The sequence below is a fragment of the Bradyrhizobium sp. SPXBL-04 genome, from assembly GCF_051853035.1.
Taxonomy (GTDB): domain Bacteria; phylum Pseudomonadota; class Alphaproteobacteria; order Rhizobiales; family Xanthobacteraceae; genus Bradyrhizobium; species Bradyrhizobium zhanjiangense.
In genome coordinates this window covers 3,131,045-3,246,387 of the sequence record NZ_CP182472.1, presented here as the reverse complement: position 1 = coordinate 3,246,387, position 115,343 = coordinate 3,131,045, and the positions used below count along the sequence as shown (strand labels likewise).

Here is a 115,343-nt window from a genome sequence, read left to right as displayed (position 1 = left end):
GACCGACGCGCCGAGCGGCCGTGACCAGGATCGCCGCCTCGACGACCGTGGCCACAGGGATGCTGCGCAGATGGGCGACTGGATCGCCGCCCATCCGCCCTTCCCCGATACCGTGCTGGTGTCGCATGCCGTCCGGGCCCGACAGACCTGGGACATCGCCTGGAAGGCAATGAAGGACCGCGTCGCGGCGCCGCAGGTCGAGGTCCTGCCGGAACTCTATGGCGCCGATCCCGCGCAGATCCTGGAAGCCATTCGCACTGCAACAGCGCCGGCCGACCCGAAGCGATTGCTGCTGATCGGCCACAATCCCGGCATGCACGAGGTCGCGCTGATGCTGACGGGCGGCGGCGACCCGGCCGGAGCCAGGGCACTCGGCCACAACCTGCCCACAGCGGGGCTTGCGATCTTCGACTTTGACGTCAAGGATTGGGGTGACGTGGCCTACCGCCGCGGCAAACTGGTGCTATTCGTCAGCCCCAAGCTGCTTCGATCAGGATGAGACGCGCGGGCGCGGTCTCGACCGGTTGATTCAGCTTAAGAGGTGCTGACTGGAAGACTGGAGGCGCAGATGTTCAAGTCCATCCTCGTGCCCATCGACCTCGCCGACACCGATCTCGCCAAGCCGGCGATCGCAACCGCGGCGACGTTGTCTCAGACCTGGAGCGGCACGGTACGCCTGCTCAACGTGCTGCCGATGACGCCGGTGATGCTGGCCGAATACGTGCCGGCCGATTTCGACGAGCAGCAGCGCCAGACCTCGGAGGAGGCCCTCGCCATCGTCGCGCGCGAGTCCGGGATCGAGCCCTCCCGTATCTCCAGCGTGGTGCGCCAGGGCGGCATCTATCACGAGATCCTGGAAGAAGCGGCGCACATGAAAGCCGACCTGATCGTAATGACCTCGCACCGGCCAGCGATGCGCACCTATTTCCTCGGCTCCAACGCCGGACACGTCGTGCGCTATGCCAAATGCTCAGTGCTGGTGGTCAGGCACTGAGGGTTGCAGCAAACGCCGTCCGCCTATTGCTCGGGCTACAAGACCTTGCGTCGCCTGTCGGGCAAAACACCCCAACTGTCGGTCAAGCCTACCATCCAAAATATTCCGCTTTACCGAAATTCGGAAACGGCGTATGTGTCGCCGCAACCCGGCCCGAGGAAGAGGGGCGTATCGCGATCGTCACGAACGCGGGGCGGGCGGCGGTGGACATGGACCACACCGGCGCGAAAGGCTTCGCAGGGCGGGCAACCGTGAGCGAAAGCGTCACGCCAACGACGGGTGCGGTTCGCGGTACGGCCAAATCGTGTGGTCCTGGCTGCAAGCGATTTTTTCGGCCTGTTGAAGTCGCCGGAAGTGCCTGAACATAAAAGCATATTTCTGTTGCTGCCGGACGGGCGAGAGGCCAGTCCAAACCTGCCGGGCTCTAATAGGCCCTAGTTTCACGTGGCGCTGGCGCGGGCCGGTCCCGTCCCCTGTAAGCCCGGTTGCGTTGTGCGGCCTTCCTGCGGCCATTGGAACGCCGGGACCGGCACGAGGTTAGATGGATTGTGCACCATCGTGGCGGCGCTGACCGCGCGCTGGATCGGAGGCAGCACATGATCATCGTGGACGAAGAGGGCGAGATCATCGCCACAGCATCCGATGACCATACTCTAATCGGCGGCCACCACCGCCTCGCAGTGGCGGCCAGCCTTGGTAAAAAACTGTTCTGGCGACATACTGGCGAACCAGTGAAGCTTGATAACTTCTTCAAGCATTATGGAAGTTCTCTTCGACATTCAGCCTAAGCCGCTCGACGAGGGATAATGTCTCGCTCACATGCCCTGCATCGTGTGCTGATCAAGCGCCCAGTCGGAGATCTTCGGCGCGCGCGCCAAGGTCACAACCCATCGTGTGCCTGATCGCGCGCGCCGAAGCCGCCCTCTGCCCTGCCACGGTTCGGATCGCACTCATTGACCGCGTCCGCCAAGCGACATCTCGTCCTCGTGCCCCCGCTGAACCCCGATTACTTGCGCCGCTGCCCCGGTCGTGTCCACTCCCACGGGATTGTCCCTTCCGCCTCTTTCAGAAGGCGGTAGACGCCCTGCATGACGTTCTTGCTCATGGACGGGATGAGGCCCAGCGAGAACAATTTTTAGCCAATCCTCGCCCTGTGATCGGCCGAGCGTCTTCGGCGATTTCGTACATCGCCTTGATCATATCGAGCGAGCGCTGCGCCCGACCACGACCCTTTTTCGTACTCGCTGTTGAAAAAGGGCGAGAGCATCGCCGATGCGATCGAGCGCTTGCGCCGTCGCGGACGCGAACTGCAAGCCGATCTCGAACGGGCCCGCGCCGCGCCGTGGCCTTCCTCGCTCGCGCGAGAGCGCATGCGGGCGCAGATCGCGAAGCTAGTCGAAAGCGGTCGGCCGTTCGCCCATCACCTTGTCGATCATGGCGAGCCGGTCGCGTTCGCGACACGCAGCGTTTCGGTTCGAATTCTCAACAGCGCGCCGGAAGCGATCGGCTTCGCCAGATGTGTTGTCGCTGCTCGCATGGTTGCATCAAGACGCGCTGGTCGCTGCCCTCGACCGCGAGATCGACGCGACGGCCGACGACGCCAACGCACTTGACGCCGATCAGCGTCGCCAGGCGAAAGCGGAAATCCTCGCCGATCGTCTGGCTGTCGAGCGCGAGGAGAGCGAGCTATCTTGGCGTCAAGCGGCCGACGGCGGGCCGATCCTGCACAGGCCTGATCTCGACCCGCAGGCGTTGCTCGGGGTGAAACTGGTCCCTGCCGCCAGCAATGATGCAGGTTAGAGTTTCCGCATGCGCCGCCAGTTTGCGCATGGGCGGCGGCGCATTCGGCGCGGCGGATGGGGGATGCTCCACTTCCTGTCCGCCGCGTGCCCGCCGCCCCGGTAAACGCTTGCAGGCCGATTACCGGCGTTTCGGCGAGGGCCTCGCTCCGGCGCAGCTCCGCCGCTAGAACGCACAGCCGGCGATTTATAGCCGAAGACGTTGAAGGTCTGCCTCGCTCAGGGCCACGTCCGCGAGCCGCAATCCCCTTCTGCCACGACTGCCAGCCCGCCGCCGCACCGTCGCCGCGCGCTCTTGGGCACAGTCTTGACGGAGTAATGAGAGCCGGAACGTAAGCCGTCGCGCGTCCCCGCGCCGCTTTTTGTGCTCAGAAGGACCCGCACAAGTGGGGTACTAGTTGGTTCTACTATAAGTAGAACTACTGAGAACGCGTTTTGCTTACCCTCAGTACGACGTCCGGCGGCCTCATCATCGGCAGCGGTAAGTTCCGGTTCCATGGTACTATGCGTCATAGGCGTGCTGGAGGGCAGACATGGCTATCTACCTACATTTGCAAACCCACGGTATGGCACCGAAAGAGATTACCTGTATCACAAAGGCTTACGAGCAAACATTACGTGCCCTCTGTGTTAAAGATCGCGACGATCCGCTCACGGAATTGGTGGCGAAGACAATCATCAAGATCGCCCAAACCGGGATTAAAGACCCTGCACAGATTTCAGCGCAGGCGATCAGCGAACTCGAAATGCGCTAGGCGATCTCGGCCTAAGACCATGGAACTGAAACATTCCTGAGATCGGGAGGTTGGCTATTGGGCTTCGGGGCTTCGCAACGTGCGAGGCGCGCCATGACCCCTCTCCCGGTAGGTGATGTGTTTCTCACGGTCGCAATCATGGCCGTGACCTTCGTGATTGAGATCGGCCTTTTTATTTTGATCGGGATGTTCTGAATGAAGCACTCATCCGCTCAGTGTTGGGCGTGCCGGATGCCTTGATTTCGGCTCAGATTTTTCAAAATCCCTCCGCAACCATCGGCCCTGTTCGGCGTCATGCTCGATTGAGGAGCGCTCGATGGACGACGACGAGGAACAGCAAGAGCTTGAAGAACAGATCATGCGCTACCGCACGATGGAGCGCGACGTCACCGATCCGCTCGCACTCGGGCTCCTACACGATATCGTCGCAGAATTAGAAGCGGCTCTGCGGCCTGCTAACGAATAGACCACTCCCGCGATGCTATTGGGTCGACAATGGCGGAAAACAACAGCAGTCAGTTGGTCGAGCAAAGCACGCACGACACACAGCGTCGATGCCCTGCTTGTGCAGCTATTCCTAAATTGCTCCACTCGATTTCCGATCCGTACAGTGGTCGGATCGTCCGCGTGTTCCGGTGCCAATGCGGCGAGCACATCTGGCGCGATTAGCTGCCGCTAGACTAAGACCGCTAAAGGCGATCACCCTCGAATGAGAAAGGCAGCGCCGCCGCAGGTGAAAGGATCCTCGGCGACCTATCTGCGGCTCAACGGCGAGGTTTTTTTCCAATGCTCCGCATCGGGAACGATTGACGGTGAGCGCTCCAATTCGCGGAGCCGGTCGATTTGCGTTCTCAGCCTCGCCGGTAGGTCCGGTTCCGGTTTCAGCGACGCGCGCAGTCTCTCGCCGATCTCTCGAAGGATGGCCCGACCGTGTATGTGGTCGATGTCAATGCCGTTGCGCATAACGGAACCTCCGGTTTCGGTAAAAACACCGCCGCCGGCAGGCCGACATCGGCTCAGTGCGCTCCCCCCAACCGATCGGGGGCCCAACTGGCGATTTCGAAATAGAACCCGAGACCGTCGCTTTTGGCTATCTGCGCGAGCGCTTGTATTGAACAGCGGGTCGGTGGCCGCGACCTTTGACTATCCCGCGATCTGCGCCGTGTTAGGACCGGCGAGCGACGGTCTCGTGTTTATTTTAAAGTTTGGCAGGCGCTTTCGTTCCGTTGATCTCTGACCGCGCCATTCGGATGAGGAACCGAACAAGCACGCGGAACCATTTCTGAGAGTGCCCGGTTAGGTCATGGCTATGAAGGGAGGGACATCGCCATGAGGACCGAATATCTCGCTGCGATTGCGATATCTGTTCTTGCCGCTGGCGGTCTGGCCGTCAATTCTGTCGGCTCGCCGCCTTCCGAAAAGCAGTCCACGCCGACCGTGCAAGTGGCAGACCGACTAGCTGCGTCGGTCGATCCGTTCTTGCTTCGATCGGGTGGGTAACAGGGCGGCGTTGCAGCCAACGGTGCTTGCATCCAGTGGTAAGTCATTTCGCGCTGTAGTTGGATATTTATTCGCGGAGCAGCGCTCTTAAGTTGTTTGACGAAATTCTGCTGAAACAGAAGGCTGCTATAATCTATTTTAGGTAATCGGCCCTGTTCCTTTTTTTGCACCGACAAGCAAGCCAGCCAATCGTCCTTTGAGCTTTTGAATTGGCTCAGCCTGTAAATGGGCTCACATCGGACAGCCATCGCCGGGGCCGCGATTATCCGAAATCAATGGTGGAAATTATCTCTAGTGATACTCAAAAGACGGGGGTATCCATGCCCGCCATATTCGACCTGCTCTATCGCGAATACTGCCGCGCCCGCCTCGCTGAAATGCGGAAACAGCTTCTGATTGCGGGACAAGATCCTGAAAGCGTACAAGCCGATTGCGATCGTGCTGATCAGGAAAGCGTTGGCAGGACAGACACGCAGTACGAAATCAGCTACGGCGCGCTGAATTGAAGCGGCCGCGAGACATTGGGTTCTCTTCGACGCCGCAATAGCCAACCAAGCGGCGATGGCTCGGGAGCCAACAATGAACACGCCCGAATGCTATACTGTAATGGTCGCTTGCGGCTCGTCCCTGACCATTGTCGTTTTGATGGCTCTCGGGGTTTGGTAGGAGCACAGGCGCGGCGCTTGCGTGCGGCAAATCATAACCCGGCTACGCTGGCTGCTCTCGGGCGCGTCGATGCCCGACAGGCAAATGCGCGTGCCGAGAATTTCAAGCGTGTCGCCGTCGATGACGCTGGCTTGGCCGATCAGGTCGGTCGGCAAGCGGCTTGCCCTAGATCAATATGGGCCCACCATCTTTGCCCATGCTCTTAGCCAGCACGAGGCCGGAACGGTGTATGCTCTTTTTAGTGGGAACCGTTTCGACATCTGTTAGAGGCCCGGATCATCCCACATCCGGGCCTCGTGGCAGTTCTTGGATCATTTGACGATCCTGTACGCCCTCGCATGCTTCTTGCGCAGATTGGTAACCTGCGTGCGACGGTTTGCCGATCCGGGCGAATCTCGTCGGCCCGCCGCTCTCGGCGACCAGCATCAACGCCTCGATCGCCGCCTGCCACGCCGACGTATCGTGCTCACGCTTCGGCAGTTCGGCGATGAAGAGAGCGGCGTCGGCCAGCGTGCTCAGCGTTCGGCCATCGGGCAACAGGATCGGATCGTCGAATTCGCGCCGCCAGCCGCGATCGGTCATCTTAGGGATCGCGCTTATTGGTGATCTCGCGCGCCGCCAAGCTCAATTCAAGCTCGGTCAGCCGCTCGATCAACCGCTCGACGATCTCTTCGCATTCGGATCGCGCAAGTGAACTCACCCCTCGCCGGGCCAATTCGTCTGCGAGGATCGTCGCTAGGATAGCTTTGACGGTCAATTCCGCCTCCTTCCGGAAAATCCGATCGTGATCGAAATGCAATCGAGGCGGGTAGTAGACGCTAAACGGCAACCACGGGCAACGGCGGGCCCAGCGCGTCGGTATAAATACGGGGCGGCTGTGCGTTCGCCGTCTTAATCCCGAATAGGTGTCGTGGAGACACGTTGGCAGAGAACGCATTTGTAGACGCGCAGGCCCGGCCGATCAGCGATTGCCGAAAGTTGCCCTACCGGCATCATGTCGCGCTCGCACCTCTCGCAGGCGGGACCTCGCTTGGTATCGGTGTTGGTCAGCATCTAGCGGGAGCGTTTTGGTAGTTTCGGAAGTTTCGCCGGGTCGAAACGTGGTCTCGGTTTGGTCGCTTCTGGCGCCAGGGTTTGTTGTTCGGTCAGAATAAGCGTTCCCTCAAGCACCACTCCCGGCACCTGATCCGCCGTGCCAACGTAACGAGCTATCTTGCTGGGGCACGTTCCCTCAATCTGCGCCGAACACCGTGGCATGTCCTTCGGTGTGCCTCTTGATCGTGATGATCGCGGTGAACCGGTCACCGTCGGTCTGGCAAGAGCCTCTGTATGTCATGATGCTATCGCCGCCCCAGATTTTTCCGTCCGCGATGTGAGCGATGCCGGTGCCGTCGCCGAGCGGCGTCTTGAACCAAGCCGCGTAAGTGCCGTCTTTCAGCATGGGAGAACCGCGCCCCTTTGTAGTTCTAGATGATCGGGCGACTAGCGCTAAGGCTTGGTAAAAGCCGGGGCCCGTTCAAGTCCGGTGCCGGGAGTTAATTGTCCGGGGTTGGTGGTTTGCTTCGTGCTCGGCTTTGCGAGACCTCGCGTTGTGCGACGAGCCGCAGGAGGTCCTTGCACTTGGGACATCGATAGGTTCGGATTTCCCATACCGATGTCTCCGGCTCCGAATGGACGAGCCTCCTCTCGACATTGCAGGCGGAGCACATTTGCTGGCTCACAATCCGACCTCTCGAAATCCTTTCGGAAGTGAGTTGCCGCTCGATCGGCGAAGCCGTCAATTTGGGAAATTTCCCAATGGGTGAATTACGGAGAACAAATGCTTGCGCTCGCCCGGCTTTGAGCAGCCGCCGGTTTTTCTGCGCACTCGACGTGTGCCGCTGCCCGTTAGGATCCGTTTAAGGCCGGAAGCGCTGGCCTGCGGCGGCCAGTGGGAGTGCACCGTTATTATGTTCGAGGACTGTTCTTATCCGGGGAACTACGGTCCGGTGGATACACCGGATATCCGCTTGATGGCTGCAGATTGGAACCCTAAGAAAAACGCCGCAACCAAGGGAAGGAACGGTCGGAGTTCGCTCCCGTTACACCGGTTCACCCCCAAGGGAGCACTCGCACATGTTGAAGATCGCTCTTGTTTTGGCCGCGACCGCAGCGGCGCTGACAACTATCCCCCTCGCCATTCCGGCCAACGCCGCCCAAGGCGTCAAGATGGCCCAAGGCGTTGATGTTCAGATTGGACGGGATCGCGAGGACCGCTATTACAGGGACCGTGACTACAGGGACCGCAACCGCTACGACCGCGACACGACAGTTGGCGTCGGTCCTGGAGGCGTTACGGTTGGCCCAAGACAGCGCTGCCGCACAGAGACCGTCACGGTCGAACGTGATGGCCGCATGGTTACACGCAGGGAGCGCCGCTGCGACTAATTCCGTCCGGAGTGAAGGCGGAATTGATCCGGGGCAACACCATGGTGCACGCCGCATGAAAGCGCGCGAGCTTGCCGCTCGACGCCTTATGTTGGCGGCCCGACGCCGATTTGAAAAGCTCACTGAAACGCTGGCAGTGCAAGAAGGACCGACGCGCACCGCCGGTTCAGGCGATCCTGCTGACCGCGACACGCGGGATCGCGCCCTACATTGGAACGTGGCTACCGGCAAGTTTGTTGGCTATCCGTCCATTTTGAACAAATGGACGGCAGGCTGGCCCCGACCCAGCTCCCCCCATTGCCCTTGGTGTCGGGGCCAGCCCATGTGGAGAGAGACCTTGGACGGTAGGAGCACGGCCCGGATCGTCGGTTTCAGCATCGCGGGTATTTACTTCGTTTGCATGGTGCTCGCGGCGATCAGCATGACCTGACTGCCGCCGGACCCGCGAACCCACCGCTTCCGCCAGGAACAAGCGGCCAATTCAGCGAGTTGGCATCGCTACTTCGACCCTTGCTGCGGGCCTCGGAGCGTTTGCCACGGTTGTGCGATCTCTAGCGTCCAACGGCGGCCATCTCATGAAGCAGTTATAGGCGTGCAATGGGTGAGCGCGGTCAGGCGGACGGCCGTACGACTGTTCTGTACCAACGCCTTCAGGCGCTCGTTGCTCAGCGGGCTGAGCTTGAGCAGCTTCGCAGGTAAGTTCTGAGTGCTGAGGAAGGAACCGTTAGCACAAAGCGACAACCCATTTTGGGGAGCACCAAAGTGGGCCAAAAGGGCGAGCAGAAGCTTTGAGCCGCGCGTTCAAATGGATTGCCGATGACTATTCCGGCCTGCGCGTCGGCGCAGACCGTTTCTTCACGCGCACGATAGGCACACCAGTTTCAACGTGTTTCGTAGAAAAGCCCGAGCCATCGGGCTCCGGAGCGATCAGGCCGCGAGCAGCAGCTTCGGATCAACCGCCTTCACGGGAGGCTTGCCGACGATCCGCCGTAGCTCGGCTGCGATGCCATCGAGCACCGCGCGCTTCCTTCATCCGCTTGGAGTGATTGAAGACATTCCCCTGGCGCTCGGCCGCAGCGCACGGGGCCTAGATTGAGCGGGGGCAGCAGCACGCGAGCGACGTTACGTCGGTCGCGTTACCGTGTCACGGTGCGTTAAATCACGTGCATATGCGTCACGCATTGTCACGCGTTCTCTAGGCCACCATCCACACGCAAGCCGACTGCGGCGAGCCGGGACAGAGATAGATGACGTAGAAGTATCCGTCCGACGCCCAATAAGAATAGATGCATTGCATTGCGACGCATGGGTGGCGCTCGATCGGCGGGGCGTCAATTGGGATTTTTCCCAGTGCTGCACCAGACCTTTGACGTAAGTAGAGGCCCGGTATCCAAGTGGCGGCGCAACTCGCGCTAAAACATTGTTCGCACCGGGGCAGGCTATTTTAGTATGGAAGAATACTTCATGCCGGTGGGCCGCAGAGCAATCTGCGGCCATTTCGTTGCACCGAGCGATCAGGCGACGAGCCGCAGCCCGGTGTCCGCTTGCGTCACGGGTGCAGGCTCGCCGATGATCCGCCGAAGCTCGGCGGCAACACCGTCGAGCACGGCGCGCTTTTCCTTCATCCGCTTCGAGTGATTGTAGACCTTGCCGGTGACGGTCGGTACGATCTGCTCCGACTTCTTGCTCGCGGCATGATCGAGGCACTTCGCGATCCACGCATCATCAAAGCCGAGATCGCCTGCCAAAGTCGCCGCCGTCCTGCGCAGATCATGCGGGGTGAACGGCTTGAGACCCAATAGCTCACAGAGGCCGGGCGTCTTGGTCTTGTCCTTGTTCCTCTCGTGCTTGGTCCCGCGCAGCGCCGTTGCCATCGCCTTGCGGTGGATCGGCTGGCCCTTGTACACGGGGCTTTCGAACACGAACTGCTGATCTTTGGAGGTCAGCGCTTCCTTGATGATCTCGACCGCAAGCTCGGATAGAGGCTGTTGGATTACCCGCCGTTTCTTCAACCGCTTGAGCGGCACGTCGAGGCGCGGGTGTTCGCCATCGAGATCGATAACTCGCTGCGCTGCGCGCCTAACAGTTCATTGGAGCGCAGCATGGTGGCGAGTGCGCATTTGAGCGCGAGCCGGGTTTTCCGGTCCCAAGGCAGGTCGTCGCGATCGAGGCCATGCCAGAAAATCCTGATCTCGTCCTCCGATAAGACCCGCGTGCGCGGATGCTCAGGGTCGAGCTTCGGCAGGTTGACGCACGGGCTCGCGGTGACGTAATCGCGGCCCGCTTCCGCCGCCCAATTGAACAGGCCCGATGCCGCCCGGCGCATGTGGCGGGCGTTGCTCACCGACGGCTTGCCGCCGTGCCGACCCGCCACGATGTCGTTCGACAGCGTCGCAATGTCGTGTTTGGTGACCTCGCTCGCGACCTTTTTCCCGAGACGGGGACTGAGAAAGCGCCGCAAGTGGCTGGCGACGTTCTCCCACGTTTCGATGCGGGGCCGCATTTCGCCGTCCGCCTTGCGGACCGGTGTCTGCATCCAGTCGATCCGCTCCTCGATGATCTCGTCGACCGTCCTGCCGCGCTTCGCCTGTCGCTCTCTTCGGTCGCGGAAAGTCTCGGCAATCGCGTCGCCACCCATGCCCTTGAGGCCATAGACCTTGCTCCGAGCGTCCTCGACGGTGAAGGTCTCGGGGTTATAAAGGCTGAGCCACCCGGTTCGCTGCTTGCCGGTCGCCCGATCGGTGAACTTGACGGAAAAGGTCGCCACGCCAGTCGTTGTGATGCTGACATAGAGGCCGGGGCATTTGCAATCGTAGAACTTGACCCGTTTGGGCACCCGCCTTTCGCAAAGGCGATTGGTCAGGATGATGCTGCCGTTGCGGGCGCGCTTGCCAGCGGGGGCGGCGGTGATGGTAGTATCCATTTCGGTTTCGGCTCCTAAGGCTTGAGACCAAAGGGCTCGGCTTTGGGTCTTTCAGTCTTGTCGTGCGGACGCTGAAAGGCTTAGGGCCGGGCCCTAGATTTGACGAAACCCGCCGAAGCGCCCCGAAACAGGCTAGTCGAAAAACAGGCTAGTCGAAAAAGGCTTATTTCAAAGGGATTTTGTAGTTTCAGCCGATTTCACCGAATGCCAAAATAGAGACGTGTGGTCCTGGCGCCCGGGGTTCTGTGCGCCAAGTCTGGCGGTGATGTGACGGCCCGACCGGGTTCGCAGCATCAGCGATCCGCAAGCCGACGGGGGCAATAGTGCATCGCTCCCCGGGGAGAGCGCGACATAAGCCGTTCCAACCACTGCGCAGGCAAGGCCGGGATGCTTCCGGTTGCCCTGTTTCCCGCTATGCATTGAAGCACACGCAATCTGCTCTCGGCATGGCGGTCCATGGGAGCCAACCGGCTCCTGGTCTTCCCTGCGCCCTCTTCCATTGAGGGCAAGGCGACGAAGCAAAGCTCGGGCGAACAAGCCGCGAGGATGCGAGGGTGTCTGCGATTGAAATGTACGTTAGAGGAAGGACAGCGCCATCCACATATTCCGTCATTGCGAGGAGCCCTTGCGACGAAGCAATCCAGAGTCTTTCCGCCGAGGGATTCTGGATTGCTTCGCTGCGCTCGCAATGACGATGTTGAAACAGTTGCGCGACAAACTCCGCTCTCATGCCCCGGACGCAGCGCGGCGCTTCTTCAGCGGTGCGCTGCAGAGCCGGGGTCCATGCGGCAGCGAATGTTTGGCTTGCTGGGTCCCGGCTCTGCGCCGCAGCGTAAACGCTGCAGCGCGTCCGGGACACGCGAAGGGCGAATGCCGTCAGCCCCCCTCCGCCATTGTCATCGTCTCACAAATACCGCGTCAGCTCGGCCTTGAACTGGCCGTAGACCGCGTCCTCGATCTGGCTGCGCGTGATCCCGATGTCGCGCAGGGCGCGGTCGTCGAGCTCGTTCAGCGTCTTGACGGCGGAGCGGCGCTCCAGGCGGTCGAACAGCGCGTAGACGGCGGTGGCGAGCGTGCTGAAAAATCCGCTCGATGAGGATGGGCGTAAACTCTGCCCGGCAGTTTGCGAGATCGTGGTCATTGTTCTTCTCCGGCCTGTCGTCCCGCGCGGCGAAGCCGATGCCGTTGGCGCAGACGCTTCGAGCGCTTGCACCTCATTTGCCGTCGGATTGCTCTCGCTCTCCTCGGCTCAATCGCGGAACTTGATGGAACCTAAATGCTCCAGTACATTGCTCGGAGCAAGGAAAACATTGCTCTCGGTGCAATAATGTCCAAGTTCGAGTACGTGAAGCTTGCCGATGCCATTGCCGTCGATATCGCTAACGGCACGTTAAGGCCCGGCGACCGGCTGCCGCCGCAGCGCAATTTTGCCTATGACCGCGGTATCGCGGTCTCGACCGCGAGCCGGGTTTACACGGAATTGCTCCGCCGCGGACTCGTGGTCGGCGAGGTCGGCCGCGGCACCTTCATCTCCGGCGACATCAGGCGCGAGGTCGAGACGATCAGCGAGCCGGCCGACGCGCGCATCAACTTTGAAGTCAATTACCCGCTGCTGCCGCAGCAATGGGCGATGATCGCCAAGAGCCTTGCGGGGCTCGAGCGCGTCGACGCGCTCGAATCCGCGCTGCGCGTCTCGACCAGCACCGGCACCAAGAGCGCGCGTGTTGCGGCCGTCGCCTATCTCTCGCGCAAGGATTTTACGCCACAGGCCGAGCAGATCGTCTTCACCGCCAACGGCAAGCAATCACTCGCGGCCGCGCTCGCAGCACTCGTTCCCACCGGCGGCCGCTGCGGCGTCGAGGCGCTGACCTATCCTTACATCAAGAGCATCGCCGCGCGGCTCGGCGTGACGCTGGTCCCGCTTCCCATGGACGAGCACGGCGCGCGCCCCGACGCGATCCAGAAGGCGCATCGCGAGGCGCACCTGTCGGCGCTGTATCTCCAGCCCATCATCCAGAACCCGCTCGGCGTCACCATGAACGCGACGCGGCGCGCCGACATCATGCGGGTTGCCGAAAAGCTCGATCTCACCATTATCGAGGACACCGTCTACGGCTTCCTCGCCGACGACACGCCGCTCGCCGCACTCGGTCCGGACCGCTGCATCGTGATCGACAGCCTGTCCAAGAAGGTCGCGCCGGGCCTCGCGCTCGGCATCCTCGTCACACCGCCGCACTTACGCGAAAGCGTGATGAGCGCGGTCCGCACCGGTGGCTGGATCGCCTCCGGCCACGCGCTTGCATCCGGGCAGCGGCTGATGGCCGACGGCACCGTCGCCGAGCTGACGCGGCTGAAGCGCATTGACGCCGCGCGCCGCCAGCAGACCGCGGCAAGGCTTTTGGCGGGCTACCAACTCGCCGCCGACCCGCGCTCATACCATCTCTGGCTGACACTGCCGCCGCATTGGCGTTCGCAGACCTTCGTCGCGGCGGCGGCCCGGCGCGGCATCGCGCTGACGCCGTCCTCGACCTTCGCAATTGCGCATGGTCATGCACCGAATGCGGTGCGGCTCGCGCTCGCTCCGCCGTCGCCCGAACAGCTCGATTCCGGCCTGCGCACGATCGTGTCGCTGCTCGGCACCAAGGAAGAGGATCTCGACTCGACGGAGTAGCGATCGGTCTATGGCAGCAAGGACCGGGGCAGTTGATCGAAGCTGTAGCTCCGCGGCTGGTTGCGCCACACGAAGCCGCCGACCTGCCAGGCGAACAGGGCGGCAAAGCCGAGGATGAACAGCGCGCCGGCGAACTCGCCGATCATCAGCGCGCGGATCAACAGACCCGCCATCGCCACCGTCAGCACCGCCAGGAAAGCCAGCACCGCCGCATAGGTCTTGCGGCCGAGGCCCGCGCTCAGCGTCGCCCGGCTCCCCGCCTTCGCCATCCGCTCATGCAGCGCGACGAGAAAAGCGCGAAAGCCGCTGTCCTGCGGCGCCATCAGCGCCGCGGTCTGCCAGCTCGTCGACAGGATCGCGATACGCCCACCGCTGGCGTGGCTGACGTCGGCACGAAAGCGGTGCTGCTGCATCGACACCGGGCGAAACGACAGCCGAATCGCGCTGATCTCGTCATAGCGCCACACCGCGGAGCGCCCGGCGACGTGCCAGGACAGCCCCTGCTCCGTCAGCTCGAAGCAATGTGCCGAGCCGATCAGCGACGCCTTGTAGGCATAGCTCGTGACTGCCCCAGCATCCGAAACCTGCATCTCGACAATCAATCCCGTCCGCGCGATCCGGTTCGCGATCCGCTTGCGCGACCGCCCTCGCCCATCCTACAAGCGGGGCATGGCTGAGACGACCTTTTTTCCGCGCCGCCTGATTCTCGGCGCTGCAATGATCTCCGGCGTGCTGCTCGCGCTCGCGGTGCACATGCTGGGCGCGCGCTACGGGCTCGACCTCGGCGGCCTCTGGCGCTCCGACGCGCATGAGTTCATCCCGGCCGGCGCGGCAATCGCCTGGTGGCTGATCGCGACCGTCGGCTTTTCCGGCGGCTATTTCACGGCGACCATGATGCAGAGCGCGATTTCCGGACAGATCCCGCAACGGATGCGCCAATTCCTGATCGCGGTCGGCGTGCTGCTGCTTGCGGGCGCGGGCCAGGTGGCCTCGGCACCGAGCCCGATCCCGACCGTCTCGAGCGTGCTGACCGGGCTCGCTGCGCTGTGTCTCGGCGCCGTGATGGCATTTTGCGGCGCGCATTTCGCACTGCGCCGCGGCTAGACCATCAAGCCGACGCGCGTAGCCGCGGGCCGTCCAGCATCATCGCCACATCGGAAGCAGGCCGCGGCTTGCTGAACAGATAGCCCTGCGCCTGGGTGCAGCCTTCGCGCCGGAGCAGCTCGAGCTGCGCGTCGTTCTCGACGCCTTCCGCAGTCGTGACGATACCGAGGCTGCGGCCGAGGCCGGTCACTGCGCGGATGATCGCCATGGAATCCTCGCGCGTCGCCAGCTCCGACACGAACGAGCGGTCGATCTTAATCTTGTCGAACGGGAAGCTGCGCAAATAACTCAGCGACGAATAGCCGGTGCCGAAATCGTCGAGCGAGATCCGCACGCCCATGGCGCGCAACTCGTGCAGGGTCGTCAGCGTCGCCTCGCTGTTCTGAAGCAGCACCGATTCGGTGATCTCGAGCTCGAGGCGGCGCGCATCGAGTCCCGAGGCGGCCAGCGCCTCGGTCACCGATGCGATGAGGTTCGGACTCTTGAACTGCACCGGCGAGAGATTGACGGCGACGTCGACATCGTCGGGCCAGGTGGCCGCGTCCGTGCAGGCGGAACGCAGCACGAACTCGCCGAGCTGAACGATCAGTCCGGTCTCCTCGGCCAGTGGGATGAAGCTGATCGGCGCGATCAGCCCGCGCTGCGGGTGGTTCCAACGCAGCAGCGCCTCGAAAGCGACCACGCGACCGCTCGCGACGTCACGGATCGGCTGATAGTACACTTCGAACTCGTCACGTTGCAGCGCCGCGCGCAGATCCATTTCCAGGAGGCGCCGTGCCTGCGCGCGGGCATCCATGCCGGTCTCGAAGAAGCGATAGGTGCCGCGGCCGTCCGCCTTGGCGCGGTAGAGGGCGAGGTCCGCGTTCTTCAGGAGTTCGTCCGGATTGTTGCCGTCCTGCGGCGCCAGCGCGATGCCGATCGAGACTCCGATCACGATCTGATGGTCGTCGATCTCATAAGGTGCCGAGATCACCTCGACGAGGCGCCCGGCAAGGGACCTCGCAGCGGTTTCCTCGGAACGTCCGATCTGGACCACCGCGAACTCGTCGCCGCCGAGCCGCGCCACGGTATCGTGTTCGCCGACGGTCGTCTTCAGCCTGCGGCCGACCTCCTTCAGCAGCGCATCGCCGATGGGATGGCCGAGCGAGTCGTTGATGTCCTTGAAGTGATCGAGATCGAGACAAAGCACAGCGAGCTGGTCGCCCGAATTGGTCCGACGCAGTCCCTGCTCGAGCTGTTCGTGGAACAGCACGCGGTTCGGCAGGCTGGTCAGTGCGTCATGGCGCGCCATGTGCGAGATCTTGGCCTGCGCCTCCAGCCATTCGGTGATGTCCTCGAAGGTCGCGACCCAGCCGCCGCCCTGCATCGGCTGATTGACGACGCGGATGGAGCGGCCGAACCGGTTGACGACGTCAGTCGTGGTGCGGCCCTCGCGCGCGTCGGCGACGAGGCGAGCGAAGAATTCATCCGCGTCGCCCTGCCACTGGCCCTTGGCCTGCTCTTCCCTGAGCACGTCGACCAGAAGGCGGCCGGTGAGCAGGATGTCGGTACGACGAAGCATCGCGGCATAGCGCTCGTTGAACAGGATGATCTTGCCGTCCGCGTCGAACATGCACAGTCCCTGCGACATGTTCTCGAGCGCGCTGTCCAGCACAATCTGCTGGCGCCCCAGTACGCCCTTGGCGCGGCGGTCGAGCAGCGCGGCTACGAGCGCAATCGCGATGATGGCGACCGCGGCGCTGGCGGTGAGGAAGGACAGCGAGGCCGGCGGGATGGAAAGCCCGCTGATCGCGCGCGTCGGATCCGGCGTCAGCAGCACCGCGCCCATCGCGGTGAAATGATGCGCGACGATGGCGACCGTCAGCAGCGTGGTCGCCGTCAGTGCATGGGAGAGGTCGTCGCGCCGCGCGGCGATGAACAGTGCGAAGGCGGCGAAGACGATTCCGAACAGCACCGAGGCGGCGACCGTGCTTCCGATCCAGTCCACCCGTGCCGGTATCTCCAGCGCCGCCATACCGGTGTAATGCATCGCGGCTACACCACTGCCCACGATCGCGCCGCCAAGGGCGATCCACACCGGGCGCGAGGACGATACCGCGATGCTTAGCCCCACGAAGTTCACGGAGATCGCAAGGATCAAGGAGAGGAGCGTCACTGGGATGTTGTAGGCGCCGGCGCCGCCCGGCCCGTAGGCGAGCATCGCGATGAAATGCGTCGCCCAGATGCCGCATCCGCTGACGGCGGCATCCAGGGCGATCCAGGCCAGACGCGCGGGGCCGTGCGTCGCGCGTGCGCGCTGAAACAAGCTGATCGCCGCCGCGCTGGCGAGCAGACACACTGCGCCGCCAAGCGCGACCAGTCGCCAATCGTGCTCGTCGGTAAGACAAAAGAGAACTTGATACATTGCCGGCCCCTATCAACCGGCACTTGACCCGACAGAGATGGATGATCGGTAACTGGCTACAAACCTGTTCGGGGAATGGTGAATAGGAGATGTGTGCGTTCGCTCACATTGTTCATCCTCGCGGCGGCGCACCGATTCCGATCACGCCGGCGGCGATCAGCAAGACGGCCGCCGAAACGACGAGCGACAAATGCAGCCCCGTCATGAACGCACGGTCCGACGCCACCAAGGAACCAAACAGAGCAACGCCGAGCACGCTGCCGGTCTGCCGCGTCGCGTTCAGGACGCCGGCCGCGATGCCCGAACGCGCCTTCTCGACGCTGCCGAGCAGCGTCGACGTCAGCGGCGGCACCAGGAGGCCGAGCCCGCCGCTGATCGCGATCGTCTGCGCGCAGATCGTCCAATAGCTGGTCCCGGCTTCGATCCAGAGCAGGCCGAGACAGCCGAGTGCCGAGATGCAGGCGCCGACGACGATGGTCGGACACGGGCCGATGCGCTCGGAAAGACGCGGCGCCAGCAGATTGACCGGCAGCACCGCCGCCATCATCGGCACGAAGGCAAGCCCGGTCCACCACGCCGACAGCCCGTTGATCCTCTGGAAATACAGGCTGAGCACGAAGATCAGGCCGTAGATCGCGATGTTCACCAGCAGCCCCACGAGCGAGGTCAGCGTGAACAGCCGGTGGCCGAACAACGACAGCGGCAGCATCGGCTGCGCCGCGCGACTCTCGCGCCAAACGAAGAGCACGGCGAGAACGGCGGCTCCGACAAAGGCTGCGATCACGGCTGGATGGTCCCAGCCGAGCGCCCCGCCTTCGATGATTGCACCGGCGAGCGCGCCCAGCGCACCGATCGCGGCCAGCTGGCCGGGCAGATCGATCTCGCGCGAGCACGCCCGCGTGGTCTCGCTGGCGTAACGCCAGCTCAGCCACAGGCCGGCGAGCCCGATCGGCAGATTGACCAGGAAGATCGCGCGCCAGCCGACCAGCGTGATCAGCGCGCCGCCGATAAAGGGGCCGGCGGTGAGCGCAAGGCTTGCTCCGGCGGCCCAGACTGCAACGGCGCGACCACGCTCGCGGTCGTCCGCATAGGCATGATTGAGCAGCGCAAGAGAATTCGGTACCAGGATCGCCGCCGCCAGGCCCTGAACCAGCCGTGCTGCGATCAGCACGACCGCATTGGGCGACAGCGCGCAGGCGAGCGAGGCCGCGGTGAAGATGGCGAACCCCGCCATGAAGACGCGCTTGGCGCCGATCCGGTCGCCCAGCGCGCCGGCCGTCAGGATGAAAGCGGCAAACGCGATGGTGTAGGCGCTGACCACCCATTGCAACTCGGCAACGCCGCCGCCGAGCGCCCTGCCCATTGCATCGAGCGCGGTGTTGACGATGGTGACGTCGAGCTGCACCACGCCGTAGCCGAGGCTCATCGCGGCAAGCGTGAGGGAGGTTGCAAGATGCGAGCCGCCGCGCGACGCGGCGCGCGCATTGTCCAAGGTTTGATATTTGATGGTGCTTGCTCGCATGCTGCCACCTCGATTGCAGCCCCATGCGAAATATACCCATCCAGCCCGCTATCATGTTTCGATAATGGACGAAGGATGGACGTGAGGTAGTGTCCGCGCAAAGCCCGCGATATCCGCGGTGTCATCACCCGACTTGATCGGGCGATCCAGGACTCCGCAACGGAATTTATGAAACCCAATCGGCGCCGCGGCGTACTGGGTGCCCCGCCTTCGCGGAGGACAACAGCGGAAGTGAAGAAGCAGAAGCGCCGCGCGAACCATCGCGCGGCGCTTCGTTGACTACCACCTTCATCAGCTCGCCGCGCGCAGATTTACCTTGCTCTCGGCGAGTGTGGTCAGCTTCCTGTCGGTCGCCTTCTCTTCCTCGAGTGTCTTGGCAAGCACCGCCGCGCAGTCGTTACGGCCGAGTTGCTTGGCCCAGGCGATCAGGCTGCCGTAGCGGGCGATCTCGTAATGCTCAGCGGCTTGGGCCGCATTGATCAGCGCAGCATCGAGCACGGCCTTGTCGGCAACCTCGCCGGCTGTCTCGTCGGCTTCCTCGATGATGCCGTCGATGGCCGGGCAGTCGACCGCCTTCACGGCGATGCCGTGCATCTTGAACACCTCCTCGAGACGCGTGACATGCTGCTTGGTTTCATCGAGGTGCGTCAAAAAGCCCTGTTTCAGCTGCGGATCGGTAGCCTTGCTTGCCATCTTCGGCAGCGCCTTGGTGAGCTGCTGCTCGGCGTAATAGACGTCCTGGAGCTGGTGCACGAACAGGTCGTTCATGGTTTTGATGTCTTTTGTGAACAGTCCCATCGTTCCGGTCCTCTCGGTTTCGGGAACACGGCGGTATTGGCCTGCACGAAAGGCCCCATTATTCCGCCATGTTCGGCTGCTGATGGGGCCCAACGAGCACGCGGTATCGACGTTCCAAAACGCCCATCGCTTTGCGCTGGAACAACGCGGATGGCGGCAGGATTTGAAACCATCCTCTTGAACATGAATGCGCCGTCCGAACCGCGTTTCGCGACTCATATGCTTAACGCGCGTCAGATGTGAACCACATATGACAAAAGTGGCTGGTCCAACGCAGAACCTATTGTTGTCAAGGGCTGCACAAGCCGCTGTTTTTGCCTTAAATGAGCTGGATCATGCCAACCGATCGACGCCCGACTTTGGCCGTCATCGTACCCGACTTGCCAATACCTGGCTGGATCGGTCTTGCCCCCCGCCGGGAGGATGAATGCACGGACTGCTGCCCGCGCTGAGACGCGGCTTCAATAAATGGATCGGCTGGCGACGGCTCGGCATTGCCGCGAGCGTCTGCATCATCGCCTTCGCGGTCACCACGCTGGTGCGGACCCTCAAGGGCATCGATACCGGGGTCATCCTGACGGCGTTGACCGAGATTCCCCGCGGAAGTATCGGGCTGGCGGCGATCTGCGTCTTCTTCGCGTTCTGCACCCTGACTTTCTACGACTTTTTTGCACTGCGAACGATCGGCAAGAAGCACGTGCCCTATCGCATCGCGGCGCTCTCCAGCTTCACGTCCTATTCGATCGGCCACAACATCGGCGCCACCGTCTTTACCGGCGGCGCGATCCGTTTCCGGATCTATTCGGATTACGGCTTGAACGCGATCGACGTCGCGAAGATCTGCTTCCTGTCGGGCCTGACCTTCTGGCTCGGTAACATCTTCGTGCTCTCGATCGGCATGGCCATCCATCCGGATGCGGCGTCCGCGATGGATCAGCTGCCGTCGTCGATCAACCGGCTGATCGCGCTCGGCGGCCTCGCCTCGATCGGTTCTTATTTGGTCTGGCTTTGCATGGGCGAGAAGCGGCGCGAGCTCGGCCAGAAGGGTTGGAAGGTGGTGCTGCCCTCGACGCCGCTGACGCTGGTGCAGATCCTGATCGGCGTGGTCGATCTCGGCTTCTGCGCCACGGCGATGTACCTGCTGATGCCGGCCAGTCCGTCAATCGACTTCATGTCGCTCGCCGTGGTGTTCATCCTGGCGACGCTTCTCGGCTTTGCCAGCCACGCGCCCGGCTCGATCGGCGTGTTCGATGCCGCCATGCTGTTAGCGCTGCCCGAATTCGGCCGCGAGCAGCTTCTGGCGACGCTGCTGGTGTTCCGCCTTCTCTATTTCGTGATCCCGTTCGGTCTCGCCATCTCCATCATGGGCGCGCGCGAACTCTGGATGAACGTGGTCGCGCCGTGGCAGGAGCGGCGACGGCTGGCGGAGGCCTGCGCCCAGGCCAACCTGCCCCAGCAGGTGGCCGCGATGGAGCGCGAGCGGACGCTGCGGCAGGCCGGCAAGCGATAGGCGGGTCAGCAGGAGCGTCAGACTAAGGTTGCGGGCGGGACAACAATCCTCTCTTATTTCCGCCCCAACTTTGCCGTTGAACACGCGGACCATGGTTCCTCTTCCCTTTCGCATCCTCTCCGCAGGCGCCCTGCTGCTTGCCGGGATTCTATCCGCCTTGCCGCTCGAGCGCGCCGCCGCGCAGGACGCTGGCGCCATGCAGATCAGTTGGGAGGTGCGCAACCGCTTCCGCCTGTTCCGCGAGGAGCGCGATTTCCTGCTCCATGTCGAGAATGCGCGTAACCGCAGCATCCTGGCCGCCGAGCAGTCGCTGGAGCTTCAGAGCGAGGGCCGCGGCTGGGCCCGCAACATGGTCAACCGGCTCTGCATCGACCTCCAGGGCCGGGTCAACCAGCCCTGCACCCGCGACAACGTCAAGGAGAACTACCTCACCCCGATCGACCATCCCGTCACCGTGCGCCTCGTCGGCGCAGTGCCGGTCGGCGCCACCTGCGCCTGGTCGTTCGACGATGGCGACGGGCCGCAAGCCTCGACCTTCGACTGCGCCGAGCCGGTCAATTTGCGCGTCCGCTACGGCAAGCAGACGGTCGCGACCGTCGACGTCTCCTCCGGCTCCGATCCGACCCAGCGGGTCCAGGCCGAGATCCAGGTCCGCGACATCTTCGTCGCCGGCTTAGGAGACAGCATCGCCTCCGGCGAAGGCAATCCGGACCGGCCGCTGGCGCTGTCGGACGAAGGTTTTTGCTTCCGCTCCTATCTCGGTACCGCCGGGGCGCAGTACTACCGGCCGAGCCGCCACGGCTTCAAGGGTGGCCGCGCCTGCGAGGCGCCGGATACGCTCGCCAACTGGCAACGCTACAGTGCGCTGTGGTTCAACGCGCCCTGCCACCGCTCGCTCTACAGCTATCAGGCCCGCACCGCGCTGGCGCTCGCGGTGCGTTACACCCACATCGCCGTGACGTTCCTGCCGCTCGCCTGCACCGGCGCCAGCATCGGCGACGGACTGCTCGGCTCGCAGCGCGCCCGCGAGTGTCCGCCGGGCAAGACCGGCGTCTGCAACACCAGCGTGAACGCGCAGGTCGCCGAGCTGCGCGAAGCGCTCACCGCGGCGAAGAAGCGCCAGCCCGACCGCACGCTCGATCTCGTGCTGTTGTCGGTCGGCGCCAACGACGTCTATTTTTCCGGTCTCGTCGCCGACGTCATCGTCGACACCGCGACCGAGCGCGCGCTGTTCCGTCGCTCCGGCGTGATGGCGAGCGTCGACGATTCCCGCGATGCGCTGGCGCGCGAGCTGCCGCAGAATTTCGTCAAGCTCCGCGAGGCGCTGAAGCCGCTGGTCGGCGGCGATCTCTCGCACGTGGTCTACGTCTCCTACGCCAACCCGGCGCTCGCCGATGGCGGCGTGCCCTGCCGCGGCGGCCGCGCTGGCTTCGACATCCATCCGTCCTTCAACGCCGATCCGCAGCGCCTGGCCCGCGTCTCGACCTTCGTCGACACCGAATTCCTGCCGCAGCTGAAAGGGCTCGCCACCTGCACCCGCGGCGCGCTCTGCCGGGATCCCGAAGCCGATCGCATGACCTTCGTCGACACGCATCAGGCGGCGTTCGCCGATCACGGCTTCTGCGCTCATTCGGGCAACGATCCCGAATTCGACCGCACCTGCTTTGCCGAGAACGGCCAGAGCTTCAATCCCGACATCGTGACGGCGGCGAGCCAGCCGATGCTGTGCGGGCGCGGCGCTTCGGAATACCGCGCCTATCTGCCGCGCGCACGCTGGATCCGCGACGCCAACGACAGCTATTTTGCCGCGATGACCTATCCGCAAGGATTGCCGGCCGCGAGCCAGCCGACGGACATCCATGACGCGACCTGGGGCGTGCTCTCCGCCGTCTATGGCGGCGCCGTGCATCCAAGCGCCGAGGGCCACGCTGCGATGGCGGACGCCGCACTGCCCGCCGCGAGCGCCGTGCTCGGCCTCGACGCCGCTCCGCCGGATGTGACGCGCGGATTTCTGCCGCAGCTGCTACCAAGCGCGCGGCAGTAGCGACGCTGCCGCCACACGCACGCTGTCATCGCCCCGACTTGATCGGGCGATCCAGTGCTCCGTGACAGCCGTGATTGAATCGAGAGGTTGCGGCGTACTGGATTCCCCGCCTTCGCGGGGAATGACAGCGGAGTGCGTGGAGAGCGCGTTTGCAATTTCCACGTAACGTTCCCTCTCCCTGCCGTTCCATCAATCCAAAAACGGCATCGATCGATACTGCCTTGAACTTGGACACTTTGCCGCGCGCGCCTCTAGGAGTCGCCTTGAGGAAATGTTCGAGTTCTAAGGAGGCGCGTGATGAGCGCAGTGGTGTCCGCAGCGGACGTGAAGAGGTCTCGCGTCAGGCTGTTCATCGTGACCATGTTGTTCCTGGTCACCACCGTCAACTATGCCGACCGCGCCACGCTGTCGATTGCAGGCCCCGCGCTCTCCAAGGAGCTGCACCTCGATCCCGTCGCCATGGGTTACATCTTCTCGGCGTTCGGCTGGTCCTATGTGATCGCGCAGGTGCCGGGCGGCTGGCTGCTCGACCGCTACGGCTCGCGTCTCGTCTATGCCTTCAGCATTATCGTCTGGTCGATCTTCACGATGATGCAGGGCTGGGTCGGCTTCTTCAGCGCCGGCACCGCCGTCCTCGTGCTGTTCGCACTTCGCTTCCTGGTCGGCATCGCCGAAGCGCCCTCCTTCCCCGCTAACGCCCGCATCGTCGCCGCCTGGTTTCCGGGCAATGAGCGCGGCACCGCATCCGCATTCTTCAACTCGGGACAGTATTTCGCGACGGTGATTTTCGCGCCGCTGATGGGTTGGATCGCGCACGCCTATGGCTGGCGCTTCGTGTTCTTCGTGATGGGCGCGCTCGGCATCGTCATGGGCCTGGTCTGGATCAAGAGCATCTATGGCCCGAAGGAGCACCCTTCGATCAACGACGCCGAGTTCGACTACATCAAGGAAGGCGGCGCGCTGGTCGATCTCGACGCGCCCAAGGACGATCTGCTGCGCGAGCGTGCCCCCGGGGCCGGCTCCGGCTGGGACCACATCCGCCAGTTGCTCTCCAACCGCATGATGCTCGGCGTCTATCTCGGCCAGTACTGCATCAACACGCTGACCTATTTCTTCCTGACGTGGTTTCCGGTCTACCTCGTCAAGGAGCGCGGCCTGTCGATCCTGCAAGCCGGCTTCGTCGCGACGCTGCCTGCGCTGTGCGGCTTCATCGGCGGCGTGCTCGGCGGCATCATCTCCGACGCCATCTTGCGCAGGACGGGCTCGCTGACCATGGCGCGCAAGATGCCGATCGTCGGCGGCATGCTGCTGTCGATGTCGATCATCGCCTGCAACTATGTCGACGGACAGGCGCTCGTGGTCGGCTTCATGGCGCTCGCCTTCTTCGGCAAGGGCATCGGCGCGCTCGGCTGGGCGGTCGTCTCCGACACCTCGCCGAAGGAAGCCGGCGGCGTCTCCGGTGGCCTGTTCAACACCTTCGGCAATCTCTCCTCGATCACCACGCCGATCGTGATCGGCTACATCCTGGCCGCGACCGGCTCGTTCAACGGCGCACTGGTGTTCGTCGGCCTCAACGCGCTGGTGGCGGCGTTCGCCTATCTCGTGGTCGTCGGCAAGATCGAGCGGGTGACGCTCAAAAGTTCCTCCTGAGGGCTCCATGGGAGCTTGACCAGGCAACTCAACGGCGGCTTCCCAGCCGCCGTCTTTGTTTTGGGGGTGATCGATGCTAGAAGTGCCGGGGAAACGCCTTATCCATCTAAGGCATGTATCGATGTTCGACCTCAACCAGCTCCGCTGTTTCGTCACGGTGGCGGAGGAACTGCATTTCGGCCGCGCCGCCGCGCGGCTGAACATGACGCAGCCGCCACTGTCCCGGCAGATCCAGGTGCTCGAGCACATCATCGATGCGCCGCTTCTGGAGCGCACCAGCCGCTCGGTGCGCCTGACGCCTGCGGGGCGCAGCTTCCTGCCGGAGGCACGGCGCATCCTCAAGCTTGCGGAAAGCGCCTCGCAAGTCGCCCGCCGCATCGCGCTCGGCAAGACCGGCTCGCTGAAGATCGGCTTCACGGCCGCCGCGGCTTACGGCTTCCTGCCTGAGCTCGTCGCCGCCTGCCGCGCCAAGCTGCCGGAGGTGGACTTCTCACTGAAGGAGATGGTGTCGGGCGACCAGTTCGAGGCGCTGACCTCGGGCCAGATCGACGCCGGCCTGCTCAGGCCGCCGATCGCGCGGCCCGAGCTTGCCAGCCGCCGCGTCGTCGCCGAGCCCCTGCTCGCGGCGATCCCGAAGAAGCATCCGTTGGCGAATGCGGAGACCATCACCATCAAGGATTTCGACGACCAGCCCTTCGTGATGTATTCGCCCTATGAGAGCCGCTACTTCCACGATCTGCTGGTGGCGCTGTTCACCCGCGCCGACGTGCTGCCGCGCTATGTCCAGCATCTCAGCCAGATCCACTCGATCCTCGCCATGGTGCGTGCCGGCCTTGGCCTCGCCATCGTGCCGGCGGCGGCGGCAAGCCTGAAGATCGCCGACGTGCGGCTGCGGCCGCTGAAGCTGCGTACCCGCGTTCCCGTCGAGCTCTTCATGGTCTGGCGCCGCGACGACGAGAATCCGTTACTCTCGGCCCTCGTCAAAATCGCTGGTGAATTGTCCTCGGTGGAGGTGGCGGAGGATTGATACTCAATCTGCATCAGTCGATATAGGCTTTGGCTTGGACGCGCATCGAACGGTCTCCTAAACACCGGCGCATGGACGCGCAGGCTTGCGTCCTCCACAACACGCAAGAAGGGAGCCGCGCCCATGAGCAAGATGACCCCGCAGGAAATGGCCCAGAAGATCGGATCGGGCCTCCTGTCCTTCCCCGTCACGCCGTTCAGGGCTGACTACTCCTTCGACGAGGCGACCTACCGCGCCAACATGGATTGGCTGTGCGGCTATGACGTCGCCGGCCTGTTCGCCGCCGGCGGCACCGGCGAGTTCTTCTCGCTGACGCCGACCGAGGTTCCGCAAATCGTCAAGATCGCCGTCGAGGAGACCAAGGGCCGCGTGCCCGTGCTCGCCGGCACCGGCTACGGCACCGCGATCGCCCGCGAGATCGCCGTTGGTGCCGAGAAGGCCGGCGCCGATGGCCTGCTGCTGCTGCCGCCCTATCTGACCCATTCCGAGCAGGAGGGCCTCGCCGCCCATGTCGAGGCGGTCTGCGCCGCCGTGAAGATCGGCGTGATCGTCTACAACCGCGACAACGCCATCCTCCAGCCCGACACGCTCGCGCGTCTCGCCGAGCGCTGCCCGAACCTCGTCGGCTACAAGGACGGCATCGGCGACATCGAGCTGATGACCCGCGTCTACACCAAGCTCGGCGACCGCCTGACCTATATCGGCGGCCTGCCGACCGCGGAGACCTTCGCGCTGCCTTATCTCGACATGGGCGTGACGACCTATTCCTCGGCCGTGTTCAACTTCGTGCCGGAATTCGCCACCAACTTCTACGCCGCCGTGCGCAAGCGCGACCATGAGACGATCCATGCCGGCCTGAAGAACTTCATCCTGCCGCTGATCGCGATCCGCAACCGCAAGAAGGGCTATGCGGTCTCGATCATCAAGGCCGGCATGAAAGTGATCGGCCGCGATTCCGGTCCGGTCCGTCCGCCGCTCACCGATCTCACCGAGCAGGAGATGGCGGAACTGACCGCGCTGGTGAAGAATCTGCCCGCCATCCGTTCGACACAACAGGCGGCAGAATAACGGACGACAACAGGAGGAGCGTGCGATGGCCCAGATTGAGATCTCTGGCGCACCGGTCGTCACGGCGATGCAGGTGATCCCGGTCGCGGGCCGCGACAGCATGCTCCTCAATTTGAGCGGCGCGCATGCGCCGTTCTTCACCCGCAACATCGTCATCCTCACCGACAATTCCGGTCACACCGGCGTCGGTGAGGTGCCGGGCGGACAAAAGATCTGGCAGACGCTGCAGGACGCCCGCGATCTCGTGATCGGCAAGACCGTCGGCGCGATGAACAACATCCTCGCCGATATCCGCACCGCCTTCGCCGACCGTGATGCCGGCGGCCGCGGCAAGCAGACGTTTGACCTGCGCGTCATGATCCACGCGGTCACGGCGATCGAATCCGCGCTGCTCGATTTGCTCGGCCAACATCTCAACCTGCCGGTCGCGGCGCTGCTCGGCGAAGGCCAGCAGCGCAAGAGCGTCGAGACGCTCGGCTATCTCTTCTTCGTTGGAGACCGCCGTAAATCCAAGCTCGACTATGTCAACGGCGAGACCGGCAAGGCCGAGTGGTTCAACCTCCGCCATCAGGAGGCGATGACGCCCGAGACCGTAGTGCGGCTCGCGGAAGCCACCCACGACCATTACGGCTTCGCCGATTTCAAGCTCAAGGGCGGCGTGCTCCGCGGCGAGCAGGAGATCGAGGCCGTCACCGCGATTGCCAAGCGCTTCCCCAACGCGCGCGTGACGCTCGACCCAAACGGCGCCTGGTCGCTCGACGAAGCGATCGGCCTCTGCAAGGACATGCATGGCATCCTCGCTTATGCCGAGGACCCCTGCGGCGCCGAGGCCGGCTTCTCCGGCCGGGAGATCATGGCCGAGTTCCGCCGCGCCACGGGCTTGGCGACCGCGACCAACATGATCGCCACCGACTGGCGGCAGCTTTCCCATGCGCTGCGTCTCGGTGCGGTGGACATTCCGCTCGCCGATCCCCATTTCTGGACCATGCAAGGCTCGGTCCGCGTCGCCCAGACCTGCCGCGACAACGGCCTGACCTGGGGCTCGCACTCCAACAACCATTTCGACATTTCGCTGGCCATGTTCACCCATGTCGGCGCCGCTGCACCCGGCAAGGTGACCGCGATCGACACCCACTGGATCTGGCAGGACGGCCAGGCGCTCACCAAGGAGCCGCTTCAGATCAAGGGCGGCAAGATTGCCGTTCCCGATAGGCCGGGCCTGGGTATCGAAATCGACAGGGCGGCCGTCGACGCCGCGCATGACCTCTACAAGCAGCATGGACTTGGCGCCCGTGATGACGCTATTGCCATGCAGGACCTGATCCCCGGCTGGACCTTCGACGACAAGCGTCCCTGCCTCGTGCGCTAAGAAACTTCAGGCATGATCCCGGAAAAGTGGACACCGGTTTTCCGATAGGATCATGCCCCTTGAACAAGGAGGAATACATGACGGCAATCCTGAAGAACTTCATCGGCGGCGAATGGGTCGACGGCTCCGGCGTCACCAGGAACATCAACCCCTCCAACACCAACGACCTCGTCGGTGAATATGCCAAGGCCGACAAGGCGCAGACCGAGAAGGCGATCGCCGCCGCCAAGGCCGCCTTCCCCACCTGGGCGCGCTCGACGCCGCAGGAGCGCTATGACGCGCTGAACAAGGTTTCTCTCGAAATCCTCGCCCGCAAGGAAGAGCTTGGCCGCCTGCTCGCCCGCGAGGAAGGCAAGACGCTGCCGGAAGGCATCGGCGAGGTCGCCCGCGCCGGCCAGATCTTCGCGTTCTTCGCCGGTGAAGCGCTGCGCCTGATCGGCGAGAAAGGCGCCTCGGTGCGTCCCGGCCTCGACGTCGAGCTCACCCGTGAGCCGGTGGGCGTTGTCGGCATGATCACGCCCTGGAATTTCCCGATCGCAATCCCCGCTTGGAAGATCGCGCCCGCGCTTTGCTACGGCAACACCGTGGTGTTCAAGCCGGCTGAGCTGGTGCCCGGCTCTGGCCATGCGCTCGCCGAGATCATCACCCGCTCCGGCATCCCCGCCGGCGTGTTCAACCTCGTGGTCGGCTCCGGCTCCGTGGTCGGCCAGACCTTGCTCGACCACCCGGATGTGGCGGCGATCTCCTTCACCGGTTCGGTGCAGACCGGCCGCAAGATCGCGCAGGCCTGCGTGCTGTCGAACCCGATGAAGAAATTCCAGCTCGAGATGGGCGGCAAGAATCCGCTGGTCGTGCTCGACGACGCCGACCTCAAGACCGCCGTCGAGGTCGCCGTCAACGGCGCCTATTTCTCCACCGGCCAGCGCTGCACCGCCTCGTCGCGCCTGATCGTTACCGAAGGCATCCATGACCGCTTCGTCGCGGCGATGGCCGAACGCCTGAAGGGCCTGTCGGTGGACGACGCACTCAAGGCCGGCGTGCATATCGGCCCGGTGGTCGACCAGAGCCAGCTCGACCAGGACCTGCGCTACATCAAGATCGGCCAGGACGAGGGCGCCAAGCTCGCCTGGGGCGGCGAGTTGCTCAAGCGCGAGACGCCCGGCCACTACCTCCAGCCGGCGCTGTTCACCGAAGCCAACAACAACATGCGCATCGCCCGTGAAGAGATCTTCGGCCCGGTCGCCGCCGTCATCCGTGCGAAGAATTACGACGAGGCGCTGGCGATCTCCAACGACACCGAGTTCGGCCTCGCCTCCGGCATCTGCACCACCAGCCTGAAATACGCCTCGCACTACAAGCGCAACAGCGAGTCCGGCATGGTGATGGTCAATCTGCCGACTGCTGGCGTGGACTATCACGTGCCGTTCGGCGGCCGGAAGGGTTCGAGCTACGGCGCCCGCGAGCAGGGCTCCTATGCCCGCGAGTTCTACACTGCGGTGAAGACTGCCTATACCAATCCGGGTTGATAGGCCGATATCGTAGATATCGTAGGGTGGGCAAAGCGAAGCGTGCCCACCGCTTATGTTCGGTGTGAAGCATGGTGGGCACGGCGCGTTGCGCCTTTGCCCACCCTACGATTCAGTCTCTGAGGCAAGAGCAGATGGACCAGTCAGTCGCAGCGAAAGAGCAGCCCCGCTACATCAAGCTCAACGAGCGCGACAATGTCGCGATCGTCGTCAATGATTTCGGGCTTCCCGCCGGCTCCCGCTTTGCCTGCGGGCTGACGCTGCGCACCTTCGTGCCGCAGGGGCACAAGACGGCGCTGGTCGACATCGCACAAGACGCGCCGATCGTCCGCTATGGCGAGGTGATCGGCTACGCGCTGTCGCCGATCCTGGCCGGCGAATGGGTGGACGAAGCCCGCATTCGCATGCCGGAGGCCCCTGCCCTCGACAAGCTCGAAATCTCGACCGCCGTCCCGGCGCCGCTGCCGCCGCTCGAAGGATTCACCTTCGAGGGCTATCGCAATCCCGACGGCTCGGTCGGCACCAAGAACATCCTCGGCATCTCCTCCTCCGTGCAATGCGTCAAGGGCACGATGGAGTATGCGGTGAAGCGCATCCGCGCCGAGCTCTTGCCGAAGTACCCGAATGTCGACGACGTCGTGCCGCTGACGCACGCCTATGGCTGCGGCGTCGCCATCACCGCGCCCGACGCTGTGGTGCCGATCCGCACGCTGCAGAACATCGCGCTCAACCCGAATTTTGGCGGCGAGATTTTGGTCATCGGCCTCGGCTGCGAGAAGCTCGCGCCTGAGCGGCTGGTACCGGAAGGCGTCAGCGATGCCATCGTGCGCATGCAGGACGAAGCCTTCGACGGCTTTGGTGCCATCGTCGATGCCATCATGACTCAGGCCGAGGCACGGCTGAAGGTGCTCAACACCCGCAAGCGCGAGACCTGCCCGGCCTCCGATCTCGTCATCGGCCTGCAATGCGGCGGCAGCGACGCCTTCTCCGGCGTCACCGCGAACCCCGCCGTCGGCTTCGCCGCGGACCTCCTTGTGCGCGCCGGTGCCACCGTGATGTTCTCGGAAGTCACCGAGGTGCGCGACGCCATCCAGCTCCTGACGCGGCGCGCGATCAACGAAGACGTCGGCCGCGCGCTGGTGCGCGAGATGGCCTGGTACGATTCCTATCTCGCCCGCGGCGGCGCCGACCGCAGCGCCAACACCACGCCCGGCAACAAGAAGGGCGGCCTTGCCAACATCGTCGAGAAATCGCTGGGCTCGATCGTCAAGTCCGGATCGTCTGCCATCACCGGCGTGCTATCGCCCGGCGAGAAGGCGACGCAGAAGGGCATGCTGTTCGCGGCGACACCCGCGTCCGACTTCATCTGCGGCACGCTCCAGCTCGCTTCCGGCATGACGCTGCAAGTCTTCACCACCGGCCGCGGCACGCCCTACGGCCTTGCGGCCGCGCCCGTGATCAAGGTCGCCACCCGCAGCGAGCTCGCCCGCCGCTGGAAGGACCTGATCGACTTCGACGCCGGCCGCATCGCCACCGGCGAGAAGACCATCGAGGAAACCGGCTGGGACCTGTTCCGCCTGATCCTTGACGTCGCCAGCGGCCGCACAAAACCGTGGTCGGACCGCTGGGGCATCCACAACGACCTCACGCTGTTCAATCCGGCGCCGGTGACCTGAGGCTGGCGAGCCGGCCTCACTGACTGTCGATCAGGTGCATGTCGCCCAGCGTGACAGGCAGGCTGCGCGTGATCAGGTCCGCAATCGCCGCGCGCAACCGTTCGTCTCTGCCGCGCCCGGCTGCGGCACGACGATGAGCCTGCGCTTTCCCGCGGCCGCCGCCCCGGTCAAATCTCCCCAGCTTGATCTGCAAGAGCGTTAGGCAGGGTGCATCGGCGGTTCCGCGAAACCGTCCGGAAACATTGCCGCGAAAAACTTCGTCCGCGTTTCGTCCCTTCGCGTCAAGCAATCAATATCTGCCCCGAAGGCAATGCGAATGTTCGCACACGAGCGAACCTGGCCCGGCATCGACGCGACCAAACCTCCGATTGACATCTTCCACGGAGATTTTCCAATGCGTGTTCTCGCGATGATTGCCTTTGCCGGCGCCATGATTGCAAGCTCGGCCGGTGCCTTTGCCAGCGAGCTTCCCTCTTACGAAGTGACCTCGTTTCCAATCTCGGCGACGCAAGTGCAGGTGCTCGGCGGCGCCGGCGTCGAGGAGCAGTCGGCAAGCCCTGCGATGATCGTCGCCGGCATGCCTGCCTCACCCGCGCAGGTTTCAGTGCTGACCCCGCGCGTCAAGCGGCTCGCGAGCGCGGGTTCGGAAAACCAGGCGCACTAAGCTTCGCTTTGTCATTCCGGGTTCGGCGCCCAGCGCCGACCGGAATGACACGCGGGTCTACGTCATGCTGCCCGGCATGAAGCAGCGCACGCGCGGATGGCCATCGATATAGTGCTTCCACACCATGGTGCGGCCGATCTTGTTAGGCACAGTGATCACCGCACCGTCGGGCACCACGACCCATTCGTCGTCGATGCGGACGCGGTAACGGCCGCGATCGGACTCCCAGTCGACGTCGGCAATGACGTAGCCGTCGGCGTCGGAGCAGCACTGTCCGAATTCGCTGTGCAGGCTTTCGAACCAGGGTTTTAACGGCGAGTTGGCATAGCGCCCGTCGTCGCGCGCCAGCGCCGATGTCGCCAAGAGCGCTGTCAGGGCCAGCAATGGCGGCGCACACAATCTTACAAGTCGCATATCGTCTCCGCGGTCGACATGATCGCCGCGGGGGGACAACGCGCGCCGACCGCCTTCCGCGGCTCGGCGAAAGGCGTGAAGGCAGCGACTCGTTCCCCCAGCAGCTTTGCGGATAGCTATGCAAATCCGGCGCCAGCTTGCATTCCGGGCAACTACTGGAGCGGGCCCGCGGCGCGTTCGTCTTTCGGCGGATATGGCCGCCGCCGACTTTCCGTCTTCCCCGCCAGTACGAGGAATGATGATGTGTGGAGCTACTGCCGACCAGGCGGCACAGTGCGCGAGGGACGCCCTTACTGCTTGGGCGCCGGCGCCATCATCGCGCCGCCCTTTTTCGTCGCGGGTGCCGCCGGCTTCGTGGCAGCGGCCTGCGCAGGGAGATATTTTGCCACGATGGCAGGATCGACCTGGGCCATGTAGGCATCCGGCAGGCGCGTCCAGGTCTCGTCCTTGCCGAGCAACGCGATGCCGAGATAGCCGCGCAGCGTCAGGGTCTGGCCATCAGGACTGACCTTCATGTTGGCCTTCCAGATCTGACCGTCGCGCGGATTGAGCACGTTGCCGCCTTCGTACTTCAAGCCTTCGCGCTTCATGTTGCGGACGAAGGAGATGCCGAGCACCGGCGCGTTCTTGCGATCGTCGGTGCACTTGGAGCAAACCTCGTTCGGATCGTCGCTTGGCCGCGGGAAGGTTTTTGCGATCACGCCTTCAAAGATGCCGTTGTGGTCGACGAAGAGGAACCATCCGACTGTCTTGCCGTCTTCGACCTTCTGCCAGAGGCCCGCCGCCGTAGGCTCGGCGGTCTGCGCCGCAGACCGTGTCACCGCAAGAAGCGACAACGTGAGCGCGAGGAAGGGAAGCAGCCGAGAGCTGGACAGGAAATTCCGCATTAGATCACCTTGCTATTCCACGACTGGAATGGCCGCAGACTACGGCGATTTCGCGAATGGTTCCAGCACCAGAAACATGGGGCATCGCCTCCTGCTCAGCACCGTCAGTTGACACCGAGCTTCTTTTGCAGGCTGGAGGATGAGGTCGTGTACTGGAACACCAGCCGCTTCTCCGGATAGACGTAGCGATGGGCTTTTTGCGACATCAGCGCGCCCTCGTGGAAGCCGCACAGGATCAGCTTGATCTTGCCGGGATAGGTGTTGATGTCACCGATGGCGAAGATGCCTGATACGTTGGTCTCGAACGCCGACGTCTCGACCGGCACCAGATTGTTCTCCAGCGCAATGCCCCAGTTCGCGACCGGGCCGAGCTTCATGGTCAGGCCGAAGAACGGCAGCATGGTGTCGCAGGCAATTTCGGTCATGGCGTTGTCGTTGCCCTTGATGGTGGCGCCGGAGAGCTTGCCATCAGCGCCCGAGAGCGCCGTGACCTGCCCGAGCCTCAGATCCATCTTGCCGCCCGCGACCAGCGCGCGCATCTGCTCGACGCTGTGGGGCGCGGCGCGAAACTCGTCGCGCCGATGCAGCAGCGTGATGCGCTTGGCAATCGGATGCAGATTGAGCGTCCAGTCCAGCGCGGAATCGCCGCCGCCGACGATCAGCACGTTCTTGTCGCGGAACGTCTCCATCTTGCGCACGGCGTAGTGCACCGAAGTGCCTTCGTAGGCCTCGATCCCCGGCACCGGCGGGCGCTTGGGCTGGAACGAGCCGCCACCGGCCGCGATCACCACCACCTTGCATTCGAACACCTTGCCGGCGTCGGTGGTACAGCGAAAGGCGGGATCGCCGATCTTCTCCACGGTCTCGATCATCTCGCCGAGATGGAAGGTCGGATGAAACGGCTTGATCTGCTCCATCAGCGCGTCGGTCAGCCCCTGGCCCGAGACCTGCGGAATGCCGGGAATGTCGTAAATCGGCTTTTCCGGATAGAGCTCGGCGCACTGGCCGCCGACCTTGTCGAGGATGTCGACGAAATGCGCCTTCATGTCGAGAAGGCCGAGCTCGAAGGCGGCGAACAGACCGCAGGGGCCGGCGCCAATAATCAGCACATCGGTTTTGATCACGTCGCTCATGTCGTCTCTTTATCGGTCGTTATCGGTTGGACGGCGCCCTTTGGGCCGAGGTGACCCTGCCTGTCTAGCCAACGGGGATGGAACAGGGAAGGCATAAAAGCGGAGCACCCGGCCGCCGCACCCACTTGCCGGGTCAAAATAACTGGGTTGTAACGAGGAAGGATATGACGGAGATCAATCGGTGAACGCACCAAGCCGCCTCGATACGACGCCGCGCCTGGAAGACTACCCCTATCGCCTCAGCGACAACGTTCGCTTCGGCGATCTCGATCCCAACCAGCACGTCAACAACGCCGTCTACGCCACCTATTTCGAGACCGGCCGTGTCACGCTGATGAAGCTGCCGGAATATGGGCTGACGCCGCCGGGTCTTGCCTGGATCATGGTGCGGCTCGACATCCATTTCCGCGCCGAGCTGCACTGGCCGAACACGATCGAGCTCGGCCTCGGCGTGGTGAAGCTCGGACGAACCTCGGTGACCTTCGAGCAGGTCGTATTCTCGCAAGGAAAGTGCATCGCGTCGGCGAATTCGGTCGGTGTGATGATCGACGAAGCCTCGCGGCGGCCGACGCCGCTCACTGCGGAAGTGATCGCAAAGCTACGACCTTGGCACAAACGCGGCATCGAGGTCGCGCCGCGCGCCTAATCGATGATCCGGACCCGAAGGGCCGCGCTAGCTGCAAAGCGTGCAGCGGTTTTCCGGAAAGATCATGCCCTATTGAAGGGAAGATCAGGCCTGGCGTTCCGGCGTCCCGACGACGAGCCCGTCGAGGTCGTCGGAGACCTTGATCTGGCAGGACAGCCGCGAGTTCGGGCGCACGTCGAAGCCGAAGTCGAGCATGTCCTCTTCCATCGGCGTCGGGCTGCCGACCTTCTCGCGCCAGGCTTCGTCGACATAGACATGGCAGGTCGCGCAGGCACAGGCGCCGCCGCATTCGGCCTCGATGCCGGGAATGCTGTTGCGGATGGCGGCTTCCATCACGGTTGCGCCGTTCTCGATTTCCACCGTGCGGGTTTCGCCCTTGTGGTCGACAAAGTGAATCTTGGCCATGTGTGCTCGTGCTGCCGCGGTGCTTGGAATGAAGGAGGGGTCCCGGCTGTCCTATAACGGGTCGGTCCGCCCGGCGCCATAGCGTTTTCGCGCGACGTGAATCCCGCTTCGCGGCAAGAAAACGCGTCAAAACAAAAGAGTAGAACCTGGTTCTGACAGTCCGCGCTTAAGGCTTCAGCATCGCCTCGATGGCGGTGCGGGCCTCGGTTACCGCCTCTTTCAAGGCAGCAAGGGCGTGGGGCCGGCCATGGCCGGTCCGGATCGCGGTCTCCAGGCTGGCTGCGGCATCGGCCACCGCAAAGGCGCCGATCCCGCGAGCCGAACCCTTGAGCTTGTGGGCAAGTGCGCCGGCCTCTGCCGGCAGCGCCGTCATCGCCGCAATCAGGCGGGCCGCCTGCTCGGCGAACATCGCCAGTACTTCCCGTTCCAGCTGGGCATCGCCGAGCGTCATGCGCGAGAGGTGATCGAGGTCGAGCGGGCTATCGATGGGTGCAAGCGGGGGCGAGGGCATCCAGTCCATCCGTTGCAGTTCAGGTGTCATGACCCAGGCCCCGGCATCGCGCGATGGTCCCGCCGGTCCGGCGGTCAGGTTCCTCCCACCCAAGCATGAAAATGGTTACCGAAATGTTTGGGCTGTTTGACGCAGATCCGCCGGTTTGTTGACTAAAAGTTGCCGCAATCGGCCAAGTCCGGTGGAGAATTGCATTTATTGCTAAGGCGTTACGGCCCGATCCTGTTAACGATGATTAAGATTGTCTTAATCGCGGGCATTTCATTCGAGACGCTCTGCCAATAGGATGTTGCAGAAATTGGCGGACAAGCCGTCCGGGTGGGGACGGCTCGGAGATCCGCGCAAGCGGCATGATCCGGTCTGTGGGCTTGCGTAACGCGCAGGGCTCGCGGGGGGACGCGTACAAGTAACGAGGGCTCGGACTGACATGGCGAACACTCCGAAAAAGGTCAAAGACCCCACAGAAGTTGCGCTTTCTGCGATCCAGGAAGCCCTGAACATCAGTGACACCGCTGCGGATACGAGCCGCAACGCCGCGATGCGCAACGAAACGCCGCCTCCGGTGGCGCCGCCCGCGCCGCCGAGCTTCGACGAGCCGAGCTTCGAGCCGCGCCCCGCCGCCAACGAACGAGCGACCGCGTTCGACCCGATCGAGGAGCCGCGCACCTCGCGCCGCGCCGCCAACGACGACCGCGAGACCATCGGCCAGCTGCTTCAGGCGCTTCAGAAGAGCCGCCCTGCCCGCAGCGTCTACACCTTCGCCACCATCTTCGCCGGCGTCTGGCTCGCCGCCTGCGCCGCGCTGACGTTCGGTTTCCTGCCCTCGATCCAGGCCGCCATGGGCCAGAGCGGCGGCGTGCTCGTCATTGCCGGCCTGATCGCGATGTTCTTCGCGCCCATCATGCTGTTCTACTTCCTGGCGAGCCTCGTCTGGCGCGGCCAGGAAATGCGCATGATCGCGCAGGCGATGGCGCAGGTCGCGATCCGCTTCTCCGAGCCGGAAGGCTCGGCCTCCGATTCCATGGTCACCGTCGGCCAGGCCATCCGCCGCGAGGTCGCGGCGATGGGCGACGGCATCGAGCGCGCGATTGCGCGCGCCGGCGAGCTCGAGACGCTGGTCGCCAACGAGGTCGCGGCGCTCGAGCGCGCCTATTCCGACAACGAGGTGCGCATCCGCGCCCTGCTCCAGGACATCGCGCATCAGCGCGACAATCTGGTCGGCCAGGCCGAGCAGGTCCGCAGCGCCATCTCCGGGGTGCAGATCGACCTGCGCCACGACATCGCGCTGATCTCGGACGCGATTGCCTCGCGCGTCGACGAGGTGGCCAAGTCCATCACCGGCGCGCTGGAAGAGCGCGGCGCGCACATCACCAGCGCCTTGAGTAACGCCGGCGACAACATGATCCTGGCGCTCGGCGAGCGCGGCGGTGACCTGCTCGACCGCCTCGAGGAGGCCAGCAACGAGACTACGCGCGCCGTGCTCGACGCCAGCGAGCGGCTGACCACCAGCCTCAACTTCAAGACCGGCCACGTCCACGACGAGTTCGTCGACCTCGCCGACCGCGTCCATGAGATGTTGAACGAGCGCATCGACCGCATCACCGGCGAGTTCGAGCAGCGCTCCGCCGCGATCGTCGACGGCATCTCGGAGCGCACCGAGCAGGTGCACGATTCCCTGAAGAATTCGTCGGATTCGCTGCTGCTCGAGCTCGAGCTGCGTTCCAACGACATCTCCGCCAAGATCGACGACGCCGGCAACCGGCTCGCCGGCCAGATCATGACGAGCGGCGACAAGGCGAGCGAGGCGCTCGACGCCACTGTCAACACCCTGGTCGCCAAGGTCGTCAGCCAGACCGAGACCGCGCACGATTCGCTGTCGCTCCAGATGAGCGCCTTCGACGAGCTCGTGAGGAACCAGGGCACCGAGCTGGTCGAGAAGTTCGCCCGCGACTCCGGCACGCTGGGCGCGCTGATTACGCGCCATATCTCCGAGTTCGACCGCACCGTGAAGACTTTCGGCGGCGAGATCGTCGAGCGCATGGGCCAGCGCACGCAGGACATCGCCGAGACGCTGAAGACCTATGTCGACAATTTCGACACCCGCTTCACGTCCAATGGCGGCGCGATCACGGCCGTGCTCGACCAGCGCCTCGTGCAATTCGAGACCACGATCGGCGAACGCGTCAGCAACTTCGACGCCTCCTTGAACGGCAAGTTCGCCAGCCTGGACGGTACGATCGAAGGCCACATCAGAACCTTCGACGAACAGCTCATCGGCCGCGTCGCCGAGCTCGAACAGTCGTTCGACAGCCGCGCCAGGTCCATGACCGAAACCATCGACGGACGCATCAATACATTGGCGATGTCGCTGAGCGACGGTGCCGCGCAGGCGATCCAGTCGATCGATGGCCGCCTCACCCATCTCACGACGTCGCTGACCGGCGGCGCATCGCAGGCCATCGAAAAGATCGATACGCGGCTCAACCACCTCACCACCTCGCTGACCGAGGGCGCATCGCGGGCCATCGAAACGATCGACACGCGCCTCAACCACCTCACCACCTCACTGACCGACGGCGCATCGCAGACCCTCCAGTCGATCGACACGAGGCTGACGCACCTCACGACGACGCTGACCGGCGGCGCGTCGCAGGCGCTCGAGTCCATCGACTCCCGCCTCACCTACCTGACCACGGCGGTGACGAACGGCGCCTCGCAGGCCGTGCAGTCGATCGACACGCGCCTCACACTGCTGACCTCGACCCTCACCGATGGCACAGCGCAGGCGATCGAGGCGGTCGACCGCCGCATCACCGGCGTCACCGAGATCATGGACGGCCGCAGCACGCATCTGGCCGACACGGTCACGGCGCGCTTCCAGGAGATCCACCAGGCCATCGAGACAAAGGTCGGTTCGGTCGCTAACGACATCGACGTGCGCGTGGCGCAGTTCGAGGACCTACTCGGCTCGCGCGTCGAGGCCGTCGCCGGCCGCATCGAGAGCAGCGGACGCCAGGCCAGCGAGGACATGATGTCCCGCGCCGAGATGATCTCGACCGCGATCCGCTCGCATGTCGAAGATGCCGAGCGCTCGCTCACCAACCTCGTCGTCAACACCAGCGAGACCATCCAGACCGGCGCGCGCGCCGCTCAGCAGTCGCTGCTGACGGTCTCCTCCGACGTCAATGCCCAGCTCAAGATGACCTCCACCGAGGTCGAGCGTGCGCTGACCGCGGTCGGCACCGGTGCTGCGAATTCGATCCTGACCAGCGCCCGCGAGGCGCAGTCGACCCTGGTCGCCGCGTCGGGCGAGGCGTCGAACCAGCTCAAGGGACTCGCTGCCGACGTCGAACGCACGCTGTCCGCGGCGGGCTCGGCCACCGCGGCCTCGATCCTGGCCGGCGCCCGCGAAGTGCAGACCACACTCGTCACCGCCTCTTCGGATGCGACCAACCACGTCAAGACGCTCACCGCCGACGTGCAGCGCTCGCTATCGCTGGCCGGCACCAGCACGGCGGAGTCGATCGTCGCCGGCGCCCGCGATGCACAAGGCGCGCTGATCGCGGCTTCGACCGAGACCGCCAACCAGATCAAGGCGCTGTCTTCCGACGTGCAGCGCTCGCTTTCGATGGCGGGCACCTCGACCGCCGAGACCATCATGAGCGGCGCCCGCGAGGCCCAGAGCACGCTGGTCACGGCATCCTCGGATGCGGCGAGCCAGGTCAAGTCGCTTGCGGCCGAAGTGCATCGTTCGCTCTCGCAGGTCGGCGTGTCGACCGCCGAGACGATCACCACCAGCGCCCGCGACGCCCAGAGCACCCTGCTCGCTGTCTCGGCCGAGCAGACCAGCCAGGTCCGTTCGCTCGCGGCCGAGATGCAGCGCGCGCTGGCGACCGCCGGCGGCGCCACCATCGAGGCGCTCACCGGCGGTATCCGCGAGGCCCAGGGCACGCTGATCTCCGCCTCGACCGACGCGGCGAGCCAGATCAAGTCGCTGACCACGGACATCGAGCGCACGCTGACCGCGGTCGGCGCCGACACCGCCTCGACGATCCTCAACAGCGCACGTGAGGCGCAGACCTCGCTGACCTCGACCTCGGCGGACGCCGCGAGCCAGATCCGCACAATCTCGACCGAGATCGAGCGTACGCTGAGCGCAGCCACCGCGAATGCGACCAACGACATCCAGACCAGCGCGCTCAACGCCCAGAACGCGCTGATATCTGCCTCCAACGAGGCGAGCTCGCGGGTCAAGTCGAGTTCGGCCGATGTCGAGCGCTCGGTGCTCGCCGCCAGCAGCAGCTTCGGCCAGGCCATGACCGGCAAGACCGACGAGATCGTCACCTATGTGCAGCAACAGGCCGACCGTCTGTCGAACATGATCGACGCCAAGCGCGGCGCTCTGGTCGACGCGATCGGCTCCAAGACTAGCCAGCTCACGCTTGACATCGACCGCGTCACCTCCGACGCGCTGAAGTCGATCGAGACGCGCGGCCAGGCCTTCTCGCAGACCATGATGGGCAACGGCTCGGAAGTCGCCCGCGCCATCAATACGGCGAGCGAGATCGCCACCGGCGCGGTCGGCAAGTCGCTCAAGGACCTCGAGCAGGCCTCGCGCTCGGCGATCGACCAGTCGCGCCAGGTCTCGATCGCGGCCGTCACTGAGATGCAGGAGACCAGCAAGATCCTGCGCACCGACACGGTGGCGCTGTTCGAGCGGCTGCGCGAAGGCAACATCCTGCTCCAGGAGGTGTTGACCGGTGCGCACGACAACCTCAACTCGCTCGAGCGGGCGCTGGTAACGCGCGTCGCCGACTTCGTCTCCGCGATGAACGACGTCACCTCGCGCAACGGCGCTGCGACGCAGAACCTGGAAGACCAGCTCAACGTCTTCAACAGCAAGACCACGAAGGCGCTCCAGGATCTCGGCGAGCTGTCGACCCAGTTCGACAAGCACGGCAAGGCGCTCGTCGAGGCCGCGCAGGTCGTCGAGCAGAGCAACAAGAACACCACCGCCTCGCTCGCCGAGCGCAAGCAGGCGCTGGAATCGCTCGTCACCACGATCGACCTGCGCACGGCCGATCTCGACCAGCGCCTGTCGCGCTTCACCGGCCTGCTCGATGAATCGCTGGCCGCAGCCGAAGAGCGTGCCCGCGACATCGCCCGCGTCGTCGCCGAGACCGCCGGCGCAGGCTCGGCCGCGATCACCCGCCAGTTCGAGGCGGTGCGCGCGGCGTCCGAAGAGGAGCACCGGCAGACCATCGAAGCCATGCATGACATCTACCGCCAGACCACCGACGAGGCGGATGTGATGTTCAAGCAGTCGACCGAGAAGTTCTCGAACCTCGTCGCCAGCATGAAGCAGATGGCGCTCGACATGCACAACGAGCTCGAGGCCACCCGCAACGAGCTGCGCCGCGGCGTGCTCGAGATGCCGCAGGAGGCCGCCGAGAGCACTGCGCAGATGCGCAAGGTGATCGTCGACCAGATCGAGGCTCTCGCCGAACTCAACCGCATCGTGGCCCAGCATGGCCGCGGTCTCGACGTCACGACGACGAACCGCGCCAGCGTGCAGCGCCAGGAAGAGCCGTCGGTGCTGGCAGCCGTCGGCGGCCGCACCACCGAGACCCGCATGCGCGACACCGGCAGCGCCTCGACGCTGCCGCCGCCGGACCTCGGCATGCCGGCTGCGCGCCGCACCGAAGCGCCGCCGGTCGCGCCTGCCGGCAACGACCAGGGCCGCGACGGCTGGCTGTCGGACCTGCTCAACCGCGCCGACACCGGTCCTGCCGCTCCGAACGGCCGTGAGGCTCCGCGCGGCCGCGCGGCACCCGCGCCGCAGCCGCAGGCGCCGCAGGGTGGTGGCAATCCGCTGGAATCGCTGTCGCTCGACATCGGCCGGCTGATGGACCGCAACCTCGCCGCCGAGATGTGGGACCGCTACCAGCGCGGCGAGAACAAGGCCTTCACCAAGCGCCTCTACACGCCCGCCGGCCAGAAGGCCTTCGACGAGGTCGCCCGCAAGTATCGCGCCGACCGCAACTTCAAGGGTACGGTCGACCGCTATGTCGCCGAGTTCGAACGCCTGCTCGACGAAGTCGCCCGCGACGGCCGCGGCCCGCAGGAGCTGCGCAGCCACCTGATCTCGGAGACGGGATTGGTCTACACGCTGCTGGCCCACGCGGCGGGACGGCTGGGATAAGCAGCAGGTGTCTCGCAAGACAGCACGATGAAAACGGAGGCCTCGCGGCCTCCGTTTTGTTTTGCCGCAGGGTCAAGTCGCGCTGGACTGACCGAATGACAGTCGCTCGGCCAGGACCGCAGCCTGGGTGCGCGAGCCGACGCCGAGCTTGCGCAGGATCGTCGAGACGTGGCCCTTCACCGTCTGCTCGGCGATGTCGAGCTCACCCGCGATCTGCTTGTTGAGCTTGCCTTCGACGATCATCGCGAGAATGCGCAGCTGCTGCGCCGACAACGAGGCCATTCGCGCAGCAAGCTCGATATCGGCGCTCTGGATCGAGCCGCGCCCGCCGACATTGGGCGGCATCCATATCTCGCCGGCGAGGATCTTCGTGATCGCATCCGCCATCTCGGGCAGGCTGAGCGATTTCGGGATGTAGCCGGACGCGCCGTAGGCGATAGCGCGGCGGATCGTGGCGGCATCCTGACGCGCGGAGATGATCGCCACCGGCACCGTCGGGAATTGCGCCGACAGGATGAACAGCGCGGCAAATCCCTGGATACCCGGCATGGTCAGATCCCAGAGGATCAGGTCGATCTCGTCGGACTGGGCCGTCAGCACGCCGGTCGCCTCGTCAAGCGACTGGCAGGCGATGATGTCGAGATCCGGCAGCACGCTCGACAGCGTGCTGCGCAACGCGGCCTGTACCAGCGGATGATCGTCGCCGATCAGGATGCGCATTGTCAGGGGATCTCCTGTTTCGTCCCGAACTGCCGGCTGAGGACTTCGCCGCCGAGGAAGCGCCGCAGAGCCGCCGGCTTGACCGGCTTCGACAGGATCTCGCAACCGCGCGCCCTCGCCTCCTTGCGCACCGCCTCGCTGCGATCGCCGGTGACGACCAGCGCGCGGACCTCGCCGCTCGACTTCTGCCTGAGATCGTCGAGAAAGTCCAAGCCGCTGCGGCCGCCATCGAGATGGTAATCGAGCAGCACGATGTCGGGTGGGCTGGCTGTGGCCGCAGCCATCGCCTCGGCGGCATTCGCCGCGACCAGCACGCGATGTCCCCAGGCGCCGAGCAGCGCCGTCAGACCCTGAAGGATCGTCGCATCATTGTCGAGGCACAGGATCGTCAGCGGCCGTTCCGCCGCCACGGGCGCTGAACTCGCAGGATTGCGCTGAAGGGGCCTGCCCGTTCCGCGCGCAAGCGGCACCGTGACGGCGAAGCACGAACCATGTCCCGGGCGCGAATGGACGTCGATGGCATGGTCCAGCAGCCGCGATACACGATCGACGATGGCGAGCCCCAGCCCCAATCCCTTCTCCGACCCGGGCGCGAGGCGCTGGAACTCCTCGAAGATGCGCTTCTGGTCAGAAGCTGCGATTCCGACGCCGGTATCCCAGACCTCGATGCGCAGCGCGTCACCGCGCCGCCGGCAACCAAGCAGGATGCGTCCCTTGGGCGTGTAGCGGAGTGCGTTCGACAGCAGGTTCTGCAAGATGCGACGCAGCAGATGCGGATCGCTGCGCACTGCGAGGCGGCAATCCACGACGTCGAGGTCGAGCCCACGCTCGCGCGCCATCGCCGAGAACTCGAGGTTCAACTGCACGAAGAGATCCGCGATCGGAAAATCGAAAACCTCGGCGCGAACGGCGCGGGCATCATAGGAGGAGATGTCGAGCAGCCTGTCGAGCACGTGCTCGGTCGAGCGCAGCGCGGTAATCGCGCTGCTCGCCAAGGTACGCTCCTTGTCGGCATCACCAGCTCGCGACGAAGCATGCAGGCTCTCGTCGAGCGCGGACAGGAACAGACGGGCCGCATTCAATGGTTGCAGCAGATCGTGGCTGGCCGCCGCCAGGAAGCGGGTCTTGCCGAGATTGGCCTGCTCTGCGTCCGCCTTCGCCAGCTCGAGCGCCTCGGTCCGCTCACGGACACGCAGCTCGAGCCCCTCATTGGCGCGTCGTAAGGCTTCCGCGGCGCGATGACGTTCGGTAACGTCGGTATAGGTCGAAACGTAACCACCCTCGGCAACGCGATCATAGACGATCTCGAGCACCGTGCCGTCCGGCCGCTTGCGCTCATACAGATAGGGCCAGCTCTGCGTGGCGACGTCACGATTGACCAGGAGCGCGGCAAATTCGGACGCGGCATATTCGCCGCGCTCGACGTTGAAGGCAATGAGATCCGCCAGTGGAAGACCGACGCGAACGAAATCCGGCGGCAGGTCCAGGAGCGCGATGAAACGGCCGTTCCAGGCCGTGATGTTGAAATCCGCATCGAACGCACAAATGCCCTGCGGCACGCTCTCCAGCGTGCTCTGCAAAAGGCTGCGGTTGAACCGCAACGCCTCGGAGGCTTCATCGAGCATCGCCATCGCCGCGCGCCGCGACAGCGAGTGCCCTTCCAGCGACGCGGCGATGACCACGCGCGCCGATGCCGCACCAATCGCGCCGGCAAGCAGATTCTCGGTGAATCGGATCGAGTCGAGATCGACGAAGCCTGACGGATCGAGGCGCGGCCCGCTGCCGGCGATGCGCGCAGCGAGATAGCTGTCGAAGGCCGCGGCGCCCCGCACGGGCCCGACAAAGCGCAAGGCCAGCGCCCGGAGATCATCGAGGCGGACCACCACGCGCGAAGACAGCCTTGGGGTATTTTCGCGGACGACGCCATCGGCAAACGCCGCGGCCTGGTTGCGCTCGACGGTCGACTGCCGGCCCAGCGCCGAGACCATCAGGAAGCAGACGAGGTTGGCGCCGAGGCTCCAGAGTGTGGCATGCGAGATCGGATCGATCCCTTCGAGACCCAGCAGCGCGTTCGGCTTGAGCCAGGCGAGCTGCCACGGGCCGTGGCGGACGATCTCCTCGATCGCGGGCCAGAGCGGCGCGGCCGAAGGGAGCAGCAGCGCATAGGCCCAGATCAAGAAGCCGATGGCGATCCCGATCGAGGCGCCGGCTTTGTTGGCACGCGGCCAGAACAGCCCTCCGACGAACGCCGGACCGAATTGCGCGACCGCGACGAACGACAGGAGTCCGATCACGGTGAGCGGATAGGACTGGTTGACCAGGCGGTGCATCAGATAGGCGAGCAGCAGGATACCGAGGATCGAGAGCCGGCGCACCGTCACCAGCACCGAGGTCATCGGCCGGCTCTGCGCACGCAGGCCAAAGACGCGCGAGCGCAGCAGCAGCGGCATGATGACGTCGTTGCAGAGCATGGTGCTGAGGGCGACGGACGTCATGATCACCATGCCGGTGGCGGCCGACAGCCCGCCCAGGAAGGCGATCAGGCTGACGGTGCTCGCGTCCGCCGCGATCGGCAGCGAGATGACGTAGGTGTCGGGGTCCATCATCGCGCCGAACCTGGCAAGCCCGGCCGCGGCGATCGGCAGGATCAGCAGGCTGAACAGCGCAAGATAGCTCGGATAGAGCCATGCCGCAGTGCGCGTATGGCTAGGTGCCTCGTTCTCGACGACGGCGACATGGAATGCCTGCGGCAGGCACAGGAAGGCGATCGCCGAGATGATGATCGTCGCAGGCCACACCGGTTGCGTCGGATCGAAGCTCAGGATGCCCGCCAGTTGCGGCTCCGATTGAAATTGCGACAGCAGAGCGGCCGGCCCGCCGGATAGTCCGAACAGCACGAACAGGGCGACGATCAGGAATGCGAGCAGCTTGACGACGCTCTCGAAGGCGATCGCGAGCATCAGGCCGCGATGATGCTCGCTGGCATGGACGTGCCGGACGCCGAACACGATCGCGAACAGCGCCATCGACGCGGCGACGCCGAATGCGGAATCCTGCCAGAACCGCAGCGCTTCGCCGCCGGCACGCTCGGGCTGGAGGATCAGGTAGTCAAAACTCTTGCCGACGGCCTTGAGTTGGAGCGCGATATAGGGAAGCACCCCAAGCAGCGATGCGAGCGTCACGAAGGCCGCGAGCACCTGGCTCTTGCCGTAGCGCGCGGCGATGAAGTCCGAAATCGAGGTGACGTTTTGCGCCTTCGCGATCGCAATCACCTTTGACAGGACTCTCTGGCCGAACAGCAGCACCAGGGTCGGGCCGATATAGATCGTGGCAAAGTCCAGCCCGCTGGTCGCGGCCCGCCCGACCGATCCGTAGAAGCTCCAGGAGGTGTTGTAGACCGCAAGCGTGAGGCAATAGCTGATCGCGGCCGCCCAGGAGTTTGGCGACACCAGCGGCCCACCGGCGCTCCGTCGGTCGCCCCACCAGGCCACCAGGAACAGCGTGGTCACATAGCCGGCAGCGACCGCAAGAACGAACCACGCCTGCAAGACATCCTCACCCGAGACCGTCTGATCCGCCGGCGACGAGCGGGGCCAGATCGCGGGCGGATACTATAGCGTTTTCAATCGCATGGAAGGCTATTCATTCCGGAAAAGGCCGGCGGCCGGAGCATCCCCGGCCGCCGCTGGCGGATCAAATCAGGCCGCCTCGCGGGACAGCCGCTCCTGCGGCGCGCGCTTGAGCACGAGGTTGACCACGACGGCAACCACGATGTTGAGCGCGAGCGCCAGGAGGCCGGTGTAGAGAGCAACCGGGCCCATGCCGAAATCGATGGTGTGGAGCGGCTTCAGCCCGTCCGACCAGGCGAGCCACGATCCGCCCGCAAGGCCGACGGCCCAGCCAGCCAGGAGCGCCGTGCTCGAGAACCAGTTCAGATAGAGGCCGAACACCAGCGCCGGCAGGGTCTGCAGGATCCAGAGGCCCCCGAGCAGCTGGAGGTCGAGCGCGAACTGCGTCGGCATCAAGAGGATGGCGAGCAGCGCGCCGACCTTCACCAGCATGGAGGTGATCTTGGCGACCTTCGCCTCACCCGCCGGCGTCACCTTCGGATCGACCCACACTTTCCAGAAGTTGCGGGTGAACAGATTGGCGGCGCCAATGCTCATGACCGCGGCCGGCACCAGCGCGCCGATCGCGATCGCGGCGAAGGCGAAGCCCGCGAACCAGCTCGGGAACAGGGTCTTGAACAGCTCAGGCACGACGTCGTTGTTGCTCGCGAGCTTGAGCCCCGCCGCATGGCCCATGTAGCCCAGCAGCGCGAGCAGGCCGAGCAGCAGCGTGTAGGCCGGAAGCAGCATCGCATTCTTGCGAATGGTGTTGCCACCCGAGGACGCGAAAATGCCGGTCAGCGTGTGCGGATACATGAAGGCCGCGAGCGCGGAGCCCAGCGCCAGCGAGGCATAAGGCACGATCTGTGCCGGCGACAGCAGGATCCCGCCCGAACCCTTGGCAGCGAATGCCGCATCCGCCGCGGTGAAGATCGCGCCGTAACCGCCAAGCTTGGACGGCACGATCGCGATCGCGGCGATCACCACGATGTAGATCATGATGTCCTTGACGAAGGCGATCAGCGCCGGTGCGCGCAGCCCCGACGAATAGGTGTAGAGCGCCAGCACCAGGAAGGCGAGAACGAGCGGTATCTCGCCGTGCAGGCCGAGCGCCTTGATGGCCACCTCCATGCCGATGAGCTGGAGCGCGATGTAGGGCATCGTCGCCAGCACGCCGGTGGCCGCGACCGCGAGCTCGAGCCCGCGCGATCCGTAGGCCCCGCGCACCACGTCGCCCGCCGTGACATAGCCGCGCTCCTTGGCGACCTTCCACAACACCGGCATCACCGCGAACACGAAGGGATAGACGATGATGGTGTAGGGAAGCGCGAAGAAGCCGTAGGCGCCGACCGCATAGACCAATGCAGGCACGGCGATCACGGTGTAGGCGGTGTAGAAGTCGCCGCCGACCAGAAACCAGGTGATCCAGGTGCCGAACTTGCGGCCGCCGAGGCCCCACTCGTCGAGATGGGCGAGCGTCTCCGGCTTGCGCCATCGCGAGGCGACGAAGCCCATGCCGGTGACGAGGATGAAGAGCGCAAGGAATACGGCGAACGCCGCGCTATCGACATTAGCCAGCACGACGCAACCTCCTGTAGACGATATAGGTGAGGAGCGAGGTCAGCGGCACCCAGGCGAGCTGGTACCAGTAGAAGAACGGAAAGCCGAACAGATGCGGCTCCCGGATATTGTAGAACGGCACGATCATCAGGCCGATGAACGGCAACAACAGCAACAGACGTATCACGCTCTCCTCCCCTATGAGTGAAGTCGACGCGCCTTTTCGTGGACGCGACTTGAGCGCGATATAACTGACAATGACGGCCAGCCCCTCCCCCTACGTTGGCTCGGCCAGACCCCCATACTTTCGTATCGGCGACTTCGGATCGCTTGCGTTCCGACCTATTTCAGGATATATTTCCAGAGATAAGAGCGCGAGAATTCCAGTGGCCGACACAGCGCAAAAGAGAGCACTGCGAAATTACCGGGCCAGGCTGACCAAGCGCGGCATGGCGCGGTTCGAGGTGCTCGGGCTCGATACCGACCGCGAATTGATCCGCTCAATCGCCAAGCAGCTTGCCGAGGATGGGACCGAGGCCGAACGAATCCGATCTACATTGCGTCAAACGATGACAGCGGAACCCGCCAAGAAGGGCGGCATCCTTGCCGCGCTGCGACGCTCACCGCTCGTCGGGACAGACCTCGATGTCACGCGCGCGCGCGTAACGGGTCGCAAGGTTGACCTGTGACACGGTACCTCCTCGACACCAACATCATCAGCCATGTCACGAAACCGAGTCCGTCGCCGGTACTCCTGGCGTGGCTGGCAGACCAGAACGATGACGATCTGTTCGTCTCTTCCCTGACGATCGGAGAAATCCTGCGAGGCATCCTGGAAAAGCCGGCGGGACGAAAGCGAAATGCACTTGAAACCTGGTTCGCCGGACCTGAAGGACCACCATTGCTTTTCGCAGGTCGCGTGCTGGCTTTCGACGAGCAAGCAAGCCTGATCTGGGCGCGCCTCATGGCGCGTGGCACCGCCACCGGCAGGCCGCGGAGTGCGCTCGATATGATTATCGCCGCCGTGGCCGAGGCCAATGACTGCGTTGTTGCGACGGACAACGAAAAGGACTTCGCAGGATTTAAATTCGTCAATCCGCTGCGCAATCGCGAGGCGCGCTAGCCGCTGTCCGCACGATGCCTGGCTAGAGTCGTTGCAAGTATTGGAAAGACCCGGCTCCCAACCTCGTCAACAATCCTGTTCGATCGCGCTTCGCCTACTCGGCGCCTACAAAGATGGGTACATCGAGATTACGTATCCGACGGTGTACGCCTACTCACTCCAGGAGCTCTCGCCAGATGCGCCATCGCACGGTGATTGGCGCTACGACGAGTTTCGTATCTCGGATCGCGGTCAGTTGATTCACGAGATTGAGTGGGCCTACCGCGCCCAATGCAAAGCGTTCGTATGGGTGATCGAAGCCGATGATATCGACTTCCGATGGATACCGATGCAGGGGGCCAACGGAAACTAGGAGGTCGGAACCTACTGCCTGCGGCGCTCGTTCGACGCCGCCGGCTTCGGCGGCTCGGGCGGCGGGGCTGCTTGCGATGAGTTGCTGGCGCCGAACAGGACGCGGGTCGGGTTGCGGTCGAAATTGTTCACGGCGCGGCTGATGTCGCCGAGGGTGCGGCGGCCGTCGCTCATCAGCGCGCCGGAGCGCTTGTCGAAGTCCTCGGCCAGTTCGCGGATCGACTTGACTGCCTGGAACAGCTCGCCGCCGTCCTTGCCGCCGGCGAGCGTGTTGAGGCCGAGCATGAGACTGTCGGCCTTGAGCATGACACCGTCGACCTTGGCCATCATGCCGTCGATCTTCTCGGAGTTGCGGGCGAGCGAGTTGGTGAAGGTCTCCAGATTCTTCAGCGAGTTCTTCACCGATTCCTGATTGTCGGCGACGATCTTGTTGATGTTCTGCAGCGTGCCGCGGATCGCCTCGGTGACGTCCTGGAGCTTGTTGGGGTCCGCCGTCAGCGTCGGGATGCCATCCTGGTCGAGCGGCGGTGCGGCCGCGGCCTCGTCGCCGCCCTTGAGCGAGATTGCGGCGACCCCCGTGAGGCCCTGGAATTCGAGGCCGACTAGCGTGTCCTTGCGGATCGGGGCGTTGTTCTCGATCATGGCGAGTGCGACAACCCGCCGCGGGTTGTCCAGCTTCACCGAGACCACCTCACCCACCCTGATACCGTTGAAGTTGACGCTGCCGCCGTTGCGCAGGCCCGCCGCCGGGCCCTCGAACACGACGCGTAGGGGGGTGCGCTGCTTGGTGGTGTGCAGCGATTGAAACCACAGCACGAAGCCTAGCGCGGCGGCGATCACCGCCAGTGTGAACGACCCGATCAATACGTAATTCGCCCGCGTTTCCATCAGGTGCTCCGGCTAATCAACCCAGCTCTTAACCCATGACCGCGCGGGCGCGCTTGCCATGGAAATACTGCCTCAGCCAGGGATGCTGCGAGGCCTGCATGTCGGCGATCGACCCTGCCGCAATGATCTTACCGTTCCCTAAAACGGCGATACGGTCACATGCTGTGTAAAGGCTGTCGAGGTCGTGGGTTACCATGAAAACGGTCAGCCCCAAAGTGCGCTGGAGCGTCCGGACCAGCTCGTCGAAATCGCCGGCGCCGATCGGGTCGAGACCCGAGGTCGGCTCGTCCAGGAAGACGAGATCCGGATCGAGCGACAGTGCGCGGGCGAGCGCCACGCGCTTGATCATGCCGCCGGAGAGCTCGGACGGGAAGCGCTCGGCAACTTCCGGCTTGAGACCGACCATGGTCAGCTTGGCCATGGTGATCTCGTCCATCAGTCGCTGCGAGACGCGAAGATATTCGCGCATCGGAAACTGGATGTTCTGCCTCACGGTCAGCGAGGAGAACAACGCGCCCTGCTGAAACAGCACGCCCCAGCGCCGCTCCACATTTCGCCGCTGCGACGTGCTGGAGGAATCGAGGTCGACGCCGAACACTTCGATGGAGCCTGCGACCTTCGGCACGAGGCCGATGATGGTGCGCGTCAGCACCGATTTGCCGGCGCCGGATGGGCCGACAAAGCCGAGGATCTCGCCGCGCTTGACGTCGAGGTTGAGCCCGTCGAGCACGCGCGTCGCGCCGAACTGCACGGTGATGTCGCGGACGCGGATGATGGGATTTTGGATCTCGCCTGCCATCGTCACATCCCGATCGAGGCGAAGAAGATGGCGAACACGCCGTCCATCACGATGACGAAGAAGATGCCCTTCACCACCGACGCCGTGGTGTGCTGTCCCAGCGATTCCGCGCTGCCCTGCACGGCGAGTCCTTCAACGCAGGCGACGATGCCGATCACGGCGGCCATCACCGGCGCCTTGACAATGCCGACGATGAAATGATCGATCGAGATGGCGTCGCGCAGCCGCAACAGGAAGGCCTCCGGCTCGACGCCGCCATAAAGCCAGGCGACGAGACCGCCGCCATAGAGCGCGGCCATCGCGCCGAGGAAAGCGAGGATCGGCAGCGCAATCACGAGCGCCATCATGCGCGGAAGCACCAGGACCTCGATCGGGTCGAATCCCATGGTGCGCAGCGCGTCGATCTCCTCGCGCATCTTCATCGAGCCGAGCTCGGCGGTGTAGGCGCTGCCCGAACGGCCCGCCACCATGATCGCGACCAAGAGCACACCGATCTCGCGCAGCACCAGCACGCCGAGCATGTCGACAACGAAGATATCGGCGCCGAACCTGCGAAAATGAAAGATGCCCTGCTGCGCGATGATGCAGCCGATCAGGAAGGTGATCAGCACGATGATCGGCACTGCGCGCCAGCAGACCTGCTCCATGTGGTGCACGGTCGAGGTCAGGCGGAGCGAGCGCGGATGGATCAAGACGCGAAAGCCTGCCGCGAGCACCGCGCCGAGCATGTCGACGAGGCCCGCCACGGTGCCGGCAACGCCGGCCACGGTCCGGCCGATCTGCTCCAGCATGCCGGTGATGGTGATCGGGCTGCTGTCGATCACGGGGGTCGCCCGCACCCGCCGCACCTCGTCGACGAGGCTGGAATAATTGGCGGAGAGCCCGGCGATCTGCGCCTCGACGGCGCCTTGCGTCAGGCTGCGGCGCAGCCGCTCGATCAGCCAGGCGCCGAAGGTGTCGAGCTTGGCGACCTCGGAGACGTCGATGAAGATGCTTTGGGGGCCGCCGGCGAGCTTCTCGGCGTCCGCCACCATCCGCTCCAGGACCGGCGCGAAGCTCGCGGTCCAGGTTCCGGTGGCGCAGAGTGCCAGCGCATTGCCCTTGGCAATCCGCTCCAGCTTCGGATCGCCACTCAAGATGTCCGCTCCCGTGCCGAGGCGCAGGAAACGGATAGAATCGGATGGTTGCGCACGCGCCCTTACCTAGAGAAGGTATCCCCAACTGCCCATTGTTAGTTGCTACAGGTAACTAGCAGGTTCAGATTTCGCCAGAGTTCAAAATGACTTCCATGAAATTTGCCTCCCTGGCGGCGCGAATCGAGCGCTTCCCCATCGCCGGCAGCTTTACCATCAGCCGGGGAGCCAAGACCGAGGCCGTGACGGTCGTGGCGGAGATCAGCCAGGCCGGCCTGACCGGCCGCGGCGAGTGCGTGCCCTATCCTCGCTATGGCGAGACGCCAGAGGCGACGCTGGCCGCCATCGAGGCCATGCAGGACGCGGTGGCCGGTGGGCTGACCCGACAGGCCCTCCAGGCCGCCATGCCGCCCGGTGCGGCCCGTAACGCGCTGGATTGCGCCCTGATCGACCTCGAGGCCAAGGCTGGTGGCCTGCGGGCCTGGAACCTGCTGAGCCGCCCGACGCCCCGCGAACGCACCACCGCCTACACCATCTCGCTGGGCACACCCGAGGCCATGGCCGCGGCAACCGCCAAGGCCGCACACCGTCCGCTGCTCAAGGTCAAGCTCGGCGGCGAAGGCGATGGGATGCGGATCGCGGCGGTGCGCAAGGCCGCTCCCAACTCCGAGCTGATCGTCGATGCCAACGAGGCCTGGACCGAGGCCAATCTGGAGCACAATCTTGCCGCCTGCGCCGCCGCCGGCGTCACCCTGGTGGAGCAGCCGCTGCCATCAGGCAAGGACGAGGCGCTGGCGCGGATCAAGCGGCCGCTCGCGGTCTGCGCCGACGAGAGCGTGCACGACCGCTCGTCGCTCGCGCCGCTGCGCGCACGCTACGACGCCGTGAACATCAAGCTCGACAAGACCGGCGGCCTCACCGAGGCGCTGGCCATGGCCGATGCCGCGCAGGCGCTCGGCTTCGAGATCATGATCGGCTGCATGGTCGCGACCTCGCTGTCGATGGCGCCTGCGATGCTGGTGACGCCGCAGGCGCGCTTCGTCGATCTCGACGGCCCGCTGCTGCTGGCGCGCGATCGCGATCACGGCCTGCGTTACGACGAAAGCCTGGTCTATCCGCCGGACGCCTCGCTGTGGGGATGAGCCTGGAGCTGATGCCGCGCTGACCAGATCACGAGCGCACCGGCAGCGGCCATCGCCGCCATGACGTAGTGCAGGCCGTCGCCGATGAGGGCGTAGATCGCGCCTGACGCGATCGAGGTCGTTGCGCCCAATAGACCGTTGCACGCGGCGTAGTAGCCCTGCCCCCGCGCGATCTGATGCGGCGGTACGCGCTGCACCAGGAGATTCATGGTGCCGACGATGGTCATGCCGAAGCTGAGACCATGGCCGAGCTGCACGATCGCGAGCAGCGCCAGCGGCGGCTCGTTGGCGGTGACGATCCAGCGCACCACGGCGCTTAGCCCCCCGATCGCCATCATCGTGGACGGATGCAGCGAGAAGCGCGGCGACAGCGCGAACACGACGATCTCGGCGATCACGCCCAGCGTCCACAGCCCCGCGATCGTCAGCCCACTGATGCCATGGAGCTGCCAGTTGATGGCCGAGAAGGTGTAATAGGCGACGTGGCTGCCCTGGATCAGCGCCGCCGAGGCGATGATGGCCCAGAAGCCGGCATCGCGCAGCAGCGCCTTGCCGGCATGCGTCTCGGTGGTCTTGCGCCTGACATCGTCGAGCGGCTGAAGCAGCAGACTGGCGAGAACCGCAACGACGGCCCATGCGACGATAACCCAGATCAGGTCGCGTGGCGCGATGCTGTCGACGAGATAGCCGCAGGCGAGCGAGCCGGCGGCAAACGCCGCCGAGCCCCACAGCCGCAACGGCCCGTAATCGAGCCCATAGCGGGCAACGCCGCGCAGCGCATAGGCATCGGTCAGCGGCGTCGTCGGCGTCCACATCACGCAGGTCAGCGCATAAACCAGGAACAGCGCCAGCGGCTGCTGCTGCAAGCCGACCGCGGTAAAGCCGATCGCCGTCGCCAGCACCGACACCATCATGGCGGTGCGAATGGCCTGTCGCTTTTCGGCAAAGGCGGTCACTTGCGGCAGCGTGGTGAAGCGCGTGATCGCCGGCAGCGCGTTGATGAGCCCGATCCAGGCCGCGTCGATGCCGATCGCCTTCAGCCAAACCGGGAAGAACGGCAGATGCGTGCCCGCGACCGCGAACACAGCCGAATAGAACAGGGCAAGACCCACGGCGAATCGCCGCTTCTTCGCTGCCGCGATGGGGATTTGTGATTCGGACTGCATCAAACCAATTGCGATTCGGTCGATATCGTGGTGATCGTTACAGTAACGCGCGGTGATTTGCGCGACGAGTTTGTCATGGCCAACGAAGCATTCGCCCTCTCGCCCATGTCTGCCCGCGCGGCCGAGCCGAACGAGCAGGATTACGACGCGATCCGCGAAGCCTTCATGGAGACCGCGCGCGGCCGCTGGTTCCTCGGCGAATACGCCAAGCGCAACCGCAACGCCGACACGCGCATGGTGCTCGATGCGGTCGCGAAGATCGAAGAAACCCTTGCAGCACAGCGACAACCCGTCGTCGAGGACCGCCTGCCCGAGGCGCTGATCGAGATCCGACGCGCCATCCGCGAGGCCGAGACGATCGCAATCGCGGCGTTCGATCCCGCGGCGATCGAGGCGAGCCTCGCGCCGATTCCGCGCGGGGTGCGCATCATCAAGGAGATCTCCTGGCGCTGGCGCGAGATCGGCGCCGACGGGCGAATCTGCGACCTCATTGATTCGCAGCTCGCTTCGATCGAGGCGGCCTGCGGACAGATTTCGACCATCGACCCCCGTGTCGAGCTCAAGGCGGCCTTCGATCTACTGAAGGATCGGGTCGAGCAGCTTGACGGCGGCGCAACGCCGCAGGCCGCGCCGGCTCCCAGGCAGGAGGCACCGTCATCCGCGGCAGAAGCGCCGCATTCGGAGGTCGCGCTTGGCGCGACGGCGAGCGAAGCCCCCGTGGCTTTTACGGAGACGTCGCAGGACATCGCCGCCGCTCCCGAGGTTGAAGCAGCTGGCATCACTGATACTTCCGCCGTTGCCGAGCAGGCAATCGCGCCCGAGATCGTCGCCGAAAGTCAGGCAGCAGTTGAAGAAGCTGCACTTGAAGAAGCGGCGCATGAAGACGTCGCTTTTGAAGAGCCCGCCGCCCTCGTGGAGGCGAGCGACGAGTTCGCACGCGACGCCGCCGCGGAAGCCGAAGACGAAGCCATCCTCGAGGCCATCGCGCTAGAGATGGCCGCGCCCGATCCGGAGTTCGACGAGATCATCGAGCCGGTGGAGATGGAAGCGGTCGCTCCGGAGCCGACGGCTGCGGAGGTCGCAGCTCCCCTTGCAGCGGAGCCGCCGGAGCCGATCGCGCCAGAGCCGGTCGTCGCAGCGGTCGCGGAAGAGCCCGCCGCGGACGCGCCGATCGCGATGGACTCGCTCGCGCGCCTCACCGACGCCATTGCGGAAGCCGCTGCCGAAGTGATGGAGCAGCCGGCCCCGGCCATGGCGACCACGGCAACATTCGCCGCGGCACCGAGCGCGACGCTGCCGATGCCCTCGCCCTTATCCACGTCCTTGCCCGAGCCCTCGCTCGGCGCCACCATCCTCGCCAGCGGCATTCTGCAAAAGTCTCGCGCCGCCGCCAACGACCCGCTCGCGCCGATCCGCCGCATGACCCAGGCCGAGAAGATCGCGTTCTTCTCGTGAGAGAGCGCGCGCTCTCGCCACATCGTCATTGCGAGCGAAGCGAATCAATCCGGAATCCCTCCGCGGTAAAAGTCTGGATTGCTTCGCTACGCTCACAATGACGGGCTAGCCGCGCCCCCTCGTCACCCGCAATTCCAGACCGGCCCGATCGGCGTCCGCGTCCAGCATGGACCGAAACTGCCGCCATTGTAGCGGCCGCCGCCGAAGCCGGGGCGGCCGAAATAGTGCCACTCGCCATCCCAACGGTAATACTGAGGGACCGGATCGATGTACCAGTGGCGCCGGTCGGCGCGCGACAGGCGACGCATCGCGTCCTTCTGCTTGTAGAGCGGAATGCTGTTGCTGAGCGGCTGGCGATAGCCTGGCAGGAAGCCGTAGCCGCGCCAGACCGGCTTGGGACGCTTCTGGACGGGCTCGGCGGGCGCGACTGCGGGCAGCAGAGACAGGATGACAGCAACGAATAGACACATAAGGCGCGACATGAATCGACAATAGTCGATCGACTGCGCGGAGGCCATCCTCCCATTCGATCCCCAACCATAGCGGGTTCTAAGCGTGATTCAGATCACGCAACTTACCATCGTGATAGGGATCACGGACGCCGGACTTGAACGCGCCCAGGCTTGCTCGCAACCAATCTCGCATCGAGATGAGTGGCAAAGGAGCACGCCATGTTCCGCCTAAAGCCTTTCCTGATGACGGCTAGCCTCTTGGGAAGCCTGTTCGGCTTCACCTGCGGGCCCGTTTCCGCGCAAGTCGCCCCGGCCCAGCCGGCTCCCACCGCGCTGCAAGGCCCGGAGCAGCGGGTGGCGCTGGTGATCGGCAATGCGAACTACCAGAACGCGCCGCAACTTGCGAACCCCGACGATGACGCGCAATCGATGGCGCAATTCCTGAACTCGGCAGGCTTCGAGGTGGTCGCCGCGACTGACCTGACCCAGAACGACATGCTGCGCGTGGTGCAGGACTTTTCCGCCAAGGTCGCTTCGCGCGGTCCGAACACGGTGGCCATGGTCTATTACGCCGGTCACGGCGTGCAGCTCGCCGGCGAGAATTATCTCGTACCCGTCGACGCCAAGGTGTCGAGCCCGACCGAGCTGGTCAACAACTCGGTGCGCCTGGTCGATGTGATGTCGACGCTGGAGACGATCCCGAGCCGCATGCGCATCGTCATCCTCGATGCCTGCCGCAACAACCCGTTCCCCCAAGTCAACGACGCCGGCCGCGGCCTAGCCATCGTCGATGCGCCGAACGGCTCGATCGTCGGCTACTCGACCGCGCCGGGCGCCGAAGCGCTCGACGGCACCAGCGGCCACAGCCCCTACACGCAAGCCTTCCTCAACGTCGCACGCGAGCCCAATGTGCCGATCGAGCAGCTGTTCAAGCGCGTACGCCTGCAGGTGAACCAGACCACCAGCGGTGCGCAGATTCCGTGGGAGAGCTCGTCGTTGACGAGCGACTTCACCTTCTTCGGCGACACCGCCGTTGCCGCCAACCGCGCGCCGGTGAAAGCGCCGGTGGTGCAGATGGCCTCCAACCTGCCGAGCCGCTCGACCCGCCAGGCCTATGATTACGTCGTGTCCGAGGGACGGCCGGAATATTATCAGGAGTTCATCCAGATGTACCCGCACGATCCGCTGTGCGACCACATCCGCTGGCTGCTCAACAATCTCCTGGTCTCGCAGGCCTGGCACAAGGCCGTGCTCGCGAACTCGCCGCTCGGCTACAAGAGCTTCTATGACAGCTACAGCAACAGCCCCTATGCGCAAGTCGCGCTGAAACTGCAGGCGCAGCCGAAGCAGATCCCGTTGATGCAAGCGACCAAGTTCCTGGCGCCACAGAACATCGCCCCGACGCTGAAGATCGGCAATCTCGGCCAGCCCAAATACATGCCGCTGATGCAGCAGGGCAATGGCGGCGCGCAAGTGAACGGCAATCTGCCGGTCGTGCAGAAGCCGATCGACGGCAACGTCATCGGCAAGCTCGGCAATGGTGGCCAGATCATCAACCTGTCCTCAGGCAACAACCAGCCGAACGGCACGCCGTCGCAGACCCCGGGCAAGATCGTCACCCTGCCCGCGCCGACCAACACGAGCAACAACACTGGCGGCACCGGCAAGATCGTGACGCTGCCGGTGACCAACACCAAGCCGAATGCCGGCAACGCCAACGGCAAGCCGGGCAAGATCGTGAGCATGCCGGTGAATGTCGGCAAGGATGGCTCGAATGTCGATGTGAAGCCCGTTCAGACCCAGAACCAGCCGATCCGCATCAACAACGGCAACACCGGTATCGTGAAGCTCAACAACAATCCGGTGAACAAGGTGCAGGTGCAGAATAACGTGCAGACCAATCGTCCGCAGCTCAACACGATGCCGAACCGCATGGTCAACAGCAGCAACAACTTCCGGCAGTCGATGAACCAGGCGCCGAGCACGGGCGGCGGCAACAATCGCCGGAGCTTCATGCACTGATCGCGCAAGAAGCGCACACGACAAGGGGGCGGAGCGGCAACGCTCTGCCCCTTTCTTCATGTCAGCTCTGAACATTGTCATTCCGAGATGCGCCGAGAGGCGCAGGCCCGGAATCCATCGTGCAGCAGGGTCGGTGGGGAAATGGATTCCGGGTTCGCGCTCGCGCGCGCCCCGGAATGACGCCTAAGCCACCAGCTCGGCGAACAACTCCGCATCGACATTGCCGCCGGAGAGCACGATGACGACGTTCTTGCCGACGACGTCGAGACGTCCCGCGAGCAGCGCGGCAAGGCCGACGGCGCCGCCCGGCTCCACTACGAGCTTCAGCTCGCGATAGGCGAACGCCACGGCCGCACCGACTTCGGCATCCGATGCGGTGACGCCGCGCGCAAGCAGCTTGCTGTTGATCGCAAAGGTCATCTCGCCGGGCATCAGGGCCATCAGCGCATCGCAGATGGTGCGGCCCGCCGGCGGATGCGGCTCACGATGGCCGGCGGTCAGCGAAATGCCGTGATCGTCGAACGCCTCGGGCTCGGCGACCACGATCTCGGCTAGCGGATAGCGCGCTTTCACCGCCGTGGCGACGCCCGCGATCAGACCGCCGCCGGAGGCCGGCGCCACCACGATATCGGGGGCAAGGCCGAGGCCCGCCATGTCCTCGGCGATCTCGCGGCCGGCGGTGCCCTGCCCCGCAATCACGAAGGGATCGTCATACGGCTTGACCAGCGTCGCGCCGCGCTTCTCGGCGACGCCGCGCGAGATCGCCTCGCGGTCGTCGCGATCGCGATCGTACAGCACGACCTCTGCGCCGTAGGATTTGGTGCGCTCGCGCTTGGACAGCGGCGCATCCGCCGGCATCACGATCGTCGCCTGCATGTCGAGGATTTTTGCCGCGGCCGCCACGCCCTGGGCGTGGTTGCCCGAGGAGAACGCGACGACGCCGCCGGCGCGCTTGTCCTGCGGAATCGAGAACACTTTGTTGAAGGCGCCGCGGAACTTGAAGGAGCCGGTGCGCTGGAGCATTTCCGGCTTCAGGAAGACCTTTGCGCCGACGCGCTCGTTGAGCACGGGAAAAGACAACAGCGGGGTGCGGATGGCGTAAGGCGCGATCACGCGCGCTGCGGCGTCGATGTCGGCGGGGCCGACCGGAAGGAGCTGTTCGGTCATGGCCGACTTTATCGCGGCCGACGAGCCGCGGGCAAGACACCTCCCCGCGAGGATTTTCCCCGTCAGGCGACGAAGCGTGGCTGTTCCGCCCTGTTCCGGCCGGGCAGTACCGCGCCGCCCGCCTCGATGCTAGCCACGAAAGCCCTGGCCGAAGCCTCCCAGGTGTAATTGGCGGCGAACGCGACGCAGTCCTGCCGGGAGATGTCGAGCGCGGCGAAACAGGCGCTGCGCAGATCGTGATCGAGAACGCCGACCGGCGCATTGCCGATCACGTCGCGGGGACCCTTCACCGGGAAGGCCGCCACCGGCAGGCCGCTCGCGAGCGCTTCCAGTAGGACCAGGCCGAACGTGTCGGTCTTGCTCGGGAACACGAAGACGTCGGCCGCAGCATAGATTTCCGCCAGCGCCTCGCCGTGCTTCTCGCCAAGGAAGATCGCATCGGGATAGGCCTCTTCGAGCGAGGCGCGCGCCGGACCGTGACCGGACGATCACCTTGGTACCGGGCAGATCGAGATCGAGAAAGGCCTTGAGATTCTTCTCCACCGCAACCCGGCCGACCGACAGGAACACCGGCGCCGGCAGACAGAGGTCGATCGCGCGCGGGTGGAACAAATCGGTGTCGACGCCGCGCGGCCACAGCACGACATTGTCGAAGCCGCGATCGCCGAGCTCGCGGGCGAGCGCAGGCGTTGCCGCCATCACGGCACGGCTGGGCGCATGGAAGCGGCGCAGCGCGCGCCAGATCAGCGAGCCCGGCACCGGCACGCGGGCACGGACATATTCGGGAAAGCGGGTGTGGAAGCTGGTCGTGAACGGCAGCTTACGCTGGCGGCAATAGCGGCGGACCATCAGGCCGATCGGCCCCTCCGTCGCAATGTGGATGCTGTCCGGGCGCGCCTCCTCGATCAGCTTTGCAATTCGCGCCGGACGCGGCATCGCGAGGCGCACGTCGCGATAGCTCGGCATCGCGAAGGTGCGGAACGATTGCGGCGTCAGGAACGTGAACGCGACGCCGAGCCCCTCGGCGGCGTCAGCAAGCTTGGTCAGCGTCCGAACCACACCGTTGACTTGCGGGTGCCAGGCGTCGGTCGCGACCAGGATGCGCATCAGGCAGCTCTCATCAGGCAGCTCTTGCAGCGACCTGCGGGACTTGTGCGGGCTTCTGCAAATGATCCGCCCAGGTGATGATCTCGAAATGGCCGTCGTCGTGCTCGACGAGGGCCGTGCAGCTCTCGACCCAGTCGCCGCAATTCATGTAACGGATGCCGGCCTCGTCGCGGATCACGGCATAGTGTATGTGGCCGCAGATCACGCCGTCGGCCTCATGGCGCCGCGCCTCGGCGGCGAGCGCCTGCTCGAACGCGCCGATATAGTTCACGGCATTCTTGACCTTCTGCTTGGCCCATTGCGACAGCGACCAATAGGGCACGCCGAAAAGGCGGCGGAAGAAATTGACCAAGCGATTCATCTGGATCGCGAAGTCGTAGGCCTTGTCGCCGAGATGGGCGAGCCAGCGCGCGTTCTGCACCACGAGGTCGAAGATGTCGCCGTGGATGACGAGATAGCGCTTGCCGTCCACGCCGGTATGGACGGTGTTCTCGACCACATCGATGCCGCCGAAATGCGTGCCGTAATAATTGCGCAGGAACTCGTCGTGATTGCCGGGAATGTAGATGATTTTGGCGCCCTTGCGCGCCTTGCGCAGCAGCTTCTGGACCAGGTCGTTGTGCGATTGCGGCCAGTGCCAGCTCGATTTCAGCGCCCAGCCGTCGACGATGTCGCCGACGAGATAGATGGTGTCGGCATCGTGGTAGCGCAGAAAGTCGAGCAGAAGGTCGGCTTGAGAACCGCGGGCTCCGAGATGGACGTCGGAGATGAACAACGTGCGAAAGCGCCGCTCCGGGCTTTCATCACTCACATCGTAGCTTCCCATGCGCCAGCCTGTAACAATGTCCCGTGACAGGGGGATGACCGATTGAACCTTCGAGGCACCTTCAAATACGAATCACGCCTTGCCTCGCCCTCCCCGCGAATATCAGTCGCATGCGACAATCAGGCGACATGGCGCCGCAGCGCCCCCCCGCAAGACCAGATTGCCGCTGGAACCCACGAGGCAAGTGCGCTCCCTCTCCCGCTTGCGGGAGAGGGTTGGGGTGAGGGTGCCTCCTCAAGCGATGACCCCGAGTGGAGAGAGCCCTCACCCGCGCCTTTCGGCGCGACCTCTCCCGCAAGCGGGAGAGGTCGCGCGAGCCCGCGTCAGTAAAACTTGTGGAAATGATGGATCGGCCCGTGGCCATGCCCGACGCTGAAGCGGTCGGCGGCTCCGATCGCGGCGCTGATCCAGGCTTTGGCATTGCGCACCGCTTGCTCGAGATCCTCGCCCCTGGCAAGCCCCGCCGCGACGGCCGAGGACAGCGAGCAGCCGGTGCCATGGGTGTTCTTGGTGGCGAGGCGCGGCGCAGCGAGCGCGATGGTGCTGTCGGCATCGACCAGATAGTCGATGCTCTCGGCGCCCTCGCCGTGCCCGCCCTTGACCAGGACTGCGCGGCAGCCGAGCGCCAGCACGCGGCGCCCCTGGCTTTCGATCTCGGCCTCGCTTTCCGCCACGGGCTCCTCGAGCAGCGCAGCGGCCTCGGGCAGGTTCGGCGTGATCACCGAGGCCAGCGGTATCAGTCTCGTGCGCAACGCTGCGACGGCCTCGGAAGCCAGCAGCCGGTCGCCTGATGTTGCCACCATCACGGGATCGAGCACCACGTGCCGGGGCGCCCAGCGCGACAGCGCCGCCGCGATCGCCTCGATGCTGGCGGCCTGGGCCACCATGCCGATCTTCACCGCGCCGACATCGAGATCGGAAAACACCGCATCGATCTGTGCGGTGACGAACTCCGCCGGCACCGCGTGAATGCCGGTGACGCCGCGCGTGTTCTGCGCCGTCAGCGCCGTGATGGCGGAGGCGCCATAGACGCCGAGCGCGGCAAAAGTCTTCAGGTCCGCCTGGATGCCGGCGCCGCCGCTCGAATCGGAGCCGGCGATGGTGAGTGCGACCGGGGTCGTCATCGCGGGATGCATGTGCTGGAGGACACCGCCATGGCCTGTCCTAGCGCGACCGTGGAACAGCAGCAAGCGCCACGGCCCGCCGCCATGATTCGCGGCGGCCCGTCGCGCCCGCAACCGGCGCGGCATGCCCCCGCAATCGTGCCGGCCTGAAAAATCGAGCCTCGCCATAGCCTTGATAACCTGCCCTTGGCGTCCACACCGATGAGTGAGACGTTAGGTGGTAGAATCGTCCAGCGACACCATTCGCGCGAGCCGCCCCCGGCTCGCACGTCTTCCCGGGGTGGAATTATGTGGGCCTATTTTGAACGTCTCCTCGACTCCTCGATGCTGTCGCCGCACGGCATTTGCCTGTTGTGGGAACCCGAACTGATCTGGCTCCATGTCGTTTCCGACGCCTGCATCGCCGCCGCTTATTTTTCGATCCCGTTCGCGCTCGCGATCCTCGTCACCAAGCGGCGCGACCTCAAATTCGGTTGGGTCTACTGGGCATTCGCGATCTTCATCATGGCGTGCGGCCTGACCCATGTGCTGTCGATCTACACGCTTTGGGTCCCGATCTATGGCATCGAAGGCCTCGTGAAGGCGACCACAGCGGTCGCGTCCGTGGTGACCGCCGCTGCGCTCTGGCCGCTGCTGCCGAAGATCCTGACGATTCCCTCTCCGTTCGAGCTGCGGCAGGTCCAGGCCGCGCTCGAAGAGGAGGAAATCAAGAGCCGGGACGCGACGCTCCTGCTCCAGCAGGTCGGGGAAGCCCAGCGCGCGATGCGCGACAGCATGGCGCGCCTCACCGCAATCGTCGAGACCGCGGTCGACGGGGTCATCCTGTTCGATGCGCAGGATCGAATCCTGTTGTTCAATCCGGCCTGCGAGCGCTTGTTCGGCTACCGGGCTGACGAGGTGATGGGCCGGCACATCGGCATGCTGATGCCCGAGGCAGCTGCTGCGTCCGACAGCCGCACGGGGCATTTCGCGACCGGCGGCGAGGCCATCGGCCTGCGCAAGGATGAATCGACCTTTCCGATGGACCTGTCGGTGGGCCAGGCGCGGCAGGACGGCGAATTGATCTTCGTCGGCATCATCCATGACCTCACCACGCGCAAGTTGACCGAGCAGCAGCTCCAGCAGGCGCAGAAGATGGAGACGGTCGGCCAGCTCTCCGGCGGCATCGCGCACGATTTCAACAATCTCTTGACCGTCATCATCGGCAACGCCGAGCACCTCAGCGAGCAGCTCAAGGCGAGGCCCGACCTCAAGCGGTTTGCCGACGACATCTGCCAATCGGGCGAACGGGGCGCCGAGCTGACGCAGCGCCTGCTCGCGTTCAGCCGCCGCCAGTTGCTCCAGCCTCAGATGATCGATTGCCGCGGCCTGCTCGATTCCATGTTCAAGCTGCTCAAGCGCACCTTGCGCGAAAATGTCGAGATCAGGACGAGCTCCGGGCCCGGCACGATCATGGCCTTTGCAGACCGCACCCAGCTCGAATCCGCGGTGCTGAACCTTGCGCTCAACGCACAGGATGCCATGCCGTCAGGAGGACATCTGGCGCTGAGCACGGAGCTGGTTGCGATCGACGACGACTATCGTGTCCTTCACCCGGAAGTCGCATCCGGCACTTACGCGTTGATCTCGGTCACCGACGACGGCGAAGGCATGACGCCTGATGTCACCGCGCGCGCCTTCGAGCCGTTCTTCACCACCAAGGAGGTCGGCAAGGGCTCCGGCCTCGGCCTCAGCATGGTCTATGGCTTTGCCAAGCAATCCAATGGCCATGTCTCGATCTACAGCGAGGCAGGCCTTGGGACGACGGTCCGGATCTACCTGCCGCGCGCTGATGCAGGGCAAACACAGGCCGACCTCGTGGACGGCGAGGACACAGCACCCAGAGGCTACGAGACCATTCTGATCGCCGAGGACGATCCGTTCGTCCGCTCCTCCGCGATTCGCAGGGTGGAAGCTCTCGGATACCGCGTCGTCGCAGCGGTCAACGGCAAGGAGGCCCTGCAGCAGCTGCGCACCGACCCCAGTATCGACATGCTGTTCACCGACATCGTGATGCCCGGCGGCATGAGCGGTTGGGAGCTCGCCGATCAGGCGCGGCGGATTCGCCCGGGCCTGCCGGTCCTGTTCACCTCGGGCTACGCGCTGGAGACCCTGGTGGAGCAGGGCCGCGCGCATGCGCAGGCGATCGTGCTGACCAAGCCCTATCGCAAGGTCGAGCTCGCGCAGCGGCTCAGGGATGCGTTCGCCGCGGCGGCCGTCGCCTCCTGAGCGCTGGGCCGGCATCTGGCGGCCGGCAAGCTCGCTTGCTAAATTCGGCCCGTTTTGGCCTATTAGCCGGCCAGATGTGCTTTCGGAGTGACCGCGATGGTTCCCTTTTTCGTCCAGATCAAATGCAAGCTCGGCCAGTCCTATGTGGTCGCCAATGCGCTCGCCGAAGCCGAAATCGCCTCCGAGATCTACTCCACCGCCGGCCAATACGACCTCCTGGTGAAGTTCTACGTCGACAAGGACACCGACATCGGCCACTTCGTGAACGAGAAGGTGCAGGTGCTGCCGGGCATCCAGGACACCCTCACCATCATCACGTTCAAGGCGTTCGGCACGAGCTAGCGCTGCGTCGGTAGTGCGGGATGAGTTTGGTTAGACGATGCTTCGCATCGCCAGGCGCAATCCGACCCCTCCCCGTTGGGGAGAGGTGAACCCCGGACATCCGATCGAGCTACACTAGCTGCCCTGCTTGCGCTTGGGCGGCGTCGGCCCGTCCACCGGCGGCAGCGATTTGACGTAGTCCGCCATCGCCGCGAGATCCGCATCCGGCAATTGCGAGGTGTTCTTGATCACGCGCGTCATCGCGCCGCCGGCGCTGTCGCCATCGGGCAATTCGCCGGTCTTGAGGAAATAGGCAATATCCTTCGCGCTCCAGTCACCGAGACGCTTCTGGGTGATGTTGGGGACCCACCCCTCGCCTTCCGGATTGGGCCCGCCGGCAAACCGCTCACCGGAGATGATGCCGCCAAGCGCGTTGCGCGGGCTGTGGCATTCGGCGCAATGGCCGAAGCTGTTCACGAGATAGGCGCCGCGATTGAATTCCGGCGACTTCGCGGCGTCGGCGACGAAGGGCTTGTCGTCCAGAAATAAGAACTTCCAGATACCGATGTTGCGCCGGATGTCGAACGGAAAGCCGACGTCGTGGTCACGCACTTTGCCTGCAACCGCTGGCAGCGTTTTCAGATACGCAAAGAGATCGAGCACGTCCTCGCGCCTGGCGTGCTGATAGGAGGTGTAGGGAAACGCCGGAAAGTAATGCTGCCCGGACGGCGAGACCCCGTGCATCACCGCATTGACGAAATCGGCATCCGTCCATTTGCCGATGCCGTCGGCCGGATCGGGCGAGATGTTCGGCGCGTAGAACGTTCCGAACGGCGACTTGATCGCGACGCCGCCACCAAGCCTGAGACGATCGGGCTGATTGGGAACGGCGTGGCAGGACGCGCAGCCGCCGGCGTTGAACATCACCTCGCCATTGGCAAGATCAGGCGCATGGGGCGGCGGCGTGGTGCTCACAGCCGCCACCACCGGCGCGCTGAGCCACCAATAGATGCCCGTAGCGGCGATCGCGACGAGCAGCGCCACGAAAATTGTTCGTTGCAACATGCTGATCCATTCATTCGTTGCGGCGAACCTATGACCGATCTCCGTGCGGCTCCAACCACAAAGAATTTAGCCCGCCCTGGCCGGAAACGGGAATAAACTGAAATGCCGACTGTTGAAAGTTAGCCAGCCCGAACGGGTTTTGCAGGGAGAATGTCATGAACAAGACCGTCATCGCCATGTGCGCGCTCGGTGCCGTCGCTTTTGCAGGCCCGGCCTGCGCCGAAAAGCTGAAAGCAACGCTCGACGCCAAGTCCGAGGTGCCCGCAACGACCAGCAGCGGCAGCGGAACGGCCGACCTGAACTACGATGCAGCCAGCAAGAAATTGTCCTGGACTGTCAACTATTCCGGGCTCTCTGGCCCTGCCACCGCGGCTCATTTCCATGGCCCGGCCGAGGCGGGCAAGAACGCCGGCGTTGCGGTCGCGATCCCGAATGCGGCCTCAAGCCCGGTCAAGGGCGAAGCGACGCTCACCGACGCGCAGGCGGCCGATCTGCTCGGCGGCAAGTACTACATCAACATCCACACGGCGGCGAACCCGGGCGGCGAGATTCGCGGCCAGGTGACGAAGTAAGCGCAAACGCTGCTTCGTCGCGGAAGGGCCGGACCCAGGAGGGCGTCCGGCCTTTTCGATTCTCGCCACGCTCAAGTTGCGTTCAGCGCCTGCGCGAGGTCGGCGATCAGGTCCGACGGATTTTCGATTCCGATCGACAGCCGGATCGTGGAATCGAGGACGCCGATCTTCCGGCGGATGTCGGCGGGAACACCGGAATGGGTCATCGTCGCCGGCAGGCTGGCCAGCGATTCCGTTCCGCCGAGGCTCACGGCGAGCTTGAAGATCTGAAGCGCGTTGAGAAATTTGACCGCGGCTTCCTTACCGCCGACGATGTCGAAGGAGAAGGTGGAGCCCGCGCCTGAGCACTGCTGTGCGAACACCCGTCCGGCCGGGGAAGCTTCCTCGTGGTGACCGAGATAGTGGACTTTCGCCACCTTGGGGTGATCACGCAAATAGTCCGCGACGAGACGCGCATTCGCATCGGCCTTTTCCATGCGCAGGCTCAGCGTCTCCAGCGACCGGTTGATCATCCAGCAGGAATGCGGATCGAGCTGGGTGCCGATGGCGCCGCGCAGCGCCTTGATACCCTTCATGAGCGCCTTCGAGCCGAGCGCGGCGCCCGCGATCAGGTCGGAGTGACCGCCGACATATTTCGTGAGCGAGTACAAGGAAATATCTGCGCCGTGCTCGATCGGCCGCTGAAACACCGGTCCGAGCAGCGTATTGTCGCAGGCGATGATCGGTGTGTGTCCCTGAGCCTTTCCGATGACTTCGGCGACACGGCGCATCATCGCGATGTCGACCAGCCCGTTGGTCGGGTTGGCGGGAGTTTCGATCAGGATCATCGACACCCGGCCCTTGCGCATGGCTTCCTCCGCGGCCTGCTTGACTGCCGCCTCGTCGATGCCGTCGGCAAAACCGACGGCGCCGATCGAAAGACGCGCAAGCGTATTCGTCAGCAGGGTTTCCGTCCCGCCATAGAGCGGCTGGGAGTGCAGAATGACGTCGCCGGGGCGAACGAAAGCCAGGATCGTGGTTGCGATGGCCGCCATGCCGGACGAGAACAGGGCGCAACTCTCGGTGCGCTCGTAGATCGATAGCCGATCCTCGACGATCTCGCTGTTGGGATGATTGAAGCGCGAATAGACCAGGCCCGCGCCCATCCCTTCCGGCGGCTCGCGCCGGCCGGCGACGTAGTCGAAGAAGTCCTGGCCGTCATCGGCCGTCTTGAACACGAAGGTCGAGGTCAGGAACACCGGCGGTTTGATGGCGCCTTCCGACAGTTGCGGGTCATAGCCATAGGTCAGCATCAAGGTTTCCGGATGCAGCATATGGTTGCCGATGTGGGTCTTCGACGGGAACGGTTTTGCCATGGCCTATCTCGCTGTTGATTCAGTTCCTCGCCGGGCGTTGGAACTCCTGTCATGAGGCAGTCAGGCGCGAGATGCGCCAGCATCCAACAGCTCACATCAATGCCGCGGCGGCTGAAGCAAAGATAACCACTCTCACGGCGGTCCGTCAGGCCTTGCGGAGGAATTTCCTGCCGAGCTGCGCTGCGACTCGCGGCCCATGGTCGCGCAAAAAGGCGGCTGCTTTCGCAACCGCCCTTTCGTGAGTCCTAGTGGTCTTATTATTTCAACTTCACCCGATACGTCTCGTGGCAGTCGGTGCAGCGATCGTTGATCGCCGTATAGGCCGCTTTCAGGCTCGCGACATTGGTGATCTTGCCTTTGACGTCGGCGATCGCCTTCTGCACCGGAGGGATCTTGGAGTCGAAATCGGCCTTGTTCTGCCAGACCTTTTGCGAGGCGCCGTAGGTCGCGTTCACCACGTCCTGCTTGGGATTGACCTCGAAGGTCTTGGCGATCTTGGCGACATCCGCTTCCATGCTGGCGATGGCCTGATCGACCGCTTTCTGGTCATAGGGGATGTCGCCCTTGGTCATCTTCTGGATGATGCCATACTGATTCTTGGCGATCGAGCGCATCAGATTGTCCTGCTGAACGGCGATCTCCTGCTGCGCCATCACGGCGCCCACACCCAGCAGCAGGGTACCCGCGACAATCATCGTTCGTCTCATCGGCTTGTGTCTCCGAGGCGGTTGGGGGAATTCGGCCATCATGAATAGAACCCCGCGCAGGGCGTTTATTCCCGCGCGGAGGTTCTGGGCCTAGAGACTGTGACGGCGGTGATGCTCGTTGATCGCGATCCACACCCGCTCGGGCGTTGCCGGCATGTCGATGTGGTCGATCTTGTATTCGCGCCAGAGCGCATCGACGATGGCGTTGACGACGGCCGGACAGGAGCCGATCGCGCCGGCCTCGCCCGCCCCCTTCACGCCCAGCGGATTGGTCTTGCAGGGGACGTTGTTGGTCTCGAACACGAAGGCCGGCCCGTCCGTCGCGCGCGGCAGCGCGTAGTCCATGTAGGTCGCGGTGATGAGCTGGCCGTCGCTCGCGCCATAGACCACCTGCTCCATCAAGGCCTGGCCGATGCCCTGCATGGCGCCGCCATGCACCTGCCCCGCCAGCAGCAGCGGATTGAGCGTCTTGCCGAAATCATCGACGATCACATAGTTGACGATCTTGATGATGCCGGTGGCCGGATCGAGCTCGACCTCCGCCAGATGCGTGCCGTTGGGATAGGTGCCGTCGGCGCTGGCGAAGGTGGCGCTGCCGTTGAGCTTCGACGAATCGGCGCCGGGCCGCTTGGCGAGGTCGGCAAAGGAGATCGAGCGGTCGGTGCCGGCGATCCGGATCACGCCGTCGGTGATCTCGAGGTCGCCCGCGCTCGCTTCCAGCGCCTGCGCTGCGAACTCCTTCAGCTTCTTGCCGAGATCGCCCGCAGCACGCTCCACGCAGACGCCGCCAGTGGGAATCGAGGCCGAACCGCCGGTGCCGAGACCCGTCGCAATCTCGTCGGTGTCGCCCTGGTGGATATGCACACGCTCCGGCGGCAGGCCGAACTGTTCGGCGACGATCTGCGCATAGGCGGTCTGATGACCCTGCCCGCTCGATTGCGTGCCGATCAGGACGGTGACGTCGCCATTGGGATCGAGGCGGACGTTGGCCGTCTCCTCACCCATCACGCCGCAAATCTCGACATAGCTCGCAAGGCCGATGCCGCGGATCAACCCCTGCTTCTTGGCCGCCTTGGCGCGCTTTCCAAACTCCTTCCATTCCGCGATCTCCATCGCACGCTTCAGATGCGCGGCGAAGTCGCCGGAATCGTAGACCTTGCCGGTCGCGGTCTTATAAGGCAGCGCCTTCGGCGAAATGAAATTCTTCCGACGGATGGTATCCGGCGTCATCTCGAGTTTGCGCGCGCAGGCGTCCACGAGGCGTTCGATGACGTAGGCTGCCTCCGGCCGCCCGGCACCGCGATAGGCGTCGACCGGCACGCTGTGGGTGAAGATGGTGCGCACCCGGCAATGGAAGGCTTGGATGTCGTAGAGGCCCGGCAGCATGCCGGCGCCGCCGTGCGGGATGTAGGGCCCGAAGGTCGACAGATACGCGCCCATGTCGCCCATCAGGTCGCAATCCATCGCGAGGAACTTGCCGTCCTCGGCCAGCGCCATCTTGGCGGTGGTGACGTTGTCGCGGCCCTGCGCGTCGCCCATGAAATGCTCGGAGCGATCGGCCGCCCACTTTACCGCCTTCTTCAGCTGTCGCGCCGCGACCGCCATCAGGGCGTATTCCCGGTACGGAAACAGCTTTGTGCCGAAACCGCCGCCGACGTCGGGGCAGATCACCCGCATCTTGTCGGTGGGGATGTGGAGCACGTTCTGGCAGAGGATGTCGCGCAGGCGATGGCTGCCCTGGCTGCCGACGGTCAGCGTCAGATGGTCGCGCTTGGTGTCGTATTCGCAGACGGCCGCGCGCGTCTCCATGAAGCTCGCGACCACGCGCGGATTGACGATGGAGATTTCGGCGACCGCATGCGCCTTGGCGAAGGCGGCTTCGGTCGCTTGCTTGTCGCCGATCGAGACGTCGAACAGCACGTTGCCTGGCTTGTCCGGCCAGACCTGCGGGGCCCCGGGCTTCACGGCGTTGACGACGCCGGTCACCGCCGGCAGCGGGCTCCATTTGACGTCGATTGCCTCGATCGCGTCACGGGCCTGATCGATGGTCTCGGCGACGACGAAGGCGACGGCATCGCCGACATGACGCACCTCATCCTTGGCGAGGATCGGGTATGGCGGGCCGGTGAAGGGATCAGTCTCGAGGTTGAACAGGCACGGCAGATTGCCGAGATCCTTGACGTCCTCGGCAGTCAGGATCAGCGCGACGCCGGGTAAGCCGCGGGCACGGCTCACATCGATGGTGTATTTGGCATGCGCGTGCGGCGAGCGCAGCATCAAGCAGCGGAGCGCGGCCTGCGGCGTGTAATCGTCGGTATAGCGGCCCTTGCCGCGGATGAGTGCGTCATCCTCCTTGCGCAGCACGCTTTGGCCAACGCCGAATTTGATGGGAGCCGCCATTTTGTCTTCCCGTTCTCATGGTTGTTTTGGCGGCATATTGCCGTGGAAAAACTTGCAAGGCAAACGGGTTTAGACATGCAGCGTCCGCGAAAGTTGTTCGCTGCCCTCGCCTGTCGGAGCCGGATTGGCGCGAAAGGTCGCAGCTCGGTCATCTCCCTGTGAAGATCGGTCCGCTTATTGGCATGATAGTTGCCGAACTAACCCGCAGCCACTCCTATGAACAAGCAGCCGTGGCGACTGCCGCTTGTTCGCAAATCGTGTGTCCGCTTCTGACGGTTGATCACTTACATCACGCCAAGGCGCCATAGGTGAGTCGCGCTATCTCTCACCGTATCGATAGCTCGTTGAGGTGTGATGTAGTCGATCTCAGCGCGCGTCAAGCCGATGTCCATCAGCTCCCTGTCACTGAGCTCCTGCAAAGTGACCCGTAAGCCCTGGCGCTGGCGCCGCCGCTGAAACGCTCGCCAACACTGCTTGAGCAGGCCTAAGACGCTTTGCGCCGAACTGGCCGCTGGTCCAGCAGTATCCTTTTCCAGTGCAATGGGAAGGTCGAGGCGGAGCGCCCCGGCATCGCGCTCGGCCTCGGATATGATGATCGTCTGATGGGGTGGCATCGGATGCTCCTGCTGTTGGGCCGGCAGGGAGCGTGGCCAAAGAAAAGGCCCCGTCCGATGCCGGCGGGGCCTGGTGGAAAAGATGTCGTCGTCGAATTCCTAGCGCGCGACTCCTCCCATGGCCCAGCCGAAGCGGGTCATGTGCATGAAGTTGACGGTGCGCACGGATTTGATCATGAGGCGCTCGTACCACAACGATCGTGTAAAATCAAGGGATGCGCCGCTGTCGGTTGCATCCTAGACGCGAGCCCTTCGCTCCGCATTCGTCTCTGAAAATTCGCCTGGCCGCATCGCCAAGAAGAGCACCAGCAGCAGATTGGTTTTGCTTCCCCGGCGCACACCCAGATGCAGTGCTTTGGCGAATGTCATGGCGAGCTAACGCTCTTCCGAGTATTTCCGCGTCTTGCCACTTATTGGAGGACTTGCCACGCGGGTTTCGTTCGGCAAGACTGCTCGCATTTCAAGTACTTGTTTTGAAGGGGTGTCCTCATGCCCGAAACATTGGAAAGTCTATTGTGGTGTGCCGCACTGGCGACGTGGCTGATGCTTTTCTTCGGAATCACTGCCGAGCGCTTGAAGCCTCTCTCAAAACTCCTCAGCCATCTGCTCGAGGTTACGTTCAGGCTGAGGGCGAAGTGACGCAATAGTGGGCTTAAGGCAGTGGCCTTAAGGCGCGGCTTGGCAGCTGCCAAACTGGCAGGGCTGCGCGTAGCCTGATGACGCAAGGGCGAACGAACCCAAAGCGCGCACATCGTGCGGCCGCACTCTCTCAGCTCTGCGAGGGAGCGACGATGCTTGCGCCTCCAGGCAGTTCAGGAAAATTATTGGCTATTGACGCTGAGAAACGAACAACGCTGCTAGCCTGCCAGCCTCCGATCGAGCGACAACCGTCCCCCTCCGGTGACCAAGATCAACAGAGCGCCTCCCAGGATCGAAATGTTTTTCAGGAAATTATTGTACTGTCCAATCTGTTGCGCACCGGCGGGATATTCCCAGTAACGATGTGCGATTGCAGTAGCCGCGACTACAAATAGCAAAACCAAAATTGCGCAGTAGCGCGTTCCAATGCCGAGTATCAAACAAACCGATATCAGTATTTCCAGCAGGACGGTTATTGCCGTGAACAGCTGGGGCATTGGAAGGTTCAGCGACCGAAAATAGCCCACTGAGCCGCTGAAATTCGTAAGTGCTCCGTAGGCGCTTCCAACGAAGACCCATGCAAGCAGGATGCGGCCGATCAGGATCAGCAGGTCGGCATTGCTGGTGGCGAACTTATCAATTTGAGAGGTGGGCCAGGGGGAGCGGAATGTCATGGTCACTGCCTCATCGCTTTGTTGCCTGAGGACGGCACCTGAATATGCAAAGATCGTATCATGATCGGCGAACCGCATGAAAGGCCCCGGCGGGGGCACCGCACGACGCGGTGACGGCGGGGTAACGCCTAGCCTCGCACCAGCGAGATCAGCCAGTTGCGGCCGAACAGGATGAGGATCGCGAGCGCATAGACGATCGCGCCCCCGATGGCCAAGAGGGCCAGCGTCACTTCGTCCCGGAAGGCCTGCATGGAGGCCAAAATGGCCGCGCTGAAGTGCGCAATCAGCCAGAAGGCGGCAGACAGGATCAATCCGGTCAGCAGGAATTTGGCGAGCGACATCAGCCAGCCGCGGTCCGGCACGAGAAAGCCTCGCCGCACTGCGAAGAAGAGCACCAGCAAGAGGTTGGTCCAGACACCAACGGCTGTTGCGAGCGCGAGGCCGATCTGGGCGAGCGATCCCATTAACGCGACTTTCAGGGCGACGTTGACCGCGATGCCGGTCAGCGATGCCCGGACCGGCGTTGCCGTATCCTTGCGCGCATAGAAAGTCGCGACCGCGCTGCGGATCAGCACGAAGGGGATCAGGCCGATGGCATAGGCGGCGAGCGTTGCACCTGCCGCGGCCGCATCGGCCTTCGAGAACGCGCCGCGGGCGAACAGCGCGCGCATGATCGCCTCGGGCACGGTGATGAAGGCCGCCACGAACGGCACCGAGAACAGCAACGTGAAATCGAAGGCACGGCGTTGCGCCTTCATCGCACCGTCGTGGTCGTTGGCGGTGATCCGCCGCGACATTTCCGGCAACAGCACGGTGCCGATGGCGATGCCGATCACGCCGATCGGGAGCTGGTTGAGGCGGTCGGCGTAATAGAGCGCCGACAGCGCACCGGCAGGCAGGAACGTCGCAATGATGGTATCAGCGAACAGCGCGACCTGTGTCCCCATTGAGCCCAGCGTCGCAGGCCCTAACGCCTTGAAGAAGCCGCGGACGTCTTCATCGAGCCTCAAGGGCGCAAAGCGCGGCAGGCCGCCATGACGCCCCAGATCGCCGGCGAGCAGGAAATATTGCAGGAAGCCGGAGATCAGCACGCCCCAGGCCGCGGCGTGGCCGGCGGTTGGAAACCAGACGGCCAGCGCCAGCGTCATCATCATCGCGACGTTGAGGAAGATCGAGGCGGCCGCGGCGCTGGCGAAGCGCTGCATCACGTTGAGCATGCCGCCATAGAGCGTCACCAGCGTGATCAGCAGCAGATAAGGAAAGGTGATTCGCGTGAGCTCGATCGCGAGCTTGCGTTGCTCGGCGTCCTCGGAAAAGCCTGGCGCCAAAATGCTCATGGCCTGCGGCATGAACAGCCAGGCGACGATCAGCAGCACGATTTGCGAGGCCAGCAGCAGCGTGAAGATGCGATCGGCGAACAGGCTTGCCGCTCCCTCCCCCTTCTCGCCATGGACATGCGCATAGGCCGGCACCCAGGCCGCGTTGAAGGCGCCCTCGGCGAAGATCGCGCGGAAATGATTGGGCAGCCGCAGCGCCACGAAGAAGGCGTCGGCCACCGGGCCGGCGCCGAGAATCGCCGCAAGCATGATGTCTCGGGCAAATCCCGTCACCCGCGAGAGCAGCGTATATCCGCCAACCGTGAAGATGCGTCCGAGCATGCGTCACTTGTAGAGCATCGCGCGATTAGGTCTAGGTGCACGCCGCGACGAAGGTGCGCCCCCTCCCCCGCTTGCGGGGAGGGTTGGGGAGAGGGCTGCTTCCATAAAAAAGGCTCCCCAAGAGGAGAGAGCCCTCACCCGCGCCTTCGGCGCGACCTCTCTCGCAAGCGGGAGAGGTTAACCTCAAGCCAGCACCGCGCAATCAGCTTGAAAGCGCGCCGTACACGGCGGCGATGACCCGCTCCTGGTCGGCTTCGGTCAAATAAGCGTGCATCGGCAGGCTGATGACGTCCTCCGACAGGCTCTCGCAAGCAGGCAAGCCGCCGTCTGCGACCGGATATTGCTTGTAGGCGGTCTGCTGATGCATCGACTTGCCGTAATAGATCGCGGTCGGCACGCCCTGCGCCTTCAGCGCGGCGGCAAAGCCGTCGCGGTCGGTACCTTCAGGCAAGCGGATGGTGTACTGCGCCCAGACCGATGTGTTGCCGGGCGACAGACGCGGCACGGTGACGACGTTGGACAGGCCACGCGCGTAGCGTTCCGCGACCTTGTTGCGGGCGGCGATCTCGTCGTCAAAGATCTTCAGCTTCTCGAGCAGGATTGCGGCCTGCATGGTGTCGAGCGGCCGGTCAGGCCGAGGCGAACGTTGTCGTATTTGTCGACGCCCTGCCCGTGCACGCGGATGCTGCGCAGCGTGGCCGCGAGCTCGTCGTCGTCGGTGAAGATCGCGCCGCCGTCGCCGAAGCAGCCGAGCGGTTTAGCAGGAAAGAAGCTGGTCGCGGTGGCGTGCCCGAGCGTGCCGAGCTTGCGACCTTTGTAGCTCGCGCCAAAGCCTTGCGCGGCGTCGTCGAGCACGAACAGGCCCTCGTCCCTGGCGATCTCGGCGATGGCGTCGTGATCGGCGGGCTGGCCGAAGAGGTCGACTGGAATGACCGCGACAGGCTTGAGCCCGGCCTTGCGGGCGATCGCGATGCCGCGCTTCAGCGACTCCGGGCTCATGTTGAAGGTGGTCTCGTCCACGTCGACATAGACTGGCGTCGCGCCGGTCCGCGCCACTGGCGACGCCGTGGCGATGAAGGTGAAGGACGGACACAGCACGGCATCGCCAGGCCCGACATTCTTCGCCATCATCACCATCAGGATCGCATCGGTGCCGCTGGCGCAGCCGATGACGTGCTTGGCGCCGCTGTAGGCCGCAAGCTGCTTCTCCAGCTCGAAGACCTCAGGGCCGTTGACGAACTGGCAATGGTCGAGAACCCGCTTCACGGCCGCATCGAGCGAGGCGCCGAGCCGGCGGCGCTGCGCACCGACATCGATGAAGGGAATGGGATCGGAACGCAGATGCTGGTTCATGGCACTTTGCTGATTTTCTCGCGAAGTTTGAGAAGCCGACATGGAAAGGGATCAGCCGGCGACTCGGCGCGGGCCCTTGCGGGCGGGCGCCGCCGCGGCGGGCCGCGACGGCGTCTCCAGGCACTGCGTGGCGATCTCGAGACTGGCGACGCCCTCATCGCCGGTCACCGCCGGCGTCTCGCCGTTAGCCACGGCCTTCAAGAACGCAATCAGTTCGGCGCGCAGCGGCTCGTCATGGCCGACGGGCAGATGCCGCATCGAATAGCTGCCATCAGGCTTGAAGCCGAAGCATTCGGTGACCTGGCGCGTCAACAGATCGCCCATCACGTATTTGTCGCGCGTCGCGACCGTGACGCTGCGCGCCTTGAACGGCGTCAGCCAGTTGGTGTTGATATGGGCGAGCACGCCGTTGGCGGTGCGGAACTGCAACAGCGCGATGTCCTCGCGCTCGGCAACCGCGCTCGACAATTGCGGCTGCACCTCGACGATGTCGGATTCGGTGAACCAGCGGATCAGATCGATGTCGTGCACGGCGAGGTCGATGACGACGCCGACATTGGACATGCGCGGCGGGAACGGGCCGACGCGGGTGATCGCGATCGACAGGATGTCCTCGCCCGCGATCGCCTGCTTGACCGCGGCGACCGCCGGATTGAAACGCTCGACATGACCGATCATCAGCGTAACGCCGGCCTTTCGCGCGGCGGCGACGATCTCGCGGCCCTCTTCGACCGTGGATGCGATCGGCTTCTCGACCAGGACGTGGATGTTCTTGGCGATGCAGGCGAGCGCGACCTCGTGATGCAGATGGGTGGGCGCCGCGATGGTGACGGCATCGACGCCCTCGGCGAAGAGCTGGTCGAGCGTCTCAAAACCCTGGCAGCTCGCAAGCTCGGTGGTACGGGTCCGGTGCGTCGGCGAAGGATCGACGATGCCGACCAGGCTGACGCCGGGAAGACCCGCGAGCACGCGCGCGTGGTTGCTGCCCATCACGCCCGCGCCAATGACGCCGACGCGCAGGCCGGCCTTGGCCGGTGCAGATCCTTTGGAACTCATCTGCTGGAACCCCGATTCAACCCAAATCCCGGCGCCGCTTCTAGCACGGGCGCCACATTTGTGGCGAATGACGCGCTAGCGGTCCGGACACGATTTGATTCAAAAAGTTACACGTTCCCCGGGCCTTAAGCGGGAAGCGATACCGTTCTTTCGGCCCGGGTCGCGTGATTCGGAGTTTGCTGGTTACGACCTTTGATAGTCGTCTTCAATCCGGATGATGTCGTCTTCCCCGAGATAGCTTCCAGTCTGGACCTCGATCAGCTCCAGCATGATTTTACCGGGGTTCTCCATCCGGTGAACGGCGCCCATCGGAATGTAGACCGACTCGTTCTCATGCACCGCTTTCACGGTGTCGTTGACAGTCACCTGTGCCGTGCCTCGCACCACGATCCAGTGCTCGGCACGATGGTGATGCTTCTGCAGCGATAGCCGGCCGCCCGGCTTCACCACGATGCGCTTGACCTGATGCCGCTCGCCATTGTCGACGGACTGATAGCTGCCCCAGGGCCGGTGCACTTTAAGATGCTCCTCGGTGACCTTCGGCGCCACCGCCTTGAGCTTGGTCACGAGGCGCTTCAGACCGTTGGCATCCTTCTGGCGCGAGACCAGCACCGCGTCCGCAGTCGCGACCACCACGAGATCGTCGACGCCTTCGAGCGCGACCAGCGCGGAATCGGTGGTGACGTTGCAGTTGCGGGAGTCTTCGAACACGGCGGTGCCGTGCGCGGCGTTGCCCAGCGCGTCCTTCGCCGAGAGCTCCCACACCGCGTGCCAGGAGCCGACGTCGGACCAGCCGCACGACACCGGCACGACGGCGGCGCGCGAGGTCTTTTCCATCACCGCATAGTCGATCGAGATCGCCTTCGCCGCGCCGAACGCCTGAGGCTCCAGCGTGACGAAGCCGAGATCGCGGCCGGCGTTGGTGACGGCGCTCGTGACAGCCTCGATGCTCGCCGCATCCACCCTGCGATACTCGTCGAGCAGCACGGCGGCCGGGAACATGAAGTTGCCGCTGTTCCAGAGATAGCCGGAATTGACGTAGTCCGATGCCTTCACGGCATCCGGCTTCTCGACGAAGCGCGCGACCGCGAGCACCTCGCCAGTGATCACCTCGCCCGGATTGATATAGCCGTATTCGGTCGCCGGCCGCTCCGGCTTGACGCCGAAGGTGACGATGCGCCCGGCATTCGCGGCCGCAAGGCCTTCGCGGCACGCGGCAACGAAGGCAGCATTGTCCCGCACCACGTGGTCGGCGGCGAGCGCGAGCACGATCGCTTCATTGGCGCGGTTCTGCGCGAACACCGCGCCCGCGGCGATCGCAGGTCCGGAATCGCGCCGCATCGGCTCGAGGATCACATCGGCCTCGATCCCGATCTCGGCGAGCTGCTCCAGCACCATGAAGCGATACGCCGCATTGGTGATAACCATCGGCCGATCGAACAGCGCGGGATCGGAGACGCGTAGCAGCGTGTCCTGGAAAGTCGAGCGGGTGCCGAACAGCGGCAGGAATTGCTTGGGCCGCACCTCGCGCGAAGCCGGCCACAGCCGCGTGCCGGCACCGCCGCACATGATCAGGGGGATTATGCGTTTGTCCATCGTCATCTCAAACCTTGAAATAGTCCCGATACCAGGTGACAAAGTTACGGACCCCATGCTCGATCGGCGTTGACGGCGCAAAGCCGGTGTCGCGCATCAGGTCCTCGACATCCGCGAACGTTTCCAGCACATCTCCCGGCTGCATCGGCAGCAATTCTTTGATCGCCGTCCGGCCCAGTTCCCGCTCCAGAAGACCGACGACGTGCATCAGTTCCTCCGGATGGTGATTGCCGACGTTGTAGAGCTTTGACGGCGCATTTGCGGCAGCCGGATCGTCCGCAGGCACAAGATCGATCAGCTTGGATACTACACGCGTCACGTCATCAATATAGGTGAAGTCGCGGCGCATCCTGCCATGGTTAAAAAGCCGGATCGGCCTGCCCGCCATGATGGCATCTACAAAGAGGAACATGGCCATATCAGGCCGTCCCCACGGGCCGTAAATGGTAAAGAAGCGCAGGCCCGTGACCGGCAGCCGGTAGAGATGGCTGTAGGACTGCGCCATCAATTCATTCGCCTTCTTGGTCGCGGCGTAGAAGCTCACGGGATGGTCGGTGCGATCCTGCACGGCAAATGGCATTTTTGTATTGGCGCCATAAACGGAGGATGACGAGGCGTAGACGAGGTGACGACAGCCATTGTTGCGGCAGCCTTCGAGCACGTTGAGAAAGCCCTGGAGATTGGAATCGGCGTAGGCGTGCGGCTGCTCGATCGAGTAGCGCACGCCCGCCTGGGCCGCGAGATGCACGACCTTGGCAAATTGATGTCGCGCAAATAGCGCTGCGATCGTTTCGCGGTCGGCGAGATCGGCCTCGACGAAGGAGAAGCCGGACTCGGTCTTGAGCAGTGCAAGGCGTGCTCGCTTCAGCGCGGGATCGTAATAGCTGTTGAGATTGTCGAGCCCGACGACGGACCGGCCTTCGGCCAGGAGCTGCCGGGCGACGTGAAAGCCGATGAAGCCGGCAGCGCCCGTGACCAAAATCGCCTGATCCGTCATCCTGTTCCCCAGAGATCCCTTGCCCGCAGAACCTGTTTAGCCGCCGCATCGTGGAGGCCGCAATAGGCCTGCCGCTCCTCATGAGGGCCCTTCAAGACGCCACTGCACGGCTTACACGCGGCTGACTACACACGCCTATTGCAAGATTGGCGCCAAGACCATACCAAAGCTGCCGAATTCGGCGCCTCGCGTCGGGTTGCCTCCAATCTTCGCAAACCCTGTTCAAGCGGGCGAGATGCGCCGAATCCTGCTTTCTGCGTCCAAGATCCTGATTTCCGCGGCGCTGCTCTATCTGGCGCTGCGCAAGGTGGACTTGTCCGAACTGTTCTCGCGCTTCACGGTGACCAGCCTGTTCTGGATCGGCGTGGCGATCGCGGTCACGTTCCTGCAAATCTTCGTCGGCGTGCTGCGCTGGCGCGAGATCAGCGCCGAATGCGGCGCGCCGCTCGAGCTCAGCCGGGCCATGCGCTACAACGTGATCGGCGCCTTCTTCAACCAGACCCTACCGTCGGCGATCGGCGGCGATGCGGTCCGGCTGTGGCTGGTCGCGCGTGCCGGTGCCGGCTGGCGCGCGGCGACCTACTCGATCTTCGTCGATCGCGCGATCGGCTTGATTGCGCTCGCGGTTCTCATCGTCGCGAGCCTGCCCTGGAGCTACACCCTCATCACCGATCCGAACGGGCGCTCGGCGCTGCTGCTCCTCGACTTCGCGGCGCTGGCGGGCGGCCTCGGCTTTCTGGCCTTCGGCGCCTTGAAATGGCGCTGGCTGAAGACCTGGTGGGCCACGCATCACATCCACGCCTGTGCCGTGGTCGCCAATCGCGTGATCTTCAACCGCAGCCGCGGACCGATCGTCGCGATCCTGTCGATTCTCGTTCACGTGCTCGCCGTCGTCATCGCCTGGTGCGTGGTGCAGTCGATCGCGGCACCGATCAGCTTCGGTCAGATCTTCCTGCTCGTCCCGCCGGTGATGCTGATCACCATGATGCCGATCTCGATCGCGGGCTGGGGCGTGCGTGAAGCCACGATGGGCCTCGCGTTCGGCTTCGCCGGACTCGCCGCAAACGAGGGCGTCAACGTCTCGCTGCTGTTCGGCGCGGTGTTCTTCATCGTCGGGGCGATCGGCGGCCTGGTCTGGATCCTCAGCGCGGAGAAAGCCGCGCAAGGATCGGCGCCGATCGGGGTGCCCGAGTGAGCCCGCCCGCCGACGCCCTCGCCGCCATGCCATCGCTGCTTGCCGTCGCAATCGCCGCGCTGATGTCGGCGCTCATCACCTGGACCAGCCGTCCCCTGCTCCAGCGCTACGCACTGGCGCGGCCGAACGCGCGGTCCTCGCATCGCATCCCGACCCCGCAGGGTGCGGGCATCGCCGTGATCGCCGCGACGCTGATCGTCGCCTCGCTCTTTGCGATTGTCGCGAACGTCGCGATACCGCCGGCGCTGGTTGGTGCGACGGTCTTGATCGCGCTGGTCGGATTTGCCGACGACATCGTGTCGCTGCCGGTGCTGTTGCGGCTGGTGCTGCAGGCGGCAGCCGTCGGCGCCGTGGTATTCACTGCGCCTGAGACTGCGCGCATCGTTCCGGCGCTGCCGCTTGCACTGGAGCGCGGTCTCATCCTGCTCGCGGGAGTCTGGTTCGTGAACCTCGTCAACTTCATGGACGGGCTCGACCTGATGACGGCAGCGGAAGTGGTGCCGGTCACCGCGGCGCTGCTGCTGCTGGGATGGCTCGGCGAGCTGCCGTGGCCGGCCGCGCTGATCGCGACGGCGCTGTGCGGCGCCATGCTCGGCTTCGCGCCGTTCAACCGCCCGGTCGCAAAAGTCTTCCTGGGCGATGTCGGCAGCCTGCCGATCGGCCTTTTGCTCGGCTGGTGCCTGCTGGAGCTCGCCTTTCGCGGGCAGCCGGCCGCGGCGCTGCTGTTGCCCGCCTACTATCTCGCCGATTCCACCATCACGCTGTTTCGACGAATCGCGCGGCGCGAGCCGTTCTGGTCGGCGCACCGCTCGCATTTCTACCAGCGCGCCACCGACAACGGCTTCACGGTGCCGCAGGTGATCGGCGAGGTCTTCCTGCTCAACCTCGTGCTCGCCGGGCTTGCCATCCTCACCATCCGCGCCGCCGCGGTGGCGATCACCGTGGTCGCGCTTGTTGCCGGCGCGCTCGCGGTCGCATTCGTGCTGCGCCGCTTCTCCCGGCCTCAGGGCTCCTGATCCGACACTGCCAGGCGCAAGCCCTCCTCGAGGGTGACCTGCGGCTGCCAGCCGGTTGCGATCGCCTTCGAGATGTCGAGCTCGAGCGAGCCGATCAGGCCGTCTTGCATATCCTGACGGCCCATGACGCGGAGGGCCGCACTGAGCAGCTTTGGCGGTATGCCGAACAGCCGGGCGCTCTTGCCGGAGGCTCTCGCCAGACACGCGATGAATTCAGGCGTCGAAACCCGCTCGCGATCGGCCAGCAGGAAGATCTCGAAATTGCTCGCCGGGTCGGAATGGACGAGCCGGTGCAGGATGAACGACGACAGGTTCTGCACGGAAAGAAAGTTGCGGCGGTTGCGGATCGCCGCAAAGGGCAGCGGCAGTCCCCGCCTGACCGCGCGCGTCAGCAGCGCGAAATTGCCCTTGGCGCCCGCGCCATAGATCAGAGGCGGCCTGATCACCGAGATTTTCATGTCGCTGTCGCGCGCCAGCGTCCTCAAGCCTGCCTCGGCCTCAGCCTTGGATGTGCCATAGAGGCCGCGCGGCGTCGGGACATCGCTCTCGCTGAACGGCGCACGGCCGTCATTGCTGCGGCCGTGAACGAGAACGGTGCTGATGAAGATGAACTGGCGCACGCCGGCCATCGCTGCGGAGCGCACCAAATGCAGTGTGCCGTCGACATTGACGTCGCGGTAGAGCTGGACCGCGTGCTCCTCGTTCTTGTAATGCACGCGCGCGGCGAGATGGACGACGGCGTCGACGCCTTCGAGTGCGGCCTGCCAGTCGGTTTCCGGGCCGATCGATTTGATCACGACCTCGTCGTCGGTGCCTTCCGGGCTGCGCACCGCGCGCCGGACCGACCATCCCGCCCGCGTCAGCGCAGGCACGATATGGCGGCCAAGGAAGCCGCTCGCCCCCGTCACCAGCGCGACCGGCTTTATCTCGCTCATCATTGCCCCGCCGGAACAGCGTTGCGCAACAATCCGTCGACCAGAGCGGCACAGGCGACGACGATCTTGCCTCGAGGCTGCATGGTCAGGCCGCGGTCGACCCGAATTCGGGGACCGCATCCTTCAGGATGGTCCTGATGGTGGCGCGATCGTCGCGCGCGATCGCCTGCTCGAGCGCCGCAATCCATTTGCGCAGCGTCTGCATCGGCGGCTCGTTCGGCTGCGCGGCCATGATGCCGGGGACGCCGATCTCGCGGGTCGGCTCCTCGGAGGCAAACAGGATCTCGTGCAGGCGCTCGCCCGGCCGCATGCCCGTGAACACGATATCGATGTCGTAGCCCGGCTGAAGCCCGGAGAGCCGGATCATGCGCTCGGCGAGATCGACGATCTTCACCGGCTGGCCCATGTTGAGCACGTAGACCGAGACGTCCGAATGCTGCGCTCCGAGCGCGTGGGTCGCCGCCGTGATGACGAGATCGCAGGCCTCGCGGATGGTCATGAAATAGCGGACCATGTCGGGATGCGTCACGGTCACGGGGCCGCCAGCCTCGATCTGGGCCTTGAATTTCGGCACCACCGAGCCGTTCGAGGCCAGCACATTGCCGAACCGGACCGATATCAGCCGCATTGGCGGCTTGGCACCGCCGCTCGCTGCCGCAAGATCACGGTCGAGCGCCTGGCAGTACATCTCGGCGAAACGCTTGGTCAGGCCGAGCATCGACACCGGCTCGATCGCCTTGTCGGTCGAGATCATCACCATGGCTTCCGCGCCGGCGGCGAGCGCTGCGTCGGCTACATTCATGGAGCCGAAAATGTTGGTCTTGACGCCCTCGCTCCAGTCGCGCTCGAGAATCGGCACGTGCTTGAGCGCCGCGGCATGGAAGACCATGTCCGGCTTGAACTCCGCCATCAGGCGCATGATGCGCTCGCGGTCGCGAATGTCGGCGATCCGCCCTTCAATCTGGGCCGCCGCATGCGCGGCGAGCGCTTCGGTGACCGCGTAGAGCGCCGGCTCGGAATTTTCCACGATCAGAAGACGCGCGGCGCCGAAGGCGACGACGCGCTCGCAGATCTCGGAGCCGATCGAGCCGCCGCCGCCGGTGACGATCACCGCCTTGCCCCTGATCAGGGTTTCGAGGCGCAGATAGTCGATCTTCTCGCTCGGCCGCAGCAGGAGGTCTTCGACCGCGACAGCCGTAAGCCGCGGCGTGTCGCCACTCTCGAGCGAGGGCATGCGGTTGACGATCACACCCAACTTGCGCGCCCGCATCAGGATCGATTCCGGATGCGCGTCCGGCTCGAACGCCGACGGCGTCATCACGAGGCGGGCGATCGGCTTGTTACGCTTGGCGAAATCCGCGATGACGTCCTCGAAATCGTCGATGCCGCCCAGCACCGGCAGATTGCGGATAAACTGGCCCCGATCCGCAAGTGACGGCGACAATGCGCCAACCGGCCAGATGCGCTTGATCGCTCCGCTTTCGATGCCGCGCAGCAGCACCTCCGCATCCGCGGCGCGGCCGATCAGCAGCGTCGGCGCGGCATCATCGGACCTCGCATGACGCCGCACCCGCGTATAGCGGAAATAGCGATAAGCCATGCGCAGCGCGCTGAGGAAGGCAATCTCCAGGAACCAGTAGAGGACGATCGTCACCTTGCCGAGGAAGAAGGCGCCGCGAACGTTGGGGGCGACGAAGATGTAGTCGAGCACGAGCAGGGCAACCGTCAGCACGGTCGCCGCGCGAATGATGTTCAGCGCGTCCGGCAGCGAGATGAAGCGCCATTTCGTCGTGGTCAGGTTCAAGACGAAGAACACGACCACGCTGAAGGCAAGAAAATAGGGCAGAATCTGGAACAGCAGCGGCAAGCGTTCGAAGAAGCCTTCGCCACCCTCGAATCGCAGATAGAAGGCGGCGAAAAGCGCCGCCGTGGTCGCCAGTAAGTCGTGGAGCGCGATCAGGAAATTGCGCAAAGTGAGATGCGAAAGACGCGTCATCCGCCGACCGATGAAAACCCAGTTAGATGCAACCTGCCCGCGCTGATAACCCATCTCGGCAGGACATGCCAGAGAAGGCTTACGAGGTGAGGCTCGCCAGTCGAGGCCTGCCAGCGGCTAGGGCCCTTCAGGAACCGTCCTCTTCCGGCTTCGCCTCGCCCCATTGGGCCCGGATCACCATGCCGCCGGCAACGCCGACGCCGATGACGTACATCCAGCCCTCGTGAAAGTCGAACAGGTGGGAATTGAACAGAGAGGTGAAGACGTTCTGCACCACCACCAGGAGTCCGATCCAGTTGGCGAACCCGTCGCCGCGAAACAACAGCAGGTGCAGGATCCAGATCGCGAAGAGAACGGCGATACCGATGGCGCCCCATTGCACGGCGACGTTCAGCGTCTGGTTATGCGGATTACCGATCACTTCGGCGGACGCCTGGTACTGGCCACTGGGTGTCGCGACCCGCTCGAACAATCCGCGCGTCGAGCCCGTGCCGTGCCCCACGACCGGTGCCTCCGCGAAGAAGCCGAGCGATTTCCGCCAGAATTCGAGCCTCAGGCCCAGAGAGGTCGGCTCGCCCCTTTCCACATAGAGCGTATAGTCGTCGGTAAACCTCTCAGCGGTCTGGCGCAAATGTGGCGAGACCTGCCAGGCGAGAACGACGCCGGCGATCAGCACGGCGGCGACGATCGCAATGCTGCGCCATTTGAGATGAAGCAGCGCGAACACGCCGAACATGATCGGAATGGTGACGAGCGCCGTGCGCGATACCACCACGAAGGCCATGTTGACGAAGAAGCTCAGCGCTAGCGCCGTGAGCAGCCCGGCGAGCCAGTAACGCTTCTCACGCAGCAGCATCACGATCGGATAGGCGAGCGCGACCGCACAAAGCGTGAATTCCTGGCTCTGGTCGATGTAGTTCTTGACGAAGATGCCGCGTTCGGGCGCATCGGTCTTGAGCGCGAGGTTGGGATAGAAGGCGACTAGCCACGACATCACCGACAACAGCGCACAGGACACCAAGAAGGCAACGAGCACCCAATGCCCGCGCTGCGAGCGCTCGAAATGGTAGAGCAGGACGGGCAGCACGAGCAGCTTGACGGTCGGATTGACCGCATACAGGCGCGCGCCCCAGGTCGCATCCGACCATAGCGTCCCGAGTAGCGCGAGAACGACCAGTGCGATCGGCGCCGCGCAGATCGGACGCTTCAGCGATTGCAGGAACGCGCGGAGGTCGAGGAACGGCACCATGCAGAGCAGCATCAGGGCGTTGAAGATCCCCGCAAGCGAGGTCGACCATGGCAGCGAAGCCGCGGTCAGCACCGCGAAAATGTCAACCGTCTCGCGCCAGGCCGTCGGGCTGCGCAGGCGCCGCCCGAGCATCTGGCCCGCCGTCTCGCGGGCGAGCGCCGTCACTTGTTCCCTCCCCGCGCGCGATGCACCAGCGCCGTGGTGCTGAAGCCCTGAAGGATATCGACCAGCACGACCGTCCCGCCTGCGGCCTCGACGACCTCGTGGCCGACGACCTGCTCGCGGGAATAGTCGCCGCCCTTGACCAGCACGCCGGGCTTGATCTTGGTGATCAGGTCGATCGGCGTGTCCTCCTCGAAGATGACGACGAGATCGACGGCCTCCAGCGCAGCGAGCACCTCGGCACGCGCGCGCTCGTCCTGGACAGGGCGATCGGCGCCCTTCAGCCGCCGCACCGAGGCGTCGCTGTTGAGACCCACGATCAGGCGGTCACAGGCGGCGCGCGCCGCGGTCAGCACCTTGACGTGGCCAGGATGGAGGATGTCGAAGCAGCCATTGGTGAAGCCGACGCGCTGGCCTTGTCTCTTCCATTCGGCGAGTTGCGCGTCCAGCACGCCTGGCTCGAGCACGATCTTCTCCTCGGCGGCGAGATAGGCGTGCGGCAGGATCTTTCGCCGCAGCTCGGCCGCGCTCACGGTGGCGGTGCCCTGCTTGCCGACGGCGACGGCGGCGGCGGCATTGGCCATGCGCAGCGCCGCGTCCCAGTCCGCGCCCGTTGCGAGCGACACCGCAAGCGCGGCGGCGACGGTGTCGCCGGCGCCGGAGACGTCGCGCACCTTCACCGGGAAAGCCGGAACATGGACGGCCTCGCCGCTGCGCGGCACCAGCGTCATGCCGTGCTCGCCCAGCGTGACGAGGATCGCCTCGCAATCGGCGAGCCGCATCACGTCCTCGCTGGCATCGACGATGCTCTGCGTGGTGTCGGCGCGGCTCCGCGTCGCTTCCGAAAATTCCTTGCGGTTGGGCGTGAGCAGCGTCGCGCCGCGATAGATCGCCCAGTTCAGGCTCTTGGGATCGACGATGACGGGCTTGCCGAGCGTTCGCGCGGCGTCGATGGTGTGGCGGATCACGCGTGCGGTCAGCACGCCCTTGGCGTAGTCGGACAGCAGCACGATGTCGGCGCGCGCGATCTGCGGCAGGATCGCCTCGATCAGCTTCGTCTCGGTGGCATCGGAGGCAGGCCCCGCCTGCTCCCAATCCGCACGCAGCATGTGCGTGGAAAAATGCTCGGAGACGAAGCGGACTTTTCGCGTGGTCGGGCGCGAGGAGTCGCTCACCAGAACGCTGTCGATGCCGGCGTACTCCGCCAGCGCGGAGGCGAGCCGCCTGCCCGCATCGTCCTCGCCGACGAGGCCGACGAAGATGCAGCGCGCGCCGAGGGAGGCGATATTGCGCGCGACGTTGCCGGCGCCGCCGATATGGATCTCGCTGCGCTGTGCCGAGATCACCGGCGCGGGCGCTTCCGGCGAGATCCGCGACACCTCGCCATAGACGAACTCGTCCAGCATGATGTCGCCGATGCACAGCACCGTGCGGCCGCTGATGGCTTGTGCGAGGGCATCGAAATCGGGAATGGGTGTCGGCATGATCGAGGGCGCCTCAGCGGAAGCGGTCGGGCCGGTCGAGATAATCCCCGACATAGGCCTTGACCGCGTCTTCGAGCGTCGTGAAGCCACCGTTGTAGCCGGCGCGGTGGAGACGATCGACCTTGCTCTGGGTGAAGTATTGATAGCTGCCCCGGATCGCCTCGGGCATGTCGATGTATTCGATATTGGGCCTTTTGCCGAGCGCGGCATAGGCTGCCAGCATCAGGTCCTTGAAGCTGCGTGCCTTGCCGGTCCCGACATTGAACAGGCCGGAGACCGACGGCGTCGCCAGCAGCCACATGAGGACGCGCACGACGTCGTCGACATAGATGAAATCGCGGCGCTGGTCGCCGTCTTCGATGCCTTCACGATGCGACTTGAACAGCTGCACGACGCGGCCCGCTTTCACGTCGTCGAAGCGGCGCGCCAGCACGCTCATCATCGAGCCCTTGTGGTATTCGTTGGGGCCGAACACGTTGAAGAATTTCAGGCCCGCCCATTGCGGCGGCAGCCGATCGCCGTTCGCGACGCGCAGGGCAACAGTGAGGTCGAACAGGTGCTTGCTCCAGCCGTACAGATTCATCGGCCGTAGTTTTTTCAGCGCCGGCAGCGAGGCGTCGTCGTCAAAGCCGTCCGCACCATCGCCATAGGTCGCCGCCGACGAGGCATAGATGAACGGCACCACATTCGCCGTGCACCAGTCCAAGAGGCGCATCGACAGGCGGAAATTGGTCTCGATCACGAGATCGCCGTCGGTGGCGGTGGTCTCGGAAATCGCCCCGAGATGGATCATGGCGTCGAGCTTGCGGCCCTCCAGCCAGTCGATCAGTTCGGCCGGCGGGACGATATCCACAAGCTGCCGCTTGGCGAGGTTGCGCCATTTGCCGTCAGCGCCGAGGAGATCGCAGACCACGACGTCGCTGCGGCCGGCCTCGTTGAGCGCGGCGACGACATTCGATCCGATAAAACCGGCCCCGCCGGTCACCAGCAACATTCCACCTACCTGCCCGATTTTCTGAAGGCCCGGTCCTGCCGTAGCGCATGATCCGCCAAAGTGTAAGCGGTTTTGGGATCGGTCCTCAGCCGGCTTTACCTGCCGGCCCGGAGCGGCTAACCGAACGGCCCATAGCTCGCCTTCGGCCCTATTAACAAATGAATATAGATTCGCAACTTAGTGGACATGCAGACCGGGACGACACAAGTCCGATCCTGATCATTCCCTACATGTGGATCGGCGATTTCGTCCGGAATCACACTGTCGTGAGGGTCCTGAAGCAGCGCTGGCCCAACCGGCCGGTCGATCTCCTGTCCACCTCCCTGTGCGCCCCGCTGGTCGATTACATGCCCGGCGTGCGCGCTGGCGTCGTCTGGGACCTGCCGCGTGGCCGGCTCGCAGTTGGCCGCCAGCTCAGCCTGGCAAAACTCCTGCGCGAGCGGAACTACGGCACCGCCCTGGTGCTGCCCCGGACCTGGAAGGCGGCCATCGCGCCCGCGCTGGCGGGCATTCCTGAACGGGTCGGCTTCGTCGGCGAGTTCCGGTTCGGCCTGATCAACCACTGGCGCTGGGGCGAGAAAAAATTGCCCCGCTTCATCGACAAGAACGCCGCCCTCGCCCAACCCGACGGCGCGCCGCTGCCTCCGGAATGGCCGGTGCCGCAATTGCGCGTCCCCGCCGAGGAGATCGTCCGCTGGCGGCAAGCCAATGGCCTCAGCGCCGGCGCGGCCGTGGCGCTGGCCCCCGGCTCGGTCGGCGTGTCAAAGCGCTGGACCTACTATCCCGAGGCCGCCCGATTGCTGGTCGAGCGCGGCCTGGAGGTCTGGGTGGTCGGCGGCCCCGCGGAAAAGGGCCTCGCCCAGGAGATCGTCGCTGCCGGCGGCGCGGGGGTGCAGGACCTCACCGGCAGCGATTTGCGCAACGGCGTGCTGGCCATAGCCGCCGCCGGCGTCGCGATCTCTAACGATTCCGGCCTGATGCATATCGCAGCCGCCCTGGGCACGCCCACCATGGGCATCTTCGGCCCGACCAGCCCCTACCTCTGGGCCCCCCTCAACGGCCTCGCCGCGACCGTCGTGCAGGACAGGAGCGTGCTGTCATGTCAGCCCTGCCAAAGCACGATCTGCAAGATGAACGATCACCGCTGCATGCGCGACATCGCGGCGAGCGAGGTGGTGGCGATTGCGCAGCGGGTGCTGGGTGAGACGGGGGCAAGGGCGACGACGTGAGTGGCGCGGGCGCCGATGATGACATCCTGCCAGTGTTTTGCCCGACAAGTCAACGGCGATTCGAAAAATCCGCAAGAAAAACAAGCTCACCGCCAAACCGTTGATTTCATTGTCCCCGGCTACGGTGCATGGGGTTGTTTTCGCACTTTTTGTTTGCACCCACGAAAGCAACGCTCAGAGCAGCGGGCGATAGACCTCGCCGATCCGCGCCGCCTCCGCATCCAGGCTGAAGCGTTCGAGCACCCTTGCCCGCCCGCGCGCGCCCATCGCGGTCGCGGCGTCCACATCACGCATCAGCGGCTCCAGCCCGGCGACCAGCGCATCCACATCGCCCGGCGGCATCAGCACGCCGGTCACGCCATCTTCGACCACGAGTTCGGCCGCACCGGCGCGTGCGGCGACGAGGGCGCTGCCGGCCGCCATCGCCTCGATCAGCGTCAGGCCAAAACCTTCGTTGCGCGAGGTGAAAGCGTAGATCGTCAATCGCTGATACCAGCGCTGCACCTCGCCGATCGGCAATTCGCCGGTGATGACGATGCGCGATTGCAGGCCGGCGGCCGCGATGCGCTGTTTCAGGTCGTTGGCAAAGGGCGTCTGCTCGGGCGTGACCTGGCCGACGATCACAGCGGTGAAATCAGGATGCCGCGGCAACAGCCGGCACATCGCATCGACAAACACGTCGGTGCCCTTCTGGGCGCGCACACGGCCGAAGCAGCCGATCGCGTAGCGGCCCGGCAGCGCCGCTTCCGCGAAGGCAGCGGCGCGATCTGTCGGCGGTGCGTAGACGTCGGTGTCGACGCCATGCGGAATCACCGTCGCCTTCACTTTGAGGAATGATGCCGAAATCTCGCTCGTTGCGATGATCGCGTCCATGCGCCGGATCAGCCAGCGCGTGATCCAGCTGTGATGCCGCTGCGCCGCCGAGGTGAACACGAGCTTCAAGGGCCAGCCCAGCGCGCGCAACGCGACGCCGGCGATCATCTCGTTGTTGCGGCGCGCATGCCAGACCAGCGGCGTCTTGCGACGCCATAGTTTCAGGAAATCCGCACGACTCAGGTGCGCAATCCCGTCCGGCGCATCGGAGCCGAACCACGCCGCGCGATACAGTTTCGCCAGCCGCGGCGCGACCATCCGATTGGTCGCGGTGACCCCGGAATAACGCCTGTGCAGATTTGGCACGATCACTTCGAGATCGCCGGGGAAATTCGCCACGTCATGCTCCGTTTAGCAGGTCCCCTATACGCAACATTAAGCATAGTGACCAGTTCAGCCGCGCCGATACCCCCTCTTCACCACGCCAGCGCTAGTTTTGCGCGTTGATCGAAGACGGGTGAGATCATGACTGTGCTTGTCACCGGCGGCACCGGCTATATCGGAAGTCACACGGTCCTGGCGCTGGCCGAAGCCGGCGAGGACGTCGTCGTGATCGACGATCTCTCCACAGGTTTCTCCACCTATCTGCCGGAAGGCGTGCCGCTGTTCATTGGCGATGCCGGCGACGAGAACCTGCTCGAAGGCGTGATCGCGCAACACGACATCGAGAGCATCATCCATTTCGCGGGCTCGGTCGTCGTGCCGGATTCGATGCGCGATCCGCTCGGCTACTATCGCAACAACTTCACGACCGCGCGCAATCTGCTCAACGTCGCGGTCAAGCGCGGCATCGGCCGCTTCATCTTCTCCTCGACCGCCGCCGTCTACGGCAATCCGGACCAGGTGCCGGTGCCCGAGCACGCGCCGACGCGGCCGCTGTCGCCTTACGGCTCGTCGAAGCTGATGACGGAGATCATGCTGCACGACGTCGCCGCCGCCTACGGCATGCAATATGTGACCTTGCGCTACTTCAACGTCGCCGGCGCCGATCCGCAGGCGCGCATCGGCCTTGCCACCGTCGGCGCCACGCATCTGCTCAAGATCGCGGTGGAAGCTGCCACCGGTCAGCGCGCCAAGATCGACGTGTTCGGCACCGACTATCCGACCCCGGACGGAAGCTGCATCCGCGACTTCATCCACGTCACGGACCTCTCGCAGGCGCATCGCTCCGCGCTGGCGTACTTGCGCAATGGCGGCACCTCGACGACGCTCAATTGCGGCTATGGCCGCGGCTATTCGGTGCTGGAGACAATCGATGCGGTGCGCCGGGTTTCGGGCCGCAGCTTCGCCGTGCAATACGCCCCGCGCCGGCCCGGCGACATCATGAGCATGGTCGCCGACACCAGCCGCATCCGCGGCTTGCTCGACTGGAAGCCGCAATACGAGGACCTCGAGACCATCGCCGCGCATGCGCTGGCCTGGGAGGACAGGCTGTTCCGCGAGCGCCATGGCGAGCTTCGCCACGCCGTCTCGGCCTAGAATCATCCCGAGCGCAAGCCCTTAATTGGGCTTGAAAAACCCCGCTTGAGCGGGCACAGAGGCCCATCGATCCCTGACGCGCGGGCAGGCTTTGTCCTGCGCCGTCAATGGACACCGGATGGCCCAGTTTCCAAAGAAAATCACCGACGATCCCTATGCGGCAGCGGTCCTGATTCGCCGCCTGGTCATGGAACAAGGGGTCGTCTACTGGCGTCGCTACCTCGTCGCCTTTGCGCTGATGGCGCTCGCCGCAGGCTCAACCGCATGCGCGACCTATGTGCTCGGCCAGGTCATCAACCAGGCCTATGTCGACAAGAACATCCCGGGCATCGCGATGTTCTCGGGCATCACGGTGGTGCTGCTGTTCATCAAGGGTGTGGCGACCTACGGCCACATGGTGATCCTGACCAAGATCAGTAACGCGATCCTCGCGACCAACCAGCGCCAGCTGTTCGCCAAGCTGATGCGCGAGAGCGTCGGCTTTTTCTCCGAGCGGCATTCGTCGGAATTTTTGGCGCGGCTGACCGCCGGCGCCAAGTCCATCACCGACGTGCTCAACATGCTGGTCAACGCGATCGGGCGCGACCTGTTGATGCTGCTCGCGATGATCGGTGTGATGGCGTGGCAGGACCCGCTGATGTCGTTCATCGGCCTTGTCGCAGTGCCGCCGGCGATGCTCGTGCTGCGCAAGCTGGTCAAGCGCATCAAGGGCCTTGCGCATAACCAGTTCACCGGCACCGCCGACATCCTGGAGACGATGCAGGAATCGCTGCAAGGCATCCGCACCGTCAAGGCGTTCACGCTCGAAGATACCATGCAGAACCGCATCGACGAGAACATCGCGGTCGTCGAGCGCAACGCCAACAAGATGGCCCGCGTCGCCAACCGCTCCAATCCGCTGATGGAGATGCTCGGGGGCTTCGCCGTCGCCGGCTGCCTGATGTACGGCGGCTACGCCGTGGTCGCGCTCAATGCGACGCCCGGCGCGTTCTTCTCCTTCATGACTGCGTTCCTGATGGCGACCGAGCCGGCCAAGCGGCTGGCGCGGCTCAACATCGACCTCAACAGCCAGCTGGTCGGCGCGCGCATGCTGCTCGAGGTCGTCGACAGCCCCGCGAGCGAGCAGTCCGACGACGACAAGCCGGCGCTGAAGCTGTCAGATGCCCGCATCGAGCTGCACGATGTCAGCTTCTCCTATCGCTCAGGCGAGACCGTGCTCAACCGCATGAGCTTCGTTGCCGAGCCCGGCAAGGTCACCGCCCTGGTCGGCCCGTCCGGCGGCGGCAAGTCGACCGTGCTGGCGCTGCTCTTGCGCTTCTACGAGGTGACGCAAGGAGAGATCGTGATCGACGGGCAGTCGATCAACTCGGTCTCGCGCAAATCGCTGCGGGCGCAGACCGCCTATGTCGGCCAGGACGTCTATCTGTTCCGCGACACCATCCGCAACAACATCGCCTTCGGCCGGCCGGGCGCGACCGAACAGGAAATCATCGAGGCGGCGAAGGCGGCCTGCGCGCATGATTTCATCATGGGCTTCCCGCTCGGCTACGACACGCCGGTCGGCGAGCACGGCACGCAGCTCTCTGGCGGCCAGCGCCAGCGCATCGCGGTGGCGCGCGCGCTGATCAAGAACGCGCCGATCATCCTCCTGGACGAAGCCACCGCCGCGCTCGATTCGGAGTCCGAGCGTCAGGTGCAGGAGGCGATCGAGCATCTCTGCCAGAACCGCACCACCATCGTGATCGCGCACCGCCTGCACACCATCATGCACGCAGATAGCATCCTGGTGGTCGAGGGCGGCGAGATCGTCGAGCAGGGCCGGCATGACGAGCTCTTGCGCCGCTCCGGCCGTTACGCCTCGTTCTTCCGCCTGCAACATCACGATGTCGGTGCACTGGCGCCGATCAGCGCAACCGCATAGAGTTCCTTATCAACCTCAAGAGCCGCGAGACCGCTTCATGAACGCCGCCTCCTACGTCATTCCGCTTCCGCCCCAGGCATCGCTTCCCGTCGTCGGGGAAAGCGGCCGCTATCCGGTGCGCCGCATCTGGTGCGTCGGACGCAATTATCTCGAGCACATCCGCGAGATGGGCAATGACGAGCGCGCCCCGCCGTTCTTCTTCGCCAAGCACGCCGACATGCTGGTGCCGGATGGCGCCACCATTCCCTATCCGCCGCTGACCAAGGATCTGCATCACGAGGTCGAGCTGGTCGTCGCGATGAAGAGCGGCGGGCTGAACATCCCCGCCGACAAGGCGCTCGACCACGTCTACGGTTACGCCGTCGGCATCGACCTCACCCGCCGCGATCTCCAGATCGCCTCGCGCAAGAAGGAGCGTCCCTGGGAGATCGGCAAGTCGTTCGACGGCTCCGCCCCCTGCTCCGCGGTGCAGCCGGCCTCGAAGATCGGCCATCCCTCGAAGGGCAAGATCTGGCTCACCGTCAACGGCAAGGAAGCGCAGCAGGGCGACCTCACCGAGCTGATCTGGAACGTGCCGGAGATCATCTGGCAGCTCTCGCAGCAGGTGAAGCTCGCCGCCGGCGACATCATCATGACGGGCACGCCGGCCGGCGTCTCGCAGCTCCAGGTGGGCGACAAGCTCGAATGCGGCGTCGACGGCGTCGGCACGCTGAAGGTGAGCATCGGCCAGCCGGAATAGGCTGAGCTCGAGATCACAGACAGGCCAAGCCCCGGACGTCACGTCCGGGGCTTTTTTGCGGCCTCAAGTTCGCCGCTCATGCGCGCCCACCGCGTTGATATCCTTCCCGGTGTAATCGGTCATCATCGCGGTTGCGGCCAGCGTCATGACAGCGCAAATCGCGATGTAGATCGCGATCGCGGTCGCCGAATGGAACGTGCCGAACAGCCAGGTTGCGATCAGCGGCGCCGGGCCGCCGGCGATCACGGATGCGAGTTGATAGCCGAGCGAGGATCCGCTGTAGCGCAGGCGTCCGGTAAAACTCTCGGCGATCAAGGCGGCTTGCGGCCCGTACTGCATGTCGTGCGGAATCAGCGACAGGATGATCGCAAGGAAGATGATGGTTGGTGATCCGGTGTTGAGCAGCGCGAAATAGACGAAGCCGAAGATGCCCGTCACGGCAGCGCCGATCATGTACATGTTCTTGCGGCCGATCTGATCGGAGATATGTCCGCACAGCGGGATCGAGACAAACGACAGCACCGAGGCCGAGAGCACCGCGGTCAGCAGGAAGTCGCGCGAAACGTGCAGGGTGCCGATGCCATAGGAGAAGACGAAGGCGGTGAAGATGTAGAACGGCGCCTGCTCCGACATGCGCGCGAAGGCCGACAGCAGGATCTCCTTCGGGTATTCCCGGATCACCGTCAGCATCGGCGTGCGGTCGACCTGACGTTCGGCCACGAGCTTTGAGAACACCGGCGTTTCGAGAATGCCGAGCCGGATATAAAGCCCGACGCCGACCAGGATGATGCTGAGCGCGAACGGAATGCGCCAGCCCCACGCCAGGAACTGATCGCCCGCCATCTGGCTGAACGCCAGCACGGCGAGATTTGCGAGGAACAGGCCGCAGGGCACGCCGAATTGCGGCCATGACGCGATCAATCCTCGGGATCGGTCGCTGCGGGCCCATTCCATCGACATCAGCACCGAGCCGCCCCACTCGCCGCCAACGCCGACGCCCTGAATGAATCGCAGCACGGTCAGGATCACGGCGCCCCAGATGCCGATGCTCGCATAGGTCGGCACCACGGCCACTGCGGCGGTCGCCAGTCCCATCAAAAGCAGCGTCGCGATCAGCGTCGATTTACGTCCGATGCGGTCGCCATAGTGTCCAAAGATTGCCGCGCCGATCGGGCGCGCGACGAAGCCGACTGCGTAGATCGCAAACGCCTCCAGCGTGCCAACCCAGGGATCGGACTGCGGAAAGAACAGCTTTGCGAAAACCAGACCGGTGACGGTGCTGTAGAGGAAGAAATCATACCATTCGATCGCGGTCCCTACCGTGGACGCGATCACCGCGCGACGAAGCTGGCGCTGATGCTCGGATTCAGTAAGTCGGGTGGCATCAAGGTCGAGTGTTGCCATGGGAGCGTTTCCCTCGAACAGCCCCCCGGTTGCGCATCTTTCACCGGTTATTCGTTGAGGAAAAAACGAGATCAGGTTCCAAGGGTTCCGGCCGAACTGGAACGAGAGTGTAAAACTTTAGTCGGCCAATAAAGCCGGCGGCGCACGCTGCCGGATGGGTTGGCTCTACCAGGCCTTTACCGGCCGATTGGCGTGGCTCGCCTGAGGCACTCCGCGGTTGAGCGACATGTGGGAATGCACACACAGCCAGCCGTCGGCGGTCTTGGAGAACACCATCGTCGCCCGCCCGGGGCGTGGAAACGCGCTGCCATCGGAATGATAGCCCGTGCTCGTCCACGGCGCGATCACGGTCACCATCGTGCCGTCGGACGATGCCAGGATCGAGGTCTGATCGAGCACGAAACGAAAATCGGTCGTCTTCGGCCAGACGTTGTCCCATTGCGTCGCGACCCATTGATCGAGGCCGGGGATGACATCGTTATGCGTGCCGAAGGCGAGCACATCCGGATGGAAGAGCGGCCGCGCCGAGGCATAGTCGACCTCGCGGACATAGCCCGCGAAGGTGTCCAGCCACTGGCGGAAGAACCGCACGATCTCCGTATTCGCGACCGGCAAGGGGCTCATCGCGAGGCGTCGATTCACCGCAACGCCGACAGCACGATGAGGCCGAGGACGAGCGCCGTCAGCGAATATTTCAGCGTGTAGTAGACGTTGCGGTTCCACTCCTTGACCTTGCGGCTGCCGAGATGGATCTCGTAGAGCTTGCCGAACACCTTGTTGAGCACGCCAACATTCTCGCCGTCGACGTTCTGGGTCGCCGACGCCTTGACGATGTGATGGCTGACCCAGCGGTTGATCGCGGTCATGAAGCCGAACTTCATCGGGCGCTCGACGTCGCAGAACAGGATGATGCGGTTGACGTCGGTCGCATTCTCGGCGCTGTGGATGAAGGTCTCGTCGAACATGAAGGCTTCGCCGTCGCGCCAGACGCATTCGACGCCGTCGACGAGAATCCGGCATTTGTTCGAGTTCGGCGTAACGAGGCCGAGGTGATAGCGCAGCGAACCCGCGAAGGGATCGCGATGGGCGCCTAGCTTGCCGCCCGGCGGCAGCATCGCGAACATCGCGCCGTGCACGCTCGGGATCGAGTTCAGCAGCTCCACCGTCTTCGGGCAGAGCGTGCGCGCCGAAGGCAGGAAGTCATCGTACCATTTCAGGTAAAACCGCTTCCAGCCGCTCTTGAAGAAGGAATAGAAGCCCCAGTCGTTGTTCTTGGCTGCGGCGCGGATAAAACCTTCGTCGAACAGGCGCACCGCTTCGTCGCGGATGGTCTCCCAGTTCTCGCTCAGCGGCTTCAGCTCGGGAAACTGATCGACCGAGATCACCGGCTTGTTGGGCACGGCCGAGCCAGCATACATCAGCACGTTGTAGGGTGCGAGGTAGGTCGAGTGATCGCCGAGCTGGCGCGCGAAGCGCAGCCGCTGCTTGCCGCGGAAGTGAACGTAAATCGTCGAGGCCGCCAGCACATAAAGAATGACAAGTTGCGGCGCAAAAAGCTGTTTCAGCATTTCCCCAATCCCAAGTGACCCAGCCGGTGTGTCGTGTAGCCCGACGGGGCCCGAGCGGCAAGATATTCACCGCCGGGTTGCAATCACGCTGGGGAGAGCCCTCGAGCGGAACTTGGGGCCGAAACCGCCCAAATCAGGCCCGCGACAGCGCCTGGAGGCCCTTGAACGTCAGCCGCTTGGGATCGGTGACGCCGGCGAGGTAGAGACGGCGGATGAAGGCGATGACGGCGTCGCGGTCGCAGTCGGTCAGCGCGACGACGGCGTCGACCGCGATTCTCTGGGCTTCCATTGGGCTCACCTCGGCCTTGCGAGTCACCCCGGCCGAGACAGGCTAGGACCCATCCGTTAATCCGGCGTTAACCGTTGGGCAGGATGGCCGATTCAGACGAGCGGCCGAATACGCAAACAACATTGGCGGGCGGGCTGCCCCGCCCCGGCCTCGGCGATATCCTGATTCCGATGCGCGCTAGTCGGCGCCGGACGTTCTCGCATTGCGTGTCAATGATTTCAGCAATTCGGCCTGCTGTCGCACCAACTCACACTGCTTTCGCGCATGTGAGCTCGACAACTCGACCCACTGCGAGAGCGTTCTCACGCGGCTCAACTCGCGCGTATACTGCAGCGTCGCGCCTGCATTCACTTTCATCAATTCGAGCACGACAGCGTGGCACTCAGCGGCAGCTCCGTCCAGGACGTCGCTTTCCTGACTGGCAATATCCTTCGTATATTCGAACGCAGTATGCACGCCTAACTTCATTGCCTCGAGGGCATGCGTCTGCATCTCTTTGGCGATCTCCACGGCGAGAGCGGAGGTGTTGCTGGCACTTTGGAATTGCGTCGAACCCAGCTCCACCTTCGTAAACGAGCACGTCGCGACGTTGTCGATTGCCGCGGGAACGGTCGTCTCCGCAGGCACCTTTCGAGCAGGCTTCTTTCGAGCAGCCCTGGCTGCCCGCTCGCTCCGGAGTCCATCGCCCCGTGGGACGGCGACCGGATCCGGCGGCGTCTCCAGGAAGCTCTCGTCGATTGTGCGGCTCACCGCCGCAGTCAGATCCACCAGCGACCGACGTTTGGCGCGTGCGCCATCAGCAGGCTGTCTCGACCGCGCCTTGCCCATGATGATTCGACTCCGCGAAGATGTGCTCCGAAATCCAGCGCCACAGCCCAACGATCTCGTCCGAGGCTTTTCCGTCCGGCGCAAACTCGGTGACGCCCAAGCCTACCCCGAGCGCATCCTGATGGTCGTTGCGCTGTCCAATAAAGGGAAGCGCAAGCACCCCAAGCGAGTTGAGCGACGTGGCAGCTTCACTCAGCCGGCACCCCCGTGTGGGCGTCTGATTGAGAATGAAGGCAAACCGGCGGTTACCCCTACGAATGGCCAACAGCGTAGGGATGGCAGCTTCGATATCGGCCGGGCTCGGACGCGCCGGAATGAGACAGAGGTCGGCATTGGTGATGGCGCGCAGCGCCAGTGCGTTGTTCGTGGCGGCCGTGTCGATGATTGCGAGCCCAATCCCTTCGGCCTGGAGCCGAGATAGCACCGGCTCGATCTCTGCCGGATCCGCAACGCACTCGACACGAGGATAGGAATTCTCGCGACGCTCTTTCCATTTCGAGATGGTGCCCTGCGCGTCCGCCTCAATGAGAGCAACGCGCTCTTCGCATTCCATCGCGGCCACGGCAAGCCCGACAGCCAGCGTACTCTTACCGCTTCCACCTTTCTGCGTGACCAGAGCAAGCACGTGCACGTCCCGCGCTCCCATCAATGCCAGCGACGCGGAACTCAGGCGCTGTCGGAAGTAAATTGCATGCAACGCAACAATACTACTTCAAGTCGCGGTTCGCCTCAAGCGGTCGACGGGTTCCTCCGGCAACATACGGAGATCAGGAATATTGCATCACGCCGTCGTCGATCCGGCCGAAGCGCAAGGAGACGATGTCGAGCGCGTAGTTCTGATAGAGGCGCCACGGCCGCTTCGAGCCCTGCTTCGGCATCTTGGCGATCGAGCGCTGCACATAACCCGAGGTGAAATCGAGCGAGGGCTGCGCGGTGATCGTGGCATCGTCATTGTGCGGCATGCACTGACGGAAATTATGCCGGTCCATGTAGTTGATGAGCCGGCAGACATATTCGCAGGTGAGATCGCATTTCAGCGTCCACGACGCGTTTGTGTAGCCGAAGGCTGACGCCATGTTCGGCACGTCGGCATACATCATGCCCTTGTAGGTCAGCGTGTTGGCGAAATCGACGGCGCGGCCATCGACGCTGATCTCGAGCCCGCCGACGACCTGGAGTACCAAGCCCGTCGCCGTCACGATGATGTCGGCCGCAAGCTCGCTGCCGTCCTTCAGGCGAATACCGTCGCGCGTAAACGTGTCGATCTCGCTCGTGACGACCGCGGCGCGCTGCTCGCGGATCGCCTTGAAGAGATCGCCGTCGGGAACGAGGCACAGCCGCTGGTCCCAGGGATTGTAGCGCGGCGTGAAATGGGTCGCGACGTCGTAGTCGGGGCCGAGTGCCATCTGCACGCCCCTAAGGATGAGATCCCTCACCTTCGCCGGCCGGCGCCGGCTGAGCTGGAAGAAGAACATTCCCCACATCACATTGCGCCAGCGGATCAGGTGATAAGCAAGCCTCGTCGGCAAATTGCGGCGCAGCTTGTTGGCGACGGGATCCTGAGCGGGGCGCGACACCACGTAGGTCGGCGAGCGCTGCAGCATGGTGACCTGCGCCGCTTTCTTGGCGAGCTCCGGCACCAGGGTCACTGCGGTCGCGCCCGAGCCGATCACCACGACGCGCTTGCCCGAATAGTCGATGTCCTCAGTCCATTTCTGCGGATGCACGATGCGGCCCTGGAAATCCGCCGTCCCCTTGAACTCCGGCGTGTAGCCCGCCTCGTATTTGTAATAGCCCGAGCACATGAACAGGAAATTGCAGGTGAAGCGCACGAGCTCGGGTGCGCCCTCGCCCGCGATGCGCTCGGCCTCCACGGTCCAACGCGCCTCCGGCGTCGACCACGATGCGCGCTTGACCCGATGACGGAAGCGGATGTGCTGCTCGATGCCGTTCTCGGCGGCCGTCTCGCGCACATAGTTCAGGATCTGCGGCCCGTCGGCGATCGCCTTCGGGTCGGTCCACGGCTTGAACGAATAGCCGAGCGTGAACATGTCGCTGTCGGAGCGGATGCCGGGATAGCGGAACAGGTCCCAGGTGCCGCCGATGCAATCGCGGCCCTCCAGGATGACGTAGCTCTTGCCCGGGCACTTCGTCTGCAAATGATAGCCCGCGCCGATGCCGGACAGGCCGGCACCGACGATGAGGACGTCGAAATGTTCGCTGTCACGCGCTCCCATAGATTGATTAGCGCTCGATCCGAGCAAAAATCAACCACCAAACCGATACACGTGACCTCCAGCACTCGTTCATGAACCGGAATCAAGCCACAGTTCGCAAGTGCGGCACGCTCGGCTGGATGCTCGGCTGCGCGCTCATATTATCCGCCAACCGGGCGCGGAACGTTGGATAGCGCAATGCTTCGAGCGGCGAAAGCTTCGCCAGGTCGTAAAGCGGGGTACGCAGCCAGGATTCCCTTTCCTGCCGCCCCTTCGGCACAAAGTCCGGCAGCTTCCTGAGGGACAATCCGTCCCACAGCTCCCGCCGCCGATATAACAGTGCAGAGACAGCAAAGACGCCAGCCATCACAGCCCACATCAGACTTGCGAGCAACGCGTTTGGCCATTGCAAATGAACTGCGTTCGAAAGGGTCTTATAGTTCTGAAAAGCTGCGAATGCGGGCTTCAGATTCGAGATCTGCATTTGTAGCCCATACAGATTGGACATGACCTCGCCCTTCTCTATGGTCGACAACAGCCCACCGAGCTCGCAACCTGGGTTGAAGAGCCGTCGCCCTCCACCCAGGTCGCCCATGGTATCGCACTCCGCCACGATCGTAGACAGCGCTTCAGGCTGATAGTTACCCGTCGCGATACTCGATCTCACATTCTGCAGCTCGGCTTCCAAATTTCGGATGGATGCCTGTGATACCGAAGTGCGGAACCAGCTGTCTTCGTCCCTCTTGTCCTGATTTACCTTGTCGATGTTGTTAAGGCTGATCAGCGCCGATTCGACGTATTGTAGCGGCGTGCTGCTGATGACTGTATAATCCGACGGCCAGTACAGCACGAATGCGAATACGAACGCGATGATCGAATAGCTGCCACCTGCATAAAGTGTTGTCCTGAACAGTTCGAATGGATTTCTACTACATCCCACAGTAGCGGCGACCGCCTCACCCGTCGGAGGTGAACTTGCAGCCCAGCGCATCAACAGTTGAAAAAGCAGGGTCGACGGAAGCGCCATACCGAACGCCATCAGGAGCATCGCATAGAACCGGCCGCTTCCGCCCTGGTGAACAGCAAATGTGACCAACACCGAGATGAGCGTGACGGCGATCGTGTTGATGATCGCGCAACGAATGACGACATCCGAACTGTACTTCCAGTCGCCGCTGGCTAGCCGCTTCTCCCGCCAGCGGGTAACGAAGAATGCAGTGAGCAGGAAGACGAAAAAGGCCAACGTGAGGTGCCATTTCTGCTGGGCCGACTCGTCATGGAACTGCATCGATCTGATTTTCAGCGCGATCAGGAAAACAGACGCCACGCCACCGAGATAGAACGCCAGATGAAAAATGAAAGTCGCAGGCGAACGTGGCGCCGGCGTGCTTACATTGAGTTTAAGCGACCTCAGCTTGGCATTGACGGCGGTTTCGTTCTCACAGGCGCGCCACAAGATCGATGCCAGGAACACTGCGAGCGCATTCTTGAACGCGTCGATCTTCCGCGCAGCATCTTCGCCGGGGTCACCACGATCAAGCTCCTTGGCCAGGGCATCACGTTGATCGCGAACGAACCCAAAAGCACGCTCGTTCTCCGGTTGCCTCATCACCGGCTTGAACTGATCGTCCCGATCTCGCAACAGCTCCAACCGCGAATAGAGAAACTTGGCGCGAAGCCAATTTTGCCTGGAGCCTTCCTGATTGTCTTCGATCAGAGCCTGCGTCGCCGGGGAGAATTCTCCTGCGGCGCGCAGCTCTTCGTCGGCCAGAGGAAAGCTACCGTCGAGCGCGACCGCGAGGTTCGTCACCGCATAAGGGATGTAGGCCGCCTCATGGGCGATGGATCGGAGCCAACCCTCCATCCGGCCGAGATATTTGTCGTCGTCGCGGCTCCCGATCAAAGTGATGATCGATGTCGCCGCAAGTGGCCAAACCGAATTGTCGATCTTGCCGTCGGAGCCGCCAGGAATGTAGGACAGAATTGGTGCAATCGCGGTCGGGCCAATCGCGAGCAAAATGAAGTAGAAGCCCAACATTAAGGCAACGTAGATTGCCAAACCCTTCATATATCTCGAATGCGAAGTCAACGATTCCGGCGCAAGCTCGATGAATTCGCCGATTGTCGTTTTAGCGTAGGTGGGAACCTTGTAATGATCGACCGAGAAAACAACGACCACAAGGACGCCGAACAGGAATGATGCAATCTGCGGACCCGTAATCTGCTGAATGATAGGAGGAAGATACTGCGTCCACATACAGAAGGTGGAGAGAACAGAAGCTGGGCATTCCGTCATCGTGACCTCCCATCGAAATAACTTCCGACTACGTCAGCGGCTCCGCAAAACATCTCGGATTGGAAATGAAACGATCCTCGGGTATTTGCCGCGCCCAATGGATCATCTTACGGAAAGCCTCCGCCGCGGGCTGCACGGAGAATCTGCAAAACTGCGTCTCGGCAGAATCGAGCCCCCCGTTTTCCTGCATCTTGTTGGATGGGGCGCCGCCGCCGCACACCGCGAAGTATCGGCACCGCGCGCGACACAGGTCCACGCCCTGCCGAATCTCTGCCTGAGTTCGGGCGACGAGGGCACTGGTGAAGATCCGATCGAAGTCGTCGATCAGAATATTCCCGAAATTGAAATTGCGATGCGCCTGTGAGCGCACCTCCATGAACTCCGGCGAGAACGTCGTCACATCGCCGTTTGCAGCGACGACCAGGACGTCCCAGGCGTCGATCTGCTCGTTGCGCAATTGCCCGCCGGCCAGAATCGAGGCGATCCGCTCGACTTCTTTGATGTGCAGCGGGAAGCCCTGGAGATAGGCGCGCTTCATCAGACCGAAAAGGAACCCGGTGATGGCATCGGTGTAGTCTCCGGCATCGAACGAACTCGTCGCATGACGTCCCTCGGACTCATCAATCGAAAACGATACGTGAGAGATGTCGTTATCGCGATAGAACTCGAAATATGCGTCGACTGCCTGAAGCGACAGCGGATGCAGGACCGTGACGACGTTGGGATGTATCCGCGCCTGTTGCAGCTCTCGCAATGCTTGCATCGCCAGAGCCCAGGTCCCCTTGCCGTTTCGCGTCTTCCTGCGCGCATCGTGAAACTCTCGCGGACCGTCGATCGAGAGTCCGATCTGCGTACCGGTCTCTCGGGCAAACTCGATCCAGTCCCGTCCGAGGCCAATCCCGTTTGATTGCAGCGAGAAGTTGGTCGCCCCTGGCGCCGTCTTCCGCAGCTCGGTGTAGGCGCTTCGATACCAAGCAATGGGCACTGTCGTCGGCTCGCCGGCATGCCAAATAATCGTCGGCGCGGCGTCGCGGGCGATCCTGGGAAAAATCTTGTCGCGGATCGCAGAGACGACCTTTGCACCCATCACGGTACGGTCGTCGCGGTGGCGCAGATAGCAATAGTCGCAGTCGATGTTACAGAACGGCGTTGGCTGAAGTACAATGAGAGCCGGGCGCCACATCGTTCAACACCTTCGCCAGACCCCGCTAAAACAATTGGCGAAATTGAACCACTGCGACAGCTGGATCCGCCGCGGACCCGAACCGCCTTCGTCTTGCTTCACATCGGCAGATGCCGCTTCAAGCGCACCTGCGAGGCTGCCGGATTGGAAGAACGCAGCAGGATCAGAGTCGATTGGAGTTGCAGCATTGGTGGGGTTGGCCGCCACCAGAACAAAAGCCAAAGGCCATGCGTCTCTGAAATACGCCATAGTACCCTCCAGCAATGAACGAAATCGCAATGCGAATATTCACTCCCAAAGATTGCAATAACACCGCAGCTATCGAACAGGATGTGATGCAGTTCACTAGATGGCAAAAACCGCGCCGGACAGCCTGTCCAGCGCGGCAAAAGTAGGACAAACGTCCTGACGCAATCAGTACCGATAATGATCCGACTTGTACGGGCCTTCCTGCTTCACGCCAATATAGTCGGCTTGGTCCTTGCGCAGTTCGGTGAGCTTGACGCCGATCTTGGCGAGGTGCAGGCGGGCGACCTTCTCGTCGAGGGTCTTGGGCAGCACGTAGACCTTCTTCTCGTACTTGCCGTTCTTGTTGTTGGCGAACAGCTCGATCTGCGCCAGCGTCTGGTTGGTGAAGGACGCCGACATCACGAAGGACGGATGGCCCATGGCGTTGCCGAGGTTCACGAGGCGGCCTTCCGACAGCATGATGATGCGGTGCTTGTCGGGGAATTCGATCTCGTCGACTTGCGGCTTGATGTTGGTCCACTTCAAATTGCGCAGAGCTGCGATCTGGATCTCGTTGTCGAAGTGGCCGATGTTGCAGACGATGGCGCGATCCTTCATCGCGCGCATGTGCTCGATGGTGATGATGTCCTTGTTGCCGGTCGCGGTGACGAAGATGTCGGCGCGGGGCGCGGCGTCTTCCATGGTCACGACCTCATAGCCTTCCATCGCGGCCTGGAGCGCGCAGATCGGATCGACTTCGGAGACCATGACGCGGCACCCGGCCTGGCGCAGCGAAGCGGCCGAGCCCTTGCCGACGTCGCCAAAGCCGGCGACCATCGCAACCTTGCCCGACAGCATCACGTCGGTGCCGCGGCGGATGCCGTCGACCAGCGATTCACGGCAGCCATAGAGGTTGTCGAACTTCGACTTGGTGACGCTGTCGTTGACGTTGATTGCCGGGAACAGGAGCGTGCCCTTGTTGGCCATCTCGTAGAGACGATGCACGCCTGTCGTCGTCTCTTCCGAGACGCCCTTGATGTTCTTGGCGATCTCGCCGAAGTAGCCCTTCGGCTTCTCCTTCAACAGGCGCTTGACCAGCGCGTAGAAGATCTCCTCTTCCTCCGAGCCCGGCTTGTCGAGGAAGGCAGTGTCGCCGTTCTCGGCACGGACACCGGCATGCACCAGCATGGTGGCATCGCCGCCGTCATCGAGGATCATGTTTGGCGTGCCGCCGCCATGCCAGTCGAACAGTTTTGCGGTGTAGTCCCAATATTCAGTCAGCGTCTCGCCCTTGACGGCGAAGACGGGAATGCCGGCGGCCGCGATCGCAGCCGCGGCGTGATCCTGCGTCGAATAGATGTTGCAGGAGACCCAGCGGATGTCGGCGCCGAGAGCGGCCAGCGTCTCGATCAGCACCGCGGTCTGGATCGTCATATGCAGCGAGCCGGCGATGCGCGCGCCCTTGAGCGGCTGCTTCGGGCCGTACTCCTCGCGGGTGGCCATCAGGCCGGGCATCTCGGTCTCGGCGAGCGAGATCTCCTTGCGGCCGAAATCGGCGAGCGAAATGTCCTTGACGATGTAATCGGTGAAGCCGGGCTTCGCGTTCATTGCGAGTATCCTGTTGTTGAACTCGTCATTCCGGGTCGCCCAAAAGAGGCGAACCCGGAATCTCGATGTGATGGATAAGGATCCCGGGTTCGCGCGTGTACCGCGCGCGCCCCGGGATGACGCGTAAAACTAGAGCGCGCGCTTGAGCGGCTCGACGAGGTCGGTCTTCTCCCAGGAGAAGCCGCCCTCATTGTCCGGCGTGCGGCCGAAATGGCCGTAGGCCGAGGTGCGCGCGTAGATCGGGCGGTTGAGGTCGAGATGCGTGCGGATGCCGCGTGGCGTGAGATCCATCGCCTTGGCGACGGCCTTCTCGAGCTGGTCCTCCGACACCTTACCGGTGCCGTGGGTGTCGATGTAGATCGACAGCGGCCGCGCGACGCCGATGGCGTAAGCCAGCTGGAGCGTGCAGCGATCGGCGAGACCGGCGGCAACGACGTTCTTGGCGACGTAGCGCGCGGCATAGGCCGCCGAACGGTCGACCTTGGTCGGATCCTTGCCGGAGAACGCGCCGCCACCATGCGGGGCCGCGCCGCCATAAGTGTCGACAATGATCTTGCGGCCGGTCAGGCCGGAGTCGCCGTCGGGGCCTCCGATGTAGAACTTGCCGGTCGGGTTGATGTGCCAGATCGTCTTCGGCGTGATCCAGTCCTTCGGCAGCGCCTCGCGCACATAGGGCTCGACGATGTCGCGCACCTGCTTGGAGGTGAGGTCCTCGATCAGATGCTGATGCGACACCACGATCTCGCGCACGCCGACCGGCTTGCCGTTCTCGTACTGCACGGTGACCTGGCTCTTGGAATCCGGGCCCAGCACCTTCTCGCGGCCGGAGTGGCGCGCTTCGGAGATGAGGCGGAGGATCTTGTGGGCGTAGAAGATCGGCGCCGGCATCAGATCAGGCGTCTCGTTGGTGGCGTAGCCGAACATGATGCCCTGGTCGCCCGCGCCTTCTTCCTTGACCTCGCCCGGCTGCAGCGCATCGACGCCCTGGGCGATGTCGGCCGACTGCGGATGCAGCAGGATCTCGACGTCGCAGGTCTTCCAGTGGAAGCCTTCCTGCTCGTAGCCGATGTCCTTGATCGCGCCGCGGACGACGCTTTCGATCTGCTCGTTGGTCACTGATTTCGGACCGCGGGTCTCACCAGCGATCACCACCTTGTTGGTGGTCGCCAGCGTCTCGCAGGCGGCGCGGATGGCCCAGGGATCGATGCCCGCCTTCGGCCCTTCACGATAGAACAGGTCGACGATCTCATCGGAGATCCGGTCACAGACCTTGTCCGGATGGCCTTCGGACACGGACTCGCTGGTGAAGAGATAGGATGCGCGCATCAGTAACCCCTTGTTCCGCCATTAGCCGGCGGGCGTTTGCGATGTTTACTTTTGATGATGTCAATCACGCCGACGCGAGATGACGTAGGATTCGTCGAGAAACCAGAGCCCATTGTACTTTCGCAGCACGTCCCTGGCGGCATCCAGAGTGCGGCCGTTTTGAGTCATTTCTGTCAACCGGTCGTCCTCAATCTGAGCGACATACACCGCCGCATTCCACGCTGCAAAGGCCGTCGAGGTACCGATGGTGCCGGTGACCTCGTTGGGCAGCGCTTCCATATCATACCTGAAGATCGAACGGTTATCCGCGTAAGCATTAAAATTTAAGTCGCGGCCCACCGATCCAAGTTCATACTTAACTGCACGCAGTAGCTCATGACGGCTGACTGAGAAAGGATTTTCTCCAGGCCAGATCGCCTGGATCATTTCCATGCCCGGATCCTGGCCGTGGGAGTGGATTCCGATCAGCCTGCCGCCAGGCCGGAGCGCCCGCGCCAAGGGTGCAATGATCCGCTTGGCCCGGAAATTGACCGAGGACAGCGCCCGGTAGGGCTGCGATGCGATGACGAGGTCGAAATTGGCCTCGGTCTGGCCCGGCCGCGGGATGGTCGAATCCAAGAGAAACCTGTGGTCCTCGCGATAGAGCACGAGGACGACGGGCCGCTCGTAGAGCGGCATGGCCGTGCGTGGGCTGATCGCGGCGCGCCAGTTCTGCTCCAAGAACGGCCGCAGTTCCGCGATCTGCTGCTCGAACTCGCCCGATGAAGCGCCGCGCAGCGGCACCTCATGCCAGACGGTGGCCGCCGCCGCCGCAGGCGATGCCGGCGTCAGCCAGGGCGCCTCCGCGTAGAACATGTTGGTGAAGACGAACACCGACGCCGGATGCTCGAAAATGCGATCCGGCACCTTCTCCAGCGTCAGGCGCAGGTCCTCGAGACTGAGCTCCTTACCGGCGACATAGAACGGCATGTTGGGAAAGCGCTGGTGCGTTGCGCGCAGCACCCGCGCCAGCACTGTGCCGTCGCCCACGCCCGCGTCGAACAGGCGTAGCGCCGGCGGGCGCGGATGGATGGAGCTTAGCTCCAAGGCGACCCTGTCTGCGATCACCCGCTTCTCGCTGCAGGTGTGGACGAACAGCAGGTATTTCTGGCGGTTCTCGAAGAAGCGGAAATTGCCGCGCGGGTCGCGCTTTTCTGGCGGCACCTGAAGTCCCCGTGGCGGCGGCACGCCGCCGGCCATCGATGCGGCCATATAGGCCTGGATCCGCTCGAGCGTGTCGATGGTGATGCGCTTTCCTTCGCGCAGGCGATGCACCAGCTTCCCATCGTTCACCGCGCGCCGACCGAAGGTCGATTCCGCCATGCCCGCCTTGCGGCAGAACTCGGTGATCTGGCTCAGGATTTCGTCGTTTTTCATCGGTGGGACGCGGTGGGCAGACGGATTGGGTGCTGCGTCCTAGCAAATTCTGCCCACTCAGGGAATAGCGGATTGAGGCGCCTCGATTGGCCGCGCGCCAGGGCGGGAACCAGTGAACCCCTGCGCCCCGCGGGGCAACAAACAAGCGCCTCTCCTCTCACGAGATATCGCCATGCGTCGCCTGCTCGTCGCGCTCTGCCTGCTCATCGTCGCGCCGTGGTCCGGCCCCGCCTTCGCCCAGGCCCGCAATCAGCTCGGCCCGCTCTGCACCACCGAGACCACGCCCGCGGACCAGATGGTCGACGCCTGCACTAGGATCATCGCGCTGAAAGTGTTCAGGGGCGAGCAGCTCGCAACGGTCTACTTCTGGCGTGCGGTCGGGTGGAACAAGAAGGGCGAGTACGCCAAGGTCATCACTGATGCCACGGAAGCGATCCGGCTCCAGCCGAGCCAGGCGGTCTACAACTTGCGGGGATCGGCCTATTACGACAAGGGCGAGTACGAGATCGCGATCGCGGATTTCGACGAGGCGCTGAAGCTCGGCCCGCCCAGCGGCATCATCTTCCACAATCGCGGCAATGCCTGGCGCGGCAAGCGCGACTATGCCAAGGCCATTGCCGATTACGACATGTCGATCAAGGCCGATCCGAAATCGGCGTTCTCGTTCCAGAACCGCGGCATCTCGAAAGAGGCGCTCGGCGATCTCGACGGCGCGCTCGCGGACATCAATCAGGCGATCCGGCTCGATCCGACGCTGCCGCAGCCGCTGATCAACCGCACCGCGATCTGGCGCGCCAAGGGTGATCTCGATCGCGCCATCGCCGATGGCAGCGAAGCGATCCGGCTCGCCAAGGAAAGGCCGCCGGTTAACATCATGACGCCGCCCAACAGCGTGCTGATCTCCGGCTACATCCATCGCGCGCTCGCCTATGAGGCCAAGGGCGACTATGCGCATGCGAAGGACGACTACAAGGCGACGCTGGCGATCGTGGCTTCGGACGCCGGCAGCAAGGCCAACCAGGCCACCGCGAAGGTGCGGCTGTCGCTGCTGACGGACGCGAGCGCGCCGATCCCGCGCGATGCGCCGTCACCGACGACGCAGCCGACGTCCACCCCCGCTCCGCAGCAGGCGGGGCCGGCGCCGACGCCCTCGCCCGCACCGGTCGCCCCCGGCAAGCGCATGGCGCTGGTGATTGGCAATGGCGCCTATGCACATGTCAAGGCGCTGCCCAATCCACCCAACGATGCGCGCGCCATCGCCAAGAGCCTGCGCGACATCGGCTTCACTGTGTCCGAGGGCATCGACCTCGACCGCGCCGCGATGCAGAAGGTGACGCGCGATTTCTTGCGCGAGGCAGCGCGGGCGCAGGTCGCGATGGTCTACTATGCCGGCCATGGTGTGCAGGTCGACGGCCGCAACTATCTCATTCCCGTCGACGTCGCGCTCAAGCCGGGCGCCAACATGACGGAGGCGATGATCGAGACTGATACGATCATGGCCGGCCTCGACGACCAGGTCCGCACCAACATCCTGATCTTCGACGCCTGCCGCAACAATCCGATGGCGCAGCAGGTCGCATCCGTCGGCGGCAATCGCGGCATCGACGGTGCCTCGGGCCTCGCAGCTCCAACGAACCTGGGCACCGGCGCGACGTTGGGAGCCGGCACGCTGATCGCCTACGCGACCGCGCCGGGCCAGGTCGCGCTCGACGGCGACGGCGCGAACTCGCCGTTCTCCGCCGCGTTGTCGCGCCACATCGGCACCCCCGGGCTGGAGGTGCAGCAGATGCTGACACGGGTCCGGGCCGAGGTGGTCTCGACCACGAAGAACAAGCAGGTGCCGTGGTCGAATTCGTCGCTGCTGGGCGAGGTCTATCTGGCAGAGAAGTGAGGGCGGGCGAGGCCGTGGTGCTGGCTATGACGCGAAGACCGCGCGTCAAGTTCGGTGTCGTCCCGGCGAAGGCCGGGACCCATAACCACCGAATGCAATTCGGCGAAGACTTGGCATTAGCAAGCTCGCGCTACAACGTGAACTCGGCGTATGGGTCCCGGCCTTCGCCGGGACGACACCGATAGAGTGGCGCGAGCTTTCCGCGCCAGCCCGGACATACCGCTTACTTGCCCCACACTTCCTTCGCGATCTCCACGGCAAGGCTGAGCTTGGCCCACTGCTCTTCCTCAGAGAGGATGTTGCCCTCTTCCGTCGAAGCGAAGCCGCATTGCGGCGACAGCGCGAGCTGCTCCAGCGGGGCGAACTTGGCGGCTTCCTCCAGGCGGCGCTTGATGTCGTCCTTCTTCTCGAGCTCGCCGAACTTCGAGGTGATGACGCCGACCACGACGACCTTGTTGCCCTTGGGCAGGAAGCGCAGCGGCTCGAAGCCGCCGGCGCGATCGCTGTCGTATTCGAGGAAATAGCCGTCGTAATTGGTGCCGGCGAGCAGAGTCTCGGCGACCGGCTCGTAGCCGCCCGAGGAGATCCAGGTCGAGCGGAAATTGCCGCGGCAGACGTGGGTCGTCACCACCATGTCGGCAGGCTTCTCCGCCAGCGCGTAGTTGATGATGCGGGCATAGATCTGCTGGAGGCCTTCGGGATTGTCGCCGCGCTCGCGCGCCTTCTGGAGTTCGTCCTGCGAGCAGAGATAGGCCCAGACGGTGTCGTCGAACTGGAGATAGCGGCAGCCCGCGTCGTAGAACGCCTTCACGGCCTTGCGATAGGTCTTGCCGAGGTCCTCGTAGAAGGCGTCGAGATCGGGATAGACGTCCTTGGAGATCGACTTGCGGCCGCCGCGGAAATGCAGCACCGCCGGCGACGGGATCGTCATCTTGGCGGTGACGTGGGCCTGATCGGCATACTTCTTCAGGAAGCGGAAGTGATCCAGCATCGGATGGTGGTCGGGGAAGTCGAGCTTGCCGATCACGCGCACTGCGTCGTGCCGCGTCTGCACGCCCGCGAACTGGATGCCGGTGTCGGGATGGAACAGCTCGCAGCCGGTGAGCTTGGCCAGGAAGTCGAAATGCCACCAGGAGCGACGGAATTCGCCGTCGGTCGCAAGCTTCAGCCCGATCGAGGCCTGCTTGTGCACGACCTTCTCGATCTCCATGTCCTCGATCTTGCGCAGATCGTCGGCCGAGATCTCGCCCTTCTCCAGACGGCTGCGGGCTTCCTTGATCTTGGCGGGACGCAGAAGGCTGCCGACCTCGTCGGCGCGGAAGGGGGCTTTGGTTCGCTGCATTGTTATCTCTCCCGAACTTTCAGTGGCGCAAGTTGTACTCCCTCTCCCCGCCTGCGGGGAGAGGCGAAGATCAGTGGGCGGCCGCTCCGGCGACGCCGAGGTGGCGCTCCAGAACGGATGGGTCGGCCTTCAGCGCGGCGCTCGGGGCGTCGTGGACGATCGTTCCGCGCTCCAATATCACAACGCGGTCGGCCAGCCCCAGAATCTTTTGGGCATTCTGCTCGACGATGATCGAGCAGATGCCGCCCGCCCGGGTGATGGTGCCGATCGCCTTGAGCAGCTCCTCGACGATGATGGGGGCGAGGCCCTCGGTCGGCTCGTCCAGCAGCAGGACTTTCGGATTGAGTGTCAGCGCGCGGCCGATCGCCAGCATCTGTTGCTCGCCACCGGAGAGCTGGTTGCCAAAATTGCTCCGCCGCTCCTTCAGCCGCGGGAACATCTCGTAGACCTTCTCGACCGTCCACGGGCCGGGCTGCGCCACCGCGGTCATGTTCTCCTCGACCGTCAGCGAGCGGAAGATGTTGCGCTCCTGCGGCACCCAGCCGATGCCGGCGCGCGCGCGCTGGTCAGGCCGGAGCGAGGTGACATCCGCGCCGGCAAGCGCGACCGAACCCGAGAAACGGCGGGTGACACCGACGATGGAATTGATCAGCGTGGTCTTGCCGGTGCCGTTGCGGCCGAGCAGCGCCAGCACCTGCCCCTCGGCGAGGCGCAGCGACATATTGGGCAGCACCACCGCTTCGCCGTAGCCGGCGCGAAGGGAGTCGATCGCGAGCAGGTCAGACATTGACCGCCTCCTCGCCGAGATAGACCGCCTTGACCTGCGGATCGCGCGCGACTTGTTCGGGCGGCCCCTCGGTGAGCAGCGCGCCCGAGACCAGCACCGAGATGCGGTCGGCAAAGGAGAAGACGAGGTCCATGTCGTGCTCGATGAGGAGCACGGTGACGTCGCGCGGCAGTGCGCTGACGACCGCGAGAATGTCATGGCGCTCGCTCTCCGGCACGCCGGCGGCGGGCTCGTCGAGCAGCAGCACGCGGGGCTTGGCCGCGATCGCCACCGCGATCTCGAGCAGACGCTGCTTGCCGTAAGGCAGCGTCACGGTCTGCTCGTTCATGACGTCGAGCAGGTGGAAGCGCGTCAGCAGATCGGCGACCTCACCGTTGACGTCGCCGCGCGTCCCCATCCGCCGCCACCAGTCGCCGCCATGGCCGAGGCGCTCGGAGACGGCAAGGCCGATGGTCTCGAGCGGGGTCAGGTCCGGGTAGAGCTGGTTGATCTGGAACGTGCGCGACAGGCCGCGCAGCACGCGCTTGTGCACGGGCAGATCCGTGATGTCCTGGCCTTCGAGCAGGATGCGGCCCGAGTTCGGCTTGAGAACGCCGGTGAGCTGGTTGATGACCGTGGTTTTGCCAGCGCCGTTCGGGCCGATCAGAGCATGGCGGGCGCCCTGCTCGATCTTCAAGGACAGGTCACGCGTAACGCGCAGGCCGCCGAACTGCTTTTCGAGATTCTTCGTTTCGAGCGCGATGGTCATGCGTCGCTCTCCGGCACGGCGACGACGGCCTTGCGTCCAGCCACCTGCCTGATGATCAGGTTCGGCACATAGAGCACCCAGCGATGCAGGCGCTGGCGGCCGACCAGCACGATCACGACGAGCACGAGGCCGATCCAGAACTGCCAGTATTGCGGGGTGATGGTGGAGAACAATTCCTGGAGCATGCGGAACACCACCGCGCCGATCAGCCCGCCATAGAGATAGCCGGTGCCGCCGATGACCAGCACCAGCATCAGATCGGCGGAGCGCTCGAACGCGAACACATCGAGCGAAGCGATCGCGGTTGTCTGGGTGAACAGCGCCCCCGCAATGCCGGCATAGAACGCCGCCAGCGTGTAGATCGCGATCAGGCGGCGAGTGACCGGGATGCCGATGGCGGCGGCCCGCAGCGGATTGTTCTTGATCGCACGCAGCGACAGGCCGAACGGCGAATGCACGACGCGGCGGGCGAGCAGGAAGAGGAGGAACAGCACGGCCAGCGAGTAGAAGAAGCCGGCTTTACCGAACATGTCGAACGGGATCTCGCCGAAGATCGGCTGCATCTCGATGCCTTGCAGGCCGTCGGTGCCACCGGTGATGTTGGAGAAGCGTTCGGCAAGCGCTTCCAGCAGCAGGGCGATGCCGAGCGTCACCATCAGCCGGGTCAGATCGACGCCGCGGATCACCAGGAAGCTGGTGGCAAAGCCGAGCACCATCGCGGCAAGGCC

At 64.1% G+C, this 115,343-nt stretch carries 96 protein-coding genes and 4 pseudogenes (2 of these 100 running past the window's edge); 36 read left to right on the top strand and 64 right to left on the bottom strand.

The annotated features are described in order from the left end of the window. From ACNJX8_RS15070 to ACNJX8_RS15040, 7 genes are all read left to right on the top strand, one after another. Positions 1-499 carry the 3' portion of a SixA phosphatase family protein gene (locus ACNJX8_RS15070; protein WP_128932797.1) on the top strand. It extends 38 nt beyond the left edge of the window, so 499 of the gene's 537 nt are visible here — the last part of the coding sequence; its start codon lies beyond the left edge, outside the window; its stop codon occupies positions 497-499. A 69-nt stretch (positions 500-568) separates the two neighbouring features. Then, positions 569-994, top strand: a complete 426-nt coding sequence (locus ACNJX8_RS15065) for a universal stress protein (protein WP_027577099.1) — start codon at positions 569-571, stop codon at positions 992-994. Between the two features lie 596 nt (positions 995-1,590). Next, complete coding sequence (locus ACNJX8_RS15060; RefSeq protein ID WP_439361239.1) at positions 1,591-1,782, top strand: hypothetical protein; 192 nt, start codon at positions 1,591-1,593, stop codon at positions 1,780-1,782. 733 nt (positions 1,783-2,515) lie between these two features. Then, positions 2,516-2,794, top strand: coding sequence for a hypothetical protein (locus ACNJX8_RS15055; protein ID WP_439361238.1), 279 nt, complete (start codon positions 2,516-2,518; stop codon positions 2,792-2,794). Between the two features lie 532 nt (positions 2,795-3,326). Next, complete coding sequence (locus ACNJX8_RS15050; protein ID WP_439361237.1) at positions 3,327-3,548, top strand: hypothetical protein; 222 nt, start codon at positions 3,327-3,329, stop codon at positions 3,546-3,548. Between the two features lie 316 nt (positions 3,549-3,864). After that, complete coding sequence (locus ACNJX8_RS15045; RefSeq protein WP_439361236.1) at positions 3,865-4,014, top strand: hypothetical protein; 150 nt, start codon at positions 3,865-3,867, stop codon at positions 4,012-4,014. A gap of 1,243 nt (positions 4,015-5,257) precedes the next feature. Beyond that, a complete protein-coding gene (locus tag ACNJX8_RS15040) occupies positions 5,258-5,554 on the top strand; it encodes a hypothetical protein (RefSeq protein ID WP_439361235.1) in 297 nt (98 codons plus the stop codon). Positions 5,555-5,752: 198 nt separating this feature from the next. Here the strand turns inward: ACNJX8_RS15040 and ACNJX8_RS15035 are convergent. From ACNJX8_RS15035 to ACNJX8_RS15020, 4 genes and pseudogenes are all read right to left on the bottom strand, one after another. Continuing rightward, a pseudogene (locus ACNJX8_RS15035) lies at positions 5,753-5,869 on the bottom strand (thermonuclease family protein); the annotation flags it as partial. Between the two features lie 121 nt (positions 5,870-5,990). Then, positions 5,991-6,296 carry a hypothetical protein gene (locus ACNJX8_RS15030; RefSeq protein ID WP_439361234.1) on the bottom strand — a complete coding sequence of 102 codons (306 nt, stop codon included), beginning with the start codon at positions 6,294-6,296 and terminating at the stop codon, positions 5,991-5,993. 1 nt (position 6,297) lies between these two features. After that, positions 6,298-6,471 carry a hypothetical protein gene (locus ACNJX8_RS15025; RefSeq protein WP_439361233.1) on the bottom strand — a complete coding sequence of 58 codons (174 nt, stop codon included), beginning with the start codon at positions 6,469-6,471 and terminating at the stop codon, positions 6,298-6,300. 296 nt (positions 6,472-6,767) lie between these two features. Further along, positions 6,768-7,155 (bottom strand): annotated as a pseudogene (locus ACNJX8_RS15020) (hypothetical protein). Between the two features lie 674 nt (positions 7,156-7,829). Here ACNJX8_RS15020 and ACNJX8_RS15015 point away from each other — a divergent pair. Then, a complete protein-coding gene (locus ACNJX8_RS15015; RefSeq protein ID WP_439361232.1) occupies positions 7,830-8,141 on the top strand; it encodes a hypothetical protein in 312 nt (103 codons plus the stop codon). A gap of 1,514 nt (positions 8,142-9,655) precedes the next feature. On the opposite strand, the gene ACNJX8_RS15010 is transcribed toward ACNJX8_RS15015, so the two are convergent. The 3 genes from ACNJX8_RS15010 to ACNJX8_RS15000 form a co-directional block, all read right to left on the bottom strand. Beyond that, positions 9,656-10,168: a tyrosine-type recombinase/integrase gene (locus ACNJX8_RS15010; RefSeq protein ID WP_439361231.1), complete on the bottom strand. Its 513-nt coding sequence runs from the start codon at positions 10,166-10,168 to the stop codon at positions 9,656-9,658. Continuing rightward, the gene (locus tag ACNJX8_RS15005) at positions 10,150-11,064 is read right to left on the bottom strand and encodes a hypothetical protein (protein ID WP_439361230.1); all 915 of its coding nucleotides are present in this window, start codon (positions 11,062-11,064) and stop codon (positions 10,150-10,152) included. Before ACNJX8_RS15005 ends, ACNJX8_RS15010 begins: the two co-directional genes overlap by 19 nt. Positions 11,065-11,968: 904 nt before the next feature. Further along, positions 11,969-12,205, bottom strand: a complete 237-nt coding sequence (locus ACNJX8_RS15000; RefSeq protein WP_439361229.1) for a DUF1127 domain-containing protein — start codon at positions 12,203-12,205, stop codon at positions 11,969-11,971. 186 nt (positions 12,206-12,391) lie between these two features. Between ACNJX8_RS15000 and ACNJX8_RS14995 the strand changes: the two genes are divergently transcribed. Then, complete coding sequence (locus ACNJX8_RS14995; RefSeq protein WP_439361228.1) at positions 12,392-13,735, top strand: PLP-dependent aminotransferase family protein; 1,344 nt, start codon at positions 12,392-12,394, stop codon at positions 13,733-13,735. An 8-nt stretch (positions 13,736-13,743) separates the two neighbouring features. Here ACNJX8_RS14995 and ACNJX8_RS14990 read toward each other — a convergent pair whose 3' ends face one another. Further along, on the bottom strand, positions 13,744-14,325 hold the full coding sequence (locus tag ACNJX8_RS14990) for a hypothetical protein (protein WP_439361227.1): 582 nt from the start codon (positions 14,323-14,325) through the stop codon (positions 13,744-13,746). A 79-nt stretch (positions 14,326-14,404) separates the two neighbouring features. Between ACNJX8_RS14990 and ACNJX8_RS14985 the strand changes: the two genes are divergently transcribed. Beyond that, positions 14,405-14,839, top strand: a complete 435-nt coding sequence (locus ACNJX8_RS14985) for a hypothetical protein (RefSeq protein ID WP_439361226.1) — start codon at positions 14,405-14,407, stop codon at positions 14,837-14,839. A 4-nt stretch (positions 14,840-14,843) separates the two neighbouring features. Here the strand turns inward: ACNJX8_RS14985 and ACNJX8_RS14980 are convergent, their stop codons facing one another. From ACNJX8_RS14980 to ACNJX8_RS14970, 3 genes are all read right to left on the bottom strand, one after another. Next, positions 14,844-17,243: a bifunctional diguanylate cyclase/phosphodiesterase gene (locus ACNJX8_RS14980; RefSeq protein WP_249756701.1), complete on the bottom strand. Its 2,400-nt coding sequence runs from the start codon at positions 17,241-17,243 to the stop codon at positions 14,844-14,846. Between the two features lie 112 nt (positions 17,244-17,355). Then, entirely contained in the window at positions 17,356-18,765 is a 1,410-nt protein-coding gene (locus tag ACNJX8_RS14975) for an MFS transporter (protein ID WP_439361225.1), read from the bottom strand. Between the two features lie 291 nt (positions 18,766-19,056). Further along, positions 19,057-19,563, bottom strand: coding sequence for a YciE/YciF ferroxidase family protein (locus ACNJX8_RS14970; RefSeq protein ID WP_439361224.1), 507 nt, complete (start codon positions 19,561-19,563; stop codon positions 19,057-19,059). Between the two features lie 427 nt (positions 19,564-19,990). Between ACNJX8_RS14970 and ACNJX8_RS14965 the strand changes: the two genes are divergently transcribed. The 8 genes from ACNJX8_RS14965 to garD all read left to right on the top strand — a co-directional run bounded on the left by ACNJX8_RS14965 (position 19,991) and on the right by garD (position 31,433). Further along, a complete protein-coding gene (locus tag ACNJX8_RS14965; RefSeq protein ID WP_439361223.1) occupies positions 19,991-21,073 on the top strand; it encodes a lysylphosphatidylglycerol synthase transmembrane domain-containing protein in 1,083 nt (360 codons plus the stop codon). A gap of 91 nt (positions 21,074-21,164) precedes the next feature. Then, positions 21,165-23,117, top strand: a complete 1,953-nt coding sequence (locus ACNJX8_RS14960) for a hypothetical protein (protein ID WP_128932786.1) — start codon at positions 21,165-21,167, stop codon at positions 23,115-23,117. Between the two features lie 297 nt (positions 23,118-23,414). Further along, positions 23,415-24,767: an MFS transporter gene (locus ACNJX8_RS14955; protein WP_164940520.1), complete on the top strand. Its 1,353-nt coding sequence runs from the start codon at positions 23,415-23,417 to the stop codon at positions 24,765-24,767. 121 nt (positions 24,768-24,888) lie between these two features. After that, on the top strand, positions 24,889-25,794 hold the full coding sequence (locus ACNJX8_RS14950; protein ID WP_128932784.1) for a LysR substrate-binding domain-containing protein: 906 nt from the start codon (positions 24,889-24,891) through the stop codon (positions 25,792-25,794). Between the two features lie 123 nt (positions 25,795-25,917). Continuing rightward, on the top strand, positions 25,918-26,862 hold the full coding sequence (gene kdgD, locus ACNJX8_RS14945) for a 5-dehydro-4-deoxyglucarate dehydratase (protein WP_439361222.1): 945 nt from the start codon (positions 25,918-25,920) through the stop codon (positions 26,860-26,862). A gap of 25 nt (positions 26,863-26,887) precedes the next feature. After that, a complete protein-coding gene (gene gudD, locus ACNJX8_RS14940) occupies positions 26,888-28,231 on the top strand; it encodes a glucarate dehydratase (RefSeq protein ID WP_439361221.1) in 1,344 nt (447 codons plus the stop codon). A 77-nt stretch (positions 28,232-28,308) separates the two neighbouring features. Further along, on the top strand, positions 28,309-29,757 hold the full coding sequence (locus ACNJX8_RS14935; protein WP_439361220.1) for an aldehyde dehydrogenase family protein: 1,449 nt from the start codon (positions 28,309-28,311) through the stop codon (positions 29,755-29,757). Positions 29,758-29,891: 134 nt separating this feature from the next. After that, on the top strand, positions 29,892-31,433 hold the full coding sequence (garD, locus tag ACNJX8_RS14930) for a galactarate dehydratase (protein WP_439361219.1): 1,542 nt from the start codon (positions 29,892-29,894) through the stop codon (positions 31,431-31,433). 16 nt (positions 31,434-31,449) lie between these two features. On the opposite strand, the gene ACNJX8_RS14925 is transcribed toward garD, so the two are convergent. Next, the gene (locus tag ACNJX8_RS14925) at positions 31,450-31,722 is read right to left on the bottom strand and encodes a hypothetical protein (protein ID WP_439361218.1); all 273 of its coding nucleotides are present in this window, start codon (positions 31,720-31,722) and stop codon (positions 31,450-31,452) included. 105 nt (positions 31,723-31,827) lie between these two features. On the opposite strand from ACNJX8_RS14925, the gene ACNJX8_RS14920 reads away from it, so the two are divergent. Then, positions 31,828-32,097: a hypothetical protein gene (locus ACNJX8_RS14920; RefSeq protein ID WP_249756707.1), complete on the top strand. Its 270-nt coding sequence runs from the start codon at positions 31,828-31,830 to the stop codon at positions 32,095-32,097. A gap of 57 nt (positions 32,098-32,154) precedes the next feature. Here ACNJX8_RS14920 and ACNJX8_RS14915 read toward each other — a convergent pair whose 3' ends face one another. The 3 genes from ACNJX8_RS14915 to ACNJX8_RS14905 all read right to left on the bottom strand — a co-directional run bounded on the left by ACNJX8_RS14915 (position 32,155) and on the right by ACNJX8_RS14905 (position 34,531). Continuing rightward, entirely contained in the window at positions 32,155-32,511 is a 357-nt protein-coding gene (locus ACNJX8_RS14915; RefSeq protein WP_128944789.1) for a hypothetical protein, read from the bottom strand. 290 nt (positions 32,512-32,801) lie between these two features. Further along, positions 32,802-33,398 carry a DUF2147 domain-containing protein gene (locus ACNJX8_RS14910; protein ID WP_439361217.1) on the bottom strand — a complete coding sequence of 199 codons (597 nt, stop codon included), beginning with the start codon at positions 33,396-33,398 and terminating at the stop codon, positions 32,802-32,804. Between the two features lie 104 nt (positions 33,399-33,502). Next, the gene (locus tag ACNJX8_RS14905) at positions 33,503-34,531 is read right to left on the bottom strand and encodes an NAD(P)/FAD-dependent oxidoreductase (protein WP_091898501.1); all 1,029 of its coding nucleotides are present in this window, start codon (positions 34,529-34,531) and stop codon (positions 33,503-33,505) included. A gap of 181 nt (positions 34,532-34,712) precedes the next feature. On the opposite strand from ACNJX8_RS14905, the gene ACNJX8_RS14900 reads away from it, so the two are divergent. Continuing rightward, positions 34,713-35,177, top strand: coding sequence for an acyl-CoA thioesterase (locus ACNJX8_RS14900; RefSeq protein ID WP_128938788.1), 465 nt, complete (start codon positions 34,713-34,715; stop codon positions 35,175-35,177). Positions 35,178-35,261: 84 nt separating this feature from the next. Here the strand turns inward: ACNJX8_RS14900 and ACNJX8_RS14895 are convergent, their stop codons facing one another. Continuing rightward, the gene (locus ACNJX8_RS14895; protein ID WP_091898497.1) at positions 35,262-35,582 is read right to left on the bottom strand and encodes a 2Fe-2S iron-sulfur cluster-binding protein; all 321 of its coding nucleotides are present in this window, start codon (positions 35,580-35,582) and stop codon (positions 35,262-35,264) included. Between the two features lie 166 nt (positions 35,583-35,748). Further along, positions 35,749-36,123, bottom strand: coding sequence for an Hpt domain-containing protein (locus ACNJX8_RS14890; RefSeq protein WP_091898495.1), 375 nt, complete (start codon positions 36,121-36,123; stop codon positions 35,749-35,751). 397 nt (positions 36,124-36,520) lie between these two features. Between ACNJX8_RS14890 and ACNJX8_RS14885 the strand changes: the two genes are divergently transcribed. After that, positions 36,521-42,295, top strand: coding sequence for a negative regulator of septation ring formation (locus ACNJX8_RS14885; RefSeq protein ID WP_439361216.1), 5,775 nt, complete (start codon positions 36,521-36,523; stop codon positions 42,293-42,295). A 72-nt stretch (positions 42,296-42,367) separates the two neighbouring features. Here ACNJX8_RS14885 and ACNJX8_RS14880 read toward each other — a convergent pair whose 3' ends face one another. The 4 genes from ACNJX8_RS14880 to ACNJX8_RS14865 form a co-directional block, all read right to left on the bottom strand. Next, on the bottom strand, positions 42,368-43,021 hold the full coding sequence (locus ACNJX8_RS14880; RefSeq protein WP_439361914.1) for a response regulator: 654 nt from the start codon (positions 43,019-43,021) through the stop codon (positions 42,368-42,370). Then, on the bottom strand, positions 43,018-46,563 hold the full coding sequence (locus tag ACNJX8_RS14875) for a hybrid sensor histidine kinase/response regulator (RefSeq protein ID WP_439361215.1): 3,546 nt from the start codon (positions 46,561-46,563) through the stop codon (positions 43,018-43,020). The genes ACNJX8_RS14880 and ACNJX8_RS14875 overlap by 4 nt, the downstream gene beginning before the upstream one ends. A 150-nt stretch (positions 46,564-46,713) precedes the next feature. Then, positions 46,714-48,204: a monocarboxylate uptake permease MctP gene (gene mctP, locus ACNJX8_RS14870; RefSeq protein WP_249756712.1), complete on the bottom strand. Its 1,491-nt coding sequence runs from the start codon at positions 48,202-48,204 to the stop codon at positions 46,714-46,716. After that, positions 48,194-48,370, bottom strand: a complete 177-nt coding sequence (locus tag ACNJX8_RS14865; protein ID WP_128932772.1) for a DUF3311 domain-containing protein — start codon at positions 48,368-48,370, stop codon at positions 48,194-48,196. The genes mctP and ACNJX8_RS14865 overlap by 11 nt, the downstream gene beginning before the upstream one ends. Positions 48,371-48,569: 199 nt before the next feature. Here ACNJX8_RS14865 and ACNJX8_RS14860 point away from each other — a divergent pair, with 199 nt between their 5' ends. Beyond that, positions 48,570-48,872, top strand: coding sequence for a hypothetical protein (locus ACNJX8_RS14860; RefSeq protein WP_245471370.1), 303 nt, complete (start codon positions 48,570-48,572; stop codon positions 48,870-48,872). Further along, on the top strand, positions 48,869-49,306 hold the full coding sequence (locus tag ACNJX8_RS14855) for a type II toxin-antitoxin system VapC family toxin (RefSeq protein WP_128932771.1): 438 nt from the start codon (positions 48,869-48,871) through the stop codon (positions 49,304-49,306). Before ACNJX8_RS14860 ends, ACNJX8_RS14855 begins: the two co-directional genes overlap by 4 nt. A 363-nt stretch (positions 49,307-49,669) precedes the next feature. On the opposite strand, the gene ACNJX8_RS14850 is transcribed toward ACNJX8_RS14855, so the two are convergent. The 3 genes from ACNJX8_RS14850 to ACNJX8_RS14840 are packed head-to-tail and all read right to left on the bottom strand — an operon-like array spanning position 49,670 to position 52,480. After that, positions 49,670-50,545 (bottom strand): MlaD family protein, encoded by an 876-nt coding sequence (locus tag ACNJX8_RS14850; RefSeq protein WP_439361214.1) that lies wholly within the window; start codon positions 50,543-50,545, stop codon positions 49,670-49,672. Positions 50,546-50,573: 28 nt separating this feature from the next. Then, positions 50,574-51,344, bottom strand: coding sequence for an ABC transporter ATP-binding protein (locus ACNJX8_RS14845; protein WP_162500203.1), 771 nt, complete (start codon positions 51,342-51,344; stop codon positions 50,574-50,576). 2 nt (positions 51,345-51,346) lie between these two features. Continuing rightward, complete coding sequence (locus ACNJX8_RS14840; protein ID WP_370989900.1) at positions 51,347-52,480, bottom strand: MlaE family ABC transporter permease; 1,134 nt, start codon at positions 52,478-52,480, stop codon at positions 51,347-51,349. A gap of 143 nt (positions 52,481-52,623) precedes the next feature. Here ACNJX8_RS14840 and dgcA point away from each other — a divergent pair, with 143 nt between their 5' ends. Continuing rightward, a complete protein-coding gene (dgcA, locus tag ACNJX8_RS14835) occupies positions 52,624-53,619 on the top strand; it encodes an N-acetyl-D-Glu racemase DgcA (RefSeq protein ID WP_439361213.1) in 996 nt (331 codons plus the stop codon). On the opposite strand, the gene ACNJX8_RS14830 is transcribed toward dgcA, so the two are convergent. Continuing rightward, on the bottom strand, positions 53,589-54,785 hold the full coding sequence (locus ACNJX8_RS14830) for an MFS transporter (protein ID WP_439361212.1): 1,197 nt from the start codon (positions 54,783-54,785) through the stop codon (positions 53,589-53,591). The two genes, dgcA and ACNJX8_RS14830, sit on opposite strands and share 31 nt — an antisense overlap. Positions 54,786-54,860: 75 nt before the next feature. Between ACNJX8_RS14830 and ACNJX8_RS14825 the strand changes: the two genes are divergently transcribed. Further along, positions 54,861-56,240 carry a hypothetical protein gene (locus ACNJX8_RS14825; RefSeq protein ID WP_439361211.1) on the top strand — a complete coding sequence of 460 codons (1,380 nt, stop codon included), beginning with the start codon at positions 54,861-54,863 and terminating at the stop codon, positions 56,238-56,240. A 122-nt stretch (positions 56,241-56,362) separates the two neighbouring features. Here the strand turns inward: ACNJX8_RS14825 and ACNJX8_RS14820 are convergent, their stop codons facing one another. Next, on the bottom strand, positions 56,363-56,722 hold the full coding sequence (locus ACNJX8_RS14820) for a hypothetical protein (RefSeq protein ID WP_128937315.1): 360 nt from the start codon (positions 56,720-56,722) through the stop codon (positions 56,363-56,365). A 189-nt stretch (positions 56,723-56,911) separates the two neighbouring features. Here ACNJX8_RS14820 and ACNJX8_RS14815 point away from each other — a divergent pair, with 189 nt between their 5' ends. Further along, on the top strand, positions 56,912-58,714 hold the full coding sequence (locus ACNJX8_RS14815; protein WP_439361210.1) for a caspase family protein: 1,803 nt from the start codon (positions 56,912-56,914) through the stop codon (positions 58,712-58,714). 183 nt (positions 58,715-58,897) lie between these two features. On the opposite strand, the gene ACNJX8_RS14810 is transcribed toward ACNJX8_RS14815, so the two are convergent. The 4 genes and pseudogenes from ACNJX8_RS14810 to thiD form a co-directional block, all read right to left on the bottom strand. Then, positions 58,898-59,881, bottom strand: a complete 984-nt coding sequence (locus ACNJX8_RS14810; protein WP_439361209.1) for a threonine/serine dehydratase — start codon at positions 59,879-59,881, stop codon at positions 58,898-58,900. Positions 59,882-59,943: 62 nt separating this feature from the next. Next, positions 59,944-60,988 (bottom strand): annotated as a pseudogene (locus ACNJX8_RS14805) (glycosyltransferase family 4 protein). Between the two features lie 13 nt (positions 60,989-61,001). Further along, on the bottom strand, positions 61,002-61,814 hold the full coding sequence (locus tag ACNJX8_RS14800) for a UDP-2,3-diacylglucosamine diphosphatase (RefSeq protein WP_091891998.1): 813 nt from the start codon (positions 61,812-61,814) through the stop codon (positions 61,002-61,004). 323 nt (positions 61,815-62,137) lie between these two features. After that, entirely contained in the window at positions 62,138-62,938 is an 801-nt protein-coding gene (gene thiD / locus ACNJX8_RS14795; protein ID WP_439361913.1) for a bifunctional hydroxymethylpyrimidine kinase/phosphomethylpyrimidine kinase, read from the bottom strand. Between the two features lie 288 nt (positions 62,939-63,226). Between thiD and ACNJX8_RS14790 the strand changes: the two genes are divergently transcribed. After that, a complete protein-coding gene (locus ACNJX8_RS14790) occupies positions 63,227-65,206 on the top strand; it encodes a PAS domain S-box protein (RefSeq protein ID WP_439361208.1) in 1,980 nt (659 codons plus the stop codon). Positions 65,207-65,302: 96 nt separating this feature from the next. Beyond that, positions 65,303-65,548: an Lrp/AsnC ligand binding domain-containing protein gene (locus ACNJX8_RS14785; protein ID WP_091891994.1), complete on the top strand. Its 246-nt coding sequence runs from the start codon at positions 65,303-65,305 to the stop codon at positions 65,546-65,548. Positions 65,549-65,662: 114 nt separating this feature from the next. Here the strand turns inward: ACNJX8_RS14785 and ACNJX8_RS14780 are convergent, their stop codons facing one another. After that, positions 65,663-66,592 (bottom strand): c-type cytochrome, encoded by a 930-nt coding sequence (locus ACNJX8_RS14780; protein WP_439361207.1) that lies wholly within the window; start codon positions 66,590-66,592, stop codon positions 65,663-65,665. 155 nt (positions 66,593-66,747) lie between these two features. Here ACNJX8_RS14780 and ACNJX8_RS14775 point away from each other — a divergent pair, with 155 nt between their 5' ends. Continuing rightward, positions 66,748-67,164, top strand: coding sequence for a CHRD domain-containing protein (locus ACNJX8_RS14775; RefSeq protein ID WP_249756721.1), 417 nt, complete (start codon positions 66,748-66,750; stop codon positions 67,162-67,164). A gap of 71 nt (positions 67,165-67,235) precedes the next feature. Here the strand turns inward: ACNJX8_RS14775 and ACNJX8_RS14770 are convergent, their stop codons facing one another. The 10 genes and pseudogenes from ACNJX8_RS14770 to ACNJX8_RS14725 all read right to left on the bottom strand — a co-directional run bounded on the left by ACNJX8_RS14770 (position 67,236) and on the right by ACNJX8_RS14725 (position 80,213). Then, a complete protein-coding gene (locus ACNJX8_RS14770) occupies positions 67,236-68,519 on the bottom strand; it encodes a cystathionine gamma-synthase family protein (protein ID WP_439361206.1) in 1,284 nt (427 codons plus the stop codon). A gap of 257 nt (positions 68,520-68,776) precedes the next feature. Then, on the bottom strand, positions 68,777-69,226 hold the full coding sequence (locus ACNJX8_RS14765) for a cytochrome c (RefSeq protein ID WP_128944941.1): 450 nt from the start codon (positions 69,224-69,226) through the stop codon (positions 68,777-68,779). Positions 69,227-69,316: 90 nt separating this feature from the next. After that, on the bottom strand, positions 69,317-71,626 hold the full coding sequence (locus ACNJX8_RS14760) for a xanthine dehydrogenase family protein molybdopterin-binding subunit (RefSeq protein WP_439361205.1): 2,310 nt from the start codon (positions 71,624-71,626) through the stop codon (positions 69,317-69,319). 284 nt (positions 71,627-71,910) lie between these two features. Further along, on the bottom strand, positions 71,911-72,240 hold the full coding sequence (locus ACNJX8_RS14755; protein ID WP_439361204.1) for a DUF1127 domain-containing protein: 330 nt from the start codon (positions 72,238-72,240) through the stop codon (positions 71,911-71,913). An 857-nt stretch (positions 72,241-73,097) separates the two neighbouring features. Continuing rightward, positions 73,098-73,631: a DoxX family protein gene (locus tag ACNJX8_RS14750; protein ID WP_439361203.1), complete on the bottom strand. Its 534-nt coding sequence runs from the start codon at positions 73,629-73,631 to the stop codon at positions 73,098-73,100. A gap of 50 nt (positions 73,632-73,681) precedes the next feature. Continuing rightward, a complete protein-coding gene (gene murJ, locus ACNJX8_RS14745; RefSeq protein ID WP_439361202.1) occupies positions 73,682-75,211 on the bottom strand; it encodes a murein biosynthesis integral membrane protein MurJ in 1,530 nt (509 codons plus the stop codon). A 202-nt stretch (positions 75,212-75,413) separates the two neighbouring features. Beyond that, positions 75,414-76,564 (bottom strand): annotated as a pseudogene (locus ACNJX8_RS14740) (DegT/DnrJ/EryC1/StrS family aminotransferase). 51 nt (positions 76,565-76,615) lie between these two features. Then, a complete protein-coding gene (locus tag ACNJX8_RS14735; protein WP_249756727.1) occupies positions 76,616-77,620 on the bottom strand; it encodes a Gfo/Idh/MocA family protein in 1,005 nt (334 codons plus the stop codon). Between the two features lie 183 nt (positions 77,621-77,803). Then, positions 77,804-79,216: a mannose-1-phosphate guanylyltransferase/mannose-6-phosphate isomerase gene (locus tag ACNJX8_RS14730; protein WP_439361200.1), complete on the bottom strand. Its 1,413-nt coding sequence runs from the start codon at positions 79,214-79,216 to the stop codon at positions 77,804-77,806. A gap of 7 nt (positions 79,217-79,223) precedes the next feature. Next, entirely contained in the window at positions 79,224-80,213 is a 990-nt protein-coding gene (locus ACNJX8_RS14725) for an NAD-dependent epimerase (protein ID WP_439361199.1), read from the bottom strand. A 235-nt stretch (positions 80,214-80,448) separates the two neighbouring features. Between ACNJX8_RS14725 and ACNJX8_RS14720 the strand changes: the two genes are divergently transcribed. Continuing rightward, a complete protein-coding gene (locus tag ACNJX8_RS14720; protein ID WP_439361198.1) occupies positions 80,449-81,408 on the top strand; it encodes a lysylphosphatidylglycerol synthase transmembrane domain-containing protein in 960 nt (319 codons plus the stop codon). Continuing rightward, positions 81,405-82,424 carry an MraY family glycosyltransferase gene (locus tag ACNJX8_RS14715; RefSeq protein ID WP_249756731.1) on the top strand — a complete coding sequence of 340 codons (1,020 nt, stop codon included), beginning with the start codon at positions 81,405-81,407 and terminating at the stop codon, positions 82,422-82,424. The genes ACNJX8_RS14720 and ACNJX8_RS14715 overlap by 4 nt, the downstream gene beginning before the upstream one ends. On the opposite strand, the gene ACNJX8_RS14710 is transcribed toward ACNJX8_RS14715, so the two are convergent. The 5 genes from ACNJX8_RS14710 to rfaD form a co-directional block, all read right to left on the bottom strand. Continuing rightward, complete coding sequence (locus tag ACNJX8_RS14710; RefSeq protein WP_439361912.1) at positions 82,412-83,359, bottom strand: NAD-dependent epimerase/dehydratase family protein; 948 nt, start codon at positions 83,357-83,359, stop codon at positions 82,412-82,414. The two genes, ACNJX8_RS14715 and ACNJX8_RS14710, sit on opposite strands and share 13 nt — an antisense overlap. Positions 83,360-83,444: 85 nt before the next feature. Beyond that, the gene (locus tag ACNJX8_RS14705) at positions 83,445-85,355 is read right to left on the bottom strand and encodes an SDR family NAD(P)-dependent oxidoreductase (RefSeq protein ID WP_439361197.1); all 1,911 of its coding nucleotides are present in this window, start codon (positions 85,353-85,355) and stop codon (positions 83,445-83,447) included. 127 nt (positions 85,356-85,482) lie between these two features. Continuing rightward, a complete protein-coding gene (locus ACNJX8_RS14700; protein ID WP_439361196.1) occupies positions 85,483-86,769 on the bottom strand; it encodes an O-antigen ligase family protein in 1,287 nt (428 codons plus the stop codon). After that, complete coding sequence (gene rfaE1 / locus ACNJX8_RS14695; protein ID WP_439361195.1) at positions 86,766-88,250, bottom strand: D-glycero-beta-D-manno-heptose-7-phosphate kinase; 1,485 nt, start codon at positions 88,248-88,250, stop codon at positions 86,766-86,768. The genes ACNJX8_RS14700 and rfaE1 overlap by 4 nt, the downstream gene beginning before the upstream one ends. Positions 88,251-88,263: 13 nt before the next feature. Next, the gene (gene rfaD, locus ACNJX8_RS14690; RefSeq protein WP_439361194.1) at positions 88,264-89,244 is read right to left on the bottom strand and encodes an ADP-glyceromanno-heptose 6-epimerase; all 981 of its coding nucleotides are present in this window, start codon (positions 89,242-89,244) and stop codon (positions 88,264-88,266) included. Positions 89,245-89,402: 158 nt separating this feature from the next. Here rfaD and waaF point away from each other — a divergent pair, with 158 nt between their 5' ends. Then, positions 89,403-90,473 (top strand): lipopolysaccharide heptosyltransferase II, encoded by a 1,071-nt coding sequence (gene waaF / locus ACNJX8_RS14685; RefSeq protein ID WP_439361193.1) that lies wholly within the window; start codon positions 89,403-89,405, stop codon positions 90,471-90,473. Positions 90,474-90,647: 174 nt separating this feature from the next. Here the strand turns inward: waaF and ACNJX8_RS14680 are convergent, their stop codons facing one another. Continuing rightward, positions 90,648-91,685, bottom strand: a complete 1,038-nt coding sequence (locus ACNJX8_RS14680) for a glycosyltransferase family 4 protein (protein ID WP_439361192.1) — start codon at positions 91,683-91,685, stop codon at positions 90,648-90,650. Positions 91,686-91,811: 126 nt separating this feature from the next. Between ACNJX8_RS14680 and galE the strand changes: the two genes are divergently transcribed. From galE to ACNJX8_RS14665, 3 genes are all read left to right on the top strand, one after another. Then, complete coding sequence (galE, locus tag ACNJX8_RS14675) at positions 91,812-92,825, top strand: UDP-glucose 4-epimerase GalE (RefSeq protein ID WP_439361191.1); 1,014 nt, start codon at positions 91,812-91,814, stop codon at positions 92,823-92,825. 118 nt (positions 92,826-92,943) lie between these two features. Then, positions 92,944-94,746 carry an ABC transporter ATP-binding protein gene (locus ACNJX8_RS14670; protein ID WP_439361190.1) on the top strand — a complete coding sequence of 601 codons (1,803 nt, stop codon included), beginning with the start codon at positions 92,944-92,946 and terminating at the stop codon, positions 94,744-94,746. Positions 94,747-94,783: 37 nt separating this feature from the next. Beyond that, positions 94,784-95,485 carry a fumarylacetoacetate hydrolase family protein gene (locus ACNJX8_RS14665; RefSeq protein ID WP_249756740.1) on the top strand — a complete coding sequence of 234 codons (702 nt, stop codon included), beginning with the start codon at positions 94,784-94,786 and terminating at the stop codon, positions 95,483-95,485. 63 nt (positions 95,486-95,548) lie between these two features. Here the strand turns inward: ACNJX8_RS14665 and ACNJX8_RS14660 are convergent, their stop codons facing one another. The 13 genes from ACNJX8_RS14660 to ACNJX8_RS14600 all read right to left on the bottom strand — a co-directional run bounded on the left by ACNJX8_RS14660 (position 95,549) and on the right by ACNJX8_RS14600 (position 109,847). Further along, the gene (locus ACNJX8_RS14660) at positions 95,549-96,889 is read right to left on the bottom strand and encodes an MFS transporter (protein WP_128932739.1); all 1,341 of its coding nucleotides are present in this window, start codon (positions 96,887-96,889) and stop codon (positions 95,549-95,551) included. A 165-nt stretch (positions 96,890-97,054) separates the two neighbouring features. Continuing rightward, positions 97,055-97,513, bottom strand: coding sequence for a YybH family protein (locus ACNJX8_RS14655; RefSeq protein WP_128932738.1), 459 nt, complete (start codon positions 97,511-97,513; stop codon positions 97,055-97,057). A gap of 14 nt (positions 97,514-97,527) precedes the next feature. Beyond that, on the bottom strand, positions 97,528-98,457 hold the full coding sequence (locus ACNJX8_RS14650; protein WP_128932737.1) for an aspartyl/asparaginyl beta-hydroxylase domain-containing protein: 930 nt from the start codon (positions 98,455-98,457) through the stop codon (positions 97,528-97,530). A gap of 133 nt (positions 98,458-98,590) precedes the next feature. Next, entirely contained in the window at positions 98,591-98,746 is a 156-nt protein-coding gene (locus ACNJX8_RS14645) for a hypothetical protein (protein ID WP_007612486.1), read from the bottom strand. A 177-nt stretch (positions 98,747-98,923) separates the two neighbouring features. Then, on the bottom strand, positions 98,924-99,574 hold the full coding sequence (locus tag ACNJX8_RS14640; RefSeq protein ID WP_439361189.1) for a phasin family protein: 651 nt from the start codon (positions 99,572-99,574) through the stop codon (positions 98,924-98,926). Next, entirely contained in the window at positions 99,543-100,205 is a 663-nt protein-coding gene (locus ACNJX8_RS14635) for a nucleotide-binding protein (RefSeq protein WP_249756742.1), read from the bottom strand. Before ACNJX8_RS14635 ends, ACNJX8_RS14640 begins: the two co-directional genes overlap by 32 nt. Before the next feature lie 136 nt (positions 100,206-100,341). Further along, positions 100,342-101,811: a flavin-containing monooxygenase gene (locus ACNJX8_RS14630; protein WP_128932735.1), complete on the bottom strand. Its 1,470-nt coding sequence runs from the start codon at positions 101,809-101,811 to the stop codon at positions 100,342-100,344. An 82-nt stretch (positions 101,812-101,893) separates the two neighbouring features. Then, a complete protein-coding gene (locus ACNJX8_RS14625; RefSeq protein ID WP_439361188.1) occupies positions 101,894-104,086 on the bottom strand; it encodes a hypothetical protein in 2,193 nt (730 codons plus the stop codon). Positions 104,087-104,114: 28 nt separating this feature from the next. Next, positions 104,115-105,269 carry a cyclophane-forming radical SAM/SPASM peptide maturase GrrM/OscB gene (grrM, locus tag ACNJX8_RS14620; protein WP_439361187.1) on the bottom strand — a complete coding sequence of 385 codons (1,155 nt, stop codon included), beginning with the start codon at positions 105,267-105,269 and terminating at the stop codon, positions 104,115-104,117. 3 nt (positions 105,270-105,272) lie between these two features. Further along, a complete protein-coding gene (locus tag ACNJX8_RS14615; protein ID WP_128932732.1) occupies positions 105,273-105,518 on the bottom strand; it encodes a hypothetical protein in 246 nt (81 codons plus the stop codon). A gap of 165 nt (positions 105,519-105,683) precedes the next feature. After that, a complete protein-coding gene (gene ahcY / locus ACNJX8_RS14610; protein ID WP_128938831.1) occupies positions 105,684-107,105 on the bottom strand; it encodes an adenosylhomocysteinase in 1,422 nt (473 codons plus the stop codon). Between the two features lie 129 nt (positions 107,106-107,234). Beyond that, positions 107,235-108,431, bottom strand: coding sequence for a methionine adenosyltransferase (metK, locus tag ACNJX8_RS14605; protein ID WP_128932730.1), 1,197 nt, complete (start codon positions 108,429-108,431; stop codon positions 107,235-107,237). Positions 108,432-108,491: 60 nt separating this feature from the next. After that, positions 108,492-109,847 (bottom strand): hypothetical protein, encoded by a 1,356-nt coding sequence (locus ACNJX8_RS14600; RefSeq protein WP_128938832.1) that lies wholly within the window; start codon positions 109,845-109,847, stop codon positions 108,492-108,494. Positions 109,848-110,019: 172 nt separating this feature from the next. Between ACNJX8_RS14600 and ACNJX8_RS14595 the strand changes: the two genes are divergently transcribed. Then, positions 110,020-111,738 carry a caspase family protein gene (locus ACNJX8_RS14595; protein ID WP_439361186.1) on the top strand — a complete coding sequence of 573 codons (1,719 nt, stop codon included), beginning with the start codon at positions 110,020-110,022 and terminating at the stop codon, positions 111,736-111,738. A 223-nt stretch (positions 111,739-111,961) separates the two neighbouring features. Here ACNJX8_RS14595 and ACNJX8_RS14590 read toward each other — a convergent pair whose 3' ends face one another. From ACNJX8_RS14590 to ACNJX8_RS14575, 4 genes are all read right to left on the bottom strand, one after another. After that, on the bottom strand, positions 111,962-113,080 hold the full coding sequence (locus ACNJX8_RS14590; protein ID WP_439361185.1) for a cobalamin-independent methionine synthase II family protein: 1,119 nt from the start codon (positions 113,078-113,080) through the stop codon (positions 111,962-111,964). Positions 113,081-113,150: 70 nt separating this feature from the next. Continuing rightward, positions 113,151-113,867, bottom strand: coding sequence for an ABC transporter ATP-binding protein (locus ACNJX8_RS14585; RefSeq protein WP_128938835.1), 717 nt, complete (start codon positions 113,865-113,867; stop codon positions 113,151-113,153). Further along, complete coding sequence (locus tag ACNJX8_RS14580; protein WP_128938836.1) at positions 113,860-114,615, bottom strand: ABC transporter ATP-binding protein; 756 nt, start codon at positions 114,613-114,615, stop codon at positions 113,860-113,862. Before ACNJX8_RS14580 ends, ACNJX8_RS14585 begins: the two co-directional genes overlap by 8 nt. Next, positions 114,612-115,343, bottom strand: partial view of a branched-chain amino acid ABC transporter permease gene (locus ACNJX8_RS14575; protein ID WP_439361184.1) — the 3' portion only. 297 nt of this gene lie beyond the right edge of the window; the window shows 732 of its 1,029 coding nt (coding positions 298-1,029); its start codon lies beyond the right edge, outside the window; the stop codon is at positions 114,612-114,614. Before ACNJX8_RS14575 ends, ACNJX8_RS14580 begins: the two co-directional genes overlap by 4 nt.

Coding starts and splice junctions, on each gene's coding strand:
- ACNJX8_RS15045 (WP_439361236.1), top strand. CDS start 3,865: ATGGACGACGACGAGGAACAGCAAGAGCTTGAAGAACAGATCATGCGC.
- ACNJX8_RS14915 (WP_128944789.1), bottom strand. CDS start 32,511: ATGCGACTTGTAAGATTGTGTGCGCCGCCATTGCTGGCCCTGACAGCG.
- rfaE1 (WP_439361195.1), bottom strand. CDS start 88,250: ATGCCGACACCCATTCCCGATTTCGATGCCCTCGCACAAGCCATCAGC.
- ACNJX8_RS15060 (WP_439361239.1), top strand. CDS start 1,591: ATGATCATCGTGGACGAAGAGGGCGAGATCATCGCCACAGCATCCGAT.
- ACNJX8_RS14710 (WP_439361912.1), bottom strand. CDS start 83,359: ATGAGCGAGATAAAGCCGGTCGCGCTGGTGACGGGGGCGAGCGGCTTC.
- ACNJX8_RS14780 (WP_439361207.1), bottom strand. CDS start 66,592: ATGTTGCAACGAACAATTTTCGTGGCGCTGCTCGTCGCGATCGCCGCT.
- ACNJX8_RS14625 (WP_439361188.1), bottom strand. CDS start 104,086: ATGACGGAATGCCCAGCTTCTGTTCTCTCCACCTTCTGTATGTGGACG.
- ACNJX8_RS14965 (WP_439361223.1), top strand. CDS start 19,991: ATGCACGGACTGCTGCCCGCGCTGAGACGCGGCTTCAATAAATGGATC.
- dgcA (WP_439361213.1), top strand. CDS start 52,624: ATGACTTCCATGAAATTTGCCTCCCTGGCGGCGCGAATCGAGCGCTTC.
- ACNJX8_RS14670 (WP_439361190.1), top strand. CDS start 92,944: ATGGCCCAGTTTCCAAAGAAAATCACCGACGATCCCTATGCGGCAGCG.
- kdgD (WP_439361222.1), top strand. CDS start 25,918: ATGAGCAAGATGACCCCGCAGGAAATGGCCCAGAAGATCGGATCGGGC.
- ACNJX8_RS14895 (WP_091898497.1), bottom strand. CDS start 35,582: ATGGCCAAGATTCACTTTGTCGACCACAAGGGCGAAACCCGCACGGTG.
- waaF (WP_439361193.1), top strand. CDS start 89,403: ATGAATATAGATTCGCAACTTAGTGGACATGCAGACCGGGACGACACA.
- ACNJX8_RS14800 (WP_091891998.1), bottom strand. CDS start 61,814: ATGGGAAGCTACGATGTGAGTGATGAAAGCCCGGAGCGGCGCTTTCGC.
- ACNJX8_RS14975 (WP_439361225.1), bottom strand. CDS start 18,765: ATGCGAGCAAGCACCATCAAATATCAAACCTTGGACAATGCGCGCGCC.
- ACNJX8_RS14630 (WP_128932735.1), bottom strand. CDS start 101,811: ATGGGAGCGCGTGACAGCGAACATTTCGACGTCCTCATCGTCGGTGCC.
- gudD (WP_439361221.1), top strand. CDS start 26,888: ATGGCCCAGATTGAGATCTCTGGCGCACCGGTCGTCACGGCGATGCAG.
- ACNJX8_RS14845 (WP_162500203.1), bottom strand. CDS start 51,344: ATGGCAGGCGAGATCCAAAATCCCATCATCCGCGTCCGCGACATCACC.
- ACNJX8_RS14770 (WP_439361206.1), bottom strand. CDS start 68,519: ATGGCAAAACCGTTCCCGTCGAAGACCCACATCGGCAACCATATGCTG.
- ACNJX8_RS15015 (WP_439361232.1), top strand. CDS start 7,830: ATGTTGAAGATCGCTCTTGTTTTGGCCGCGACCGCAGCGGCGCTGACA.
- ACNJX8_RS14955 (WP_164940520.1), top strand. CDS start 23,415: ATGAGCGCAGTGGTGTCCGCAGCGGACGTGAAGAGGTCTCGCGTCAGG.
- grrM (WP_439361187.1), bottom strand. CDS start 105,269: ATGTGGCGCCCGGCTCTCATTGTACTTCAGCCAACGCCGTTCTGTAAC.
- ACNJX8_RS15050 (WP_439361237.1), top strand. CDS start 3,327: ATGGCTATCTACCTACATTTGCAAACCCACGGTATGGCACCGAAAGAG.
- ACNJX8_RS15000 (WP_439361229.1), bottom strand. CDS start 12,205: ATGACCACGATCTCGCAAACTGCCGGGCAGAGTTTACGCCCATCCTCA.
- ACNJX8_RS14760 (WP_439361205.1), bottom strand. CDS start 71,626: ATGGCGGCTCCCATCAAATTCGGCGTTGGCCAAAGCGTGCTGCGCAAG.
- ACNJX8_RS14810 (WP_439361209.1), bottom strand. CDS start 59,881: ATGACCGAACAGCTCCTTCCGGTCGGCCCCGCCGACATCGACGCCGCA.
- ACNJX8_RS14640 (WP_439361189.1), bottom strand. CDS start 99,574: ATGGGCAAGGCGCGGTCGAGACAGCCTGCTGATGGCGCACGCGCCAAA.
- ACNJX8_RS14590 (WP_439361185.1), bottom strand. CDS start 113,080: ATGCAGCGAACCAAAGCCCCCTTCCGCGCCGACGAGGTCGGCAGCCTT.
- ACNJX8_RS14815 (WP_439361210.1), top strand. CDS start 56,912: ATGTTCCGCCTAAAGCCTTTCCTGATGACGGCTAGCCTCTTGGGAAGC.
- ACNJX8_RS14790 (WP_439361208.1), top strand. CDS start 63,227: ATGTGGGCCTATTTTGAACGTCTCCTCGACTCCTCGATGCTGTCGCCG.
- ACNJX8_RS14960 (WP_128932786.1), top strand. CDS start 21,165: ATGGTTCCTCTTCCCTTTCGCATCCTCTCCGCAGGCGCCCTGCTGCTT.
- ACNJX8_RS14885 (WP_439361216.1), top strand. CDS start 36,521: ATGGCGAACACTCCGAAAAAGGTCAAAGACCCCACAGAAGTTGCGCTT.
- ACNJX8_RS14935 (WP_439361220.1), top strand. CDS start 28,309: ATGACGGCAATCCTGAAGAACTTCATCGGCGGCGAATGGGTCGACGGC.
- ACNJX8_RS14905 (WP_091898501.1), bottom strand. CDS start 34,531: ATGAGCGACGTGATCAAAACCGATGTGCTGATTATTGGCGCCGGCCCC.
- ACNJX8_RS14820 (WP_128937315.1), bottom strand. CDS start 56,722: ATGTCGCGCCTTATGTGTCTATTCGTTGCTGTCATCCTGTCTCTGCTG.
- ahcY (WP_128938831.1), bottom strand. CDS start 107,105: ATGAACGCGAAGCCCGGCTTCACCGATTACATCGTCAAGGACATTTCG.
- ACNJX8_RS14755 (WP_439361204.1), bottom strand. CDS start 72,240: ATGCCACCCCATCAGACGATCATCATATCCGAGGCCGAGCGCGATGCC.
- ACNJX8_RS14615 (WP_128932732.1), bottom strand. CDS start 105,518: ATGGCGTATTTCAGAGACGCATGGCCTTTGGCTTTTGTTCTGGTGGCG.
- ACNJX8_RS15065 (WP_027577099.1), top strand. CDS start 569: ATGTTCAAGTCCATCCTCGTGCCCATCGACCTCGCCGACACCGATCTC.
- ACNJX8_RS14650 (WP_128932737.1), bottom strand. CDS start 98,457: ATGCTGAAACAGCTTTTTGCGCCGCAACTTGTCATTCTTTATGTGCTG.
- ACNJX8_RS14765 (WP_128944941.1), bottom strand. CDS start 69,226: ATGAGACGAACGATGATTGTCGCGGGTACCCTGCTGCTGGGTGTGGGC.
- ACNJX8_RS14920 (WP_249756707.1), top strand. CDS start 31,828: ATGCGTGTTCTCGCGATGATTGCCTTTGCCGGCGCCATGATTGCAAGC.
- ACNJX8_RS14990 (WP_439361227.1), bottom strand. CDS start 14,325: ATGCAGGTTTCGGATGCTGGGGCAGTCACGAGCTATGCCTACAAGGCG.
- thiD (WP_439361913.1), bottom strand. CDS start 62,938: ATGACGACCCCGGTCGCACTCACCATCGCCGGCTCCGATTCGAGCGGC.
- ACNJX8_RS14850 (WP_439361214.1), bottom strand. CDS start 50,545: ATGGAAACGCGGGCGAATTACGTATTGATCGGGTCGTTCACACTGGCG.
- ACNJX8_RS14660 (WP_128932739.1), bottom strand. CDS start 96,889: ATGGCAACACTCGACCTTGATGCCACCCGACTTACTGAATCCGAGCAT.
- ACNJX8_RS14775 (WP_249756721.1), top strand. CDS start 66,748: ATGAACAAGACCGTCATCGCCATGTGCGCGCTCGGTGCCGTCGCTTTT.
- galE (WP_439361191.1), top strand. CDS start 91,812: ATGACTGTGCTTGTCACCGGCGGCACCGGCTATATCGGAAGTCACACG.
- ACNJX8_RS14785 (WP_091891994.1), top strand. CDS start 65,303: ATGGTTCCCTTTTTCGTCCAGATCAAATGCAAGCTCGGCCAGTCCTAT.
- ACNJX8_RS14580 (WP_128938836.1), bottom strand. CDS start 114,615: ATGACCATCGCGCTCGAAACGAAGAATCTCGAAAAGCAGTTCGGCGGC.
- ACNJX8_RS14995 (WP_439361228.1), top strand. CDS start 12,392: ATGTCCAAGTTCGAGTACGTGAAGCTTGCCGATGCCATTGCCGTCGAT.
- ACNJX8_RS14600 (WP_128938832.1), bottom strand. CDS start 109,847: ATGAAAAACGACGAAATCCTGAGCCAGATCACCGAGTTCTGCCGCAAG.
- ACNJX8_RS14735 (WP_249756727.1), bottom strand. CDS start 77,620: ATGAGTTCCAAAGGATCTGCACCGGCCAAGGCCGGCCTGCGCGTCGGC.
- ACNJX8_RS14725 (WP_439361199.1), bottom strand. CDS start 80,213: ATGACGGATCAGGCGATTTTGGTCACGGGCGCTGCCGGCTTCATCGGC.
- ACNJX8_RS14705 (WP_439361197.1), bottom strand. CDS start 85,355: ATGACGCGTCTTTCGCATCTCACTTTGCGCAATTTCCTGATCGCGCTC.
- ACNJX8_RS14645 (WP_007612486.1), bottom strand. CDS start 98,746: ATGGAAGCCCAGAGAATCGCGGTCGACGCCGTCGTCGCGCTGACCGAC.
- ACNJX8_RS14950 (WP_128932784.1), top strand. CDS start 24,889: ATGTTCGACCTCAACCAGCTCCGCTGTTTCGTCACGGTGGCGGAGGAA.
- ACNJX8_RS14985 (WP_439361226.1), top strand. CDS start 14,405: ATGGCTGAGACGACCTTTTTTCCGCGCCGCCTGATTCTCGGCGCTGCA.
- ACNJX8_RS14655 (WP_128932738.1), bottom strand. CDS start 97,513: ATGAGCCCCTTGCCGGTCGCGAATACGGAGATCGTGCGGTTCTTCCGC.
- rfaD (WP_439361194.1), bottom strand. CDS start 89,244: ATGTTGCTGGTGACCGGCGGGGCCGGTTTTATCGGATCGAATGTCGTC.
- ACNJX8_RS14830 (WP_439361212.1), bottom strand. CDS start 54,785: ATGCAGTCCGAATCACAAATCCCCATCGCGGCAGCGAAGAAGCGGCGA.
- ACNJX8_RS14910 (WP_439361217.1), bottom strand. CDS start 33,398: ATGCGGAATTTCCTGTCCAGCTCTCGGCTGCTTCCCTTCCTCGCGCTC.
- metK (WP_128932730.1), bottom strand. CDS start 108,431: ATGCGCGCATCCTATCTCTTCACCAGCGAGTCCGTGTCCGAAGGCCAT.
- ACNJX8_RS14750 (WP_439361203.1), bottom strand. CDS start 73,631: ATGCGGTTCGCCGATCATGATACGATCTTTGCATATTCAGGTGCCGTC.
- ACNJX8_RS14595 (WP_439361186.1), top strand. CDS start 110,020: ATGCGTCGCCTGCTCGTCGCGCTCTGCCTGCTCATCGTCGCGCCGTGG.
- murJ (WP_439361202.1), bottom strand. CDS start 75,211: ATGCTCGGACGCATCTTCACGGTTGGCGGATATACGCTGCTCTCGCGG.
- ACNJX8_RS14730 (WP_439361200.1), bottom strand. CDS start 79,216: ATGGACAAACGCATAATCCCCCTGATCATGTGCGGCGGTGCCGGCACG.
- ACNJX8_RS15005 (WP_439361230.1), bottom strand. CDS start 11,064: ATGGATACTACCATCACCGCCGCCCCCGCTGGCAAGCGCGCCCGCAAC.
- ACNJX8_RS14825 (WP_439361211.1), top strand. CDS start 54,861: ATGGCCAACGAAGCATTCGCCCTCTCGCCCATGTCTGCCCGCGCGGCC.
- ACNJX8_RS14585 (WP_128938835.1), bottom strand. CDS start 113,867: ATGTCTGACCTGCTCGCGATCGACTCCCTTCGCGCCGGCTACGGCGAA.
- ACNJX8_RS14980 (WP_249756701.1), bottom strand. CDS start 17,243: ATGTATCAAGTTCTCTTTTGTCTTACCGACGAGCACGATTGGCGACTG.
- ACNJX8_RS14665 (WP_249756740.1), top strand. CDS start 94,784: ATGAACGCCGCCTCCTACGTCATTCCGCTTCCGCCCCAGGCATCGCTT.
- ACNJX8_RS14720 (WP_439361198.1), top strand. CDS start 80,449: ATGCGCCGAATCCTGCTTTCTGCGTCCAAGATCCTGATTTCCGCGGCG.
- garD (WP_439361219.1), top strand. CDS start 29,892: ATGGACCAGTCAGTCGCAGCGAAAGAGCAGCCCCGCTACATCAAGCTC.
- ACNJX8_RS15030 (WP_439361234.1), bottom strand. CDS start 6,296: ATGACCGATCGCGGCTGGCGGCGCGAATTCGACGATCCGATCCTGTTG.
- ACNJX8_RS14890 (WP_091898495.1), bottom strand. CDS start 36,123: ATGACACCTGAACTGCAACGGATGGACTGGATGCCCTCGCCCCCGCTT.
- ACNJX8_RS14970 (WP_439361224.1), bottom strand. CDS start 19,563: ATGGGACTGTTCACAAAAGACATCAAAACCATGAACGACCTGTTCGTG.